This window comes from Shewanella sp. (assembly GCF_047975355.1).
Lineage (GTDB): Bacteria > Pseudomonadota > Gammaproteobacteria > Enterobacterales > Shewanellaceae > Shewanella.
Window position 1 is genome coordinate 1 of sequence record NZ_JBKEDJ010000025.1, and the last position, 115,343, is coordinate 115,343.

General features: G+C 43.9%; 107 protein-coding genes and 1 tRNA gene (1 of these 108 running past the window's edge). 84 read left to right on the forward strand and 24 right to left on the reverse strand.

The features are described 5' to 3' along the window. The 7 genes from purL to ACK5NH_RS08460 all read left to right on the forward strand — a co-directional run. The coding region (gene purL / locus ACK5NH_RS08430; protein ID WP_416919170.1) for a phosphoribosylformylglycinamidine synthase at positions 1 to 2,798 on the forward strand (2,798 nt) is incomplete at its 5' end. Between the two features lie 1,239 nt (positions 2,799 to 4,037). Then, entirely contained in the window at positions 4,038 to 5,594 is a 1,557-nt protein-coding gene (locus tag ACK5NH_RS08435; protein WP_220055033.1) for a cytochrome ubiquinol oxidase subunit I, read from the forward strand. A 15-nt stretch (positions 5,595 to 5,609) separates the two neighbouring features. Then, on the forward strand, positions 5,610 to 6,749 hold the full coding sequence (gene cydB / locus ACK5NH_RS08440; protein ID WP_416919172.1) for a cytochrome d ubiquinol oxidase subunit II: 1,140 nt from the start codon (positions 5,610 to 5,612) through the stop codon (positions 6,747 to 6,749). Between the two features lie 18 nt (positions 6,750 to 6,767). Continuing rightward, positions 6,768 to 6,884: a cytochrome bd-I oxidase subunit CydX gene (cydX, locus tag ACK5NH_RS08445; protein WP_240129424.1), complete on the forward strand. Its 117-nt coding sequence runs from the start codon at positions 6,768 to 6,770 to the stop codon at positions 6,882 to 6,884. 569 nt (positions 6,885 to 7,453) lie between these two features. Further along, entirely contained in the window at positions 7,454 to 7,810 is a 357-nt protein-coding gene (locus ACK5NH_RS08450) for a hypothetical protein (RefSeq protein ID WP_416919175.1), read from the forward strand. 63 nt (positions 7,811 to 7,873) lie between these two features. Next, the gene (locus tag ACK5NH_RS08455) at positions 7,874 to 8,320 is read left to right on the forward strand and encodes a hypothetical protein (RefSeq protein ID WP_416919177.1); all 447 of its coding nucleotides are present in this window, start codon (positions 7,874 to 7,876) and stop codon (positions 8,318 to 8,320) included. A gap of 506 nt (positions 8,321 to 8,826) precedes the next feature. Further along, positions 8,827 to 10,011, forward strand: coding sequence for an alginate export family protein (locus tag ACK5NH_RS08460; protein ID WP_416919179.1), 1,185 nt, complete (start codon positions 8,827 to 8,829; stop codon positions 10,009 to 10,011). Between the two features lie 465 nt (positions 10,012 to 10,476). On the opposite strand, the gene ACK5NH_RS08465 is transcribed toward ACK5NH_RS08460, so the two are convergent. Then, positions 10,477 to 12,480 carry a methyl-accepting chemotaxis protein gene (locus ACK5NH_RS08465; RefSeq protein WP_416919181.1) on the reverse strand — a complete coding sequence of 668 codons (2,004 nt, stop codon included), beginning with the start codon at positions 12,478 to 12,480 and terminating at the stop codon, positions 10,477 to 10,479. Between the two features lie 271 nt (positions 12,481 to 12,751). On the opposite strand from ACK5NH_RS08465, the gene ACK5NH_RS08470 reads away from it, so the two are divergent. Then, positions 12,752 to 12,997, forward strand: coding sequence for a YdcH family protein (locus tag ACK5NH_RS08470; RefSeq protein ID WP_416919182.1), 246 nt, complete (start codon positions 12,752 to 12,754; stop codon positions 12,995 to 12,997). Here ACK5NH_RS08470 and ACK5NH_RS08475 read toward each other — a convergent pair. Together ACK5NH_RS08475 and ACK5NH_RS08480 are read right to left on the reverse strand one after the other, a co-directional pair. Next, the gene (locus tag ACK5NH_RS08475) at positions 12,982 to 16,062 is read right to left on the reverse strand and encodes an efflux RND transporter permease subunit (protein WP_416919184.1); all 3,081 of its coding nucleotides are present in this window, start codon (positions 16,060 to 16,062) and stop codon (positions 12,982 to 12,984) included. The genes ACK5NH_RS08470 and ACK5NH_RS08475 overlap by 16 nt on opposite strands. A gap of 2 nt (positions 16,063 to 16,064) precedes the next feature. Continuing rightward, positions 16,065 to 17,204, reverse strand: a complete 1,140-nt coding sequence (locus tag ACK5NH_RS08480; RefSeq protein ID WP_416919186.1) for an efflux RND transporter periplasmic adaptor subunit — start codon at positions 17,202 to 17,204, stop codon at positions 16,065 to 16,067. A 137-nt stretch (positions 17,205 to 17,341) separates the two neighbouring features. Here ACK5NH_RS08480 and ACK5NH_RS08485 point away from each other — a divergent pair, with 137 nt between their 5' ends. Both ACK5NH_RS08485 and ACK5NH_RS08490 read left to right on the forward strand, forming a co-directional pair. Then, on the forward strand, positions 17,342 to 17,962 hold the full coding sequence (locus ACK5NH_RS08485) for a TetR/AcrR family transcriptional regulator (RefSeq protein WP_416919188.1): 621 nt from the start codon (positions 17,342 to 17,344) through the stop codon (positions 17,960 to 17,962). 179 nt (positions 17,963 to 18,141) lie between these two features. Then, the gene (locus ACK5NH_RS08490) at positions 18,142 to 19,017 is read left to right on the forward strand and encodes a DUF6268 family outer membrane beta-barrel protein (protein ID WP_416919189.1); all 876 of its coding nucleotides are present in this window, start codon (positions 18,142 to 18,144) and stop codon (positions 19,015 to 19,017) included. Here ACK5NH_RS08490 and ACK5NH_RS08495 read toward each other — a convergent pair whose 3' ends face one another. From ACK5NH_RS08495 to ACK5NH_RS08565, 15 genes are all read right to left on the reverse strand, one after another. Further along, positions 19,018 to 19,578 carry a chalcone isomerase family protein gene (locus ACK5NH_RS08495; protein WP_416919402.1) on the reverse strand — a complete coding sequence of 187 codons (561 nt, stop codon included), beginning with the start codon at positions 19,576 to 19,578 and terminating at the stop codon, positions 19,018 to 19,020. Between the two features lie 245 nt (positions 19,579 to 19,823). Continuing rightward, the gene (locus ACK5NH_RS08500) at positions 19,824 to 20,300 is read right to left on the reverse strand and encodes a DUF2947 domain-containing protein (RefSeq protein ID WP_416919404.1); all 477 of its coding nucleotides are present in this window, start codon (positions 20,298 to 20,300) and stop codon (positions 19,824 to 19,826) included. 148 nt (positions 20,301 to 20,448) lie between these two features. Then, positions 20,449 to 22,956 carry a 6-hydroxymethylpterin diphosphokinase MptE-like protein gene (locus ACK5NH_RS08505; RefSeq protein WP_416919191.1) on the reverse strand — a complete coding sequence of 836 codons (2,508 nt, stop codon included), beginning with the start codon at positions 22,954 to 22,956 and terminating at the stop codon, positions 20,449 to 20,451. A gap of 109 nt (positions 22,957 to 23,065) precedes the next feature. Beyond that, the gene (locus tag ACK5NH_RS08510) at positions 23,066 to 23,605 is read right to left on the reverse strand and encodes an acyltransferase (protein ID WP_416919193.1); all 540 of its coding nucleotides are present in this window, start codon (positions 23,603 to 23,605) and stop codon (positions 23,066 to 23,068) included. Between the two features lie 3 nt (positions 23,606 to 23,608). Further along, positions 23,609 to 24,367 (reverse strand): oxidoreductase, encoded by a 759-nt coding sequence (locus ACK5NH_RS08515; RefSeq protein ID WP_416919195.1) that lies wholly within the window; start codon positions 24,365 to 24,367, stop codon positions 23,609 to 23,611. Next, complete coding sequence (locus tag ACK5NH_RS08520) at positions 24,361 to 25,059, reverse strand: cytidylyltransferase domain-containing protein (RefSeq protein ID WP_416919197.1); 699 nt, start codon at positions 25,057 to 25,059, stop codon at positions 24,361 to 24,363. The genes ACK5NH_RS08515 and ACK5NH_RS08520 overlap by 7 nt, the downstream gene beginning before the upstream one ends. Continuing rightward, a complete protein-coding gene (locus tag ACK5NH_RS08525; protein ID WP_416919199.1) occupies positions 25,056 to 26,036 on the reverse strand; it encodes a Gfo/Idh/MocA family protein in 981 nt (326 codons plus the stop codon). The genes ACK5NH_RS08520 and ACK5NH_RS08525 overlap by 4 nt, the downstream gene beginning before the upstream one ends. After that, entirely contained in the window at positions 26,033 to 27,091 is a 1,059-nt protein-coding gene (locus tag ACK5NH_RS08530) for a nucleotidyltransferase family protein (RefSeq protein WP_416919201.1), read from the reverse strand. The genes ACK5NH_RS08525 and ACK5NH_RS08530 overlap by 4 nt, the downstream gene beginning before the upstream one ends. 1 nt (position 27,092) lies before the next feature. Next, positions 27,093 to 27,731 (reverse strand): acetyltransferase, encoded by a 639-nt coding sequence (locus ACK5NH_RS08535; RefSeq protein WP_416919203.1) that lies wholly within the window; start codon positions 27,729 to 27,731, stop codon positions 27,093 to 27,095. After that, positions 27,724 to 28,797: an N-acetylneuraminate synthase gene (gene neuB, locus ACK5NH_RS08540; RefSeq protein ID WP_416919205.1), complete on the reverse strand. Its 1,074-nt coding sequence runs from the start codon at positions 28,795 to 28,797 to the stop codon at positions 27,724 to 27,726. Before neuB ends, ACK5NH_RS08535 begins: the two co-directional genes overlap by 8 nt. 7 nt (positions 28,798 to 28,804) lie before the next feature. Continuing rightward, positions 28,805 to 29,962, reverse strand: a complete 1,158-nt coding sequence (gene neuC / locus ACK5NH_RS08545) for a UDP-N-acetylglucosamine 2-epimerase (RefSeq protein ID WP_416919207.1) — start codon at positions 29,960 to 29,962, stop codon at positions 28,805 to 28,807. Further along, positions 29,955 to 31,112 carry a LegC family aminotransferase gene (locus tag ACK5NH_RS08550; protein ID WP_416919209.1) on the reverse strand — a complete coding sequence of 386 codons (1,158 nt, stop codon included), beginning with the start codon at positions 31,110 to 31,112 and terminating at the stop codon, positions 29,955 to 29,957. Before ACK5NH_RS08550 ends, neuC begins: the two co-directional genes overlap by 8 nt. Positions 31,113 to 31,141: 29 nt before the next feature. Then, a complete protein-coding gene (locus ACK5NH_RS08555; RefSeq protein ID WP_416919211.1) occupies positions 31,142 to 32,332 on the reverse strand; it encodes a UDP-N-acetylglucosamine 4,6-dehydratase in 1,191 nt (396 codons plus the stop codon). Positions 32,333 to 32,809: 477 nt separating this feature from the next. Then, positions 32,810 to 32,885: transfer RNA gene (locus ACK5NH_RS08560), tRNA-Arg, on the reverse strand. A 55-nt stretch (positions 32,886 to 32,940) separates the two neighbouring features. Continuing rightward, positions 32,941 to 34,107 carry a flagellar assembly protein FlgT gene (locus ACK5NH_RS08565; RefSeq protein ID WP_416919213.1) on the reverse strand — a complete coding sequence of 389 codons (1,167 nt, stop codon included), beginning with the start codon at positions 34,105 to 34,107 and terminating at the stop codon, positions 32,941 to 32,943. A 238-nt stretch (positions 34,108 to 34,345) separates the two neighbouring features. Between ACK5NH_RS08565 and ACK5NH_RS08570 the strand changes: the two genes are divergently transcribed. Together ACK5NH_RS08570 and ACK5NH_RS08575 are read left to right on the forward strand one after the other, a co-directional pair. Then, on the forward strand, positions 34,346 to 34,978 hold the full coding sequence (locus ACK5NH_RS08570) for a FlgO family outer membrane protein (protein WP_416919215.1): 633 nt from the start codon (positions 34,346 to 34,348) through the stop codon (positions 34,976 to 34,978). Then, positions 34,975 to 35,424, forward strand: coding sequence for an LPP20 family lipoprotein (locus tag ACK5NH_RS08575; RefSeq protein ID WP_416919217.1), 450 nt, complete (start codon positions 34,975 to 34,977; stop codon positions 35,422 to 35,424). Before ACK5NH_RS08570 ends, ACK5NH_RS08575 begins: the two co-directional genes overlap by 4 nt. Before the next feature lie 123 nt (positions 35,425 to 35,547). Here ACK5NH_RS08575 and ACK5NH_RS08580 read toward each other — a convergent pair whose 3' ends face one another. From ACK5NH_RS08580 to flgA, 3 genes are all read right to left on the reverse strand, one after another. Beyond that, a complete protein-coding gene (locus ACK5NH_RS08580; protein ID WP_416919219.1) occupies positions 35,548 to 35,973 on the reverse strand; it encodes a flagella synthesis protein FlgN in 426 nt (141 codons plus the stop codon). 2 nt (positions 35,974 to 35,975) lie between these two features. Next, a complete protein-coding gene (gene flgM, locus ACK5NH_RS08585) occupies positions 35,976 to 36,302 on the reverse strand; it encodes a flagellar biosynthesis anti-sigma factor FlgM (RefSeq protein ID WP_416919221.1) in 327 nt (108 codons plus the stop codon). A 76-nt stretch (positions 36,303 to 36,378) separates the two neighbouring features. Next, positions 36,379 to 37,086, reverse strand: coding sequence for a flagellar basal body P-ring formation chaperone FlgA (gene flgA / locus ACK5NH_RS08590; protein WP_416919223.1), 708 nt, complete (start codon positions 37,084 to 37,086; stop codon positions 36,379 to 36,381). A gap of 205 nt (positions 37,087 to 37,291) precedes the next feature. On the opposite strand from flgA, the gene ACK5NH_RS08595 reads away from it, so the two are divergent. The 50 genes from ACK5NH_RS08595 to ACK5NH_RS08840 all read left to right on the forward strand — a co-directional run bounded on the left by ACK5NH_RS08595 (position 37,292) and on the right by ACK5NH_RS08840 (position 85,683). Beyond that, positions 37,292 to 38,212, forward strand: coding sequence for a chemotaxis protein CheV (locus ACK5NH_RS08595; RefSeq protein ID WP_011622045.1), 921 nt, complete (start codon positions 37,292 to 37,294; stop codon positions 38,210 to 38,212). 101 nt (positions 38,213 to 38,313) lie between these two features. Continuing rightward, positions 38,314 to 39,153 carry a CheR family methyltransferase gene (locus tag ACK5NH_RS08600; protein ID WP_416919226.1) on the forward strand — a complete coding sequence of 280 codons (840 nt, stop codon included), beginning with the start codon at positions 38,314 to 38,316 and terminating at the stop codon, positions 39,151 to 39,153. Positions 39,154 to 39,297: 144 nt separating this feature from the next. Continuing rightward, complete coding sequence (gene flgB, locus ACK5NH_RS08605) at positions 39,298 to 39,702, forward strand: flagellar basal body rod protein FlgB (RefSeq protein ID WP_088212011.1); 405 nt, start codon at positions 39,298 to 39,300, stop codon at positions 39,700 to 39,702. A 2-nt stretch (positions 39,703 to 39,704) separates the two neighbouring features. Beyond that, on the forward strand, positions 39,705 to 40,121 hold the full coding sequence (gene flgC / locus ACK5NH_RS08610; protein WP_011622048.1) for a flagellar basal body rod protein FlgC: 417 nt from the start codon (positions 39,705 to 39,707) through the stop codon (positions 40,119 to 40,121). 24 nt (positions 40,122 to 40,145) lie between these two features. After that, the gene (flgD, locus tag ACK5NH_RS08615; protein ID WP_416919229.1) at positions 40,146 to 40,916 is read left to right on the forward strand and encodes a flagellar hook assembly protein FlgD; all 771 of its coding nucleotides are present in this window, start codon (positions 40,146 to 40,148) and stop codon (positions 40,914 to 40,916) included. A 62-nt stretch (positions 40,917 to 40,978) separates the two neighbouring features. Then, positions 40,979 to 42,340, forward strand: coding sequence for a flagellar hook protein FlgE (gene flgE / locus ACK5NH_RS08620; protein ID WP_416919231.1), 1,362 nt, complete (start codon positions 40,979 to 40,981; stop codon positions 42,338 to 42,340). Positions 42,341 to 42,512: 172 nt separating this feature from the next. After that, positions 42,513 to 43,256, forward strand: coding sequence for a flagellar basal-body rod protein FlgF (gene flgF / locus ACK5NH_RS08625; RefSeq protein ID WP_416919233.1), 744 nt, complete (start codon positions 42,513 to 42,515; stop codon positions 43,254 to 43,256). A 10-nt stretch (positions 43,257 to 43,266) separates the two neighbouring features. Continuing rightward, entirely contained in the window at positions 43,267 to 44,055 is a 789-nt protein-coding gene (flgG, locus tag ACK5NH_RS08630) for a flagellar basal-body rod protein FlgG (RefSeq protein ID WP_011625678.1), read from the forward strand. A gap of 12 nt (positions 44,056 to 44,067) precedes the next feature. Further along, complete coding sequence (gene flgH / locus ACK5NH_RS08635; protein WP_416919235.1) at positions 44,068 to 44,742, forward strand: flagellar basal body L-ring protein FlgH; 675 nt, start codon at positions 44,068 to 44,070, stop codon at positions 44,740 to 44,742. Between the two features lie 11 nt (positions 44,743 to 44,753). Beyond that, positions 44,754 to 45,845, forward strand: a complete 1,092-nt coding sequence (locus ACK5NH_RS08640; protein WP_416919237.1) for a flagellar basal body P-ring protein FlgI — start codon at positions 44,754 to 44,756, stop codon at positions 45,843 to 45,845. Positions 45,846 to 45,862: 17 nt separating this feature from the next. Next, complete coding sequence (flgJ, locus tag ACK5NH_RS08645) at positions 45,863 to 47,017, forward strand: flagellar assembly peptidoglycan hydrolase FlgJ (protein WP_416919239.1); 1,155 nt, start codon at positions 45,863 to 45,865, stop codon at positions 47,015 to 47,017. Between the two features lie 40 nt (positions 47,018 to 47,057). Further along, positions 47,058 to 48,983, forward strand: coding sequence for a flagellar hook-associated protein FlgK (gene flgK, locus ACK5NH_RS08650; protein ID WP_416919241.1), 1,926 nt, complete (start codon positions 47,058 to 47,060; stop codon positions 48,981 to 48,983). 11 nt (positions 48,984 to 48,994) lie between these two features. Next, a complete protein-coding gene (flgL, locus tag ACK5NH_RS08655) occupies positions 48,995 to 50,206 on the forward strand; it encodes a flagellar hook-associated protein FlgL (RefSeq protein WP_416919243.1) in 1,212 nt (403 codons plus the stop codon). Between the two features lie 94 nt (positions 50,207 to 50,300). Continuing rightward, the gene (locus ACK5NH_RS08660; protein WP_416919245.1) at positions 50,301 to 51,122 is read left to right on the forward strand and encodes a flagellin; all 822 of its coding nucleotides are present in this window, start codon (positions 50,301 to 50,303) and stop codon (positions 51,120 to 51,122) included. Between the two features lie 255 nt (positions 51,123 to 51,377). Then, positions 51,378 to 52,196: a flagellin gene (locus tag ACK5NH_RS08665; RefSeq protein WP_416919247.1), complete on the forward strand. Its 819-nt coding sequence runs from the start codon at positions 51,378 to 51,380 to the stop codon at positions 52,194 to 52,196. A gap of 131 nt (positions 52,197 to 52,327) precedes the next feature. After that, positions 52,328 to 52,714 carry a flagellar protein FlaG gene (locus tag ACK5NH_RS08670; RefSeq protein ID WP_416919249.1) on the forward strand — a complete coding sequence of 129 codons (387 nt, stop codon included), beginning with the start codon at positions 52,328 to 52,330 and terminating at the stop codon, positions 52,712 to 52,714. A 43-nt stretch (positions 52,715 to 52,757) separates the two neighbouring features. Further along, entirely contained in the window at positions 52,758 to 54,128 is a 1,371-nt protein-coding gene (gene fliD, locus ACK5NH_RS08675) for a flagellar filament capping protein FliD (RefSeq protein WP_416919251.1), read from the forward strand. 29 nt (positions 54,129 to 54,157) lie between these two features. Next, positions 54,158 to 54,478, forward strand: a complete 321-nt coding sequence (locus ACK5NH_RS08680) for a flagella biosynthesis chaperone for FliD, FliT (RefSeq protein WP_416919253.1) — start codon at positions 54,158 to 54,160, stop codon at positions 54,476 to 54,478. Positions 54,479 to 54,484: 6 nt separating this feature from the next. After that, positions 54,485 to 54,895, forward strand: coding sequence for a flagellar export chaperone FliS (gene fliS / locus ACK5NH_RS08685; RefSeq protein ID WP_416919255.1), 411 nt, complete (start codon positions 54,485 to 54,487; stop codon positions 54,893 to 54,895). Between the two features lie 288 nt (positions 54,896 to 55,183). Continuing rightward, on the forward strand, positions 55,184 to 56,617 hold the full coding sequence (locus tag ACK5NH_RS08690; protein ID WP_416919257.1) for a sigma-54 dependent transcriptional regulator: 1,434 nt from the start codon (positions 55,184 to 55,186) through the stop codon (positions 56,615 to 56,617). Between the two features lie 108 nt (positions 56,618 to 56,725). Continuing rightward, complete coding sequence (locus ACK5NH_RS08695) at positions 56,726 to 57,808, forward strand: sensor histidine kinase (protein WP_416919259.1); 1,083 nt, start codon at positions 56,726 to 56,728, stop codon at positions 57,806 to 57,808. Next, positions 57,801 to 59,141 carry a sigma-54-dependent transcriptional regulator gene (locus ACK5NH_RS08700; protein WP_416919261.1) on the forward strand — a complete coding sequence of 447 codons (1,341 nt, stop codon included), beginning with the start codon at positions 57,801 to 57,803 and terminating at the stop codon, positions 59,139 to 59,141. Before ACK5NH_RS08695 ends, ACK5NH_RS08700 begins: the two co-directional genes overlap by 8 nt. 177 nt (positions 59,142 to 59,318) lie before the next feature. Then, positions 59,319 to 59,657: a flagellar hook-basal body complex protein FliE gene (fliE, locus tag ACK5NH_RS08705; RefSeq protein WP_011625692.1), complete on the forward strand. Its 339-nt coding sequence runs from the start codon at positions 59,319 to 59,321 to the stop codon at positions 59,655 to 59,657. A gap of 45 nt (positions 59,658 to 59,702) precedes the next feature. Beyond that, positions 59,703 to 61,385 (forward strand): flagellar basal-body MS-ring/collar protein FliF, encoded by a 1,683-nt coding sequence (gene fliF, locus ACK5NH_RS08710; RefSeq protein WP_416919406.1) that lies wholly within the window; start codon positions 59,703 to 59,705, stop codon positions 61,383 to 61,385. Next, positions 61,378 to 62,424, forward strand: coding sequence for a flagellar motor switch protein FliG (gene fliG, locus ACK5NH_RS08715; RefSeq protein ID WP_416919263.1), 1,047 nt, complete (start codon positions 61,378 to 61,380; stop codon positions 62,422 to 62,424). The genes fliF and fliG overlap by 8 nt, the downstream gene beginning before the upstream one ends. Then, positions 62,411 to 63,361 carry a flagellar assembly protein FliH gene (fliH, locus tag ACK5NH_RS08720; RefSeq protein ID WP_416919265.1) on the forward strand — a complete coding sequence of 317 codons (951 nt, stop codon included), beginning with the start codon at positions 62,411 to 62,413 and terminating at the stop codon, positions 63,359 to 63,361. The genes fliG and fliH overlap by 14 nt, the downstream gene beginning before the upstream one ends. After that, the gene (gene fliI, locus ACK5NH_RS08725) at positions 63,330 to 64,667 is read left to right on the forward strand and encodes a flagellar protein export ATPase FliI (protein ID WP_416919267.1); all 1,338 of its coding nucleotides are present in this window, start codon (positions 63,330 to 63,332) and stop codon (positions 64,665 to 64,667) included. Before fliH ends, fliI begins: the two co-directional genes overlap by 32 nt. Positions 64,668 to 64,678: 11 nt before the next feature. Then, positions 64,679 to 65,122, forward strand: a complete 444-nt coding sequence (fliJ, locus tag ACK5NH_RS08730; RefSeq protein WP_416919268.1) for a flagellar export protein FliJ — start codon at positions 64,679 to 64,681, stop codon at positions 65,120 to 65,122. Between the two features lie 149 nt (positions 65,123 to 65,271). Further along, positions 65,272 to 66,975 carry a flagellar hook-length control protein FliK gene (locus ACK5NH_RS08735; RefSeq protein ID WP_416919270.1) on the forward strand — a complete coding sequence of 568 codons (1,704 nt, stop codon included), beginning with the start codon at positions 65,272 to 65,274 and terminating at the stop codon, positions 66,973 to 66,975. Positions 66,976 to 67,058: 83 nt separating this feature from the next. Then, the gene (gene fliL, locus ACK5NH_RS08740) at positions 67,059 to 67,586 is read left to right on the forward strand and encodes a flagellar basal body-associated protein FliL (RefSeq protein WP_416919272.1); all 528 of its coding nucleotides are present in this window, start codon (positions 67,059 to 67,061) and stop codon (positions 67,584 to 67,586) included. A gap of 40 nt (positions 67,587 to 67,626) precedes the next feature. Then, positions 67,627 to 68,658, forward strand: coding sequence for a flagellar motor switch protein FliM (gene fliM / locus ACK5NH_RS08745; protein ID WP_416919274.1), 1,032 nt, complete (start codon positions 67,627 to 67,629; stop codon positions 68,656 to 68,658). A 12-nt stretch (positions 68,659 to 68,670) separates the two neighbouring features. Beyond that, positions 68,671 to 69,045 carry a flagellar motor switch protein FliN gene (fliN, locus tag ACK5NH_RS08750; RefSeq protein ID WP_011716424.1) on the forward strand — a complete coding sequence of 125 codons (375 nt, stop codon included), beginning with the start codon at positions 68,671 to 68,673 and terminating at the stop codon, positions 69,043 to 69,045. A 33-nt stretch (positions 69,046 to 69,078) separates the two neighbouring features. Beyond that, positions 69,079 to 69,486: a flagellar biosynthetic protein FliO gene (gene fliO, locus ACK5NH_RS08755; RefSeq protein WP_374895449.1), complete on the forward strand. Its 408-nt coding sequence runs from the start codon at positions 69,079 to 69,081 to the stop codon at positions 69,484 to 69,486. Further along, complete coding sequence (fliP, locus tag ACK5NH_RS08760) at positions 69,483 to 70,229, forward strand: flagellar type III secretion system pore protein FliP (RefSeq protein WP_011622079.1); 747 nt, start codon at positions 69,483 to 69,485, stop codon at positions 70,227 to 70,229. The genes fliO and fliP overlap by 4 nt, the downstream gene beginning before the upstream one ends. Before the next feature lie 17 nt (positions 70,230 to 70,246). Continuing rightward, a complete protein-coding gene (gene fliQ, locus ACK5NH_RS08765) occupies positions 70,247 to 70,516 on the forward strand; it encodes a flagellar biosynthesis protein FliQ (RefSeq protein ID WP_011622080.1) in 270 nt (89 codons plus the stop codon). Between the two features lie 4 nt (positions 70,517 to 70,520). After that, positions 70,521 to 71,318, forward strand: a complete 798-nt coding sequence (gene fliR / locus ACK5NH_RS08770; RefSeq protein ID WP_416919278.1) for a flagellar biosynthetic protein FliR — start codon at positions 70,521 to 70,523, stop codon at positions 71,316 to 71,318. 17 nt (positions 71,319 to 71,335) lie between these two features. Continuing rightward, complete coding sequence (flhB, locus tag ACK5NH_RS08775; RefSeq protein ID WP_416919280.1) at positions 71,336 to 72,466, forward strand: flagellar biosynthesis protein FlhB; 1,131 nt, start codon at positions 71,336 to 71,338, stop codon at positions 72,464 to 72,466. Between the two features lie 119 nt (positions 72,467 to 72,585). Then, the gene (gene flhA / locus ACK5NH_RS08780; RefSeq protein ID WP_416919282.1) at positions 72,586 to 74,685 is read left to right on the forward strand and encodes a flagellar biosynthesis protein FlhA; all 2,100 of its coding nucleotides are present in this window, start codon (positions 72,586 to 72,588) and stop codon (positions 74,683 to 74,685) included. Positions 74,686 to 74,696: 11 nt separating this feature from the next. Beyond that, positions 74,697 to 76,073: a flagellar biosynthesis protein FlhF gene (gene flhF, locus ACK5NH_RS08785; RefSeq protein WP_416919284.1), complete on the forward strand. Its 1,377-nt coding sequence runs from the start codon at positions 74,697 to 74,699 to the stop codon at positions 76,071 to 76,073. A 4-nt stretch (positions 76,074 to 76,077) separates the two neighbouring features. Next, positions 76,078 to 76,959, forward strand: coding sequence for a MinD/ParA family protein (locus tag ACK5NH_RS08790; protein WP_011622085.1), 882 nt, complete (start codon positions 76,078 to 76,080; stop codon positions 76,957 to 76,959). Continuing rightward, entirely contained in the window at positions 76,952 to 77,665 is a 714-nt protein-coding gene (locus tag ACK5NH_RS08795; RefSeq protein WP_109286381.1) for an RNA polymerase sigma factor FliA, read from the forward strand. Before ACK5NH_RS08790 ends, ACK5NH_RS08795 begins: the two co-directional genes overlap by 8 nt. A 47-nt stretch (positions 77,666 to 77,712) precedes the next feature. After that, positions 77,713 to 78,096 carry a chemotaxis response regulator CheY gene (gene cheY, locus ACK5NH_RS08800; RefSeq protein ID WP_007649667.1) on the forward strand — a complete coding sequence of 128 codons (384 nt, stop codon included), beginning with the start codon at positions 77,713 to 77,715 and terminating at the stop codon, positions 78,094 to 78,096. A gap of 13 nt (positions 78,097 to 78,109) precedes the next feature. Next, positions 78,110 to 78,847 carry a protein phosphatase CheZ gene (locus ACK5NH_RS08805; RefSeq protein ID WP_416919287.1) on the forward strand — a complete coding sequence of 246 codons (738 nt, stop codon included), beginning with the start codon at positions 78,110 to 78,112 and terminating at the stop codon, positions 78,845 to 78,847. 15 nt (positions 78,848 to 78,862) lie between these two features. Then, positions 78,863 to 81,124: a chemotaxis protein CheA gene (locus ACK5NH_RS08810; RefSeq protein ID WP_416919289.1), complete on the forward strand. Its 2,262-nt coding sequence runs from the start codon at positions 78,863 to 78,865 to the stop codon at positions 81,122 to 81,124. 18 nt (positions 81,125 to 81,142) lie between these two features. Continuing rightward, entirely contained in the window at positions 81,143 to 82,267 is a 1,125-nt protein-coding gene (locus ACK5NH_RS08815) for a protein-glutamate methylesterase/protein-glutamine glutaminase (protein WP_416919291.1), read from the forward strand. A 13-nt stretch (positions 82,268 to 82,280) separates the two neighbouring features. Continuing rightward, positions 82,281 to 82,796 (forward strand): membrane anchored protein in chemotaxis locus, encoded by a 516-nt coding sequence (locus tag ACK5NH_RS08820; RefSeq protein ID WP_416919408.1) that lies wholly within the window; start codon positions 82,281 to 82,283, stop codon positions 82,794 to 82,796. A 63-nt stretch (positions 82,797 to 82,859) separates the two neighbouring features. After that, on the forward strand, positions 82,860 to 83,651 hold the full coding sequence (locus ACK5NH_RS08825) for a ParA family protein (protein WP_220057691.1): 792 nt from the start codon (positions 82,860 to 82,862) through the stop codon (positions 83,649 to 83,651). After that, positions 83,635 to 84,630, forward strand: coding sequence for a chemotaxis protein CheW (locus ACK5NH_RS08830; RefSeq protein WP_416919293.1), 996 nt, complete (start codon positions 83,635 to 83,637; stop codon positions 84,628 to 84,630). The genes ACK5NH_RS08825 and ACK5NH_RS08830 overlap by 17 nt, the downstream gene beginning before the upstream one ends. A gap of 7 nt (positions 84,631 to 84,637) precedes the next feature. Further along, positions 84,638 to 85,132, forward strand: coding sequence for a chemotaxis protein CheW (locus ACK5NH_RS08835; protein ID WP_011073088.1), 495 nt, complete (start codon positions 84,638 to 84,640; stop codon positions 85,130 to 85,132). 152 nt (positions 85,133 to 85,284) lie between these two features. Further along, entirely contained in the window at positions 85,285 to 85,683 is a 399-nt protein-coding gene (locus ACK5NH_RS08840; protein ID WP_011622093.1) for a DUF2802 domain-containing protein, read from the forward strand. Between the two features lie 26 nt (positions 85,684 to 85,709). Here ACK5NH_RS08840 and ACK5NH_RS08845 read toward each other — a convergent pair whose 3' ends face one another. Both ACK5NH_RS08845 and ACK5NH_RS08850 read right to left on the reverse strand, forming a co-directional pair. Then, entirely contained in the window at positions 85,710 to 86,021 is a 312-nt protein-coding gene (locus tag ACK5NH_RS08845; protein WP_011625705.1) for an EscU/YscU/HrcU family type III secretion system export apparatus switch protein, read from the reverse strand. A 12-nt stretch (positions 86,022 to 86,033) separates the two neighbouring features. After that, the gene (locus ACK5NH_RS08850) at positions 86,034 to 88,043 is read right to left on the reverse strand and encodes a flagellar hook-length control protein FliK (protein ID WP_416919296.1); all 2,010 of its coding nucleotides are present in this window, start codon (positions 88,041 to 88,043) and stop codon (positions 86,034 to 86,036) included. A 221-nt stretch (positions 88,044 to 88,264) separates the two neighbouring features. Here ACK5NH_RS08850 and ACK5NH_RS08855 point away from each other — a divergent pair, with 221 nt between their 5' ends. Together ACK5NH_RS08855 and ACK5NH_RS08860 are read left to right on the forward strand one after the other, a co-directional pair. Continuing rightward, complete coding sequence (locus tag ACK5NH_RS08855) at positions 88,265 to 89,050, forward strand: VacJ family lipoprotein (RefSeq protein ID WP_416919298.1); 786 nt, start codon at positions 88,265 to 88,267, stop codon at positions 89,048 to 89,050. A 123-nt stretch (positions 89,051 to 89,173) separates the two neighbouring features. Further along, on the forward strand, positions 89,174 to 90,277 hold the full coding sequence (locus ACK5NH_RS08860) for a response regulator (protein WP_416919300.1): 1,104 nt from the start codon (positions 89,174 to 89,176) through the stop codon (positions 90,275 to 90,277). Positions 90,278 to 90,449: 172 nt separating this feature from the next. On the opposite strand, the gene ACK5NH_RS08865 is transcribed toward ACK5NH_RS08860, so the two are convergent. After that, positions 90,450 to 91,919 (reverse strand): peptide MFS transporter, encoded by a 1,470-nt coding sequence (locus ACK5NH_RS08865; protein WP_416919302.1) that lies wholly within the window; start codon positions 91,917 to 91,919, stop codon positions 90,450 to 90,452. Positions 91,920 to 92,392: 473 nt separating this feature from the next. Here ACK5NH_RS08865 and rfaH point away from each other — a divergent pair, with 473 nt between their 5' ends. The 20 genes from rfaH to glmM form a co-directional block, all read left to right on the forward strand. Further along, positions 92,393 to 92,893, forward strand: a complete 501-nt coding sequence (rfaH, locus tag ACK5NH_RS08870; protein ID WP_416919304.1) for a transcription/translation regulatory transformer protein RfaH — start codon at positions 92,393 to 92,395, stop codon at positions 92,891 to 92,893. Positions 92,894 to 93,575: 682 nt separating this feature from the next. Further along, complete coding sequence (locus tag ACK5NH_RS08875) at positions 93,576 to 96,341, forward strand: SLBB domain-containing protein (RefSeq protein WP_416919305.1); 2,766 nt, start codon at positions 93,576 to 93,578, stop codon at positions 96,339 to 96,341. Positions 96,342 to 96,436: 95 nt separating this feature from the next. Continuing rightward, positions 96,437 to 97,405 carry a Wzz/FepE/Etk N-terminal domain-containing protein gene (locus ACK5NH_RS08880; RefSeq protein ID WP_416919307.1) on the forward strand — a complete coding sequence of 323 codons (969 nt, stop codon included), beginning with the start codon at positions 96,437 to 96,439 and terminating at the stop codon, positions 97,403 to 97,405. Positions 97,406 to 97,574: 169 nt separating this feature from the next. Then, a complete protein-coding gene (locus tag ACK5NH_RS08885) occupies positions 97,575 to 98,747 on the forward strand; it encodes an O-antigen polymerase (protein WP_416919309.1) in 1,173 nt (390 codons plus the stop codon). Beyond that, positions 98,737 to 99,936 carry a hypothetical protein gene (locus ACK5NH_RS08890; RefSeq protein WP_416919311.1) on the forward strand — a complete coding sequence of 400 codons (1,200 nt, stop codon included), beginning with the start codon at positions 98,737 to 98,739 and terminating at the stop codon, positions 99,934 to 99,936. Before ACK5NH_RS08885 ends, ACK5NH_RS08890 begins: the two co-directional genes overlap by 11 nt. Before the next feature lie 25 nt (positions 99,937 to 99,961). Further along, positions 99,962 to 100,693 (forward strand): glycosyltransferase family 2 protein, encoded by a 732-nt coding sequence (locus ACK5NH_RS08895; RefSeq protein WP_416919313.1) that lies wholly within the window; start codon positions 99,962 to 99,964, stop codon positions 100,691 to 100,693. Beyond that, positions 100,678 to 101,259: a CatB-related O-acetyltransferase gene (locus ACK5NH_RS08900; protein WP_416919315.1), complete on the forward strand. Its 582-nt coding sequence runs from the start codon at positions 100,678 to 100,680 to the stop codon at positions 101,257 to 101,259. The genes ACK5NH_RS08895 and ACK5NH_RS08900 overlap by 16 nt, the downstream gene beginning before the upstream one ends. Next, positions 101,244 to 102,218 carry a glycosyltransferase gene (locus ACK5NH_RS08905; protein ID WP_416919317.1) on the forward strand — a complete coding sequence of 325 codons (975 nt, stop codon included), beginning with the start codon at positions 101,244 to 101,246 and terminating at the stop codon, positions 102,216 to 102,218. The genes ACK5NH_RS08900 and ACK5NH_RS08905 overlap by 16 nt, the downstream gene beginning before the upstream one ends. 128 nt (positions 102,219 to 102,346) lie before the next feature. Next, the gene (locus tag ACK5NH_RS08910) at positions 102,347 to 103,213 is read left to right on the forward strand and encodes a glycosyltransferase family 2 protein (RefSeq protein ID WP_416919320.1); all 867 of its coding nucleotides are present in this window, start codon (positions 102,347 to 102,349) and stop codon (positions 103,211 to 103,213) included. Next, complete coding sequence (locus ACK5NH_RS08915; RefSeq protein WP_416919322.1) at positions 103,210 to 104,196, forward strand: glycosyltransferase family 4 protein; 987 nt, start codon at positions 103,210 to 103,212, stop codon at positions 104,194 to 104,196. Before ACK5NH_RS08910 ends, ACK5NH_RS08915 begins: the two co-directional genes overlap by 4 nt. Before the next feature lie 13 nt (positions 104,197 to 104,209). Then, a complete protein-coding gene (gene gmd, locus ACK5NH_RS08920) occupies positions 104,210 to 105,331 on the forward strand; it encodes a GDP-mannose 4,6-dehydratase (protein ID WP_416919324.1) in 1,122 nt (373 codons plus the stop codon). 70 nt (positions 105,332 to 105,401) lie between these two features. Beyond that, positions 105,402 to 106,361, forward strand: a complete 960-nt coding sequence (gene fcl / locus ACK5NH_RS08925) for a GDP-L-fucose synthase (RefSeq protein ID WP_416919326.1) — start codon at positions 105,402 to 105,404, stop codon at positions 106,359 to 106,361. Between the two features lie 6 nt (positions 106,362 to 106,367). Beyond that, the gene (locus ACK5NH_RS08930) at positions 106,368 to 106,877 is read left to right on the forward strand and encodes a GDP-mannose mannosyl hydrolase (protein WP_416919329.1); all 510 of its coding nucleotides are present in this window, start codon (positions 106,368 to 106,370) and stop codon (positions 106,875 to 106,877) included. Between the two features lie 2 nt (positions 106,878 to 106,879). Then, complete coding sequence (locus tag ACK5NH_RS08935; protein ID WP_416919331.1) at positions 106,880 to 108,292, forward strand: mannose-1-phosphate guanylyltransferase/mannose-6-phosphate isomerase; 1,413 nt, start codon at positions 106,880 to 106,882, stop codon at positions 108,290 to 108,292. 3 nt (positions 108,293 to 108,295) lie between these two features. Beyond that, entirely contained in the window at positions 108,296 to 109,708 is a 1,413-nt protein-coding gene (locus tag ACK5NH_RS08940) for a phosphomannomutase (RefSeq protein ID WP_416919333.1), read from the forward strand. Between the two features lies 1 nt (position 109,709). Next, complete coding sequence (locus tag ACK5NH_RS08945) at positions 109,710 to 110,471, forward strand: glycosyltransferase family 2 protein (protein ID WP_416919335.1); 762 nt, start codon at positions 109,710 to 109,712, stop codon at positions 110,469 to 110,471. 3 nt (positions 110,472 to 110,474) lie between these two features. Further along, positions 110,475 to 111,404 (forward strand): NAD-dependent epimerase/dehydratase family protein, encoded by a 930-nt coding sequence (locus ACK5NH_RS08950; protein WP_416919337.1) that lies wholly within the window; start codon positions 110,475 to 110,477, stop codon positions 111,402 to 111,404. A gap of 2 nt (positions 111,405 to 111,406) precedes the next feature. Next, positions 111,407 to 111,961 carry a sugar transferase gene (locus ACK5NH_RS08955; RefSeq protein ID WP_416919339.1) on the forward strand — a complete coding sequence of 185 codons (555 nt, stop codon included), beginning with the start codon at positions 111,407 to 111,409 and terminating at the stop codon, positions 111,959 to 111,961. Between the two features lie 130 nt (positions 111,962 to 112,091). Continuing rightward, positions 112,092 to 114,032 (forward strand): polysaccharide biosynthesis protein, encoded by a 1,941-nt coding sequence (locus tag ACK5NH_RS08960; protein ID WP_416919341.1) that lies wholly within the window; start codon positions 112,092 to 112,094, stop codon positions 114,030 to 114,032. 104 nt (positions 114,033 to 114,136) lie between these two features. Continuing rightward, a protein-coding gene (glmM, locus tag ACK5NH_RS08965) for a phosphoglucosamine mutase (protein WP_416919343.1) crosses the window boundary here: on the forward strand, positions 114,137 to 115,343 show its 5' portion. It continues 146 nt past the right edge of the window; the window shows 1,207 of its 1,353 coding nt (coding positions 1–1,207); it begins with the start codon at positions 114,137 to 114,139; its stop codon lies off the right edge, out of view.

Below are 115,343 nucleotides of genomic sequence, written 5' to 3' on the forward strand. Positions count from 1 at the left end.
ATATCATGACCGAAGGTCCACTTGGAGGCGCGGCGTTTAACAACGAGTTTGGTCGTCCGGCCCTGTTAGGTTACTTCCGTACCTATGAGCAAGAAGTCTCTAGCCACAACGGCGTAGAAGTCCGCGGTTACCACAAGCCGATCATGTTAGCCGGTGGTTTAGGTAACATCCGCGAAGAGCACGTACAAAAAGGCGAAATCACCGTCGGTGCTAAGCTGATTGTACTCGGTGGCCCTGCGATGAATATCGGTCTTGGCGGCGGCGCGGCTTCTTCTATGGCGTCGGGTCAATCGAGCGAAGATTTAGACTTTGCGTCGGTTCAGCGTGAAAACCCTGAAATGGAACGTCGCTGTCAGGAAGTGATCGACCGTTGCTGGCAGTTAGGCGATAAAAACCCAATCCAATTTATCCACGACGTGGGCGCGGGTGGTTTATCTAACGCTTTCCCTGAGTTAGTGAACGATGGTGGCCGTGGTGGTATCTTCAATCTGCGCAATGTGCCATCGGACGAACCGGGCATGAGCCCGCTGGAGATCTGGTGTAACGAATCGCAGGAGCGTTATGTGCTTTCGGTTGCTGCCGAAGACTTACCTTTATTTACGGCGATTTGTGAGCGTGAGCGCGCACCGTTTGCGGTAGTGGGCGAGGCGACGCAAGAGCAGCATTTAACCCTAGCCGACAGCCATTTCGATAACAATCCTATCGATTTGCCACTCGAGGTGTTATTAGGTAAAGCTCCTAAGATGAGCCGTAATGTGGTATCGGCTAAGGCAGTTTCACCAGCGCTTGAGCAAAGCAACATTGATGTGAAAGAAGCGGTTAAACGCATTCTTAGCCTGCCAACTGTGGCGGACAAAACCTTCCTTATCACCATTGGTGACCGCACGGTAACGGGTCTAGTGAACCGTGACCAAATGGTTGGCCCATGGCAAGTACCAGTCGCAGATTGCGCGGTAACGGCGGCAAGTTTTGATACCTATGCCGGTGAAGCCATGTCTATGGGCGAACGTACGCCGCTGGCACTGCTCGATTTTGGTGCCTCTGCCCGTATGGCGGTGGCCGAGTCGATTATGAACATCGCAGGTGCGGATATTGGTTCGTTCAAACGTATCAAACTGTCCGCTAACTGGATGTCTGCCGCGGGTCACCCTGGCGAAGATGCGGGTCTTTATGAAGCGGTTAAGGCCGTGGGTGAAGAGCTGTGTCCAGAACTGAGCCTGACCATTCCTGTCGGTAAAGACTCCATGTCGATGAAAACTGCATGGCAGCAAGACGGCGCGAACAAAACCGTGACGGCACCTATGTCACTGGTGATTTCTGCCTTCGGTGTGGTGCAAGATATCCGTAACACGGTAACGCCAGAGCTTCGCAGCGATAAAGGCGAAACCTCGCTGCTATTAGTCGACTTAGGCGCTGGCAAAAACCGTTTAGGCGGTTCTTGTTTGGCACAGGTTTACGGTGAGTTAGGCGATATCGCGCCAGACTTAGACGATGCTGCTCTGTTACGTGGTTTCTTCGAAACCATGCAAAAACTGGTGCCGAAGAAGTCGGTTATTGCATACCACGACCGTAGTGACGGTGGTTTATTCACCACCTTAGTGGAAATGGCCTTTGCCGGTAACACGGGTCTTGCTATCGACTTAAGTGCACTGCAAGGTACTGACGTTGAACGTCTATTCAATGAAGAACTCGGTGGCGTACTGCAAGTGAGCCGCGCGGATGCCGAGCTTATCACAGCGCAATTTGCCCAAGCAGGTGTGCCTTGTCATTTGATTGGTACTCTGGCAAACGATCAACGCATCACCATTAAAGATGGCGCGCGTGAAGTCTTCAGCGAGACGCGTGTTGCACTGCGTACCTTATGGTCTGAAACCACTTACCGCATGCAAGCGCTGCGTGATAACCCCGCCTGTGCATTAGAAGAATTTAAGCTTAAGCAGGATGAAACCGACTTAGGGTTAACGGTTAACTTAAGCTTCGATCCAAGTGAAGACGTTGCTGCGCCGTACATCCTCAAAGGTGCTGCACCTAAGATGGCGATTCTGCGTGAGCAGGGGGTTAACTCCCATGTGGAAATGGCGGCCGCGTTTGACCGTGCAGGTTTTGAGAGCCGCGACGTGCACATGTCTGACATTCTGTCGGGCCGCATTAGCCTCGAAGAGTTCCAAGGTCTGGTGGCCTGTGGCGGTTTCTCCTACGGTGACGTATTAGGTGCGGGTGAAGGTTGGGCTAAGTCTATCCTGTTCAACGCCCGTGCTCGCGATGAGTTCTCACGTTTCTTCGAGCGTGATTCAAGCTTTGCCCTCGGTGTGTGTAACGGTTGCCAAATGCTGTCTAACCTGAAGGAAATCATCCCAGGTAGCGAGCACTGGCCACGTTTCGTGCGTAACCGCTCTGAGCGTTTTGAAGCGCGTTTCAGCTTAGTTGAAGTGCAGCAAAGTCCATCACTGTTCTTCCTAGGTCTGGCTGGTTCACGTATGCCTATCGCCGTATCACACGGTGAAGGTCATGCGGAATTTGCTAACGCGCAGGCGTTGGCATTAGCTGAGGCTTCAGGCACTATCGCGCTGCGTTTTGTGAATGGTAAAGGTGAAATTGCCACCCAATACCCACAAAACCCAAACGGCTCGCCAAACGGTTTAACCGGTATCTGTACTACCGATGGCCGTGTGACACTGATGATGCCACACCCTGAGCGTGTATTTAGAACGGTTGCAAACTCTTGGCACCCAGATAACTGGGGTGAAGACAGCCCATGGATGCGTATGTTCCGCAATGCGCGAGTTAACTTAGGCTAAGGTTTTTATTGAGAAAACCACGACTTAAGTGAGCAAAAAAAGGAGCGAAATTTTTCGCTCTTTTTTATATATAAAACGCATCTTTAAAAAAGATAAGGTATTTTAAGATCTTAGTCTTATATTTGTTAAACCTAATAAAATGAAGTTCAAAAATATCAATCTTAAAGACTAAATACCCCTTAATAAGTAGTTCACACAAGTGAAACAAAACTGACTTGCTTTAATTTAGTCACTGTATTTGCCCGTATTCTCAAGACATAAAAGCAAAAAGCCCCCAACTCATCGAGAAGGGGGCTCGTTTTGCGCTAACAAAACTTCAAATCAAATCAGTATTATTTCAGAGTAAGCGGTGAACGATTACAGCTCACGAGCTGTATAAAGTTCAACAAAAACACGCTTATAGCTGTTAACCAGACGTTCAAATAAGTTTGTCATATCTCTTTCTCCACACCAAAGTTATACCTATGTGCGCGGAGTTTGGCTTGCCTGGGGCGCTTCACCAGTCACATCAAACCGTCTCCTTAACACAGGAGATATATTAACCAGCTTAAGTCGTCTTCTCAAACGAGAAAAAATACATTTTATCATTAGTAAAACTAATTGATTTTGGTTTTAAATCATTTCATCTTTAAAGGTTTTGTGAATTATCATAATGATTTTTATAGAATTAATTATTTAAATAATAATGCTCTTAGTGATGTTTTATTAGTGTAAATATTGTTTTTTATTTGTTTTTTGTGATTTTTACTGCTTATTCATTGGATTTTCGCTCAAGTTGGTAAAAACTAACTTTTTAATTTACCTTAGCGTGTTCTCTACCCCATAATTATGACTCTGTCAACAGTGGGTAAAAGTGAAGTGTGTGCCCCGTTGCAAAACCCATCTAAAGCCCTGAGTTTGATTGATTTGAATCAAAGGCGGGTGGTATAAAATACTCACAAATGAAAGCGATTAAATATCTTAACTATCTGATATTTATATCGATGGGATCATTTGTAGGATTGGGTGGTGAGGTGAAAGTCTCAAAGCCGAGCGATAGTGTGACTAGGGTCTCAGTATGCGAGGAAAAAGGGGATTTTTAAGCCTTGCTGCTTCGATGTAATGAAAAAGATGAAATTTAACGGTTTATACTGGATTCAGCTATAAACACAAAATGAAAACTCACTATCCTACAAAGGCACTTGCTACGAATGGCTCAAGTAGTCGTAGCAATTGGACGCACCACGTAAGGAGTCACCGATGATTGTTGAAGAGGTTGTTGAGCTATCACGGTTGCAGTTTGCGCTGACAGCCATGTATCACTTCCTGTTTGTTCCCTTAACCTTGGGGTTGGCATTTTTGCTGGCTATCATGGAATCACTCTATGTGATGACAGATAAACAAATTTATAAAGATATGACTAAGTTCTGGGGTAAGTTGTTTGGTATCAACTTTGCCTTGGGTGTTTCAACGGGTTTAGCGATGGAATTCCAGTTTGGTACTAACTGGTCTTATTATTCGCACTATGTGGGTGACATCTTTGGTGCACCACTGGCCATTGAAGGATTAATGGCGTTCTTCTTAGAATCGACCTTCGTGGGTATGTTCTTCTTCGGTTGGGATCGTTTCTCTAAGCGTCAACACTTAGCGACAACCTGGTTGGTAGCTTTTGGTTCCAACTTCTCCGCATTGTGGATTCTGGTGGCAAACGGTTGGATGCAAAACCCTGTGGGTAGCGTGTTCAATTACGAAACCATGCGTATGGAAATGACCAGCTTTGCTGATGTTATTTTCAACCCTGTTGCACAGGTGAAGTTTGTTCACACTGTGGCTTCTGGCTATGTGACTGGCGCAATGTTCGTATTAGCGATCAGCTCTTACTACATTCTGAAGAAACGTGACTTACCTTTTGCACGTCGTTCATTTGCGATTGCAGCCAGCTTTGGTATGGCGTCTATCCTGTCTGTTATCGTTCTGGGTGACGAATCAGGCTATAAAGTGGGTGAAGCGCAGCGCGTTAAGTTAGCGGCAATTGAAGCTGAGTGGCATACAGAACCTGCTCCTGCAGCCTTTACTGCAGTTGGTTTCCCAAATCAAGAAACCATGCACACCGATTTCGCGGTTAAGATCCCTTATGCTATGGGTATCGTAGCAACACGTTCTTTAGATGAAGAAGTGACAGGTCTACGTGACTTAGTGGCTGAACACGAAGTACGTATCCGCAACGGTATGAAAGCTTACGAGATGCTGGTGAAACTGCGCGCTGGTGATAAGTCTCCAGAGTTACGTGACGCGTTCGAAGCGGCGAAAGTTGACTTAGGTTACGGCTTACTGCTGAAGCGTTACACCGACAATGTTGTAGATGCGACAGAAGAGCAAATCAAAGCGGCAGCGAAGGATTCTATCCCGAATGTGGCACCGATTTTCTGGAGCTTCCGTGTGATGGTTGGCTTAGGCTTTGTGATGTTGTTTGTGTTCGCGGCAGCCTTCTGGCAAAGCACACGTCATCAGATCGAAGAGAAGAAATGGGTACTTAAAGCAGCACTCTTTAGCTTGCCATTACCTTGGATTGCGATCGAGTGTGGTTGGTTTGTGGCGGAATATGGCCGTCAACCTTGGACCATCTCTGAGGTGCTGCCGACCTTTATGTCTGCTTCGAGTTTAACGACTGGGGATCTGTGGTTCAGTATTCTTTCGATTTCACTGTTCTACACTGTGCTGCTGGTGATCGAGATATTCTTGATGCTTAAGTTTGCCCGTCTTGGCCCTAGCAGTTTAAAGACTGGTCGTTATCACTTCGAGAAACTAGAAGCCTAAGCAGAGGATTTCATTATGTTTGATTATGAAATATTGAGAGTTATCTGGTGGGCTCTGATCGGCGTACTGTTCATCGGATTTGCGGTCACTGACGGTTTTGACATGGGCGTGGGTGCACTTTTACCGATTATCGGTAAAGACGATACTGAGCGCCGTATTATGGTCAACACCATTGCTCCCCATTGGGACGGTAACCAAGTGTGGTTAATCACCGCGGGTGGTGCCTTGTTTGCGGCATGGCCTATGGTGTATGCAGTGTCTTTCTCTGGCTTCTATGTAGCCATGATGTTAGTGCTGTTTGCCTTGTATACCCGTCCTGTGGGATTTGACTATCGCTCTAAGATTGAAAATCCAAAATGGCGTAAATCGTGGGACTGGGCGTTGTTCTGTGGTGGCTTTATTCCACCGCTGATCATCGGTGTGGCCTTCGGTAACTTACTTCAAGGCGTGCCATTCAACTTCGATGAGTTCCTGCGTGCGACTTATCACGGTGGTTTATTTGGCCTGTTGAACCCATTCGGTTTACTGGCGGGCTTAGTGAGCGTGAGCATGTTTATGATGCAAGGCGCTGCTTGGTTACAAATGAAGACCGATGGTGAGCTACGTGTACGTGCCGCGAATGCGACTCAGCTATGTGCACTGTTAGTGGCAGTATTATTTGCCGCTGCGGGTGTGTGGTTAGCCAATGGTATTGATGGTTATGTTATCACTTCAACCCTTGACCACCATGCACTGTCTAACCCAACGCTGAAAACCGTTGCGGTTGAGTCTGGCGCTTGGTTAGCCAACTACGATAAGTATCCTATTACTATGCTATTTCCAGTATTAGGTGTAGTATTACCACTGCTGGTGATTGTGGTAAGCCGCTTAAATCGCTCGGGTTTCGCGTTCCTATTTAGCTCGCTGACTGTGGCTATGGTGATCTTAACTTGTGGTGCAGCAATGTTCCCATTCGTGATGCCATCTTCATTAGATCCTAACGTGAGCTTGACCATGTGGGATGCGACTGCGAGTGAAACTACACTAACTGTAATGACTTGGGCGGCGATTATCTTCGTGCCAATCGTGTTAAGTTACACTGTATGGACTTACTTCAAGATGTTTGGCCGCTTAAACCGCAAACATATTGAAGATAACAAAGCCTCACTCTATTAGAATTAAGGAGCATCTACTATGTGGTATTTCACGTGGATATTAGGGGTTTTGTTAGCCTGTTCTTTTGGTGTGATCAACGCCCTGTGGCTTGAAAACACCGAGAACATGGACCGCTCAAGCGATGAGGCTGAGTAATAGCTAACCTCCTGTAGCATGAACCCTTTAAAACCCCGCAATCGTGGGGTTTTTTTATTGTCTTCCCCAAAAAACGCCAGAGGCGGTGGTGATTGTTCCTTGAGGCTATAAGTCTGAATAACGCCCAGGCTAACTAAAAGAAGCCTTCTTATTCACCACAAGTTAGAGGACACAAGAAGCATGGTTGATTAGAGAATTTTATCAAATGAAAATAAATAATCATGAAAGTAGAATTTGCTAGAACTATATACTCCACCATGTATACAAAGAAGAGCCATATTTTCACGTTGAATGGGTTGGTTTAGTTGGTATCAACGAAGAAATTATTTAGGAGCATGAGATACCAAGAAAACGTCGATAGGTCAATTCTTGAATAAATTCCTCCCTTATAACTGGCTTTTTCAACCTTTTGTTATAGCCTTTAATGTTTTAAGTTTATTTATCTCAGCGTCATTATCTTGATCTGGTTCTGGAAATGTGAATAAGTTAACATATTTGGGTTGAGAAAACACATAAACTGAAAGGGTAAAGGATATGTACTATAAAAAACTAGTTTCAGAAGGATGTTGATGAAATATTTGTTTCTGTGTTTTACGCTGATAATGATGCTCGGGCAGATTATGTTGCCCGTAGAAGCATCTGCCTTGGTGCCTGAAATGCAGCATACTAATATGAGCCATGCCACATCTGCCATAACGAAGTCTGATTGTTGCAAGGAGCAGAAACATTGTACTAATTGTGATATAGATATGGATTGTTGTAATATAGACAATTGTTTCAATAATTTCTCACCTGCTGCAATTCCATTTACTTCTAATCAACCTGTTTTAGCTGTTAGTAGTCAACAGGTAGAATTACAAAGTTGGAGTTTACAAACTACTATACTTTTCCAGCAAACTCCCCCTCCCACTTTCTATCAGATTTAACTAAGGCTTTATTTTTAAGCCTTGCTTGACAGTTTTATTTCTGAATTTTATGGGAGTCCTGCTATGTTTACATTTGAATTCTCCATACTACAACTTAGTCGTATTTTTTTAGTTACTGTTGGTTTATTTGTTGCCTCAAATAGCTTCGCAACCAAGTTGCCTTTACCTAACAAATTGGGTGTCAAATTAATTGATGGTCTGGCCGTATATAATATAAATATTTCTTCGGGTAAGTATGCTATTGATCTTATATACAGTGACGAATTTTCCGTCAATGAAGATGATTCCAGTGCTTGGGTAAATTCGAAATATTTCTATTGGTTAGTGGATATTGTCGAACGGAGTAAGTTTAAATTGCAGTTACAAAAAAATAATTCTGAAGATGCAGTTTACACCTATATCAAAAATCCATTACTGAAGATAATTGATGAATTTAATAGAGCAGTTTCAACTAAAGTTTACAGTCGTAATGAGCTAATGTTAAGTTCGCTCAACCAATTTGGTTTTTAAGTTTTAGAGTGAAATGAGGTATATCTATATTTTAATGTGTTAATGTTTGGTTATTTAACAATAAATACAATTAAAAATTAGATTATAGGTTCATTTTCTCTAAGTATAAGTTTAATTATTTATTAGTTAGTTTTATGTGTTAACTCTATGCAGAAATTAAATAATGATGAACATTGAATTTAATTACTTAAGACTAAGGTAACCTGTAAGTGACATAGTTAATATACTGATATTTAAGTAAAACCTATTACTATAATTCGTAAGCCGGAGTGCTCCCAGCAAGCGATGTTATAGTTAAGATAGTGTTTTGCTGCAGTGAAGAATCTATGGTTTGGAGCTGCCAGTAGAGCAATGTCAAGGATGATATTGCTTAACCATTATACTTTTGGTGCTATGAAGGATAATGCCACATTTCACTCTTTTTTATAAAAATAGCCATTCATATAGTGACAGTGATATTTAAGTTGCTTCATGGATAAGTATGTTTGATAAATAAGGATTGAAAAATGAAATTAAAAAATATAAGTTTATGTATAGCAGCAATATTATCTACTCAGTTTAATACTGCTATTGCTGACCCGATAAGTGAGGCTCTCATTGATGATTCCAAAGTTAACTTTCAGATTCGTGGGCGTTATGAAACTGTAGACCAGCTATCTGATAGCCAGGATTTATTCTCATTTAGATCAAGGCTGACATATCAAACAGGTGATATTTATAACTTTTTTGGTTTAGCTGAATTAGATGATGTACGTGCTACAAATGAAAAACCTTGGATTGCTGATTATTCATATACCGAAATTAACCAGTCATTCTTAGGCTATAAAGTTTCGAATGACACACTTTTAAAATACGGGCGTCAACGTATTTTGCTCGATAATCAAAGGTTCGTTGGTGGGGTTGGGTTTCGTCAAAATGAGCAAACATATGATGCATTTTCTGTAAAGTCACAAGAAATAAAAAATCTTACCGCATTCTATTCTTATGTGACCAATGTTAATCGTATCTTTAGTGAAGAATCTGGGAAATCGGATCATCGAAATAGCACTAATCTTGTCAATGTTAAATACACACCGAATAATTGGGCCAATCTAAGTGCTTATGCTTACCTCATTGATAATAATGATGTTGAGCGTTTTTCTACCGATACATATGGTGTTCGTTTGGCCGGCAAGGGGGAGCTTGATGTCCTCAAATTGGAATATGCTTTCGAATATGCTAAACAGAAAAATGGAAGTAATAACCCTCTATCCTATGATGCTGATTACCAACTATTTGAGTCAGGGATTGGCTACAAAGAGATAAATCTGAAGCTAAGCTACGAGATATTGGGTTCAGATGATGGCTCGGCTGGTTTTATTACACCATTGGCGACGTTGCATTCTTTTCAAGGATGGACGGATAAATTTCTATTCAATGGTGCAGGCAATTGGGATAAAGGTATCCGAGACTTTTATATCAGTATGAGTGGCAAATTCTTAGGCATGCAATTATTGGCAGTTCACCATCAGTTTGAATCTGATATCGATAATATCGATATGGGGAATGAATGGGGAGTGAGCTTAACGTACCCATTTGCTGATTATTATAGCGTTAGTGCAAAATATGCGAGCTTTTCAGGAGCCGATTCTGGATATTCATTTAGCGATGATGCTGATAAGTTCTGGCTAACTTTAGAGGCAAAATTTTAATCGTTGTTAGCCTTTACAATAAAATATTGTACCGGTTATTTATATCAAAATGCTATATGCCGCCAGAAGGGCGGCATTTTTGCCGCCAAGCGATAAATGCTCAACGCTTTCGACCAGTTTAGGTTACTGGTATTCGTTAGTAACAAGCAGAACTTCCATAACTGGAGCCATATACTCCCTTATAATTTATGGCCCTAACAACCATGAGTTAATTAGAGTTTGGCTAAGTTCTTCGTAGTATTAAGTCAGTCATCTGCTGATATAGGGAGATCAGTATCTTTGTGGGAAACCATTATACCTACCACCAGGTTACTTGAAAGTTTATGTTTTAGCGCGTTGCTTCGAACCTTGGCCTCTGCTGTACTTAAGAGATAGGCGTTACGGGCATTTGGTTTATCTTGTGGTTTCGCGGAGTAAAAAAAATACCGCCCAAGTGGGCGGTATTTCGACAAAGGAACTCCTTACTTAAGCTTTAAACTGGCTGATTTGCTGCTTAAGCGCGACGGCGAGGGCGGATAAGTCATTTGCCGAGTTCACCGTTTCGGCCGCTCTGTGTTCGCCTTCATTTGCCAGCTCACTTATCTGGTGCAGATTATGAGTGATCTCTTGGGCAACACTGCTTTGCTGCTCAGTCGCCGATGCAATATTGCGTGAGCTAATCGCCAGTTCGCCAATTCTGCGGGTGATTTCCTCCAACTGCTTGCCAGTCGCTTCCCCTTGATTGGCCGAGGCGATACCGAGCTGGTGGCTTTGCGCCATTTGGCTAGTGGTCGTTTTCACTTGAGATTGCAGCTTATCAATGGTTTGCGAAATTTCCAGAATGGATGATTGTGTCCGCTGCGCTAAGGTTCGCACCTCATCGGCGACCACGGCAAAGCCTCGGCCCTGTTCTCCTGCGCGGGCCGCTTCAATGGCCGCGTTGAGTGCGAGCAGGTTGGTTTGTTCGGCGATGCTGTTAATCACCTCGGTAACTTTACTGATGGCCTCACTCTCTTGGCTGACTTTTTCGACGGCTTGGTGACTGCTGCTGAGCTGTTGACTCAATTTCAGCAGATCCTGCACCACCTGAGTTTGTTGCTGCTGGCCTTCTTTCGCGGCAATATCCACTTGGTGGCTCTGGTTCGCACCATCTTGAGCATGGTTGGCTACATCACGGATGGAGGTCGACATTTCTTCAATCGCAGTGGCAATTTGATCCGTTTGTTGCATAAGTGCCTGAGCTTCTTCACCATTTTGCTTGGCAATGCGCTGCGCTTTAGAGGCTTGCTGCTCAATGCTTTGCACAGAGGCTTGCAGTGCGCTGATTAATTGTCGCAATTCCGATGACATAGTCGACACACTAGTGGTGATCTTATCGACCTCATTTTGGCTATCGGAAGCCGATGGTGGGAGTTGATGGCTAAAATCCCCCGTACCTAGGATTTCCATATGTCGCTGGAGTGTATGTAATGGCTTGAGTGAACGTATTAATACCAAAGAGAGCAGTACGGTAATAAGCACTATGCCTGTGACCGCGACAATGGCGTTGATGGTCAGTAACAGTAGGCTCTCTTCATTGAGTTCGTTCGCATTGACTTGTCCAATCAGCATCCAATTCCAACCATTCACCGTTTGGGTGTAGGCAAACATAGGTTGGTTTTTACTGTTGGTGTAGCGCCATTCAGCTTGGTCCTGTGTCGCTTGGCTGAGGCTTAATCCATCGAGCATGGACTCAGTGACTGGTTCACCCGCATTAAATTTAGGATTGGCGACTAGCACATTGTCGGCTTTGCGCATTAACAGGAAGCTACCAGTTTCTTCTAGGATGATTTTATTTACCGCGGCTTGTAACTGGGTGAGGGACTGAGTGATTTCAAACCCTATGTATAAGATCCCAATCACTTGCCCTTGAGTGTCTTTAATCGGGCGATAGACAGTCATGTAGTCTTTGCCAAAGAGCTTGGCGTAGCCTTCGTAAACTTCACCTTTGATTAAGGTCGGATAGCCTGGATGAGTTTTTCCTAAGAAGGTACCTAAGGCGCGGCTGCCATCGGCTTTTTTCAGGGAGGTTGCAATTCGGACAAAATCATCACCATCGCGCACAAAAACTGTGGCGGTTCCCCCTGTAAGGTTAGCAAAGCGATCAACCTTACTCTTTGATGAGTTAATTTGTTCTTTTTCATGCAGTAGCGCAGGGGTGTTTACGCCGAGCACATTCACGGTTTTATCTGGGCGACTAAATTGGCCGGGATACATTTCCTTAAACACATCGGCATTGCGTCTTGCCAGTTGCAGCAAGCTATCGTATTGCAGCTCAAGCATATCGGATACTGCGTGCATTTCGGCTTTCATGGCACTGATGCCTTTTTCTTCGAGCACGTTTGATGCGGATTTATAGGATAGGGTACTCAGTATGCAGAAAATGATCAGAGTAAGGATAAAAGCGAGGGCACCAATCTGTTTTGCAATAGGCCAATTCTTATAATTCATTGTGCGATCCTACAGGGTAAAGGTTAACACTAATGTAACCTAAGTTTGACGTTGTGGTCTTGATATGGGTCTAAGATTTTCTATTATTTATAGATAGTTCGCTTAAACATTGCCAGTGTTGACCTACGATAACTTAGATTAACTTTAGTCAATATGAATATAGTCGTTACTGAGCGAAAAGGGAGCTGTGAGGGAATATTTGGGGACTAAACGGAAGCATTTCCAAGCTTTCACTGTGATGAAACGATACAGGGCAACAAGGAGTACAGCTATGCTTGGCGAGAATCACGCATTAATTTATGAATTTCCCGATTTTGTCGACCATATTCAAAAGCTAAAAACAAGTAGCAGCGTTTTTGCCACTATGGCTGAGCGTTACCATGAGTTAGACCATAAAATTCGTGCCCTAGAGTTAACCAAAGTGCCCACCGAAGATGAGCACTTTGTGGCCTTAAAATTAGAACGACTCTATCTTAAAGATAAGTTATATCAATACCTTGTTCATGATGCGATTTGAGAAGATAGCGCTGAGCTTGGTGACTTGTTGCGCGTTTTCATCAGTAATAGATACATGGTTGGCACCCAAACGAGCGATAGCAACGTCGTGAGTAAAGTCCCGCCGGCAATCGCGATGGCAAAGGGAGGCCAGAAGCCTCCGCCCGCAATGATAAGCGGGATAAACCCGCCGACCGTGGTGATAGTGGTCGAGCTGATATGACGACCACAACCGCTGACCGTCGTGATAATCACGTCCTTATCACCAGCCCGGGCATTTTCGGTATCTTCCAGCTCGGCCAAGATCACAATTGCGGCGTTGATCGCCAGCCCCATCAAGCCGAGTAGGGCAATGATGACCGGAAAACCAAAGGGATAACCAAATACATAGACCGCAAGCAATCCAAGCCCCGCCGATTGTAATGCACTCAGTAAAATAATCGCAGTGAGCCTAAAGGAGTTAAAGGACAAGACTACGGTTGCTAGCAACAAGGTGACGACCAACATCAGATTCGATAAAAGGTTGCCTACGGCCTCATTACGTTTAGCGCTTTCGCCACCTATTTCAATTCGATAACCCGCAGGGAGCGAGATTGCTGCGACCTTATCTTTTACATCCTTTAATACTTGAGCTGGTAACACGCCGCTCACGATATAGGCTTCAATCGTATTGACGCGTTGACCATTACGCCTCGGGATTGCCCCGCGACTGACTTGCACCTCATTGTGAGATAGAGCTGATAAGGGGACGGCGGTGCCAGAGGGCGTCACCAACTGGATTTCGGAGAGACGGCTGGCTTGCTCGCGACTCGTGTCGCCCAAACGCACACGAATTGGTAAAGACTCGCTTTGTTCTAGCACACTGCCGCCGATAACACCTGTGGTGGCCATTTGGACTTGTTTGGCGATATCCGTCAGGGTTAATCCACTGATCAAACTCGCATCTTCATTCACCTGCAACCACACCTTGGGGGCGCCGGCGCTTAAGGTGGCGCGGGTATGAAGCACATCGGGTGTGGCGGCTAAGATATTGCGCACCTCATCCCCGAGTGAGCGTAAGGTCTCAAGGTTAGGACCAAAAATCATTAATTCGACCGGCGCATTAAAGGGCGGACCTTGCTCGAGTTTACGCACTAACACCTGTGCCTCTGGAAAGGCCTTATCTAAGGTTTGCTGCAACTCTGGGATAAGGGCGTTGGCGCGCTCAAAGTCGTTGGCTTTGACCATGGCCTGAGCATAGTTGGTGGCCCCTTGTTGGCGCTGAGTTAAGTTGTAATAAAAGGAAGGCGTATTGCCACCCACCACCCAATCGACCTGGGTTATGTCCTCAATTTGATGCAACTGCTTATCCATCAATTGCACTTGGTTTAAGGTGTTTTCGAGGCTGACATGGGGCGCGAGGTACAGCTCAATTTGAAACATATCCCGATCCGATGGCGGGAAGAATTGCTCAGTCATCTTGCCTGAAGCATAAAAACCTAATAGTGGAATAATCCCGATGAGTGTCGCGCTCAGCAGCGGTCGATTAAGTGCAAACCTTAGGCTTGCCTGAAAGTAACCACTTACTAAAGGCACATTGATTCCATGTTGGTACCAGACAGGATGTTTACCTTCGAGGCTAAAGCGTCCCGCAAGGCCTGCGATCAAAGTATGGGAAATCACATAGGAACCCAGTAGGGCAAACATCACCGACATGGCGATACCACCGACAAACTCACCCGCCGCGCCGGGCATCAGCACGATAGGGGCGAAGGCTAGAATGGTGGTTATGGTTGACCCCGCCAAGGGCAGCCAGAGGTGATGTAAGGTCTCACTTACCGCGCTTAAGCGACTCATCCCCTGTTGGCGGCGCTGGGCGATGGCATCGACGATCACAATGGCATTGTCCACCATGATCCCAAGGGCAACGACTAGGCCTGTGACCGACATTTGATGAATGGGTAGGCCGATATATTTCATACAGGCTAAGGTGAACAGGGCGGTCAGGGGGAGCGACAGGGCAACGATAATCGCGTTTCTTAAGCCTAAGGTCAGCAGTAAGACCGCCAGAATAATCACAAACCCTTGTAATAGGTTGATGATTAATCCGCCGAGACGTTCGCTGGTGTAGCTGTTTTGCTCAAATAACCACTGCACTTTGATGTTAGCTGGCAGTTCCTGATTAAATTCATCGACTAGCTGTTTGACTTGTCCCTGCCAGATATCGACACGGGTATTGTTGAGCATACGTGCCGCGACAAACACGCCCTGCTCACCATCGACAAGGGCGATACTGTCAGCGGGGGTTTTAGGTTGGCGGCTGATGTTGGCGATATCCCCTAAACGAATAATTTGCCCCTGCGCATCCACCTTGAGTGGTACTTGGCGAATGCGGTTCTGGGAATCAAGTTCGCCAGAGACTTCGACAAAGGCGCGAAAATTGTTGTTATTGATCTCGCCTGCGGCAATTTTGCTGTCGGCACTGCTTAAGATTTTAGCGATCGTCCCCGGCGTTAATTGCAATTGACTCATCTTGTAGCCATCGAGCTGTACGAGGATTTCTTCCTCGGGGGCGCCGTAGAGTTTAACGAAGTCGGTGCCAGATAAGAGTCTGAGCCTGCTCTGTAATTCCTTGGCATAGCGGTTGAGCATATCCACCCGTGGCTGACTGCTATTGTTCCACACTAGGCTTAAAATGGCGGTGTAGGCGTAACCAACTTGATCGTCTAAGGTCGGAGTTTGTATGCCATCGGGGAGCATGTTTTTGGCATCGGCCAACAGTTCCCGTGCCCTAGACCAGACAGGATCTGTGTCAGTGACTGTATCTTTGAGCTCTAATTGGATCACCGATATGCCCGGTCTTGAGGTGGATTGAATAAGCTTGATTTCCTCGAGGCGACGCAACTGATTCTCTAATACTTCGGTGACAAGTGCCTCGACTCGCTCGGCGGAAGCGCCGGGATAAGGGGTGATGACCGACGCAAATCGGTTGGTGATGTGCGGATCTTCAGTGCGTGGCAAACTGGATATCGCGCCAAATCCCGCGACCAGCAGTAGGGCGATCACTAGGCTGACTAAGCGGCCATTTTCGACGAAGGCTTTAATCATGATTACCTCGTCGTTGCGATAGAAGAAACGGCCTGGCCCACCACTAACTTATGTAGGCCTTGGGTCACATATTGTTCATCGGCCTTAATGGCACCTTGGATATAGGCCATATCTTGAGTGGTGTAGAGGATATCGACATCGCGACGTTCAATCTGAGTTGAAGCCTTATCTGGTGCAGAGTTGGCGGTGGAACTTGAGGCGGAATGCTGCGTCGCCACATAGATATTCCAGCGGCCGCGGATCCCATCGATAAGAGCGGATACCGGCACCCAGTAACCCGCTTGTTCGACGGTTTGTTGTTGATGCAGATAGGCAATTTCACCATTGATCACATTGGCATGTTCTGGCAGGCTGATCCGCAGTTGCAGGGTGCGGCTGATGGGATGTACCTCGGCACTGATCCCGGCAATCTTGGCGGTAAATTGCTGATTATGGACGCTTACAGTCACATTCTGCCCGTTGACGAATTGCTGGGCGACTGCGACTGGGACACCGATATAGGCTTCGGTATTCACACTGCCGACTAAGGTAAACACTGGGCTGCCTGCGGCCACCACTTCCCCTAGATTGTGTTGCCGCTGGCTGATGATGCCATCGAAGGGCGCAAGAAGCTGTGATTTATCGCGTTTAAGCTGATTTGCCTGTAGAGAGGCCAATAAACGCTTTTTGCCAGCTTCTAGGCTTGCCAGTTGTGTGCGGTTCTCGTCGAGTAACTGCTCAGATACATAACCCGATTTTTTAAGCTCAAGATTGCGGTTGAGGGTGCTGGTGGCAAGGTCAACATCGGCTTGGGTTTGCGCCAGACTGGCTTGGATTTCCTGATGCTCGGCATCGAGCAAACGGGTATCGAGTTTTGCTAACACTTGCCCTTGGATCACCTTAGCGCCGCTATCGACACTTAACTCACTGAGCTTACCCGACAGCTCGAATCCTACGCCTGTGGTATTGCCCGCGCGGATTGTGCCAGTAAACACTTGCTCACTCTGATAGCTAGTCGATAAGCGTAGCGGCGCAGTCGTCACGGTTTGTAATTGCGCCGTGTTGGCATGCTCTGTCACTTCCTTTTGACAGGCCGTTAAGGCGGTGACGGCAATCACGCAAACGTAAAATACACGCCAAGAACGTCGGGCAGCTCGATCCATTTGAATCCTTCCGTTGTAAACTCAAGGTTGAGTTTATGTAACTAGACTTGCTAGTCTAATTGTGCAGAACTGGACTGTCTAGTCTATTTTATGCTTAACTAATACGAATTAATTATGTTGCTACCTTGAGTGAAGATATGACTCTGTCCTCCGATATCCCAATGAGCCGCAGTGAACAAAAGAAACAACAAGTGCTGGTGGCGGCCATTGATTTGTTTTGTCGCCAGGGATTTCCCCATACCAGCATGGATGAAGTGGCGAAACAGGCGGGTGTGTCCAAACAAACTGTGTATTCCCACTATGGCAGTAAAGACGATTTGTTTGTGGCGGCGATAGAGTCCAAATGCGTTGGCCATAACTTAAATGACGACTTACTCAGCGATCCAAGCCAACCCGAAGCTACCCTTACCGAATTTGCACTGCAATTTGGTGAGATGATTGTTAGCCCTGAGGCGATAACCGTATTTAAAGCCTGTGTGGCGCAATCTGAGAGCCACCCAGAAGTCTCGCGATTGTTTTTTGAGGCCGGTCCTAAACATATGCTTGCCATGCTGACCAAGTATCTAATAGCCGTTGAGTCGCTTGGACGATATCGATTCCCACAACCGCATCACTGTGCGGTACGTTTGTGTTTGATGCTGTTTGGCGAGTTGAAACTCAGGTTAGAGCTGGGGTTGGAGACTGAGAGCTTATTGGAGGAACGTGAGCAATATGTTCGAGGTTGTGCCGAGATGTTCTTAAAAGCTTATCGACTGTAACAGCATCAAACGGTTGGTATCAGTTTGTATCTTCTTCGAAAAGAGTGAACTTTTGTTAGAAATCGAGCGTATTATTCGCAACAAATGACTTAACAGTAACGCAAGGAGCAGGCGTGACTAGAACACTTGATTCTCGAGTTAGCATAAAACCCCGCCTAGTGTGCATCGGATTGGGGCTAATGGCTTTTTTTAGCTATTCCGTATCCGCGGCTGAATCGCGACAGCAATATAAACCCTTTAAGCTGAGTGTCTCGCAAATTAGTACCCAGAGCGCCGCGGTGGCTAATGGCGATACTGAGTTGCAGCGTGACAGCTTATTACTCAACGCCAGCGTCAATATTCCCCTCGATAAACAGTGGTCTATTGGAATGCGAGTCGGTTACGACAGGCTCGACTATGATTGGCGCAATATCCGTTTAACGGGGGCGAATAACGCTGCCGGCCTGTTTAGTGATACGGGTGAAACCTGGGAAAATATCGACCGTTACCGTGCGGGTATTTCCCTTCACTATCGGATGGATAAGCATTGGTCTTTTATGCTGTCACCACAAATTCAATATGCCTATGCCGATACTGCATCCTCTAGCCATGCGCAGAGTTATGGTGTGGTAGCCTCAGCTATGTATGCCTTCGAGTCAGGCAATATGCTCGGTTTTGGTGTTGCGTATTTAAACGATATCGATGAAGTGCGCACTATGCCCTATCTGGCAGTGAGTTGGCAGATAAATGACCGTTGGCGTTTAGCAAACCCTTTCCAAGCTGGATTTAGCGGTCCCGCGGGCTTGGAGCTGAGTTATCAAGTGAGCCCCGCCTGGAATGTCGGATTTGGCAATTCACGTCGTACCGAGCGATTTTTAATCGCCGATAAAGAAACCGTGGTGGAGACCAATGAATGGGTGAGTTATTTGCGCGCCGGCTGGCAAGCGACACCTGCCATTGCGCTGAACCTCTATGCGGGTTACTACTTTAATGGCGAATTAGAAGTCACCGATCAAGCGGCGCTCGACCTCGATAACCAAGGCGCTGCGGCCTTGGATCTCGAGTTTCGATTTTAGTTACTGGCCCAGCATAGCCTCTTTGAGGCTCTTCTGGGCAGGTTTTTCCCCTAACCAAATCTTGAGTAAGGCCTGACGGAACATTTCCCCTTCAATTGTCGCTTGTTCTTGACCATTTTTATAGGCGGTAACACCACGGCTTTTGTTGGCGACCAAGGTAAATTGATCGCCTTCTTTGATTTCATCCTTAAATAGCGCCATAAAAGCATCAATTTGCGGCTGAATATCCGTCGTATTCTCGGCAGTTGCGTGTTCAAACCCTTCGATTATCGCATCACGCATTTTCTCGGACGTAATCATTCCAGATGTAATATTGAGGCGAATCGCTGCAATCGGGGCATTGATCACCTCAGTCGTGGTTTTGCTGGGGGTGGGAACGTACAGACTACCGACATACAAATCCATAAAGAATTTGCTGCGAACGCCAGCACCATTTAATTGCAGCGCCTGAGCATCGAGCGTGATGCTGTGGGCAACTTGGACACCAGAAATTTCTTTAGCTTGGGTCAATAGTGGAAAAAGCAAAGCAGTAGTAAGCGTCAGGGTTGAGAGTAACTTCATCATACACCTCATATTTTTGTAGTTATGACCGTTGAGAACATCAATAATATTTACGTCTAAACGGGGATTAATTTGTTGATTGCCACGCGATACTAATCGAAAGCAAAGAAGAGCGATAGCTCAATGTGCGCAAGCTATCGCCTAAGATATGAATCAAGCAGGACTGCTTTCATTTGTTGGATATCCTAAGAAAGCAAGAGGTTGGAATTAATGGCTCAACCCGTTTGACTTATTAGCTGGCGTAGTTAGCCACGAACCCCTAGCTTATATTGACCGTTTTGTTCAAACATTACTGCCTGTTTTTGTTTCGGGGAGATCAGGAGCGGGCCATCATCGAAGAACAGAAAGCACTTCCAATTGCGGACAAATACATCCCAACGAGTCTCAATCACTTGATATTTTTCGTAACAAAAATAGACAGGTGTAGCATCTGGCCACTGGATAAACTCTGCCAGCATCTCGGGTAAGCTGTTATCTTCACTGTCCCAAGCACTCTGCCAATGATCCGTTTTGACCCATGCGTTGGCTTTAGCGGCCCAATCCCCTTTAGTAAACTGCTCGGCGCGGCTACTTTTATTGCTAATCCACTGATTCCAAATTTCCATCGATGATTTCTCTGTTAGAGGCTTAATCGAGAGTTTATCTTCATTAGAAACAGGTAAATCTTTATGGTTAAAAATCCATTTACGTTTGTAATGCTCTAGCGATACGTACGTAAGCAACAATCGAATTCTCCTGCTGGTGATATAATGGTGGAAGCTGATTTTCAGCAGTTGTTATGGACGCTATATTATACTCAATAGGTTATTTTTGTGAATAAAAAGCCAGAGTAAATCTGGCTTTTTAGCAAAAGAGTCTATATTTCAATGCTTAAATATGTGATTGCAACCAGTTGATATACTCGTGTGCAACCCGATTGTCAGGATCGGCTTGTAACACTTGATTAAATGCGGTTTCAGCATTAGCGAATTGATTAATATCAATCATAAATAATCCGAACTTAATCCATGTGGAGATATCGTTAGGGTATTTTTCTAAATAATCTAAATATAAATTAATTGAATCTTGATGTTTCCCTTGTAGCTTTAATATGTGGGCATATTGAGGAATATATTCATCAATGTTATCAGCTAATTTCGCTATCGCATACTCAGCAATGTCTATTTTTCCTTGTCTTAATGCGAGTAGACTGATCTGCTTTAACTCAATTTCAGATTGTAAGTTTTCATCTAATTCGAGTAAAACTAGCAGTGCTTCATTTTCTTTCTGCTCTAAAAGTAGCTGATGACTATATGCAAGATGATAGAGACGCTTAGCGGCTTGATCTTTTTTAGCTAACTCTCTTAGATTTAATGTCATCTTGACCAAGCCAGTATGATCATTGTCTCTAATAAGCACAATTATCTTTTCGAAGACATTCTCCATCGAGGCCGACTCTTTGACGTTCTCTATGTATTCCTCAGGTACGACAGTGAGTTGTTCTTGGTATTCATCGAGAACTGATTGTATAAGATGGCGATATTCTTCCAATAATTGAGCATTCTGCTTAAATTTTTGATGCTCTTGCCAATTTGGGTGATTTTCTAACCATATATTGATGCGACCATGTTGTTTTTCAGTACGCCAAAATTGTACTAGAGGTTTTAGATCGGCATCTTGAGATAATTCATTAATTCTATGAGTTAATCTTGCCTGACTATCATTAGCTAATCGTATTAACTGCTCTGCGATACTGATAAATGCTTTATAGTAGTTTTCGGTCATATCTAACACATGTAAAGTATCCCATTCCTCGGTCTTTTTGGTGGTTAAAAAGGCGGAAAACTCTGAAAAACCATAGGTTTTGATTAATTTAACTATGCCAGAGTGACTTTTGTTTATTTTTTTATCAATAAAATCAATTTTATTGAATATTTTTTGTACTGCATGAGGTGGTTTTGTTTGAACTTTAAGTTGTTGGCTTAAATCTAAAATATCCTTAGATAAAGTGACAATCTTACTAAGTGTAGTTATTAGTCCGTTTATTTCTTTTTTAGAAATAAGATTATCTTGCTTTTTATCTTCCAAACTAAAGTGAGGAACCCAGTCAAGTAACTCAAGGGGAGATGGCTCTTCGGTCTGTAGGTTTATATGTTCTGTATTCTTATATTTTATACCGTTCACTTTTGCAGCATTGAGAGATAGATTGATAAAATCAATTTCAGGATTTATATTAGCTTCTGCAGCTAAAGCTTCAATAGCCAATTTTAGTTGGGTAACAGTTTCAGCTTTTTCTCCTCCATAGGTATCTATCCATTCACCCATGATCCCTAAATTAGGTCCAAGGGTCGATTCAACAGAATCTTTGGTATGTGTAAAACCTGTGTTAGTGAAACATAAATCAACTCCCGTGAGTAAAATATTTGAAAAGCCCATCTTAGTTGCCAGATGAACGGCAGCATTAGTTACTGTTGGTCCTATTGTTTCAATATTTTCTTTGTCTTCCAGTTGCCAAGGATATTTATTATCCATGAAAAGGTTTTTTCCTTGCCATTGGCCTAGGAGCCTGGAATTCACATGAAAAGAGTTTACAAATAAACTGGAATTTGCAAGGGGCATCATATCTCTATTGACTTCAAAACTAAAATCATAGGGATCTACTGATACGATAATATGAGGCGTGATCCCAGCTTTATACAATTTACCTGCAATACGTGATACCGCAATGATAAAGAGATACTTAGAGTGAGATCGTATCCAGTCTATTTGATCATCTAATGAAGGACCTCCAGCAACGATAAGACAAGTATGCCCGGTGAATCTATTTGCTAATAGGGAAGCTGGGAGTACATTTTCAGAAATGTTTTTAAATTGTTCTTCAAAATATTTTTGTTGTGATGAGTTTACTCTTTGTTCTAAGTAGCCAGCTTCTAAAATTTTGATTATTTGAGTATTTAAAATGCTGTATTCTGGAAGGTGGCTTGATGTAGCTCCTAAGCTTCGATAATGCTTAAAGTGATTTTTAAGTATATAGACTCCATATGTATCAGAGGAAAAATTCTCTTGGAAGTCTTCATAGTTATAAATAAATAATTGATTTTCTATTTCTTTGGGGATATCAATGTTGAGGAGATTAAGCACCTCATCTAATTCAACAAAAATAAATATGCTGCCCTTAGGTATGCCTTGTTCAAGAAGATAGTTTACCAGCAAGCCAGAGTCTAATCCGGTAACGACTTGTAACATATCTTCTTTGGCGAAGTCATTCTTGAACTTTTTATCGTATTGCGTTTTTGAATCAATAGATTCAAACATACTCCGGTTAACACTTGGGAGATAATATTCATTAAATCGACTGATAGAGAAAGTGTTTTGTATATTGGATTTATGTAAACTCATCAGTTCCTCGTTAAAATCGATTTTTCTATGAAAATTAATATAGTGATACAATAATGTTCTATCTTTTTTAGCTATTTAAACCGCCAAATTAATCACTATATTTAACTAGTTACATAATTTTCTTAATTATTTTCGCTGGTTGCCCTGCAACAACGACATAGGGCGGTACGTCTTTGGTGACCACAGAGCCCGCTCCCACTACACTATTTGCTCCGATTGTTACCCCTGGTAAAATAATTGCATTGGCCCCAATCCATGATCCTCGACAGATAAGTACGGGTTCTACAGGTTTATGTCCCTGAAAGAAAATGGCTTGATTCGGATCGGCAAATTCATGGTTAGAGGTATAAATATGTACACCAGAACCAATCAGAACAAAATCTTCGATAGTGATGTTGACTGAGTTACCGCAGTGTTCGGAGCCAAAAAGCATAGTCCCTGGTCTAAGTACGACTTCATCGCCAATACTAATATGATCACAGCAGATGGCATAACTGCCAGGTCTCATAGCACTATTACGACCAAATTTTGCAAATTTATTTTTGCACAACCATCTACCAAGGCGCTTTGAGTGTAAAAGAAAATGAGTCAGAGGTATGTCTGGCCCAATGCGTTTTACTTTTAACCAATAGCAAAGTTTTTTTAGCATAATTTATAATGTGAACCCATCATCAATAATGATGTTTTGCCCTGTAACATATTGAGATTGTTGTGACAGTAAAAATGTTATTGAACCAACAATATCACTCGGGGCTAACATTCCATGGCCATTTGTTGAGTCTTTATATGCCTTTAGAAATGAAGCTGGTTGGTTATCAAAAATGCCTCCAGGGCTGATACTGTTGATCCTAAAGCGGTTGTCTTTAATAAATGCCACTACGTATTTACTTAGGTGTAGTAGGGCAGATTTGATAGCGGCATATTCAACTGGCATAGTCATTGGGGTGCCTTCATATAACGAAAATTTTGGTGTTACAACACCATAAATTGATGAAATATTGACTACCGACATGGGGGATTGTTGCCTGACAAATAGGGCTGCACATTGCTGCATAAAAAGAAATGAAGAACCTAAATGTAGTGATAGATTTTCATTAAAGCTCTCTAGGCTGACCTCTAAAAATGAAGTGCCATACTGCGTATTTCGAGGATAGGCACAATTAACTGCACCAGAAAGTTCACTAAGGCCGGAAAAAAACTGTTTCACTGCCACTTCATCTGTAATGTCTAGTTCAACTAAGGTTAACGAATTTCCATAATCCTGAATGAGATCTTGAAACTTAAGTCTCATTGTTGAATTTGAACGATCTACAGCTAGTACTTTTGCGCCTTGGGCGAGTATAGATGCTGTTACTTGGGAGCCGAGCAAACCTGCAGCACCGGTGATAAGTATTGTTTTTCCCGTTAGCATAACTGTCCTTTGCTGCTTAAAATGGCTTCAGCCAGCTTAAAATCATAAATATCATCAATATCGACCGCTCTTTCTTTCGGCACTATGATATGCGCGACATTACCTGCGAAAAGATTGTGGGCTCTTTGAATGTAGCTTGGTTTGGCCACATAAACAACAGTAGTAATATCATAAACTTGGGGGGCGTCCTGTCGCCGATATACTTCAGTTGAAGGCGCATTGACCAATTCAACATTACCGGATGCACTTTCTTTGACCATATTAAAGTATGGGCTACGATTTGCCGGAGTGGTGGAGATACAAATATCAACCTTACTACTATTAAGCTTATTCATCGCAGATTCGACATCTTCCACACTTCGTAATGGACTTGTAGCGGGTAAACTGATGAATTGCTCAAATTCGCCATATTTATGGTTTACCCAGTCGATTGCGTGCTGCCAAGAAAGCCATTCTGGTGAATTATCTGTGGCTAAATGTGCTGGTCTGGGTATGATCTCTGCACCTGCAGCTAAACCAATGGTAGCAATTTGATCATCGTCGGTTGAGACAAAGACTTTTTCAATTTTCGTTGTTTGCAGTGCGGTTTCAATGGAATAAATAATTAGGGGTTTTCCAAGTAACTCTTTAATGTTTTTTCCTGGAAGTCCTTTTGAGCCCCCGCGAGCGAAAATAAAGGCGTATCGTGTCATTGAGTGACTCCCCACTCAGCTTGCTGCTTAATTTTTGCGATTAGGCGAATTGTTTGATGTGCGTCTATTAGAGAAGTATTTGTATGTTGTTTATGCTGAATATGGGATACAAATTCTGTCACCATGTTGAGGTACATTTGGTTTTTGTTCCATTCAGGTTGTGAATATAGAAGCTGAGTACCCTCTGAACTATAGTGGCGGATTGTATTGGCGACTAAATCCCAATGTAATCTGCCTTTAGTACCAATAAAAGTGCACTCTCGTTGAGCTTGTTTCTGAATGAAATCCATATGGATGTAGCAAACAGTACCCTGTTGACTGGTTAAAATGAGATCTGCAATCTCTTCCACTTCCAATGCTAGCTCATTTGTCGTTCTTAGCTGTGCGTAGTTGAGTTTTAATGGACCTAATAACCAATACAAATAATCCAACTCATGACTTAACTCTAATAGTGCACCACCACCAAGGGATTTTTGGGCAGATACTGACTTAGAATAATGTTTATTGGGACGCCAGTCGGGCAAATATTGTCCTACAACAGCAGAGCAGTTATATATTTTGCCAATAAGATCTTCTAATAATAGTTGTTTGATAACGATTGCAGAACTGAGATATCGAAGACAATACCCCACCATGACTGGACTATTGTGACTTTGAGCTAGTGCCAAAATACGCTCTGCACTTTCTGGTTCTGCGGCTAATGGCTTTTCTATCAATATGGGGATATTGTGTGTCATTAACGTCGTGGCATGGGTTTCATGCAATGAAGCAGGGGAGGCGATAATCACCAGTTCTGGTTTGTAGTCGATTAACTCGTTTATATTAGAGAGTACAAGATCAGCAAATTCTATTGGCTGATTTGCGACTCTTCCACTTGCAGAAAGCGCAATAACATTCGCTTGTGGGTAAAGTGTTTTTAGGTTTTGTCTATGACGTTTGGCAATGTTACCCAGTCCAATCACAGCGAGTATATTCATTGTTCAAAACCGATAGCACAAATATCAATTTGGGCTTGTTTGAAGTCATCCATACGCCCTATATCGAGCCAATACTCATGAATAGGGAACATAAGAACTTGTCCGCCATCTGTAATTCTTTGTTCTAGAAGTGTTGGCATATCAATATGAGTGTTAGCGGGAACACTTTTTATAATGTCTTGGTTTATAACATAAATACCGGCATTAACAAAAAATCGTTGTACGGGTTTCTCGACCATTTCCGTAATACGATTACCTGTGCCGCTAATCACACCATAAGGGATTTGGTAGTCATATTCACGAACACACATAGTTGCATCAGCATTATTGTCTTCATGAAATTTAAGTAAGTGTTGGAAATCGACTTTAGTTAAAATATCACCGTTCATCACAATTGTGGGTAATGGTGAAAGGTCTTTTGGAAGCAGGCCGACGGCTCCACCAGTTCCTAATGGTGTAGTTTCATGGACGTAGTTAATATTTACATTCCACCGACTACCATCTCCAAAGTACGATGCAATTTGTTCCGGCATATAGTGAGTAGAAATATAAAAATTAGAAAAACCAGCTTGAATAAAATTAAAGAGTGCAATCTCTAGCAAGGGGCGATTGCCAACCTTAAGCATAGGCTTGGGGCATTTATCAGTTAAGGGCTTTAGACGTGTTCCAAAGCCTCCCGCCATGATAAGCACTGGATTCTCATAATGCGCTTTTTGTTGTGCACTTTTTAAGGTCTCTAATCCTACAAGAATATGATCTTTAACGAGCGGAATAGATAGAACACTGTACTGTTGCATTAATTGCAGCAGTTTCTTTTTTGAAGTGTTAGGGGAAGCTGTCTTAGGATTGGTGTTCATCACTTGAGTCACAAGGGCGTCAAGTGATAGGTTATTGAGTAAACCTCTTCGAATATCACCGTCGGTGATGATACCTAATAGACGTTCATTTTCATCAGTCACTAATGCAACTTGAAGCGCTTGTGAGTTAATTAGTTGTAAGGCATCACGAAGTGTTTTGTCAGGTGATATTGTCACTTTACTCAATATTGGGTTCATATTATGACCTTTCCTTTATATTACTGCGGTACCCATAAGTTATCGAATTATCGGGCATATCTTTAGTCACTGTGGCCCCCGCCGCGATAATGCAATTTTTACCTATTGAGATACCTTGTATCACATTGGCACCCGTAGCAATATGAGTGCGTTCGCCTATATGAACTCCGCCACAAATAATTGCACCTGGGGCGATATGGCAGTCATTGCCTATATCACAATCGTGTTCAATGATTGCGCCTGAATTAATTATTGTACCTCTGCCAATGCTTGCACCCGTTTGTATGATAGACCCAGTTAAAATTTGTGCGCCAGCGCCAATAGCGGCATATGACGATAACATCGCATGCTTAGATATTACGGATTCAAATTCATAATTAAGCTGAGTAAAGTGAGTAAATAGTTTATGGCGTAAATGTTGCCCTGGTAAGGAACCTAAACCATTGACTAATCTAACCTCATTACAAGGGAATTGCAAAATATCATCATCAGAATCAAAGTGTTGTATATCGCTAAAGAGCGGACTACGGCCTTTGCTAGGGCTAACCACAGCTAACAAAGTGTAACCTTGTTGCAGTAAGATTTCTGTTAATACACTGGCATGTCCGCCAGAGCCAACCATTATGATAGGTTTAGTCATAGATCACCTCACCTGACTGGTAATCTTGCTCTGCACCTGTATTGAGTTTTTGCCAATACTTGTATGGACTTGTGCCCGTTCCTGGGCGTTTGACCGCAAGATTGTTGACTGAAAATAGCTCGCCCTTTTTTATGCTTGTCGTAGTTACTAAGCTTTTTCTTGCAAGGGTTAGATTTGTCAGTTCAGCGGGCTGAGGCGTTTTTATACCATTACCCATTGCCTGCTCAACGGTGCGAATCGCAGTAACCATCTCCTTTAGCTCATTGGGCTCAAGTGAGGCCTTATGATCTGGACCTGGTAATTCCTTATCTAGGGTAAAGTGTTTTTCAATAATGCATGCGCCCCGTGCTGCGGCCGCTATAGGAATAGTTATCCCTTGACTATGGTCTGAATACCCTACGGGTAAAGAGAAGGCCGAAGCTAAGGTGTCCATTGCCTTGAGATTGATTTGATCAAAGGGAGCCGGATACTCAGTTGTACAATGAAGTAAAGTTAACTTTGCTTGTAATGCCTGCTGGCCTTGGGACGAGGCATAGGCGGCTTGGAAAGCTTGGGGATCCGGGGGCGTGTTGAGTGGAGATGTTAGGCCAAAGGCAATGACCCCTAATGCCGCTTCAACTTCAGCTAAGGTTGACATGCCCGTGGATAAAATAAGATCACAGCCAGTACGAGCATGCTCAAGTAAAAAGGGGGCATTGGTGATTTCTCCTGAGGCTATTTTGAGCGTCTTTAGTTGCAGAGTATCGACAAGAAATGCCAAGCTTTCAGAATCAAATGCGGTAGATAAAAACTGGATCCCCAGTTTTTGACAATAGCGGATCAAATGTTGATGAGTTTCAAAACTTAGCTCTAAGCGACTTAGCATCGCAAGTTGCGGCTCTATTTTTTGGGTATTCGCGACCTGATAAGCGGCTTGTTGTGCGCTTTCGGTCACTAAGTTTTTAGCATTAAAGGTTTGAAATTTTACTGCGTCAGCCCCTGCTTTATGGGCGGCATCAATCAGCTCAATTGCTAACGCTTCGTTACCATTATGATTGACTCCCGCCTCAGCAATAATTAGCGTCATAATATTTTTATACCTTAAGATCATAAAAAGATTTGTTGGATTTTAGGCGTATAGTTGTTAATAGCTCAATAATCAATTGGCTCGCCTGGCCCTGTCCATATGGGTTAGTAACTGGGGTCAATTGCAGTTGTGGTAAGAGTAAAATCGCCTTATTTATCGCCGTTGTAATAGATAATGAGTCGGGTTGACAATGAATAACGCTTTTGGCTGCTAGGCGGCCTTGTTGTCTGGCACCAATATTGACGGTCGGGACATTAAATGAGGGAACCTCAATAATGCCACTTGAAGAGTTTCCTATCACTGCGGCTGAATATTTCACACAACTTAAATATCTGATTTGACCTAATGACGCAATTGTTAACACTTTTCCCTTAGATTGTTGCGCATAGTCCTGAATTAAACTGATTATCTCTCTACTGCCATTGTCGGCATTGGGATACGTGATAATCACATTATGCAGGGGAAACTGTTCTAGGCTCGTTAGTAAGGCATTAAATGTTTTGATAGCGGGTTCATCTGCCTGTGTAACAGGGTGATAAGTGACTAAAAAGTATGGATGGCTTAAGTCAAAATTCAAATCGGATGATAACTGCTCTGTCGTCATTAATGTGCTGCGATGAATGTGATCTAAGCCAATAGCTCCAACATTGTAGACATTGTCTGGCATCTCACCCATCTGGATCACGCGTTGCTTGTAGGTTTCTGTTGCTGTGCAGTGAATATGACTGAGTTTGGTTATCGCGTGCCGAAATGCATCATCGTAGGCACCTTCTGTGATTTCTCCGCCGTGTATGTGCAATAGGGGAATTTTTAAAATAGCTGCAGTCTGGGCGACCGCAAGAGCTTCAAACCTGTCCCCTAATATGACCAACACATCGGGTTTTAGCCTATCGAGTGCTTCAGCGTAGCCAATAATTCCAAGTCCCATACTTTTGGCTGTACCCACCGCTGAATTGGATGATAATAACATTTCGACTTTTTCATCAATGGAAAAGCCATCCCTTTCAATTTGCTCAAAGGTATTGCCAAATTCTGGCGATAAGTGGCTACCAGAGACGATCAGTTGTAGAGTCAGCGTTGCATTCTCTTGGATATCTTTAAGTAACCAATATAGGAGTCCGTAATCAGCTCTGGTTCCGGTGAACACCGCAATTTTTTTATGCATGATGAGACCCTAACGCAATTGGAGTACTTGGAAGATTAATGAGACGGGATTCAAGCATTTCAGAATTGTCCATTGGGCCACGCATTGCATCTTTAAACATCGGCAGTTTATGCATTAATTTCCATACCGGCCGGGTCATCACACCCGCATCATTAGTCGCTTTTAATATTTCATCACGACGGCGTAAATCTGGGCAAATAATTGCGTTAAGCCAATAATTAGACTTGGCATAATCGGGTTCATTCACAAATTGCCATTCGGTGTTGCTAAAGAAATCTTGGTAGTGTTGTGCCAGTGCTCGTTTTTGCTCAATAAAGAGAGGTAAGCTTTCCATTTGGGCGCAGCCAAGGGCCGCATTTAGATTGGGCATTCGATAATTAAACCCCGCCTCATCATGGTAAAACTCATAAGGGTGGGGCACCTTCGCGGTTGTTGTAATGTGTTTTGCTCGCTCGCCACTGACTTTATTGTGGGCTAATAACATACCTCCGCCGCCAGTGGTGATGATTTTATTGCCATTAAAACTCAGTGCGCCAAAATCCCCCATAGTACCTGTGTGTGCTCCCTTATAGTAAGAACCTAAACTTTCTGCCGCATCTTCAATTAAGACCAGATTCCATTGTTGGCAAATCTGAAGTAATTCATCCAGTTGTGCTGGATGGCCGAAAGTATGCATCGGTAATAGTGCTTTTATTGTTTGGCCGGTTTTTTTATGGATGCATTTTCCGTGTTCATCGATAATGCCATTTTCGGCTAAATAAACGGCGACAGCTTGAGGGCATAGACTGAGACTTGTTGTTGAAATATCGATAAAAATGGGTTCAGCACCTAGATGGTATAAGGTATTACAGGTAGCCACAAAAGTGAGCGCTTGCGTGATAACCAGATCGCCGCGCTTGACATTAGCCATGTACAGGGCCGTATGCAAAGCACTCGTACCACTAGAGGTCGCAACCGCTTTAGGTGATTTGGTAAAGGTCTCTATTTTGCGTTCGAAATCGTTTACGAATCGACCAACACTAGACACAAAAGTGCTAGTAATAGTCTCTGCCACATAAGCTTGCTCATTCCCAGGAAAAGTTGGCGCATGTAAGGGAATAAACTCATTGGTTTGATAAGTGTCGCGAATAAACTCAATCAATGACCACATTAGATTGCTACCTTTAAAATCTAGCGAATTTACATTTTTTCATCGAGAGACTTTCCCGTTTCCCTATGGGCGAAATCGGGTAACATTAACAAAAAAAGATCCAATAACTGTTTTTTAGTCCATGATTTTTCTAAAAGCATAGCTTGAATACTCTGCTCGAAAAACGCGATTAACTTGGCATCGTATTGGAGCTCATTTTTGATAATGCCCAATTCAGCAAAGCTATTCATGTCCAGTGTCTCTTTTTCCGTGAAAAACTCCTCAAAATCCTTTTCACCTGAGGTATCACTAACACTGAAATAGCACGGCCATAACCCTTTGGCTGGTAAAGTAAATGAGAGTTCTCTTGCCTCATCTTCACTGTTACAAATATAGGCTTTATAACCACGAGTTAACAGGTAGCGGGTTGCGATATCGGCAAAGGAGATAAGGTGTTGTGACTCATCGAGCTTGGGAAAGTAAATGTCTCTATTTTCACCGAAAATACACGACATCAAACAAAGCTCTCCAGACTCCTGAGGCGTCAAAAAATAGCGTTTTACATCAGTAGGTGCAACTATGGGTTGTTGTTTTAACATTCGTTGGTTAAAGCTATGCAGTAAAGAACCATCGGAAAAGGCAACATTGGCAAACCGTGCAGTAGAAATAGCCAACTGTTCACTGCCGCGCATCAAAAACATTTCCATGATACGTTTTGATGCTCCCATCATATTCACTGGGTTAGCCGCTTTATCGGTAGAAACACAAAAATATTTTTTAACCCCATTGGCAATCGATTGCTTAATCGTTTTGTCAGTATTAAGAATATTGACGTTAATCATGCGCATCAAAGTGAAGGGGTCTTTCTCGCTTCTCACATGCTTAAGTGCCGAGAGATTAAGGACATAATCATACTGGCCATCTCTAGCGATGAAAGCATCATATTCAATGGAGTCGACATCAAGGGCAAACGTTTGAAAGTCACCCGCAATATAGCCAAAGGAGCTACGTATATCCCTGACCAGCTCAGCTAAATTATTCTCACTGAGATCGACAACATGCAACTTGAGCGGAGAGCGTTTAAAGATTTCTTTAACAACCGCTTGACCAATAGAGCCCGCGCCACCGATAACGAGAAAACGTGAGCGATTGACCTCTTGATTTAACAAGGGATTATGATGGCTGATGTCTGATACGAAAAGTGCGCTCTCCCTTCCTATCAATTTCAAAATGTCCGTCATTGGGGATCCTATTGGTGTTGGATATGCTTATGCAAAATTGAGTTAGAAAATCTAAGTTACTACACAGAAAACTAAATTTTATCTTATTTTTGTATTCACATGATGAATCTAGTTTGACCTACTTCATAAAGTTAATGCAAAAAATGAACCAAATGCCAGATGGTTTTTAGCTTATCACCAATGCCTTGATTTTATTTGGTTATGAAGTGAGTGAAAATAGTGTGGTTTGCAGCCGTGACATGCGAAGGCTGTTCTTGACAACAATTTGGCGTTTAACGCGTGGGTTTATTTAAATATGAATAAAGCCTAAAGCTTTTAAGTGTTTGTACAGTGCCTTTCGGGTACCACTTTTTCGTTTTGTTACCCATGAGCTTAGTCGTTAATTATTGACTGAGGAGTGATTCTTGGCTGCAGAGATGTTGTACAGGATTTTTTATTTTTCGTAATTTTTGAAATGTATAATAAATAAGTATTAACTGGTCTCTCCACAGGGACTCGAACCCCGATCGGCCGCTTAGGAGGCGGCTGCTCTATCCTGTTGAGCTATGAAGAGACGCCTGTGATTATACTGGTTTTATCTTTGATTAAAAGGCTTATGATTTAGTTGCTTAAATCTTAAGCGCGATGTCGTTTATCTGTACATTGTATGCCGCATTTTGGTCAACGAGGACAGCAGTTGCGCCTTCTTCACTAACTTGTTCGATTTTTACTGTTGCTCGGCTCTTAGTGGCGACGGCACGCATTTCGTTGAGCCTATCGGGCAAGTTTTGTTGTAACACGACCTGGAATTTATCGCCAACTCGGATCCCATGTTTGCGACCTAGGTTGAGGATAATTCTGTCGCCTTGACGGCTGACAACTTGCCCTAATAGCGGTCTGCAATTGAGCGTGTTATCAATATCTCGGGTTGCTTCTTGCATTATTTGGCTAATATTTCTGCCATAGGACGATCGCCAAAATCTGTCGCTATTAGGGGCAATAATGGCTTGCTCTTCAAATTCCCAAGGTGCCGAAGTGTTGTAGGTTTTGCTCCAGACTTCCTCGCCACTAATACCATGATACAGGCTGAGCTTAATTTGGAATTGTCTTTGTGGTGCTTCGTCCCACCAACCCATAAAGGTAGATTGTACTGGTTCTGTCGATATATCGATGATTTGTGGCAATAAAATATACTGGCTATCGGTGATTTCACTCAACCAACTTGGGAGTCGATAGCCGCGGATATCGACAAGTTCTTGTGCAATGTCGAGTCTCTCCTTGGCATGGATATGGCTAAACCCAGTGGATGAGTATCCATCGATACTATTACCCAGCTTTTCGGATATCACTTCTTCAAATCCCGATAATTGTCCGTAGCGTAATTGTGCGCGGTCTTTTATTTGCGCCTGAGGGATTAGGATAGCGGCTTTTAATTGGCCTGCAGGGCATTGCTGGGTTGGATCATCATTGAGATCCAGTCTGAGAGAAACATAGATTTTGTTCCCTTGGATACGTTCACTCACTAATTGAATGCTAATCGCTTGGGCATAACGATTAATCGCAAAGCTGTTTTGTGTCAGATTGCCGTTGGTCGTTTGTTGCTCGCTGGTGATTTGGATTCCGGTACTGAGCGTGGCATAACTCACCGCCTGGTTGATCGCTTCTTCACGTGCTTGGGCTATGTTGCCATTGGCGATAACTGCTTCTCCACTGGCCTCCACCCATTCGGCGTTTGCCTGTGCAGCACATAGCAGTAGGCTGCTGATTATGAGCAAGTTCTTTCTTAGTATGTTCATCAATAAGCCCTTAACTAAAATTGCTGGGATGAGTCAGTTTACTGGCAGTGCTATATCGCCTTAAGCAAATTGTATGCCTGATTTATGTGGTATGGGGATAAAGTTATCCATGGATTTATCGATAATCTAGAGAGTTAATTGAGCGCAATTTTTTGACTTGGTCTAATACTTGCTTGCTTTATGGCAAAGATTGCGGCTCTTACCGGGCCACATTGATACTGATGACGAGGTTACTCCTATGCTGAAGCGTGCATTCATTCCTCTGGCACTGTTAGTGCTGGTTGGGTGTGCGACTAAACCCGTGGCACCGCCCAAACCTAGCTTAGTAGACGGCAATGGTTTGCCACCTACGGCGACGATTAATCATCTAGCGCAGCGAATTGTGACTGAGTTAGTCAAGCAGAATGATGCACTGCGCCCCGATCAACCTATCGTTGTTACCACGCCTGTGTTAGTGGGAGATATGAGCAGCGCCAATGCGCTTGCGCAGCAACTGCAGCAAGGGCTGATGACGTCTTTGCATAGTTTTATGTTTAATGTGGTTGATTTGAATTTAGGTAACGGCATTAGCGTCACGCCTAATGGCGATTTTATTTTGACGCGCGATTGGCAAAAACTGTCTACCAACTTACCCGTTGACCATATTGTGGTGTCGACCATGAGCCCGACGACCAATGGCATGGCAATCAATACCAGAATTGTCACCTTGAGTAATAACCGTGTTGTCTCTGCCTCTCAAACCTTTGTGACCCAAAAAGAGTTGAGCAATTATATGCAGCCCTCTGAGCAAGTTATCTCTCAGGATGGGATTTTATATCGCCAGTCGAGCCCTGGTATGAACGAAGTACGAGTGCTAGGAGATGGAAAATGAAACGCTACCTTTTAATCGTTGCGGCGCTCCTTCTTACTGGGTGTGCGGCGAAAGATAGATATGTTCAATGGGAAGATGTGCCTCCAAGCAGTTTCCCTAAGTTGACGGCAATCGGTTATGCACCCTTAGCGACTCAGCCAGCGAAGGAACAGTCCCAACGAGTATTGATGGCGATGCAGGCTTCAAAAATCGTGGCCTACCGTGAACTGGCTGAACAGGTCTATGGGCAAAAGATCACGGCCAATAGCAGTGTTAGTGATTGGATGCTGACAGATGATAACGTCAAAGCCTCTGTGACTGGAGTGATCCGTGGAGCCAGAGTGGTAAAAAGCTATCCGGCAGGGGATCACTATGTTACTGAGTTAGAACTTGATTTTGCCAAGGTATGGCAGATTTACCAGCAGCAGAGTCGCCCACAAAGAATTAAAGACGTTACCTACTTTTGAGCTAGAGCCGTCTAGGCTCACTGCTCGTTGTTGGTGTACCATTAAACAAAAGCCGCACTTACTTTAAGCGCGGCTTTTGTTTATATCCCGTTTACTTTGTGATGCTTTATCTTTACTTAACACTTAGGCTTTTAAATCATTGCCTAAGCTAGAAAGGGTCGAGGTTCTGCCTTTATCATTATAAGTCAGAGTAGTTGCATTTCGACTCACCTGTAAGGCTTGGGCAAAGCGGTTTAGACTCGCGAGATTCATTTCGATCAGACTGGCATTCTGGGCGTTAAGATCCTTACATTCGGCAAGGGCCTCTTTTACTGCGGCCATTTTATGGGATAGTTCTACTTGCTCGGTGAGTAGGGATTTATCGCTGTGATTGGCCAGTAAATCATCGTTGGCCTTAAGCTCTCGCAGGCATTTTGATTTTTGGTCAGCAAGCGATAAAAGTAAATCGGCGTTTTGGTCAACCAAAGCGCCTTTTTCCTTAAGAATAATTTGTTTAAGAGCAGCCAAATGGGCGTGTTGTTGATCTACCAGTTTAGCTATTTCTGTCATAGTTACTCTTTATTGAGGTCATTCAATTCAGCTTCGAAGCTGGCAATGTTGGCAGCCAACTTCTCGGGGTCAATTTTGTAGCGACCTTCGGCAATAGCTTGTTTGATTTCAGCTACTTTCTTTTGGTCGACTTCAGGGAGGCTAGCCATTTTGGTTTGAGCTCCTTGTAGCTGTTGAGCTTGAGCCGTAATGACTACGGAGTCACCTTTTTGTTGAGTCGATTTAGCCGCAACCTGAGTTGATTGCTCGCTATCGCTGCTTTTTTTTGTAGTGTTTGAACGGACTTGCGCGGCCGCTCCGGCGTTAAATTTGCTAATATCAATTGCCATTTTAGGCTCCAGCGTCGTGTATACGGGGATTTCTTAACTGGGGTATCGGCAGCTCATCGAAAAGCTTTAGTTTATTTTACATTCTAACTTCGACTTCGCCAATGGCTGTGACTATGGCATCTAGTTCTTTGTTTGAACTGCTATTTTTGACCCGGATTTGATCACCAATATTACCATCCTGTAATGCTTCACCCACGGTTTTTAACACAAAATTACTGGAACGAACATAAATTGACACTGAATCATTTTTGCAAACAAAGCAAAGGTTGTTGGCAAAAATGGGAAAGTTTTTGGCGACACGGCGTTTAACACGTACACCAGAAATTTGGTTTGTATCGCTAAATTGCATACCACGTAAATTGTTTTGATCGACGTAACGAATTTCAACCTGACTAGGGTTGATTAATTCTCCCGGAGCCAATGCTTCGCTGGCGACTACAACCGGGAAAAGGATATCGACGCGCACTGACATAAAAATCTGCCAAGGGTAGGACAAATCAGGCGTATCACAACTCACTTTTACCGTGTTGTTGCGGCTGATTTCACGATCTGATGCCAACTCAACTTTTATCGGGGAAGCACATTGTGCTGGCAGTGTACGTTTATCTATGGGTTGGGGAGCAATTTCCACTTTGGCATTCGACGGTACTGAAATCTTTTCATTAATAAGGGCTTTAGCGAGTTCGGATATCGCCGATACGCTAGGTACCACGGGAGCAGCATTGGCGGCCATGGTAAGAAATAATGCGAGAACACACAAAAAATAGACTAAATTTACTTTCATAATGAAGAGACTAGCTTGTAACGCCAGAATACACCTATACTTTTATCAAACGTGAAACTGTTCTGTGTCGTTAAGGCCAAAATTTTGTGTCAGAAGTTTGACTCAGTTTCAACTATGGTTATGGATGACAAGACGCAAGCAATTAATATGCCTATACTCAAACGAGTTTTAGGGCCGTACATAAACAGAACAACAAGGCAGAGTTATGTCGAGTATTCTTGATTCAGTCAACAAACGCACTCAGCTCGTAGGTCAAAACCGACTAGAATTATTGCTATTTAAGTTGAATGGTCGTCAGCGATTTGGGATTAACGTATTCAAAGTTAAAGAGGTTCTGCAGTGTCCGCCATTAACTGCCTTACCTAAGCTTAACCCCTACGTTAAGGGGGTTGCCCATATTCGCGGAACGACTATTTCGGTTATCGATTTGAGCGCTGCAACTGGCGGTCGTCCGTTAGCGAGTACCGAAAATTGTTTCATCATCATTTCAGAATATAACCGTAGTGTGCAAGGTTTCTTGGTCAGTTCAGTTGAGCGTATTATCAACATGAATTGGGAAGCCATTATGCCGCCACCACAGGGCGCTGGTCGTTATTCCTACTTAACTGCAGTGACTGAAATTGAAGGCGAATTAGTCGAAATCCTTGATGTTGAAAAGATTTTAGATGAAATCTCTCCCGTGAAAACCGCTATCAGTGAAGAAGTCAATGAGCAGCTCACGATCGATAGAAGTCAGCATTATCACATTATGGTGATTGACGATTCTGCGGTTGCTCGTAAGCAAATTATTCGCGCACTTGAGTCGTTAAACTTACAGATTGATACGGCAAAAGATGGCCGTGAAGCATTGGATAAGTTGAAGACTATCGCAGCCGAAATGAACAATGTCGCCGAAGAAATTCCATTGATTATTTCTGATATTGAAATGCCAGAAATGGATGGTTATACCTTAACAGCAGAGATCCGTGACGATCCAAAGCTTAAACATATCAAGGTCGTTCTGCACACTTCATTAAGCGGCGTCTTTAATCAAGCCATGGTACAAAAAGTGGGCGCCAACGACTTTATCGCCAAATTCAATCCCGATGAACTAGCTGCGGCAGTGAACAAGCATTTAAGTTTATAGTGAAAGTGTGGGTTAGTGCCTAGTAGAGCTTTACGCTATAATCTAGCCCTTATGACATGATTGTTGGCACTTATTTGGGTGCTTGCTATAGGATCTAGGACGTGAATGTGCCTGACAAATCACTCGCTGAAGCCGAATATAATCAATTTAGGTTGTTCCTAGAACAACACAGCGGCATCGTACTAGGGGAAAATAAACAATACCTAGTGCGCAGTCGTCTTGCTCCTTTGATGGGCAAATATAATCTACCTTCGTTATCCGATGTAGTAAAACATTCGATGAAGCCAACGGAGCGAGCCCTAAGGGCTGAAGTTATTGACGCCATGACAACCAATGAAACCTTATGGTTTCGTGACCGTTATCCGTTTGAGTTGTTAAACAATGTATTGTTACCTGAATACAGTAAGTTGGGGCGTCCATTAAAGATTTGGTCAGCAGCTTGCTCGTCCGGCCAAGAGCCTTATTCGTTGGCGATGACCATAATAGAATATCAACAGAAAAAACCAGGAGCTTTACCGGGAGGAGCCTCGATTCAAGCGACCGATCTCTCGCCTTCTATGTTGGAGCGTTGCAAAAATGCCGAGTACGACAGTTTGGCATTGGCACGCGGATTATCTGAGGAACGTAAGCGCCAGTTTTTTGATGCTTTGCCTTCTGGCAATATGCGAATAAAGGAAAACGTTAAGCGTTTAGTCAATTTTCGCGCCCATAACTTACTTGAGAGTTATACCTTGCTCGGCAAGTTCGACATCATTTTTTGTCGAAATGTACTGATCTATTTTGCCCCAGAGGCAAAAGCAAAAATTTTGCGGCAATTCGCTGCCGCTTTGAATCCGAAGGGCATACTGTTCCTCGGTGCGTCAGAATCGATAGCGGGTCTGACGGATGAGTTTGATATGGTACGTTGCAATCCTGGCATCTATTACCAGAAAAAGACCTAACAAAATGATATTAAATAAAAATTACCGGCAATAGTCGGTAATTTTTTACCTCGTAAAACCTCATCTATATACATTTCTATTTGTTACCACTTTTTGGCACATGAATTGCTTTGTTCCCGTGAGAGTCACGATGGAGGCAATTTTATGGCGATTAGTTTTGATAAGGCACTTGGTGTGCACCAATTCACTTTGGGTATACGTGCCGAGCGTGCCGAAGTTATTTCAAGCAACATCGCGAACGCCGATACGCCACATTATAAAGCCCGTGACGTCGATTTTTCTGCGGCTTTAAATGTTGCGAAAACCCAGCAACAGCAGCGCAATAGCCTAGAGATGACAGGCGATGAGCAGCACTTTGGCCTCGCACAGTTAACGGGGCAATACGTGAAGTTTCGTGTGCCAAATCAGCCTGACACTGGGGATGGTAATACTGTGGATATTCAACAGGAGCAGTCGGCATTTATGCAAAATGCCCTTGAGTATCAAATGTCTTTGGGATTTTTAGACAGTAAGTTTAGCGGCATGAAAAAAGCGCTGAGAGGGGATTAATCATGAGTTTATTTAGCATTTTTGATGTGGCTGGCTCAGGTATGTCTGCCCAGTCCGTCCGACTCAATACCACGGCGAGTAATATCGCTAACGCCGATTCAGTTTCTAGCAGTATTGATAAAACTTATCGCTCCCGCCATCCGATTTTTGAAGCTGAAATGGCCAAGGCGCAGAGTCAGCAACAAGCCTCTCAAGGTGTGGCGGTAAAAGGCATCGTCGAAAGTGATAAACCCCTTTTAAAAGAGTATTCGCCGGATCACCCCATGGCGGATGCGGATGGTTTTATTTATAAGCCGAATGTGAATGTCATGGAAGAAATGGCGGATATGATTTCTGCCTCTCGCTCATATCAGATGAATGTTCAAGTTGCTGAGGCCGCAAAATCTATGCTGCAACAAACACTTGGGATGGGTAAATAACATGCGCTATTTAGGAGGTAAGCTGTGAGCCTCATTAATCAACTTAGCCAGAATTCGGCTCAGACGACTCAAACTAAGAGTCAATCGAATACGGTGGCAACGAATACCACGAGCAGCTCAACTGGCAATCCCTTTTTAGATGGGATCCGTTTGCCTGGTAACTCCATTGTTCCTGAAGCCAAGAGCCAACAGCTAACGCAGGAAGACTTTTTCTCATTACTCAGTCAGCAGTTGTCGATGCAGGATCCATTCAAGCCAGTCGACAACGACCAGATGATTGCGCAAATGGCATCCTTTTCGACCGTGGATGGTATTTCTAAGCTTAACGATGAAATTGTTAATTTAAACAGTGTGATGACATCGAGTCAGGCACTGCAAGCATCGGGATTAGTTGGACGTAAAGTGCTGATCCCGACAGATACCGGCAATGTGTCTGCCGAAAGCCCAACCCTGAGCGGGGTGGTGAGTACGCCAGAGAAAATTCCTGTGATCAATGTGCGTGTTGAAGATGAGAAAGGACAAGTTGTTGCCACATTTACTGTTGATGGCAGCGAAGGTGGAAATGTCCCAGTCACTTGGGATGGATTAAATAAAGATGGTCAGCCTGTGGCTCCGGGGAACTATTCGATTAAAGCAAGTGGGTTAGTCGAGGGTGAATCACAAGACTTAGCTGTTTCCACATATGCCCATGTCACGAGTGTTTCTTTAGGTACAGCCAGCACTGGGGCAATTTTAAACCTCAGGGGCGGAATGGGAATCAAACTGTCCGATGTGTTGGCCGTGTCAGAAACCTAATTTGTCAGTATTAAGTTGGACCTGGGTCCTTAATTGAATTGAGTGAAATGTAGAGGTGAATTATGTCGTTTAACATTGCATTGAGTGGCATTTCTGCTGCTCAGAAAGATTTAAACACTACAGCGAACAACATCGCGAATGCTAACACCATTGGCTTTAAAGAATCGCGTGCTGAATTTGCGGATGTTTACGCTAATTCAATTTTCTCTAACTCTAAAACCGCCGTTGGTGGTGGTGTGGCAACGAGCCAAGTGGCGCAGCAATTCCACCAAGGTAGTTTGCAGTTGACCAATAACTCCTTAGATCTAGCGATTAAAGGGGGCGGTTTTTTTGTGACCGCATCTGAAATTGGCACTTTAGATCACCAATTTACCCGTGCAGGCGCATTTAAAGTCGATAAAAATAATTATATGGTTGATTCAGCTGGTAATTATTTACAAACCTTCCCTGTAGATAAAGACGGTAACTCGACATCAGTCAGTTTAACCACCGCTAAGCCAGTACAAATTCCTGATACCGCAGGTAGCCCGGTTCAGACTGAAAACGTGACTATGCAGATGAACTTGAACGCGAAAGAAGGTTCACTCGACCCCGCAGCATTTGACCCGCTGGACTCCAAAACCTATAACAGCGTGACCTCAATGACGATTTACGACTCACTCGGTGAGCCGCATATCATGACCACCTATTTCGTGAAGCCAAATAACGGCTCTTATAACGGTGAAAACAACTGGGTTGCCTACTACGCGATTGATGGTAAGCAAGTGGACGTGTCTGGTCCAGCGGGGACTTATCAGACTGATACCGATGGTGACGGTACGGCTGATGGTACTGGGACAGCCCAAACCACTGGCGGTTGGAAAGGTTCAGTATTGAAGTTTAACTCTGTCGGCGTGTATACCGGTAGCGATCCTGCGGTCGTTACCACTGAATCATTAGGTGTAGGTGGTGCTGGAGTGTTAGGTCCAGGTGCCGATGGTACTCAAGATGTGACTATTAAGTTCAATGCACCGACTCAGTATTCGGCGCCGTTTGCGGCAACCGAATTAACGCAGGATGGTACAACAGTGGGCCGTTTAACAAACGTTGAAATCGGTGAAGATGGTTTGATCACCGCCAGCTACTCCAACGGTTCAACCGTGCCATTATCCCGCGTTGCCTTAGTTCGTTTTGCCAACGAGCAAGGTTTGACCCAAGTAGGTAACACTTCATGGAAGGCCAGCCTTGAGTCGGGTCCTGCGCTCGCGGGTGAACCAAACAGTGGTACATTCGGTAGCATCAGTTCTTCGGCGTTAGAGCAATCTAACATCGACTTAACGACAGAACTGGTGGATTTGATTTCGGCGCAACGTAACTTCCAGGCCAACTCCCGTACCCTCGAAGTGAACAACACCCTGCAACAAACAGTACTGCAAATTCGTTAAGCTGATTTCTCCCTTTTCTAAGTGTTGCCGCTGGCGGCAACACTTAGCCTCTTTTGGCGCTGTAGCCATTTCCTCATAATCTTCTCCCAATTTATCAGTAAATTAGCCATTAATTTTATTGGCATGATGCTTGCTTTGCTATTGTCAGGTTGAAAATTTGACGGAGCAGTCTGTGGACAAATTCCTCTACATATCCATGAGCGGTGCTAAGCAAAATATGAATGAATTGGCATTGCGTGCCAACAACTTAGCTAACGCCAATACCGATGGATTTAAGTCGGATATGGCACAAGCCAGATCGATGCAAGCCTTTGGTGAAGGATTGCCATCGAGGGTATTTGCCATGGTCGAAACGCCCTCCGCCAATTTTCGAGCAGGTCCGATTAAAACCACTGGGCGGGATCTTGACGTTGCCATTAAAGGTGATGGTTGGTTCGCTGTTCAGGCAAAGGATGGCAGTGAGGCCTATACCCGTTCAGGGAGTTTAAGTTTTGACTCAACAGGGCTATTGCATAACGACCGCGGTAATCCAGTGATGGGCGATGCGGGGCCGATTGTGTTACCCCTGCCGATTGAAAAAGTGACGATTTCACAGGATGGCATTATCTCTGTACGTCCTCAGGGCGCGACAACGGAAGTGATCGAAGAGGTCGGGCGGTTAAAGCTAGTTAATCCTGGTAACGCACAAATGATGCGTGGCGAGGATGGATTGTTCCGTTTGGTGTCGGGTAATCCTGCGCCAGCCGATCCGAATGTGTTTGTTGAGAGTGGTGCTGTAGAGGGCAGTAACGTCAATCCAGTGGATGAGATGGTGTCCTTAATCGACCTACAGCGACAATTTGAATTGCAAGTGAAGATGATGAAAACCGCGGAAGAAAATGACCGCGCGGCATCTTCATTAATGCGGATTAGTTAGGAGATAAATTATGCATCCAGCCTTATGGATTAGTAAAACTGGCTTAGACGCACAGCAAACCGATATAGCGGTGATTTCAAACAACGTCGCGAACGCCAGCACCGTCGGCTACAAAAAGAGCCGCGCAGTCTTTGAAGACTTACTCTATCAAACCGTTAACCAAGCGGGGGGCATTAGCGCCTCGAACACTAAGTTGCCAAACGGTTTAAATATCGGTGCGGGTACAAAAGTGGTGGCCACCCAAAAGATGTTTACCCAAGGCAATATGTTGACCACGGATAACTCACTCGATCTGATGATTGAAGGCCCTGGCTTTTTTGAAGTGCAGCTACCCGATGGCACCACGGCTTATACCCGTAATGGTCAATTTACCTTAGATGACACTGGGCAAATTGTAACCCCAGGTTCGGGTTATGTACTGCAACCTGCGATTACGATTCCTGAAGATGCGACCAGTATTACAGTATCTGCCGAAGGTGAGGTCTCTGTGAAGACGCCGGGCGCGGCGGAGAACCAAGTGGTGGGACAGCTCAGCATGTCTGACTTTATCAACCCATCGGGTTTAGACCCTATGGGACAAAACCTGTATACCGAGACTGGTGCCAGTGGTACGCCTATTCAAGGCACTGCATCACTCGATGGTATGGGGGCGATTCGTCAAGGCGCGTTAGAAACCTCTAACGTGAACGTGACTGAAGAGCTGGTGAATCTTATTGAAAGTCAGCGGATCTACGAGATGAATTCCAAAGTCATTTCGGCGGTCGATCAGATGCTGGCTTATGTGAATCAGAATTTATAGAGGCACATTATCATGGCTAGATATTTTATATTGGCCGGTGCGCTCTTGCTTACGGCATGTAGCTCTACTCCCAAGAAGCCGATTGCAGATGATCCCTTCTATGCACCGGTTTATCCCGAAGCGCCGCCAACCAAAATTGCCGCGACTGGGTCAATTTACCAAGACAGCCAAGCGGCCAGTCTCTATTCGGATATTCGCGCCCATAAAGTGGGTGACATCATCACTATCGTGTTGAAAGAAGCGACTCAAGCGAAAAAGAGTGCGGGTAATCAGATCAAAAAAGGCTCTGATATGTCGCTCGACCCTATTTATGCTGGCGGCAGCAATGTGTCCATTGGTGGCGTGCCCCTCGACTTGCGTTACAAAGACAGCATGAACACTAAGCGTGAGTCCGATGCCGATCAAAGCAATAGCTTAGACGGCAGCATCTCCGCCAACGTGATGCAAGTGCTCAATAACGGTAACTTAGTGGTGCGCGGTGAAAAGTGGATATCTATCAATAATGGCGATGAGTTTATTCGCGTAACGGGCATAGTGCGCTCGCAGGATATTAAGCCTGATAACACGATTGATTCAACCCGTATGGCCAATGCGCGTATTCAATACAGCGGTACTGGTACCTTCGCCGAAGCGCAAAAAGTGGGCTGGTTAAGCCAGTTCTTTATGAGCGATTGGTGGCCCTTCTAAGGAGTCGTATCATGAAATTGAAACTGATTTTAGCGGTTGCCATGCTGGTGTTTTCACTGCCTAGCCAAGCCGAGCGCATTAAAGATATTGCCAATGTTCAAGGGGTTCGTAATAACCAATTGATTGGTTACGGCTTGGTCGTCGGTTTACCCGGTACGGGCGAAAAGACTCGTTACACCGAACAAACCTTTATGACCATGCTGAAAAACTTTGGGATTAACTTGCCCGATAATTTCAGACCCAAAATTAAGAACGTAGCTGTGGTGGCTGTGCATGCGGATATGCCAGCCTTTATCAAACCCGGCCAAGAATTGGATGTCACCGTATCTAGCCTAGGTGAAGCGAAAAGCCTGCGCGGCGGCACGCTATTGCAGACTTTCCTTAAAGGTGTCGACGGCAATGTGTACGCTATTGCCCAAGGCAGCTTAGTGGTCAGCGGCTTTAGCGCCGATGGTTTGGATGGCTCTAAAGTCATTCAAAATACGCCAACGGTGGGTCGTATTCCTAACGGCGCGATTGTTGAACGTAGCGTAGCAACGCCATTTTCGACTGGCGATTATTTGACGTTCAACCTACGCCGCTCGGATTTTTCTACCGCGCAGCGTATGGCCGATGCGATCAATGACTTGCTTGGCCCGGATATGGCGCGGCCATTGGATGCGACTTCTGTGCAGGTTAGTGCTCCAAGGGATGTGTCACAACGGGTGTCTTTTTTGGCCACGCTTGAGAATATCGAAGTGGAGCCTGCTGACGAGTCAGCCAAAGTGATAGTTAACTCACGTACAGGCACGATTGTGGTTGGGCAGAACGTCAAGTTATTGCCAGCCGCGGTGACGCATGGTGGCTTGACTGTGACTATCGCTGAAGCGACTCAGGTGTCTCAACCTAATGCGTTAGCGAATGGTCAAACCACGGTGACCAGCAACAGCACTATTAATGCCAGTGAAAGCAATCGTCGTATGTTTATGTTCAATCCTGGCACGACCTTAGACGAGTTAGTGCGAGCCGTAAACTTGGTGGGCGCGGCCCCTTCAGATGTACTTGCTATCCTCGAAGCGTTAAAAGTGGCAGGTGCTTTGCATGGTGAACTTATCATCATCTAATTTCTGTCGGGAAAATCATGGAAAAGCTTTCAAGTTCATCACATTTTCTTGATCTGGGCGGGCTCGATTCCCTGCGCGCCCAGGCACAGAAAGATGAGAAGGGCGCCTTGAAAAAAGTCGCCCAACAATTTGAAGGCGTGTTCGTGCAAATGCTGATGAAAAGCATGCGTGATGCCAACGCGGTGTTCGAGTCCGACAGCCCACTCAACAGCCAATACACTAAGTTTTATGAGCAAATGCGGGACCAGCAGTTGTCCGTCGATTTATCGGATAAAGGTGTGCTGGGCCTTGCAGACATGATGGTGCAGCAATTATCCCCTGAGTCGAGTCAGTTTACGCCCGCATCCGTATTGCGTAATGACGGTGGCATGAAGCTGCAACATGATGCGAAAGCATTCCACATTCCCACTCAAACCTCATCGGCAACCGAAATCCAAAGCGCCGCTGCGCCAGTCGTTGCAGCCCAAGGCGTACCAGCATCGATTGCGCGCCCAAGTTTTGAAGTGGATAACGCAGGTGGCGTGACTTCTTCTTTGGATATTGATAGACCCGAACGTTTATTGGCCATAGATACACCAAAGCCTGCTTGGTCAGAGCAGCCTTTATCGCCAATCGAACCTGTGATCAGCGGCCAAATCTTGCCGACGGCGGCATTTAGAGAGACGCAAAAGACCCTTAAATTTGGTAGCCGTGAAGAATTTTTGGCGACGCTCTATCCCCATGCGGAAAAAGCCGCCAAAGCCCTTGGCACTAAACCCGAAGTGTTATTGGCACAATCGGCCCTTGAGACAGGTTGGGGGCAAAAAATTGTCCGTGGCAATAATGGCGCGCCTAGCCATAACCTGTTCAACATTAAAGCCGATCGCCGCTGGCAAGGTGATAAGGCTAACGTGAGCACCTTGGAATTTGAGCAGGGTGTTGCCGTTAGACAAAAAGCCGACTTTAGGGTGTATGCCGATTTCGAGCACAGTTTTAACGATTTTGTTTCCTTTATTGCTGACGGTGAGCGCTATCAAGATGCCAAGAAAGTGGCGGCGTCACCGACTCAGTTTATTCGCGCATTGCAGGATGCTGGCTATGCCACCGATCCTAAATATGCTGAAAAAGTCATTAAAGTCATGCAGTCCATCAGTGAAGAGCTGAAGTCGATACTGCCAGGAGAAGACAAATGATCATTCTTCATAGGATGTTAGTGTTGGGGAGTATCGGCTGATGGCTATCGATCTATTAAATATTGCCCGTACCGGTGTGCTCGCATCCCAGTCACAACTGGGGGTGACCAGTAATAACATTGCCAATGCCAACACCGCGGGTTACCACAGACAAGTGGCGACGCAAACTACCTTAGATTCTCAACGCCTTGGCAATAGTTTTTACGGTACAGGCACTTATGTGTCTGATGTTAAGCGTATTTATAACGACTATGCTGCGCGCGAATTGCGTATTGGTCAAACCACGCTGAGTGCGGCCGAAGCGAGCTATGGCAAGTTGAGCGAGCTTGACCAAATTTTTTCGCAAATAGGCAAAGTGGTACCGCAGAGCTTGAACGATCTGTTTTCTGGCTTGAATAGCTTGGCGGACTTACCTGCTGATTTAGGCATTCGCAGTTCGACTTTAAACGATGCCAAACAATTGGCGAACAGTTTGAACCAGATGCAGTCGACGCTGAACGGACAACTCAGTCAAACCAATGATCAAATCACTGGCATGACCAAACGTATCAATGAGATCAGCACGGAACTTGCTAATCTGAACCTCGAACTGATGAAGTCGCCCAATCAAGATGCCATGTTACTGGATAAGCAAGATGCGCTGGTGCAGGAGCTGAGTCAGTACGCGCAGGTGAATGTGATCCCCTTAGAAAATGGGGCTAAGAGCATCATGCTCGGCGGCGCCATTATGTTGGTTTCGGGTGAAGTGCCGATGTCGGTGAGCACTACGACGGGTGATCCTTTCCCCAATGAACTGCAGTTGATGTCGACCATTGGCTCCCAGAGCGTACGTGTTGATCCAAATAAGTTAGGTGGTCAACTCGGTGCCTTGTTTGAATATCGTGAACAAACCTTAGTGCCAGCGAGTTTAGAACTCGACCAACTCGCCCTCGGGGTTGCCGATAACTTTAACAAATTACAGGCTCAAGGGTTTGATCTTAACGGTCAAGTAGGCGGCAATATCTTTAAAGATATCAACGATCCTTTGATGTCTCTAGGCCGTGTAGGGGGATTTTCTGGCAACACAGGCAATGCGACCTTAGGTGTGAATATTGACGATACGAGCGCTTTATCGGGTGGATCCTACGAGCTGTCTTTTACGGCACCAGCCACCTATGAACTCAGAGACACGCAAACCGGCACTATCACACCGCTCACCTTAAATGGCACTAAGCTTGAAGGTGGCGCAGGATTTTCGATCGATATCAAAGCGGGGGCAATGGCCTCGGGTGACAGATTCTCTATTCGCCCAACCGCTGGGGCGGCCAATGGCATTGAAGTGGTGATGACAGATCCCAAAGGCATTGCCGCCGCGGCGCCTAAAATCACCCCTGATGCGGCAAACTCGGGCAATACTCAAGTCAAGTTAACGCAAATTACCGATCGTAATGCAGCAAACTTCCCCATAACGGGTGGCGAATTGACTATTCAATTAGACACCACAGCCGCGCCTCCAACCTTTGAAGCCTTCGATGCCAACGGCACATCCCTTGGCGCACCGGCGGCATATACACCACCGAGCATTAGTGCGTTTGGCTTTACCTTTGAAGTCGATAGCAGTGCGGCGGCTGCAGGTGACAAATTTACCTTCGATTTATCCTTTGCCGAAGGGGATAATACTAATGCATTGGCAATGGCAAAGCTTAGCGATACCAAAGTGATGAATGGCGGCAAGTCGACGCTTGCTGATGTGTTTGAACAGACCAAGCAAGATATCGGTAGCCAAACCAAAGCGGCGGAAGTGCGAGTCGGGGCAGCGGATGCCATTTATCAACAGGCTTACGCCAGAGTGGAGAGTGAATCGGGTGTGAACTTAGATGAAGAAGCGGCCAACCTGATGCGTTTCCAACAGGCCTATCAAGCTTCTGCGCGGATCATGTCAACCGCTCAGCAAATTTTTGACACCCTACTGACCTCAGTGCGTTAGGAGAAGTGACGATGAGACTATCAAGCGCGCAGCTCTTTAATCAAAGCATTAGTAGTGTGCTGCAAAAACAAACGGCCACGAGCAAAATTTTAGAGCAACTCAGCAGTGGCAAAAAGGTGAGTACTTCAGGGGATGACCCTGTTGCGGCTTTAGGTATCGATAACCTGAATCAACGCAATGCCTTAGTCGATCAATTTATGAAGAATATCGACTATGCCAATAATCGCCTCGCAGTGACGGAGAGTAAGTTAGGTAGTGCCGAAGATTTAACTGCATCTATCCGTGAACAAGTTATGCGCGCCGTAAACGGCACCTTATCCGACTCAGAGCGGCAAATGATTGCCGATGAGATGAAAGACAGCCTCGAAGAGTTACTTTCCATTGCCAATAGCAAGGATGAGTCAGGCAATTATCTGTTCTCTGGCTTTAGTACAGACAAACAACCATTTGCTTTCGATAACTCTACGCCGCCAAAGATCGTTTACAGCGGCGACTCGGGCGTTCGCGATAGCTTAGTTCAGTCAGGAGTGGCCCTTGGCACCAATGTGCCTGGCGATCTCGCGTTTATGAAAGCACCTAATGGGCTTGGTGATTTTAGCGTCAATTATTTGGCCAGCCAGCAAGGCGACTTTAACGTTCAAACGGCAAAAATTACTGACCAAGCGACTTATCTTGCTGATACTTATACTTTTAATTTTTCTGATAATGGTTCTGATGGCGTCAATCTACAGGTGCTTGATTCAGCAAATAATCCAGTAGCAAATGTAGCGAACTTCGATGCGACTAATCCGGTGAGTTTTAATGGTATTGAAGTCAAGATAGACGGTAAACCCAGTGCTGGTGATAGTTTCAGTATGGAACCACAGGCTGAGGTCAGTATTTTCGACACGGTCAATAATGCGATCGCTTTGATCGAAGATCCTAACGCGGCAAACACGCCTCAAGGTAAAGCAAAGTTGGCACAAATATTGAATAATATCGACAGTGGCGTCAATCAGATCAGTTCTGCCAGAAGTGTGGCGGGAAATAATCTGAAAGCCGTCGAGCGTTACAAGGATACTCATACAGAAGAGAAAGTGGTAAATACTTCAGCGCTTTCTCTTCTGGAAGATCTGGATTATGCGTCAGCGATTACGGAATTTGAAAAGCAGCAGCTTGCATTGAACGCAGTCTCTAACGTGTTTAGTAAGGTGGGTTCTGTTTCCCTGTTTGACTTTATTTAACAGAAAGCAAAGACCTAACCCTCTGTAAGATAAATTGTTAAAAATTTAGCCAAGCTCCAAGCCTTGGCAGTATAACTAGGAAGAGGAACTCAACATGGCTATTACAGTTAATACTAACGTGACTTCGATGAAGGCACAGAAAAATTTAAATACCTCCAGTAGTGGTTTAGCGACCTCTATGGAAAGGCTATCTAGTGGCCTACGCATTAACAGCGCTAAAGATGACGCCGCGGGTCTAGCGATTTCTAACCGCTTAAATAGCCAAGTTCGTGGTTTAGAAGTAGGTATGCGTAACGCAAACGATGCAATTTCTATTGCTCAGATCGCTGAAGGAGCAATGCAAGAGCAGACTAACATGTTACAGCGTATGCGTGACTTGACTATTCAAGCTGAAAACGGTGCAAACAGCGTAGACGACATCGCAGCACTGAAAGCTGAAATGGATCAGTTAGTTACTGAAATTGATAACATTGGTACAAGTACCGCATTTGGTAATACAAAGTTGTTGCAAGGCGGCTTCTCTGCTGGGAAAGTGTTCCAAGTTGGCCATCAGGAAGGTGAGGATGTCATCGTTAAAGTAAAGAAAACGGATAAAGCATCTTTATCTGTGTCAGGCTTAAACCTAGCGACATCTGCAAATCGCGCGTCATCACTTGCTGCAATCGATAAAGCAATCAAAACGATCGATACACAACGCGCCGATTTAGGTGCGGTACAAAATCGTTTAGCTCACAACATTAGCAACAGTGCTAATACTCAAGCAAACGTTGCCGATGCGAAAAGCCGTATTGTAGATGTCGACTTTGCTAAAGAAACCTCACAAATGACTAAGAACCAAGTGTTACAGCAAACAGGTTCGGCAATGCTTGCTCAAGCTAACCAACTACCGCAAGTGGCGTTATCACTGTTAGGCTAATTTAGTTTTACGAGCGTATGGAAGTGCTTTTTGCCTACTTTTTCTAGGTTTCTAGAAAAGTAGGCAAAGTTTTTATTGGGTAAAGTAGTTATCACTATGAAAAATAAATTATTTTTTAAAAGTAAAAATTTTTAAAAAATAATTCTAAAGATAAAAAAGGTGCTGCCGTTAAATATACTGTAACCACTAAGACCCGCCTGGCTTAAGTAGACAGGCAAATTTAGCTAACAAGCCAGGTATAAAGAGGAAACGATCATGGCCATTACAGTAAACACTAACGTCACATCTTTAAAAGCACAAAAGAACTTAAACTCTTCAGCTAGCGGTTTGGCCACTTCAATGGAACGTTTATCCAGTGGTCTGCGCATTAACAGCGCAAAAGATGATGCAGCTGGTTTAGCAATTTCTAACCGCTTAAATAGCCAAGTGCGCGGTTTAGAAGTGGGTATGCGTAACGCCAACGATGCTATCTCTATTGCACAGATTGCTGAAGGTGCGATGCAAGAACAGACTAACATGTTACAGCGTATGCGTGATCTGACTGTTCAAGCTGAAAACGGTGCAAACAGCGCAGACGACATTGCAGCACTAAAAGCTGAAATGGATGAGTTAGCAACTGAAATTGATAACATTGGTAAAACAACCGCTTTCGGTAATACAAAATTAATGCAAGGTGGCTTCTCTGCTGGAAAATTATTCCAAGTTGGTCACCAAGAAGGTGAAGATGTTACTGTAAAAGTGAAGAAAACAGATAAAACATCTTTGTCAATTAGTGGATTAGCGCTTGCGACTTCTGCAAACCGTGCGTCATCACTTGCTGCAATCGATAAAGCAATCAAAACGATCGATACACAACGCGCCGATTTAGGTGCGGTACAAAATCGTTTAGCTCACAACATTAGCAACAGTGCCAATACTCAAGCAAACGTTGCCGATGCGAAAAGCCGTATTGTAGATGTCGACTTTGCTAAAGAAACCTCACAAATGACTAAGAACCAAGTGTTACAGCAAACAGGTTCGGCAATGCTTGCTCAAGCTAACCAATTACCTCAAGTGGCCTTATCACTACTTTAATAACATACTGAAGTATAAGGTTATAAGGGAGGTTCGGAGACGGATCTCCCTTTGCTGCATAAATGGTCATTAAAGTTATAGTGTTTGTTTTGCTGTAATAAGACAAATGCTCCTGATGGTGAGGTATAGCTATGGATATCAATATAGCCAATATATCAACTTCGGTTCAAAGCCGAATTGATTTAGCTCAAGTGCCACCGAAAGCACCGACGGCTGATGTTGAATTAAAACGCGATGCTGCCGTATCTACGGTTGAACAACCGCCTGAGCAAAGTGCGACTGAAAATGAACAAAATCCTGAGAAGTTAACGCAAGTAGCTACTGAGCTTTCTGATATGATGTCAATGATGCGTAAAGGTCTTGCATTTAAGGTTGACGAAAACTCAGGTCAAGCAGTTGTAACTGTCTTAGATAGAGATACTGGTGATGTCATAAGACAAATGCCGAGTGAAGAAGCTTTGAAATTAGCTGAAAAACTGTCTGAAGTGACAGGACTTTTGATGAAAACAGAGGCATAAGACTCATACTAAATGTGGTGAGTATTGATGAGTAGAGGTTTATATGGCATTAACAGCGACAGGTATCGGTTCAGGTTTGGATATCGCTAACATTGTAAAGGTGTTAGTCGATGCTGAAAAAACTCCGAAAGAGGCGATGTTTAATAAAACCGAAGACAGTATTAAAGCTAAAGTCTCCGCCATGGGAAGCTTAAAAAGTGCGCTGTCTACTTTTCAAGATGCCATCAAAAAATTACAAACGGGCGATACGCTAAATCAGCGAAAAATCTCTGTAAGTAATGAAACTTATCTGAAGGCTACTGCAGATAAAACTGCTCAAGCAGGAAGTTATGGTATTAAGGTTGAGCAACTTGCCGTGAGCCATAAGATCGCTGGAAAAAGTGTAACCGATCCAGCATTGCCTGTCGGAGAGGGGAGTCTAGATTTTGGTGTTAATGGTAAGAATTTCTCTGTCGATATTGCTGCCACTGACTCTTTAGCCGTAATAGCTAAAAAAATCAATGACGCTTCTGATAATGTGGGTGTTACCGCTACAGTCATTACCACCGATTCGGGCAGCCAATTAGTTTTTAGTTCCGATGAAACGGGTGAAAATAACCAAATTAGCATCACTGCCAATGATACTTCAGGCACGGGCATTAATGACATGTTTGGTGCGGGGAATATCTCCACACTCCAAGATGCGAAAAATGCAGTTATTTACATTGATAATCAAAAAGTAACCTCACAATCAAATGAAATCAAAAATGCCATAGATGGTGTTACTTTTAATTTAACCGATGCAGATGTTGCGAAAACGACAACGGTTAAAATCGAACAGGATAATGATGCGGTAAAGACCAATATTCAAGCTTTTGTCGATGCCTATAATAATCTAGCTTCAGCTGTAGATAAGATGTCGGCCTATGATAAAGATAAGAAGACGGCGGCGGCATTACAGGGCGATTCTATGATCCGCTCTATTGAGTCTCAGTTACGCAGTATTTCAAGTGAGCGAGTCACTACAGAAGGTGGTGGCTCGATTGCACTATACGATATAGGTATAAAAACAGATCGATATGGCAAAATGTCTATTGATGACACAAAGCTGACCAAAGCGCTTTCTGAAGATATGCCTAGCATAGAAGCATTGTTTTCAACCCCAGAACAAGGGCTTGCAAACCGATTTTATGATTTTGCTGACAGTTATGTTAAAGCGCGTGGTTTAATTGCTGATCGCCAAACTAGCTATACTAATCAACAGAACCGTTTAGATGATCAACGGGAAGCATTTTCGCTGAAAATGGATCAGCTAACAGCTCGCTTAACTAAACAATTTAATGCTATGGACCTTGTAGTTGGCCAACTAAATCAACAGAGTAGTGGATTAGTCGATCGTCTAAACTCATTACCTGGTGCAGTTAAAAAGAGCTAAATTGATTTACGTAAGTTAAGGGGTCGTTTGTGAAGCAACTTGATGAGCTCAATGTGGCACTGGAGCAAGTGCTAGAACAGTTAAGACGAATCCCGGCAGAAGATATTCAAACCGATGACTTGGTCTCAAATTTGCAAAGCATGGTAGAAGAGCGTCAACTTTTACTCTATGTATTAGTCGCCGATACCAATATGACTGATGCTAATTATCTTCAAAGTCAGCTTAATCTTACTCAGGACTTTTCAAAAAAGGCGAGTATTATCATGGCTGACAGGCAAGCATTATTACATGCAAGCAGTAAGAATAAGCGCCAGATAAGTGTTTATGAGACTATAGATTCAAATAGGTAGGTGTTTATGAGAGGGTCACTGCAATCATATCGTAAGGTTTCACTAGAAAGTGAAATTACCGTAGCTTCCCCACATCGAATCATTCAGTTAATGTTTGCAGGCGCACTGCAACGTTTAGCCCAAAGTCGTTATGCAATAGAACAAAATGACTTAGCAAACAAGGGAATTTATATAAACAAGGCTATTGGAATTATTACCGGGTTAAATAATAGCTTGGATATGGATGCTGGTGGGCAAATTGCTAAAAATCTCAGCGATCTTTATGATTTCATGCTACGTAAAATTTCTGAAGCTAACCTCAATAACGATGTGAAAGCGATTGATGATGTGTGCGATATTTTACGTACCATCAAAGAAGGTTGGGATGCCATTCCCGCTGATAAACACAATATCTCTTCGCATTCAGAAGCTCGTTAATTGTGTTATAGATCAACAGGAAAAAGGACGCACAGAATGCGTCTTTTTTTTGGTCTCCGTCAATTTGTTGACATAATTAACTAGAATCATGGGATAAATGAACTAAAATCAATTCAGTTTGGCATAATCCGCATTCGAAGCTTGCTTCTCGACTGCTGATAATACAATATTCATCACAGTAGTGATGGTGGCACAGATTGTTACATTGAATTTGTTAAGCTTTTACAGCAACTAATCATAAATAATTAATGCGAATTGATACCTAATTAGCGCTTTACGGCCTACTGAATGATGCAAACAGATCAACGAATTTTACTTGTCGGAACCCCATCAGAGCGCTTAAGTCGCCTGTGTTGCATTTTTGAATTTTTGGGCGAGCAAATCGAGATTTTCGCCATCGAAAAATTAAGCACTAGCCTCCAAGACACCCGTTATCGCGCTTTGGTGATAAGCACTGAGACTGTGTCCGTTGACGAATTAAAGTCGCTCGCGAATCAGTATCCATGGCAACCTATCTTGTCCTTTGGGAATGTGGGCGAGTTACAGGCTGCAAATATCCTAGGCCAAATCGAAGAACCATTAAACTATCCGCAGTTAACCGAGTTGCTGCATTTTTGCCAAGTGTATGGGCAGGTCAAACGTCCTCAAGTCCCAACCAGTGCTAATCAAACCAAACTATTCCGTAGCTTAGTGGGCCGTAGTGAAGGTATCGCCAATGTTCGTCATTTGATTAGCCAGGTTGCGACTTCTGATGCGACGGTGTTAGTGCTAGGGCAGTCGGGTACGGGTAAAGAAGTTGTCGCTCGTAACATTCATTACCTGTCTGAGCGCCGTGATGGTCCTTTTATTCCGGTTAACTGTGGCGCGATTCCGCCTGAGTTGCTGGAGAGTGAATTATTTGGTCATGAGAAGGGGTCCTTTACCGGCGCAATTAGCTCGCGCAAAGGCCGTTTCGAACTCGCCGAAGGTGGCACACTGTTTCTCGATGAAATTGGCGATATGCCTTTGCAGATGCAGGTAAAATTGCTGCGCGTGTTGCAAGAACGTGTTTTTGAACGTGTTGGCGGCACTAAGACGATTAACGCCGATGTGCGTGTTGTTGCTGCAACACACAGAGATCTCGAAAGCATGATCACCAGCAACGAGTTCCGTGAAGACCTTTATTACCGCCTCAACGTCTTTCCGATCGAAATGCCGGCGTTGAGTGACCGTAAGGATGACGTGCCTTTGCTGTTGCAAGAGTTGGTGAGCCGGGTTTATAACGAAGGGCGTGGCAAGGTACGCTTTACTCAGCGAGCGATTGAATCGTTAAAAGAACACGCTTGGTCGGGTAACGTGCGTGAACTTTCTAACCTGGTTGAGCGTTTAACGATTTTATATCCGGGCGGTTTAGTCGATGTGAATGACTTGCCCATCAAGTATCGCCATATCGATGTGCCTGAATACAGCATCGAGCTCAGTGAAGAACAACAGGAACGTGATGCATTGGCGTCCATCTTCACCAGTGAAGAGCCGGTTGAAATCCCTGAAACCCGTTTCCCGAGTGAGTTACCGCCGGAAGGGGTTAACCTTAAGGATCTGTTGGCTGAGCTTGAAATCGATATGATACGCCAAGCGTTAGAGCAGCAGGATAACGTGGTTGCGCGTGCCGCCGAAATGCTCGGTATTCGCCGTACTACCTTAGTCGAGAAAATGCGTAAATATGGAATGACTAAGGAATAGTCATTTCGCTGTTGCGTATCCTATTGTTTTACCTTTCTAAATTCATTTCTTAATTTGGCATAGAATCTGCAGTCATTCCGTTAGAAGCAATTTTTTGACGGAGTGACTATGTCAGCCCATCCACTAGCGCAACTTGAAACATTCAAGCACACTAGCAAACAATGGAACCAACTGCGTGAGGCCGCCAATATGTCCAATCGGATGGAGCATATTTTACAGGCTATGCCCTCTGGCGTGGTGATTTTGAACGGTGATGGCATTGTCACCGATGCAAACCCTGTTGCCGTGGAATTGCTGGAGCAGACGTTATGCGGCGTCCGCTGGATTGATGTGATCCATACGGCGTTTGCACCACAGGACGATGACGGCCATGAGGTGTCACTCCGTAATGGTCGCCGAGTCAAATTTGCGATTACCCCATTAACACCGGAGCCTGGTCAATTAATTGTACTGACGGATCTGACTGAAACCCGTCTATTGCAAAAGAATCTTTCGCATCTGCAACGCCTGTCAGCCCTCGGTAAAATGGTCGCGACGCTGGCGCATCAGGTGCGTACGCCATTATCGGCAGCACTGCTATATGCTGCGAATCTCGCCAGTCCTAAATTATCCGAATCCGCAAAGGTAAAATTTCAACAGAAGTTAGTGGATAGACTCAACGAACTTGAGCGCCAAGTGAACGATATGTTGCTGATGGCCAAAGGGCGGCAGGATGAATTGGGTGAGTTGGTAAACCTTGATGAGGTTATTAATACTGTCATGGCGAACTGCGAGCCGATAGTGGCTAAGCGAGGCGCAGCATTGACGGTAACTAATGCGTCCAATGGCTTGATGCTCGCGAATGTGAATGCACTGAGTTCTGCCGTTAATAATCTGGTGATGAATAGCCTTGAAGCTGGGGCGACGCAGATCAAAATCGTAGCCAATGATGTCGGCGAGCAGTTAGCCTTGAATGTGGTTGACAACGGCAAAGGGCTGGATGCCAATATGCAGCAAAAAGTATTAGAGCCTTTCTTTACCACAAAAGCACAAGGAACGGGTCTCGGTTTAGCCGTTGTGCAGTCTGTGGTACGCAATCATGGCGGCCAAATTCAATTAAGCTGTATGCCTGATAAAGGTTGCACTGTGTCGCTAACGTTCCCGCAGGCGAAATCTGCCACTGTATTGCCGTTGGAGAAACCCTATGTCTGAAGCCAAATTACTCTTAGTCGAAGACGATGCTTCACTGCGTGAGGCTTTGCTCGATACCTTAATGTTGGCGCAATACGACTGTATCGATGTGGCTTCCGGCGAGGAAGCCATTATCGCACTAAAACAGCATCAGTTTGACTTAGTGATCAGTGATGTGCAGATGCAAGGTATCGGCGGCTTAGGGCTATTAAATTACCTGCAGCAGCATCATCCCAAACTGCCCGTGTTGTTGATGACAGCGTATGCCACCATTGGTAGCGCAGTTAGTGCAATTAAATTGGGCGCAGTTGATTATTTGGCCAAACCCTTCGCTCCTGAGGTGTTGCTAAACCAAGTTTCCCGCTATTTGCCGCTCAAGCAAAGTGGCGATCAACCCGTCGTTGCCGATGAAAAGAGCCTGGCGCTGCTGTCACTGGCACAGCGAGTGGCGGCATCCGATGCCTCGGTGATGATCCTTGGACCAAGTGGTTCGGGTAAAGAAGTGTTAGCCCGTTATATTCATCAACATAGCAGCCGCGCCGACCAAGCGTTTGTGGCCATCAATTGTGCGGCCATCCCTGAGAATATGCTCGAGGCGACCTTATTTGGTTATGAAAAGGGTGCCTTTACAGGGGCTTATCAGGCGTGCCCTGGTAAATTTGAGCAGGCACAGGGCGGCACCTTATTACTCGATGAAATTTCAGAGATGGATTTGGGGTTACAGGCTAAACTGCTGCGCGTGTTGCAAGAGCGTGAAGTGGAGCGTTTAGGCGGTCGCAAAACCATTAAGTTAGATGTTCGGGTGCTTGCCACTTCGAATCGGGATTTAAAGGCCGTGGTTGCCGCAGGGCAATTCCGGGAAGATCTCTATTATCGCATTAACGTGTTTCCACTGACGTGGCCTGCACTGAATCAACGCCCTGCGGATATTTTGCCCTTAGCTCGGCATTTACTCGCGAAACACGCCAAGTCGCTAAATGTGCTTGATTTACCTGAGTTTGATGAGGCAGCTTGTCGTCGTTTACTCAGTCACCGCTGGCCGGGTAATGTGCGCGAGTTGGATAACGTTGTCCAACGCGCGTTAATTTTACGTGCTGGGGCTGTGATTACCGCCAACGATATTATTATCGATGCCCAAGATGTGCCTCTTTCATCCGATGAAGCCGAATACGCCAACGAGCCTGAAGGTTTAGGTGAAGAGTTGAAGGCGCAGGAGCATGTGATCATTCTTGAAACCTTAGCGCAATGCCAAGGTAGCCGTAAGTTGGTTGCCGAGAAACTCGGGATCAGTGCGCGTACCTTAAGATACAAGATGGCCAGAATGCGCGATATGGGGATTCAATTGCCCAACTAAGTCGGTTTTTGCAACCTAACTTGCACCTTTGCCACTGTGTTACCCTGTGGCAATTTCATATCTGACGATTCCCTCAATTCTTTTTAGCACGGCTAAGTGAAAACTTGGCCGTGCTTTTGCATATCCTGTTTATCTAGAGAGTTTAATCGTCAATAACTCGACGATGGGGAGCACGACATGCAAATTGGCGCGAATTCATTACTGCAAGAAATGCAGTCACTTCAAGGTGAAATCAAACCTTCTTTTGGGATTTCACCCAATAACATTGTGCAGCAAGTGAATAACACCAGCGGTGCTGACTTTGGACAACTCCTCTCCCAAGCCATTGGCAATGTAAGCGGTTTGCAGTCAACCTCATCGAATCTCGCGACCCGACTCGAAATGGGTGACACCACTGTGAGCCTTTCTGATACAGTTATCGCCCGCGAAAAGGCCAGTGTTGCCTTTGAAGCCACAGTCCAAGTGCGCAATAAGCTCGTTGAAGCTTATAAAGAAATAATGAGCATGCCTGTTTAGGCCAGTGAATAACGCAATTAGCAGGTACGAATCGTGAGCACAGAAATGATCGTCGGATCAAACGCCGGCGCAGTGGACCAAGGGGTCCAACAGGAAAATAAATCCGGCGTGCTGGGGAGTCTCGGTGGCGTCGATATGATGCGTCAAATCACCATGATTTTAGCCCTCGCCATTTGTTTGGCGTTAGCCGTGTTTGTCATGATCTGGGCTCAGGAGCCTGAGTATCGTCCATTAGGTAAAATGGAAACTCAGGAAATGGTTCAGGTACTCGATGTGCTTGATAAGAATAAAATTAAGTATCAAATCGATGTCGACGTCGTGAAGGTGCCTGAGGATAAATATCAAGAAGTTAAAATGATGCTTAGCCGTGCGGGCATCGATGGTGCTGCTTCTAGCAAAGATTTCCTCACTCAAGATAGTGGTTTTGGCGTGAGCCAAAGAATGGAACAGGCTCGCCTCAAGCATAGCCAAGAAGAAAACCTCGCCCGCGCGATTGAACAGTTACAAAGTGTTAGCCGCGCCAAAGTGATTTTAGCCCTACCAAAAGAAAACGTATTTGCCCGCAATACCGCACAGCCGAGCGCGACCGTTGTGATCAACACTCGCCGTGGCGGTTTAGGTCAAGGAGAGGTCGATGCCATTGTGGATATCGTCGCCTCTGCCGTACAGGGTTTAGAGCCTTCCCGCGTGACAGTGACGGACTCTAATGGCCGTTTACTCAATTCCGGTAGCCAAGATGGTGTATCTGCAAGAGCGCGCCGTGAGCTTGAGTTAGTCCAACAGAAAGAAGCCGAATACCGTACTAAAATTGACTCAATTCTATCGCCTATTCTCGGGCCCGATAATTTCACCTCCCAAGTGGATGTGAGCATGGATTTCACTGCGGTCGAGCAAACCGCTAAACGCTTCAATCCTGACTTACCGTCGCTACGCAGCGAAATGACGGTTGAGAATAATTCAACTGGCGGTTCAACTGGTGGTATTCCTGGCGCATTATCGAATCAACCCCCAATGGAATCTGATATTCCACAGGATACGACCACAGCGACTGAAAGCGTGACTGCAGGTAACTCGCACCGCGAAGCGACTCGCAATTTTGAATTAGACACCACCATCAGCCATACCCGTCAGCAAATTGGCGTAGTGCGCCGCGTGAGTGTGTCGGTTGCGGTGGACTTTAAACCGGGGGCAGCAGGTGAAAATGGCCAAGTTGCCCGCGTTGCCCGTACCGAGCAAGAGCTAACCAATATTCGCCGTTTATTAGAAGGTGCGGTAGGTTTTAGCGCGCAACGTGGTGATGTGCTGGAAGTGGTGACTGTTCCCTTTATGGATCAATTGGTTGAAGATGTACCAGCACCTGAGCTTTGGGAGCAACCTTGGTTCTGGCGTGCGGTCAAATTAGGTGTTGGTGCCTTAGTGATCTTAGTGCTGATCCTCGCCGTGGTTCGTCCAATGCTGAAACGCTTAATCTACCCAGATAATGTGAACATGCCTGAGGATTCAAGACTGGGTAATGAGTTGGCCGAGATTGAAGACCAATATGCCGCCGACACCTTAGGGATGCTCAATACCAAAGAAGCAGAGTATAGTTATGCCGACGATGGCTCAATTCTTATCCCTAATCTGCATAAAGATGATGATATGATTAAAGCTATCCGTGCGCTTGTGGCCAATGAGCCCGAGCTTTCAACCCAAGTCGTGAAAAACTGGTTACAAGACAATGGCTGAGAATAAATCAAAAGACGCCGCTGAAACCTCAAGTTTCAATATTAAGGATCTCAGTGGTATCGAAAAAACGGCAATTTTACTGTTAAGTTTGAGTGAAGCCGATGCCGCCTCCATTTTAAAGCACTTAGAACCTAAACAAGTGCAAAAGGTCGGTATGGCGATGGCGGCCATGGAAGACTTTGGCCAGGAAAAAGTCATCGGGGTGCACAAGCTATTTCTCGACGATATTCAAAAGTATTCTTCTATTGGCTTTAACAGCGAAGAGTTCGTCCGTAAGGCGTTAACGGCGGCCCTAGGTGAAGACAAAGCTGGTAATTTGATTGAACAAATTATCATGGGCAGCGGCGCCAAGGGCTTGGATTCACTTAAATGGATGGATGCCCGCCAAGTGGCAACTATCATTCAAAACGAACATCCACAGATCCAAACCATTGTTTTATCGTATTTAGAGCCTGATCAAGCGGCGGAAATTTTCGGCCAATTCCCTGAGAATACCCGTTTAGACTTAATGATGCGTATTGCTAACCTTGAAGAAGTGCAACCTGCGGCATTGCAGGAGTTAAACGACATCATGGAGAAACAATTCGCAGGCCAAGGTGGCGCGCAAGCGGCGAAAATGGGCGGCCTAAAAGCGGCTGCCAATATCATGAACTACCTCGATACAGGTATCGAAAGCCAGTTGATGGAAACCATGCGCGAAACCGACGAGGAAATGGCGCAGCAGATCCAAGACTTAATGTTCGTATTCGAAAACCTTATCGATGTGGACGACCGCGGTATTCAAACCTTGCTGCGTGAAGTGCAGCAGGATGTATTGATGAAGGCACTCAAAGGTACCGACGATCAGCTCAAAGACAAAATTTTGGGCAATATGTCAAAACGGGCCGCCGAATTGCTGCGTGACGATTTAGAAGCCATGGGCCCGATCCGGATTAGTGAAGTGGAAATCGCTCAAAAAGAAATTCTGTCAATTGCACGTCGTTTAAGTGACAGCGGTGAAATCATGTTAGGCGGCGGTGGCGGCGATGAGTTCCTCTAATCGGAGTGACAACAGCGACAATAAACTGTCCCATCGGGTGGTGAGCGACTCAGAGATTGAGTTCAGCCATTGGCAATTACCCGATGTGACAGAAACCGAAGAGGCGAGTATTTCTAACCTGTTTGGTTATTCTGCTCAGCAGCATGCGCCTAAGGCTGTGGTCGCAGAAACCATCGCGCCGCCGACGATGGCAGAAATTGAAGATATTCGTGCTCAAGCCGAAGAAGAAGGCTTTAACGAAGGCAAAACCCAAGGTTATGCCGAAGGGTTAGAGCAAGGTAGGCTCGAGGGCTTAGAGCAAGGTCATACAGAAGGGCTGGCACAAGGGCATGAGCAGGGGCTCGAAGCCGGGCTTGCCGAGGCAAAGGCTTTGGTCACGCGTTTTGAAGGGCTGTTAAGTCAGTTTGAAAAGCCATTGCAATTACTCGATGGCGATATTGAGCATTCATTAATGACGCTCACTATGACGTTAGCTAAATCTGTGATTGGTCATGAACTCAAAACCCATCCAGAGCAAATCTTATCTGCGCTGCGTTTAGGCGTTGAATCGCTGCCAATCAAGGAGCAAAGCGTCAGTATTCGCCTGCACCCCGATGATGTCGCCTTGGTGGAACAGTTATATACCAGTACCCAATTGAACCGTAACCAATGGCAATTAGAGGCAGATCCTAGCTTAAATGCGGGGGATTGTATTATCAGCAGCCAACGTTCGTTGGTGGATTTAACCCTGTCCTCGCGCATCGATGCTGTATTTGAGTCATTACGAAATCAACAGTCCCATTTAGGTCATCAGCAACAACAGCGCCAAGCAGTCCTCGATGAGGAAAACGCAACAAAAGTTGCCTCGACAACCGAGCTTGGTGACGAAGCACAGAGTCACCTGTCTCAAGATGATGGAGAGCAAGATGCAAAATCGCCGCCATCAACTGCTGAATAAACTAAATCACTGCATAGACAAAGTCCCGCCGTTTCGAGCTATCGCCAGTGGTCAATTGGTGCGTGTCGTTGGTTTAACTTTAGAGGCTAGTGGTTGTCGCGCGCCCGTGGGCAGCCTGTGCTCCATCGAAACCATGGCGGGAGAGCTGATTGCAGAAGTTGTCGGTTTCGATGATGAACTTCTGTATCTGATGCCAATTGAAGAATTGCGTGGCGTGTTACCCGGCGCAAGGGTGATTCCCCTTGGCGAGCAGGCGGGGCTCAGTGTGGGCTTATCCCTGTTAGGGCGTGTGCTCGATGGTAATGGTGTGCCTTTAGATGGTCTTGGCGCATTATCAACGGAGCAGCAGGCGCCGCGTCATAGCTCTGCTATCAATCCGCTTTCTCGCCGTGCGATCACCGAACCGCTCGATGTGGGCGTTCGTGCCATCAATGCCATGTTGACCGTTGGTAAGGGCCAACGTATGGGCTTGTTTGCGGGCTCAGGTGTAGGTAAGAGTGTGCTGTTAGGTATGATGACTCGTGGCACGACTGCTGACATTATTGTGGTGGGGCTGGTGGGTGAACGTGGCCGCGAAGTAAAAGAATTTATTGAAGAAATCCTCGGGGAAAAGGGCAGAGCACGCTCCGTTGTGGTGGCGGCGCCCGCCGATACCTCACCCTTGATGCGTCTGCGCGCCTGTGAAACTTCTACGCGTATCGCTGAGTATTTTCGGGATTTAGGCTATAACGTATTGTTATTAATGGATAGCTTGACTCGTTACGCCCAAGCGCAGCGGGAGATTGCCCTAGCCGTAGGTGAGCCGCCGGCCACTAAAGGTTATCCACCTTCGGTATTTGCGAAATTGCCGCGTCTGGTCGAACGGGCGGGCAATGGCGGCCCAGGGCAAGGTTCCATCACCGCATTTTATACCGTACTGACTGAGGGCGACGATCAACAGGATCCGATTGCCGATGCTTCCCGAGCGATCCTCGACGGCCATATCGTGCTCTCACGCTCGCTTGCAGATTCTGGACACTATCCCGCCATTGATATTGAGGCTTCCATTAGCCGTGTGGCACCTATGGTGATTTCGAACGAACACTTAGAAGCCATGCGCCGCGTCAAGCAGACCTATTCACTCTATCAACAGAATAAGGATCTGATTTCGATTGGCGCTTATGCCCAAGGTAGCGATCCTCGAATCGATAACGCGATACGTCTGCAACCTGCAATGAACGCCTTCTTAAGGCAGACCATGCGTGATGCCTTTAGTTTTGCCGATAGCCAAGTCATGCTTGGACAACTCGCGGCGCAATGTAAATAATCGAGACTGTTATGGCGAATGCCGATCCCCTTTTACTGGTATTAAAATTAGCCCTCGATGCAGAGGAGCAGGCCGCGCTGTTGCTAAAATCGGCGCAATTAGAGTGTCAAAAGCGTCAAAATCAGTTGGATGCACTCAACAACTATCGTCTGGACTATATGAAACAGATGCAGTCTCAGCAGGGACAGGCCATCAGCGCCAGCCATTACCACCAATTTCACCGTTTTATCCGGCAAATCGATGAGGCCATTGCTCAGCAAAATCGTGTGGTCGCCGATGGTGAGAAGCAAAAAAACTACCGTCAGCAGTATTGGCTCGAGAAACAAAAAAAACGTAAGGCGGTTGAATTGCTCTTAGAGAATAAAGAGAAGAAACGTCAAGCCGTTGAGTTGAAGAAAGAGCAAAAGATGACTGATGAATTTGCCTCACAACAGTTTTTTCGTCGTAAGAAATAATCATCCTATCTCGCTGTTGTTGCTTGAGTTAGTCATTCCTATTTGTTGGCACTTTATTTGCTTGCTTTATATCAAATATAGCCTAAGCCGCATAAATTGACGTTTTCCCTCTCGCTTTTAGTTCCAAGGGCGAATGTTTAGGAGCTGATATGCAACAAATTAACAATATCCTATTAGCGTCAAGCGCAAAAAATAGCGCTGGCTCAAGTAAAGCATTGACTCAAGATGCTAATAGTGAAGACTTTTCTGCTGCGTTGGCTTCAGTCACCTCCATGTCCTCCCCCTCGACTAAAGCCACAGTTGTACAAGAGTCGTCCGCTAAATCGGCGAAAGTGGAAACGAGCGCTGATGAAACCAATGGCGACGATGACGCCGATATCAACTTGATTTTTGCCCAGATAGGTATGGCAAATGAGATGAAAAAAGCGGCTGCAACGGGCGAAGCTTTGCCGCTTGCAGCGGATATTGCGGCAACTGAAGACGCTGACTCTGCATCCTCTTCCGTATTGGCCGATGAGCTTTCTCAAACAGAAGACCCTACTGTGGTTGGCACCTTTTCCGATGAACTGGCTCAGTTTGCTTCGTCAAATACAACGAGCCTTAGCAATACAAAGCTTGATGCTGGTGCTGAGTCGGGAGAAACAGAACCGTTAGCTCAAACTCAAGCCGGACAAAGTGCCGCAAAAATTGTGACACTGCTCTCCCAACAGCAAGCTTCACAACAGAAAGCTGCTGATGAAAGTGTGGAGCAACAGCTTCCTGCGGATGTCGATGCACAGATTGTTGCGGCTGCGGCAGTTGAAGATTCAGATACTCAAGGCGCCTCTGTCGATGATTCGCTGACGATTGATGATGCATCCTTACTCACTGGTCTGCGGACTGAAAAATTTGTTAAACCGCCCGAAAATAATATTTTACCCATAGAAGGTGAATCTATCTTAGGTGCGAAAGAGCTTGGTACAAAAGAATTCGGCACAAAGGAGATGGAACTGAGTGGTAAGACAATTAATCTGTCGACGCATGCTGTGGATAAAGCCATTGCACCTCAAACCATGACGTTCCAAGCCGTTGATAATCAAGCATCAATAAATACAACAACTGCCGCGAATACTAAAGATCTTAATACCTTAGGTACTAATACGTTAGGGGCGGTAACTATTGATCCCAGCCTTGCAACCGACAACCCATCCCGCTCCGAAATCTCTGCTGGTTTATTGTTAAAAGACGCTAAGTTAGCGGTTACTCTCGATGCGCAGCAAGATAGCCGTATCTCTTCTTTTAGTTATGGTAGTGAAGAGGCGGGGAGCGAGTTCAAACCAGTGGATTTCAAACCTGTATCTTCTTCAGTGCATTCTTTGGCTGCGCAGGCGATGCATCGCCCGGATACTCCTCAAATACAGCTTTCCTTACGTCAAGGTGTTGAGACTCAAAACCAAATGCAGGAAATGATCCAGCGCTTTTCGCCCGTGATGAAACAGCAACTGGTGACTATGGTAAGCCAAGGGATCCAGCAGGCGGAAATTCGTTTAGATCCGCCAGAACTGGGGCATATGTTAGTTAAAGTCCAAGTGCATGGCGACCAGACTCAAGTGCAGTTCCATGTGACGCAATCACAGACCCGTGATGTGGTAGAACAAGCGATTCCGCGTTTACGTGAATTATTACAGGAACAAGGTTTGCAACTGGCCGACAGTCATGTCTCCCAAGGTGACCAAGGTCAGCGCCGTGAGGGGGAATTTGGTGAAGCTGGCGGGTCGAGCGGTGTAAATGTGGATGATTTCTCGGCAGAAGAGCTAGATTTAGGTTTAAATCAAGCAACTAGTTTAAATTCAGGTATAGATTATTACGCTTAAGAAGGTAACCTATAGTGATAAAGCGGATTATGCGCCAAGCCCTGATCCCATTCCCGAATTTAGCCAATTAAAGAGTACAGAAAATGGCCAAGGAAGAATCATTAGAACTTGAAAGCACCGAAGCGCCAAAGAGTAAGAAGAAGTTATTTATTTTTGTCGGCGCGGGCGTGTTTGCAGCCCTGCTAATAGGTGGCGCTTTGTGGTTTTTCCTCGGCAGTAGTGATGAGGCTCCTGAAGTCGCGGCCGAAGGTGCCGCACCAACGGAGACTGCAACGCCTGCCGCGGAAGCAGCAATGGCGGCCTATGTGCCTATGCCTCGTCCGTTTTTATTTAATCTCCCTGGGCCAGATCGTGCTCGTCTCGTTGAAATAAAAGTGCAACTAATGGTCAGAGGCCAAGACGATGATGTATTGACCCAAAAGCACATTCCGTTGATTGAGGATGCGCTGTTAACCACCTTTAGCGGCGCCGATGTACAAAAACTGAGTACTCAGGCGGGTAAGGATGAATTACGGCAATTAGCCTTGCTGAGTGTACAAAATACCTTGCAATCAGTGACCGGACGTAAAGTGGTTGAGAAAGTACTCTTCACCGGTTTTGTAATGCAATGACCTTTTATCTTCAGCACTTTAAAGAGGCGAAGACAATACTGTGAGTGATTTATTAAGCCAAGACGAAATTGATGCGCTCTTACACGGAGTCGATGACGTCGAAGAGGATAATGAGCTTGATGCCGCGGGGCTGGAAGCTCGCTCCTACGACTTTTCCTCCCAAGACCGTATTGTGCGTGGCCGTATGCCCACGCTCGAAATTGTGAATGAGCGTTTTGCCCGTCACCTGCGGATCAGTATGTTCAACATGATGCGTCGTGCGGCCGAAGTGTCGATTAACGGCGTACAAATGCTCAAGTTTGGTGAGTACGTACATACCTTATTCGTCCCAACTAGCCTGAATATGGTGCGCTTCCATCCCTTAAAAGGTACGGCGCTAATCACCATGGACGCGCGCTTAGTGTTTATTCTGGTGGACAACTTTTTTGGTGGCGATGGCCGTTTCCATGCCAAGATTGAAGGACGGGAATTTACCCCTACCGAACGCCGCATCGTTCAATTGTTGCTTAAAATTATCTTCGAAGACTACAAAGATGCTTGGGCGCCTGTAATGGACGTGGAGTTTGATTATTTAGACTCCGAAGTGAACCCTGCGATGGCGAACATCGTCAGTCCTACCGAAGTGGTGGTCATTAATTCCTTCCATATCGAAGTGGATGGTGGTGGCGGTGACTTCCACATCACTATGCCTTATTCGATGATTGAACCTATCCGTGAACTGCTCGATGCCGGTGTGCAGAGTGATAAGCAAGACACGGACATGCGTTGGTCACAGGCATTGCATGACGAGATTATGGACGTTAAGGTCGGCTTTGATGCCACAGTCGTTGAGCATGAACTCACACTCAAAGACGTAATGAACTTTAAGGCTGGGGATATTATTCCTATTGAATTGCCAGAGTACATTATGATGAAAATCGAAGACTTACCGACATATCGCTGTAAAATGGGGCGCTCACGCGATAATCTAGCACTTAAAATTTACGAAAAAATCCCACGCCCTGAAACGGTCAAATCCGAGCTGCAATTAGTGACGCGTAAAGGCAAAGCCAGAGACATATCTGAATTATAAAGGTGAAGTGAGATGAGTACAGATGATGATTGGGCAGCGGCCATGGCCGAGCAAGCATTGGAAGAAGCTAATGCCATTGATCTTGACGAGCTTGTAGACGAGTCGCAGCCAATTAGTAAGGCCGAAGCCGCCAAACTAGACACAATTTTAGATATTCCAGTGACGATTTCGATGGAAGTTGGGCGCAGTTATATCAGCATTCGTAACCTGTTGCAGCTGAACCAAGGTTCAGTCGTTGAACTCGATAGAGTTGCCGGTGAACCCTTGGATGTGATGGTCAATGGCACACTTATCGCCCATGGCGAAGTCGTTGTGGTTAACGATAAGTTTGGTATTCGCCTAACGGATGTGATCAGTCAAACCGAGCGGATTAAAAAGCTTAAGTAATTAACCGATAAACACAAAGCCTGAAGGAGCGAGATGAGCACATCGGTAATTCTTAGTCTAGTAGCAGCGACTCAGGCGAGTGTTGCTGGTGTTGCCAACGAAAGTGCTACGGCAGCAACGAAAGTGGCTGAACCCTCGCAAATGGCCGCTGCAGCGAGCATGCTCGGCGGTCTTATTTTAGTGTTATTGCTTATCTTCGCCTTAGCTTACCTGCTGCGGCGATTCAATTTAGTACCAACTAATCACAGTGTGCTGAAAACTCTTGCGGTAACATCCCTTGGGCAGAAAGAACGTTTGGTGTTGGTTCAGGTTGGCGAGCAGCAATATTTGTTGGGTGTTAGCGGGCAACAAGTTAATTTAATTGATAAATTAGCTGAACCTATCGAAATTGAGTCCACTTCCTTTGCGGACAAGCTACGGCAGGCGAAATTAAAACAATGATGAAGTACATACTCACCTTAATTGGGGTCAGTACCCTGTTGTTTGCCGCATCGGTGGGCGCGGCCGATGGTGTATTGCCGGCGGTCACTGTAAAAACTGCCGCCGATGGTTCGACCGAATATTCGGTGACCATGCAAATCCTGTTGCTAATGACCTCGCTGAGCTTTATCCCAGCTATGGTCATTATGTTGACCTCCTTTACCCGCATCATAGTGGTGCTATCGATTTTGCGCCAAGCCATTGGTTTACAACAGACACCTTCTAACCAAGTTTTGATTGGTATGAGCCTGTTTATGACCTTTTTCATTATGGCGCCGGTGTTCGACAAAATTTATGACCAAGGGGTCAAGCCTTATATCGATGAGCAGCTCACGCTGCAGCAGGCCTTCGATAAGGGCAAAGAGCCATTACGGGCATTTATGTTAGGTCAAGTGCGTACCACAGATCTGAAAACCTTTATCGATATCTCGGGGTATCAAAACATTAATTCCCCAGAAGAAGCGCCAATGAGCGTGTTGGTGCCAGCTTTTATCACCAGCGAACTTAAAACCGCCTTCCAAATTGGCTTTATGTTGTTTGTGCCTTTCCTGGTGCTTGATCTCGTGGTGGCCAGTATCTTGATGGCCATGGGTATGATGATGCTCTCGCCGATGATTGTTTCTTTACCCTTTAAGATCATGCTGTTTGTGCTTGTCGATGGCTGGGGCCTAGTGATGGGCACACTCGCCAATAGCTTTGGTTAGACGAGCGGAGATTCGCGATGACGCCAGAAGCCCTAATCGATATTTTCCGTGAAGCCTTAGCCGTGATTGTCATGATGGTTTCGGCCATCGTGCTGCCAGGGCTGGGTATTGGCTTAATTGTGGCGGTGTTCCAAGCCGCTACCTCAATTAACGAACAGACCTTAAGCTTTTTACCTCGATTGATAGTGACCTTACTGGCCTTGATGGTCATGGGACACTGGTTAGTGCAAACTCTTATGGATTTCTTTATCGAAATGGTTAACCGTATTCCCCAAGTGGTGGGTTAAGTCCATGGAGCTGCTGCTCGACACCTTAATGCAAACCATCGCCTCTTACATGTGGCCATTGTTTCGTGTGACCAGCATGTTGATGGTCATGGTGGTGTTTGGTGCTACGACAACCCCGACTCGAGTTCGTTTACTCTTAGCGGTGGCGATCACTCTGGCCATTGCACCAGTATTACCGCCCGTTAAGGATGCGGAGCTCTTTTCCTTAAGTGCTGTTTTTATTACCGCTCAGCAAATTATTATTGGTGTCGCCATGGGCTTTGTAACCCAAATGGTGATGCAAACCTTTGTGTTAACGGGCCAGATCATTGGTATGCAAACCAGCTTAGGTTTTGCCTCTATGGTTGACCCTGGTTCTGGCCAACAAACGCCAGTGATAGGTAACTTCTTTTTATTACTCGCGACGTTGATTTTTCTCGCCGTCGATGGACATTTGTTGATGATCCGCATGCTTGTCGCCAGTTTTGAGACCTTACCTATTTCGAATCAAGGATTAACCTTGACAAGTTATCGCTCGTTGGCGGAATGGGGCTCCTATATGTTTGGCGCGGCACTCACTATGTCGCTTTCGGCAATTATTGCCTTATTGGTCGTGAATTTATCCTTCGGGGTCATGACCCGCGCCGCGCCGCAACTCAACATTTTTTCGATAGGTTTTCCAATCACTATGATTGGTGGACTGCTCATTTTATGGTTGACCTTGACTCCCGTGATGGCTCATTTCGAAGAAGTCTGGGCGTCGGCACAGCTTTTGCTTTGCGATATTTTGGGGCTTCAGTGTCAAGTCGATGGCATACTTTAACCGGATAGGAACGCGTAATGGCTGAAGAAAGTAGCGGCGAACGCAGCGAGGAACCCACCGGGAGGCGCCTCGAACAGGCGCGAGAAAAGGGGCAGGTAGCCCGTTCAAAAGAGTTAGGTACCGCGACCGTGTTACTCTCGGCAGCGACAGGGTTTTATATGCTTGGCCCTGGGATTGCTAAAGCACTTTCTAATGTGTTTGAGCGCGTCTTTACCATGGACCGCGCAGCAATTTTTGATACGAACCAGATGTTCAATGTATGGGGCGTCGTGGGGAGCGAGATTGGCTGGCCGCTACTCAAGATTATGTCACTGATTGTGGTGGTGGCATTTATCGGTAACGTATCCCTTGGTGGGATGAATTTTTCAACCCAAGCCATGATGCCCAAGGCCAGCAAAATGAGTCCGATTGCAGGCTTTAAGCGGATGTTTGGTGTGCAGGCCTTGGTTGAATTAACCAAAGGGATTGCCAAGTTTTCCGTGGTGGCCATTGCGGCTTATTTTCTTCTAACTTATTATTTTAACGATATTTTACTCCTGTCTGCCGATCATCTTCCCGGTAACGTTTATCACGCTTTGGATTTATTGGTGTGGATGTTTATTCTGCTTTGTTCCTCAGTATTGGTGATAGTGGTGATCGATGTGCCCTTCCAGATCTGGAACCACAACAAGCAACTGAAAATGACCAAGCAGGAAGTTAAAGACGAATATAAAGATACCGAGGGTAAACCTGAGGTCAAAGGTCGAGTTCGACAAATGCAGCGTGAATTAGCGCAGCGACGCATGATGGCTGAAGTCCCCAATGCGGATGTGATTGTGGTGAACCCGGAGCATTATGCGGTGGCCATTAAATACGATGTAAAGCGCTCAGCCGCGCCTTTTGTAATCGCTAAGGGTGTGGACGAAGTGGCGTTTAAAATTCGTGAGGTGGCAAGGGCACATAATATTGCTATCGTCTCTGCACCGCCGCTTGCGCGGGCAATTTATCACACCACTAAGCTTGATCAGCAGATCCCTGAGGGCCTATTTACCGCGGTCGCACAGGTGCTCGCTTACGTGTTCCAGTTACGCCAGTACCAAAAAGGTCGTGGCCGTAAACCTATCCCAATTCCTGTTAATCAACCCATTCCTGACGAGCTGAAACACTAGTTAAGTGTTAGGTTAGTGAAGTGAATGTTCACAGATACAAAGACCACAACTTGAAGTGCTAGTGGTTGGCGCGCTTTTTGCTTGCAGGCTGTTATACGTCAAAGTTTAGGTATCTGTGAATGGATGTTAAAGCCTCCCTAGGCCAAGTAAAACAGTTGAAACTGAGCTCTTTCAAGGGCATAGGTACGCCAATGCTAGTGCTTGCGGCATTGGCCATGATTGTGTTACCTATCCCGCCGTTTCTACTCGACGTTTTATTCTCCTTTAACATTGCCTTGGCTTTGATTGTTCTTTTGGTTGCGATTTATACCGATAGACCCTTAGATTTTGCTGCCTTTCCGACTGTCTTATTAGTTGCGACACTGCTGCGACTCGCGCTTAACGTGGCGTCGACCCGTGTTGTTTTACTCGAAGGTCATAACGGCGGCGATGCAGCGGGTAAGGTGATTGAGGCCTTCGGCTCCGTGGTGATTGGCGGTAACTATGCTGTCGGTTTAGTCGTATTTATCATTTTGATTATTATCAACTTTGCTGTTGTCACAAAAGGTGCTGGCCGTATTGCCGAGGTGAGTGCTCGTTTTACCTTAGATGCGATGCCCGGTAAGCAAATGGCCATCGATGCCGACTTAAATGCTGGCATTATTAATCAGGATCAAGCCAGAACCAGACGCGCCGAGGTGACCCGCGAAGCCGACTTCTATGGCGCAATGGACGGTGCGTCTAAGTTTGTAAAAGGCGATGCTATTGCTGGTATTATGATCTTGGTGATCAACATTCTCGGTGGGTTTATTATCGGGATTGTGCAGCACGGTTTGACATTCTCCCAAGCCGTTGAAATTTATACGCTGTTAACCATTGGTGATGGTCTCGTCGCGCAAATTCCAGGTCTTTTACTATCAATCGCAGCGGCATTGATGGTGACTCGTCAAAATGAGTCTGGCGATATGGGCCAGATGTTGATGAGTCAGATGTTTGACAGTCATAAATCCTTAGGGATTGCTGCCGGCGTACTCTTTGTGATGGGTATTGTACCTGGTATGCCGCATATGGCGTTTTTAAGCTTTGCCGTGATTACTGGCGGCGCGGCTTATTTTGTATTCAAGCGTAATGAAGCCAAACGTGCTAAAGCCCTAGAGCAAGTCAAAACGGGCCCAGCAGAAAGAGCCGAAAGAGAGCCTAAGGAACTTAGCTGGGACGATGTGCACCATGTTGATACTATCGGTCTGGAAGTGGGTTACCGTTTGATCCCCTTGGTTGATAAGGGCCAAGGTGGTGAATTACTGAGCCGGATCAAAGGGGTGCGTAAAAAACTTTCTCAAGAACTGGGCTTCTTGGTGCCAGCCGTGCATATCCGCGACAACCTAGATCTTTCACCTAATGCTTACCGTATCTCGTTAATGGGAGTCGTTGTAGGTGAGGCGGATATTCGCCATGACTGCGAACTTGCCATCAACCCAGGCCAAGTTTACGGTAAGCTCGATGGTATCGAGACGCGTGACCCTGCCTTTGGTCTCGAAGCTGTGTGGATTGCCCCAGAGCTACGTGAACATGCACAAACCTTAGGCTATACCGTAGTAGATGCTGCGACAGTGGTGGCAACCCATATCAGCCAAATATTGACGAATAACGCGGCGAAACTCTTAGGCTACGAAGAAGTGCAACAACTGATGGATATGCTTGCTAAACATTCGCCTAAGTTGGTGGATGGCTTTATTCCTGATGTGATGCCGCTCGGAAATGTCGTAAAAGTGATGCAAAACCTATTAAATGAAGGAGTTTCTGTCAGAGACTTGCGTACCATAGTGCAAACTTTGTTAGAATACGGCACTAAGAGTAACGATACTGAAGTGTTAACGGCGGCGGTGCGTATCGCATTGAAGCGCATGATAGTTCAAGAGATCTCAGGTCCTGAGCTTGAAATACCCGTCATAACTTTGGCGCCAGAGTTGGAACAGATGTTGCATCAGTCGATGCAGGCAACCGGTGGCGATGGTCCAAATATCGAACCCGGTCTTGCAGAGCGTATGCAGCAATCCTTAGCGGATGCCGCTCAAAAGCAAGAAATGGTTGGTCAGCCCGCTATTTTGCTAACGTCAGGTATGTTACGTGCGACACTGTCTCGCTTTGTTAAATATACTATTCCTAATCTCAGAGTGATTTCTTACCAAGAAATCCCCGATGAAAAGCAAATACGCATAGTGTCTGCCGTCGGCCAGTAGAGGACGCATAAGTGAAGATTAAACGTTTTTTTGCCAAAGACATGCGTGCTGCACTGGCCCAAGTGAAGGACACGCTCGGCTCCGATGCCGTGATTATGTCTAATAAAAAAGTGAATGGCGGCATTGAGATTGTGGCCGCCGTTGACTACGACGAGCCCAAAGCGAAGGCACCTGCTGCCGCTCCTACCTTTATGGATGTGAGTGATGACTTAGTGTCGCTCGGTGCTAAAGCGCCGATTCGTGCTGAAACTAAGTTAAAACCCTCGGCGCCAGCGGACTCTCTCCAAGCCTTGCTCGAGAAGCAACAAAGCCGTTTAAACCAACAACTCACCCATCAACAGCAAGACGCCGAACTGCCTGCGTGGGCACAAGCACTACAGGCACCCACGGCGCCAAAAGCTGAGCGCCGTGATATGGGAAATGCCTTCGATAAGAAGCCGCAGGTATCACAGAAGCAAAATGCGGATCTCGAAGCGATGCGTGATGAGTTAGCATCCTTACGCAATTTACTCACTCATCAAGTGTCTGCGCTGATGACTGAACATAAAAAACGCATCGACCCAGTCGGTGCGATGCTGGAATCAAAGCTGCTTGAGGCCGAGTTTTCTCCAGCGGTGGCGAACAAATTAGCGGCGCTCAGTCAACACTATACCCCTGCAGAATTAGTGCGAGCCTTGCCGCAAAGTCTCGCCAATATGCTTGATAATCAAGGTGATGATATTGTTAAGCAAGGTGGAGTTGTGGCGCTGGTTGGCCCAACTGGAGTCGGTAAAACCACTTCCTTAGCCAAATTAGCCGCCCGCTTTGCTGCCCACCATGGTGCAGACCAAGTGGCTTTGATTACTACAGATCATTATCGTATTGGCGCCTATGAGCAATTGGCCACCTATGGCAAAATTATGGGTTGCCCAGTCAAGCAAGCCCATGACCTTGCTGAGCTAGAGCAAATTCTGTATCAGTTCAGAAATCGCAAGCTAGTATTGATAGATACCGCGGGTATGGGTCAACGAGATATGCGGCTTTACCAGCAACTTGATAATTTAACTGCAAATAGCAGAATACCTATCCGCAGTTATCTGGTACTGTCTGCCACAGGACAGCGCCGCGTGCTGCAAGATGCTGTAAATCACTTTAAACGCATTCCCTTATCTGGTGTTGTACTCACCAAACTCGATGAATCCGTGTCTTTAGCGGGCGCATTAAGTGTGTTGATCCAAAGTGGGTTGCCATTAAGTTATGTTACGGATGGGCAGCGAGTGCCCGAAGATATGAAAGTCGCCGATACTTTACTGCTCGCTGAGCAGGCATTAGCGGCCTTAGAAAACACTGAAGAACAATCGTTACCAGACACAGCGTGGTCAGATAATATGACCTGTGCATTTGAGTAGAGTTATGACCCTGGATCAAGCAAGTGGTTTACGTATGATGAATCAACCCTATAACGAAAAAGTGAAAGTAATCGCGGTTACGGGTGGTAAAGGTGGCGTGGGTAAAACCAGTGTGTCCATCAATACCGCAGTAGCATTAGCCGAAAAGGGCAAGCGTGTCTTAGTGCTTGATGCCGACTTAGGCTTGGCAAACGTCGATGTCATGTTAGGGATCCGTGCTGAACGTAACCTTTCCCATGTACTCTCAGGCGATGCTGAGCTGGATGATATTATTGTCCGTGGTCCTAAGGGTATAGGCATTGTCCCCGCGACCTCGGGTACTCAAGGCATGGTAGAGTTGAGCCCTGCACAACATGCAGGTTTAATTCGTGCGTTCAGTGAGATGCGTACCCAGTTTGATATTCTCATCGTGGATACAGCCGCGGGGATTTCTGACATGGTACTCAGTTTCTCCCGCGCGTCACAGGATGTACTGGTTGTTGTTTGTGACGAGCCGACATCCATTACCGACGCTTATGCATTAATCAAAATTCTTAGCCGTGAACATGGTGTTTTCCGCTTTAAAATTGTTGCTAATATGGTGCGCAGTTTACGCGAAGGTATGGAATTGTTTGCTAAACTCAGTAAAGTGACCGACAGATTCTTAGACGTGGCACTTGAACTGGTTGCGACCATTCCATTTGATGAAAACCTTCGCAAATCAGTGCGTAAACAAAAGTTAGTAGTTGAGGCTTATCCTAAGTCTCCAGCTGCGATAGCGTACCATGGCCTAGCGAATAAGATCATGAGCTGGCCAGTGCCACAGCAACCTGGTGGGCATTTGGAGTTTTTCGTTGAGCGCTTAGTTCAGCGACCAGATTTTCAAGAGGAAAAAACGAGTGAATAAAGCCGCAGCGTATACTTGTTTAGACAGTAAAACGTCAATCGTTGAACAGTATGCACCGTTGGTTAAAAGAATTGCACATCACTTGCTCGCCAGATTACCTGCCTCAGTGCAGCTCGATGACTTGCTTCAAGCGGGGATGATGGGGTTATTAGAAGCCTCATCCAAGTTTGATGGTGGCAAAGGTGCAAAGTTTGAAACCTTCGCCGGCATACGGATCCGTGGCGCCATGTTGGATGAGATCCGTCGTGGCGATTGGGTTCCCCGTTCCGTTCATCGTAATAACCGTCGAGTTGCTCAAGCCATTGATGAGTTAGAGCAAGTATTGGGTCGTGATGCACGCGACACAGAAATTGCAGAAAAACTTGATATGACGCTCGATGAGTACCATCATATTCTTAACGATGTTTCTGTTGGTAAAATCATAGGGATAGAAGACTTAGGCGTATCACAGGATATACTCACTTCGAGCGATAATGTGAGTGATGGTACATTTGAAGCATTAGCAGAAACCCAGTTTCATTCAGCACTAGTAGAGGCGATAAAATTATTGCCCGAAAGAGATGCGCTAGTGCTATCGTTATACTACGATGAAGCATTGAATTTAAAAGAAATTGGCGCCATTCTTGAGGTGAGCGAATCGCGAGTTAGCCAGATATTAAGTCAGGCAATGTTGCGACTCAAAGGCAAACTCAAGCATTGGACATAAGTATAATTATTTATTGAGCACAGAATGTCAGCTCACCGGAGGAAACCTTGGACAAGAATATGAAGATTCTCATCGTTGATGACTTTTCGACAATGAGACGTATCATCAAGAACTTGTTGCGAGACTTGGGATTTAACAATACCCAAGAAGCAGACGACGGCTCAACCGCGCTGCCTATGTTACAGAAGGGCGACTTTGATTTTGTCGTGACAGACTGGAATATGCCAGGTATGCAGGGTATTGATTTGCTTAAGGCTATTAGAGCCGATGATTCCCTAAAGCATTTACCCGTGCTCATGGTTACCGCTGAAGCAAAACGTGAACAAATTATTGCTGCCGCACAAGCTGGAGTGAATGGCTATGTGGTTAAACCTTTTACCGCAGCAACACTAAAAGAGAAGTTAGATAAAATATTTGAACGACTCGCTTAAGCAGGGATGAGCTATGAAGTCACAAACATCAGGGCTCATTACGCTCGAGAAGGCTCAGCGTTTAGTTGAATTATTAAGCGCGAATGAACAAGCTCAAGCAGATGATTTATTTAGGGAACTCGCGGCTCCACTCCAAAGGGAGCTCTTTGATGAAGTTGGTAAACTGACGAGACAACTTCATAGCGCATTAATGGATTTCCAAGTTGACAATCGTTTGGTTGAACTAGCAAATACCGAAATTCCCGATGCTAAGGAACGGCTAAGTTATGTCATCGACATGACAGAGCAAGCTGCGAATAAAACCATGGATGCGGTTGAGGAATGCTTGCCGCTCGCAAATGCATTAACGGCGAATATTCAGCAAGTGATGCCATCTTGGGATAAGTTGATGCGGCGTGAAATCGCCCTGAGCGATTTTAAAGTGCTTTGCCACAATGTACAGCATTTGATGTCACGTAGTGAATTGGATTCCAACCGCTTACGCGAATTGCTCAACCAAATTTTGATGGCGCAGGATTTTCAGGACCTGACTGGACAGATGATCCGGCGGGTGATCGATCTAGTGATGGAAGTTGAAAGTAATCTGGTGTCTATGCTGACAGTATTCGGTGAGCAACCCATGATTGAGAGTCAGATTACTCAGAAAAATAATATTGAAGCTGAAGGACCGATAATGAATGCCGAGCTTCGTCAAGATGTCGTTACCGGTCAAGACGAAGTCGATGATCTGCTATCGAGTCTGGGTTTCTAACTGGGAGTCAATTTGATGGCCTTTGATGTAGATGAAGAGATACTCCAGGACTTTTTAATTGAAGCGGGTGAAATTCTTGAGTTGCTACAAGAGCAACTCGTCGCGCTTGAAAACAATCCTGATGATACTAACTTGCTAAATGCCATTTTCAGGGGGTTTCATACCGTAAAGGGCGGCGCAGGTTTCCTTAGTCTTACTCCCATGGTGGATGTTTGCCACGAGGCAGAAAACACCTTCGATTTATTACGCACAGGCAAGCGCAGTGTCTCTGCCGAGTTAATGGACATCATTCTTCAGGCTGTCGATGCGATTAACACTATGTTTGCTCAAACCCAACAAGGTGAGCAACAAGATCCCGCAGACCCTGCATTACTCGCTAAATTAAAAATGCTGAGCTCTGGTGAGCCGTTACCTTCCGAATCAGGTCAAAGTAGCGCAGAAATTGAATCTCTGCCTGAACCAGAACCTGAACCTATTATCGAACCTGTCGTTGAAGTTACTGCCGTAGAAGAAATGCCGGTTGAAAAATCAGAGCTCTCAGATTCAAGCATTGATGAAATCGATGAGGCTGAGTTTGAGGCCTTGCTCGATGCGCTTCATGGTGCAGGAAAAGGTCCAGGCGTTTCGGCGCCTCAAGTTGATGCTGCGCCAGCAGTGCAGAATGTCAGCAAGCCTCAAGCGACAGTTGGTGCCAGTGATGATATCACCGATGATGAATTTGAAGCGCTGCTCGATGAGCTGCACGGCTCTGGTAAGTTTAAAGGGAAAGTTGAAGCGCCCGCCAAGCCTAAGGCTGAAGCGGTTGTAACGCCAGCATCTGCGGCAGCTCCGGTCGATTCCGACGAAATCACCGAAGATGAGTTCGAGCGTCTACTCGATGAGTTACATGGCAAAGGCGGCGCGCCAGCAAAAGCCGTAGCTAAAGTCGAACCTGCGAAAGTAAGCCCAAGTGCAGCTACACCTTCTGCGCCAGCAGCTCCCAAAGCAAGTGCTGCCGCACCAGCAACGCCTCCTGTTGTTAAAGCCAAAACAGACGTAGCTGTTGCTGAAAAAGTGCCAGCAAAAGCGGCCGCAGCAGCTTCAGCCAATGTGCCTCAGGGTGAGACCACCGTTCGTGTCGATACCGCTCGGCTCGACCAAATCATGAACATGGTCGGCGAATTAGTGTTAGTCCGTAACCGCTTATTGAGTTTAGGCATTAGTCGTGATGACGAAGAAATGTCTAAAGCATTGGCGAATTTAGATTTGGTCACGGCTGATTTGCAGGGTGCGGTCATGAAAACGCGCATGCAGCCAATCAAAAAAGTGTTTGGTCGTTTCCCTCGGGTTGTACGTGATTTAGCCCGTACACTGAATAAAGAAATCGATTTAGTCCTCGTAGGTGAAGAGACCGATCTAGATAAAAACTTAGTTGAGGCGCTGGCGGATCCGTTAGTGCACTTAGTGCGTAACTCAGTAGACCATGGCATTGAAATGCCAAATGATCGTGAGGCTAGTGGCAAGCCAAGAACGGGCACTATTACTCTGTCTGCAAGCCAAGAGGGTGACCATATCCTGCTGAAAATCGAAGACGATGGCGCAGGTATGGATCCTGAAAAGTTAAAGCAAATTGCCATCAAGCGTGGGGTACTCGATGAGGATACCGCGGCGCGGATGACAGACAGTGAAGCTTATAACCTGATTTTTGCGCCAGGCTTCTCGACAAAAGTGGAAATTTCAGATATTTCCGGCCGTGGTGTGGGGATGGACGTGGTGAAAACCCGTATTACCCAGCTTAACGGAACCGTACATATCGACTCGATGAAAGGCAAGGGCACCATACTTGAGATCAAAGTGCCGCTGACCTTGGCGATTATGCCGACCTTAATGGTGGACGTTGCTAAGCAGGTGTTTGCGTTGCCTTTATCCAGCGTGAATGAGATTTTCCATCTCGACCTCACCAAGACCAATATTGTCGATGGGCAGCTTACGGTTATAGTCCGCAACAAGGCGGTACCGCTTTTCTATCTCGAACAGTGGTTACATCGCAATCGAACCAGTTTTAAACATGGCGACAAAAAGCATGGTCATGTGGTGATTGTACAGCTGGGAATGATGCAAATTGGTTTTGTTGTCGATGCTTTAATTGGACAAGAAGAAGTGGTCATTAAACCCCTTGGTGCATTGTTGCATGGCACGCCTGGCATGGCGGGGGCGACAATCACTTCCGACGGTGGAATTGCGCTCATCTTGGATGTCCCTGGATTGTTAAAGCATTATGCGAAAAATAAAAGTTAGTTTCCAATAAGGAATGGAATGGCCATTAAAGTATTAGTCGTTGATGACTCGAGTTTTTTTAGACGACGTGTTAGTGAAATAGTCAATCAAGATCCTGAACTGGAAGTGATCGCAACGGCCTCTAACGGGGCCGAAGCGGTGAAGATGGCTGCCGAGCTTAATCCGCAAGTCATTACAATGGACATTGAAATGCCGGTAATGGATGGTATTACAGCTGTCCGTGAGATCATGGCCAAGTGTCCGACGCCTATTTTGATGTTTTCTTCATTGACCCATGATGGTGCCAAGGCCACTCTTGATGCCCTAGATGCGGGTGCTCTTGATTTTCTACCTAAGCGCTTTGAAGATATTGCGACTAATAAAGATGACGCCATTCTGCTATTGCAGCAAAGAGTTAAGGCTTTAGGTCGTCGCCGGATTTTCCGTCCTGTGGTGCGTCCTACCGCACCAACGCCGCCATCTCGTTCGAGCGCGAGTTCAGTATTAGGTGGCGCATCAACACATGTGCAACCTGCACCTGCGCCGGTTCGCTCTTCACCTGCTGTGTCTATTCGTCCAAGTGGTAAACAATATAAGTTATTGTTGATAGGCACATCGACGGGCGGGCCTGTTGCTTTGCAAAAGATTTTAACTCAGTTCCCAGCAAATTATCCGCACCCTATTTTACTTATCCAGCACATGCCAGCGGCCTTTACACCTGCCTTTGCGAATCGTTTAAATGGTTTGTGTAAGATTGAAGTCAAAGAAGCGGCTAATGGTGATGTATTGCGTCCAGGATGCGCGTATTTAGCGCCCGGTGGGATGCAAATGATGGTTGAGCGTACGGGTGTCACGGGCCGTGTCAAAGTCTTGGCAGGTAGCGCGGAGATGAACTACAAGCCCTGCGTCGATATCACCTTTGCTTCTGCTTCAAAAGCGTTTGGTGGTGATGTGTTGGCTGTGGTGTTGACGGGTATGGGGGCCGATGGCCGCGAAGGTGCGCGTATGCTGAAATCTGCGGGCGCGACCATTTGGGCACAGGATGAAGCGAGCTGCGTGGTCTATGGTATGCCGCAGGCGGTGGCAAGTGCCGGTATCGCTACTCAGTCTATTTCGCTGGATAACATGGCTGAGTCGATTTTAAAAGAGTCTGCGCGTGGCTAAGTCCAAGACACAGATAAGCACCAATATTTTGCTTATCATTGTGTTAATGGCGATAGCCATACTGTGTCTAGCGGCTTTAAGTTTCGATTATCATCGAAAAATCATTGCATTACGCGATGATGTAAAGCGATTAGAATCGACACAGGTTTTGCTTATGGTACCGGATGAACAAGCACAAGCGATAGCAACTTGGTTAGCTTCCCATCCGGATCAAACCAAAGCAATGTTAAAGCTGGCTTCACCCGGAGAGCAAAAGGCGGTGACCTTAGGCCCCGAGACTTTCTCGGCACCCGAAACGAAAATTCCGCCAACGCTTGAGAAACCGGCTGATGATAAACAGTCGCAGCAACAAACCGCCGTTGACCCTGTGCCTGAATCATTGCGCCCAGAGACCTCATCCGTCCTATCGACGGCAGCGAAATCTCAACCGAATAATGTACCTGTGGTTATTTCAGAAAACGCCGATGGGGTGAAGGTCATTAGTCTACCTAACGGTGGCATAAGAGTGACCACAAGGGAAGGCGAGTAATGTTTGTGTTACGCAAACCTGCATGATGAATAGCAGAAAATCAACATTTAAGAGGTCAGTTCTTTGAAAGTCTGGACCATTGCGAATCAAAAAGGTGGGGTTGGAAAAACCACTTCAGTAGCCAGTTTAGCGGGGGCTCTCGCTAAACGGGGTAAACGTGTACTGATGATTGACACCGATCCCCATGCATCGCTTGGTTATTATCTTGGCATTGACTCTGAAGAGGTTCCCGGTTCGTTGTTTGATGTGTTTGTGGCGCATAAGAGTCTGACGACGGACTTAGTGAAGTCCCACATAGTACCCACCTTAGTCGATGGTTTAGATTTGCTGCCCGCCACTATGGCATTGGCAACCCTCGATAGAGCCTTAGGGCACCAAGAAGGCATGGGGCTAGTGCTTCGTAACTTACTGGCGCTCGTCGCCGATGATTACGATGTGGCGATTGTGGATTGTCCTCCCGTGTTAGGGGTGTTGATGGTGAACGCGCTTGCAGCTAGTCAACACATAGTGATCCCTGTGCAAACCGAGTTTTTAGCCATAAAAGGGCTGGAGCGTATGGTAAAAACCATGGAGATCATGGGACGTTCTAAGAAAACTCGTTACAGCTATACTGTAGTGCCTACTATGTACGATAAACGCACTAAGGCATCACCAGCGGCTTTACAGGTGCTGAGTGAACAATATGGCGATAGCCTTTGGCGAGATGTGATCCCCGTTGATACTAAGTTTAGAGATGCCAGTTTGGCACATTTACCCGCTTCTCATTATGCAAGCGGCAGTCGTGGCGTGAAAGCTTACGAGCGATTATTAGATTTTCTTTTAGCTGGGGAGTTTGGCCATGTCAAAATCGGTTGATGAAACTGTTTTTGATTTTTTTGAATTATTGCTGCATGAAGAAGACAGCAAGGCTGTTGCTTCCCCAAATAAACCTCAAAACGAGGCTGCGGTCCCGTTGGTTGGGAAAAAAAATGAAGCACAATTACTCGATGATGCCATTTTAGCCGAGCGTAGTCTGGCTAAGGCCCATGCGGGCGTAACCATTGCCGCTGAAGTTCAGTCGCTGAAGGCAAAGCCTGCCAGCAGTGTGCCTCATCTTGAGGAGCCAACGCCTTTAGTCAATAAACAGGCTTTGGAAAAACTCCTTGCACCGGTATTAAAAACGGTTGCGGTTGAGGACAAGCCTGCGGAGGTATTTACCGAAGTTTCATCTGAAGTGGTTCAAGTTCAGGAAGATGCTCATGAGGAGAGTACTCCGTCTCGCGCTGCGCCACTTGAGCAGCCATCGGCAGTGGTAGATAGCGAGATTGTCATTGAGACAACACCCGAGACTCAGGTTGGCTTTGCTCCTCCGAGTATCACAAAAGACCTGCAAGAAGTACTCGATGATGAGTTTCAAGTACTATTCTTTAAGGTGGCAGGGTTGACCTTAGCCGTGCCGTTAGTGAGTCTTGGCGGGATCGTTAAGGTTGAGCGGATTAATCATATTATTGGGCGTCCTTCGTGGTTTTTAGGGGTGCAAACCCATAGGGAAGAGCAGTTAAATCTTGTTGATACTTGTGCTTGGGTCATGCCAGAAAAATACACGGATAAACTGGCGCAATCGGTAAATTATCAATATCTTGTATTATTAGAAGGCAGTAATTGGGGATTAGCTTGTGAGTCTCTCGTTAATGCAGTAAAAATTAATAAATCGCAAGTAAACTGGCGCAGCAAAGCGGGGAAACGTCCTTGGTTAGCTGGTGTAGTGAAAGAACAAATGTGTGGCATTTTGCACGTACAAGCCTTAGTTGAAATGCTTGATGCGGGTTTAGGCTGTCAGGACTCCATTGGTTGAGGTAAACATGAAAGATACAAGAAATGTCGCGGCCGTGGCTGCAAGTAAAGATGATGCAGTATTACAATGGGTTACCTTTAAGTTAGACAACGAAACTTATGGTATCAATGTGATGCAGGTGCAAGAGGTGTTGCGTTACACCGAGATTGCCCCTGTGCCTGGCGCACCTCATTACGTATTAGGGATCATTAACCTCCGCGGCAATGTGGTGACCGTTATCGATACTCGCTCACGTTTTGGCCTGCAATCGGCGGAAGTGGATGATTCGACCCGTATTGTGATCATCGAAGCAGAAAAACAAGTGATTGGTATTTTAGTGGATAGTGTGGCTGAAGTGGTTTATCTGCGCCGTTCTGAAATTGATAATGCGCCGAATGTCGGTACCGAAGAAAGCGCCAAGTTTATCCAAGGCGTCAGTAATCGCGATAATGAGCTACTGATCCTCGTTGATTTAGACAAGTTATTATCCGATGAAGAATGGGCTGAGTTAAATCAACTCTAGGCTTCCAGCATGAAACGACAGATTAACTAATCTGTCGTCTTTCTTTTCATGATGCAAATGGTGCATTTTGCCATTGATTAATCATTAAGATTACCGTTTGATGAGCCTTTGCATTGTGGATTTCAGTTTATTGTGATGCGTAAGGATGATTAATGGGCGATGAATTTTTAATCGCAGCCTTAGTTTATGTGATTGCGTGTTTAGGATTAGTCCTTTATCTCCAAAAACAATTGAGTAAGTTGCGCAGTAAAGTTGAAGCGTTAACCGTACTAGTCAAAGAAGGCGATCGCCAACGTGAGTCTTTTAAACGTGAATTGCAGGAGCTTCGCAGCGGCACTATTGGCATGGGACGGCGTGTTATCGAGCTTGAGAAGCGCTTACATCAACAATCCGAGCGTATCGAAGAGTCGACTCAGCAGGATCCTCAAGCCAAACTCTATACCCGTGCGATGAAGATGGTCGCACTAGGTGCGGGAGTGGACGAACTCATTAAAGAGTGTGAGCTGCCTAAAGCCGAGGCAGAACTGTTAATCCGTTTGCATCGGAAATAGGCAGACAAAGTCGGCTCGCCCTTATTTTAGGCTTTCTCTACAATTTTCTTGTGCATGTTATTCCACTGCTCAGGAAATTTGCCATCCAACATGTACACAAACGCAATCAGTTCTGCGATCAGCAGATAAAGTTCTTTCGGAATTTCCTCACCTAATTCGAGTAATCTCAAAAAATTGCTAAGGTGAGGATCTTGATGGATATAAACGCCAGACGCTTTTGCTAGCGCAATGATTTCATCTGCAACGAGTCCTTCCCCCGATGCCACAACTTTAGGGGCATGTTTTCCATCGTAGCTTAAGGCGACGGCTTGCTGAGTTTTAGGTTCTTCATCCATCATTCGTTCTCAATTCTATGCGCTTGTTTTTACTAAAAAATGATCGCCAGGCAGTAGGGTAGCAGGCACTTGGGCAATTTGAGTGGAAAGCTCCCCAGGAGTAAAGCCTAGCTGGGATATTTTTTGGCCCAGTGGCACTAAGAAGTTATCGACGCGATTGAGTAATTGCTGACTATTACCTTTAAATTGAATATCTAACACTTGCTGATGAAAGCGTGCCGAAATCAGCAGCGGTCCCTGTGCAAGATTAAACTTCAACTGCAAATGCCAACCTATATACTTTTGCTGTTCATCGTCATTGGCATCTCGTTCAAATTTCCCCTCAAGCTGCTCATGTCGCTGGTTGATCCCATAGGGCAGAGCAAAATACCACGCCAGATTGCCGTTGTTCTCGCCGCTGGCTTGCTGGTAGAGGTGTAAACTTGAAGCCAATTGCCCCATGCTTTCAAGTCCTCCGGCTTTACTCAATTGTCCAAGCAGATTGCTCGACAGGCCCGTTTTGGCCTGTAGTTGCTCTAAATAATCTGCCAGTTTTTGACTAACGGTATTGTTTGTATTATTGGCTCTGAACCCCAGTAATAATTGAAATAGCGAGGTAATCGCATTGGCATTGATCAAAACTGTGGCTTGATTAAGTTGTGGAGCGGCAAGGTTCAAGGCTGAAAGCCCAAACATAGTGTCTCTAAGCTCTCCCGGGTCGCTCAATTGCCCTAATGTTGGTGGGCCCAAATGTGGTAAATGCTTTAATAGCTCAGCCGCAAGATTGGTACCACCACGCGTTAGCATTTGTTCTAACGGTAGTGCGCCAGCTTTGGTAAAGGCTTTTTGTAATACCTCATTGACACTGAGTGTCGTTTCGCTGGCTTTGTTGGTTTTCTCCGTTAATTGTGCCTCAGCAGCCAGAGGTTTGAAATTTAAGGGGAGTTCATTACTGGTCAAGACCGATTTTGCCAAGGTGGTTGATGCCGCCTCTGATTTCATCGCATTCGCCGATAGCGTTGCCGATGCAGTGTTACGGATATTCTCATCGCGAGTTGGCTGAGTGTTGGAAGTGGTATTTTTAGCCTCAGTGAGATTTATCTCCAAAGAGGAGGCTTTTTGTTGAGTCTTTACCGTCCCAGGGGATTGAATTTCGGGATTTAACTTTTGATTAACAGCAGTCAGCTTAGGTTCAGTATTTTCTTGTAGACTGGTTTGAACACTAAGCGCCGATGCACTGACTTTGTTGGTTGGATTATCTGTTACTAAAAAGGGCGTTGTCCCCGTAGCCGCTTTGTTCTCAGTTAGCACTTGTGCTTGAATGCTTGGTTTTGGTGTATTTGATAATTCAGCTTGAGGTGTGAGCCCCTCAAGTTTGCGTAAAAATGTGGCAATTATCTGAACAGGTTCAGTTTTAGTGAGCACCAGATTGGCGGCTTGCTTATCAATAATGGGAAGTTGAGTTTCATTTATTGGCGCGCCAATTTGGATTTCGAGTTTGCTCAGTATTGGGGTCAAGACTAGAATAGGTCGGCCTTGAGAGAGGCTGATATTCGCTTGGAATTCACCTGCGCTGAGTCTAGTACCTGGATCCTGTGGCACCACAGTCCCGTTAGCAAATTGAAATTCTTTCGTTGTAACAGTGACATTGGGTAGCGGATACCCTTGCGGCCTCGCTGCTAGTGTATAGAGCTTTTCCAAGGGTATGCCATTTTGCTGCGCCAGTTGTGCAATTGCGTCCGGCAATTTTAGCGTCAGAGTTGAGCCTAGGGTCAATAATTGCGCGTTAGGTACAGTTCCATTGGCATTGGTTTGTGGAACGATTTGATTCACTAAAAAACTACTTGCCACAATCAAGGCTTGTCTTTGCTGTGCATTAACAAGCTTTAAATTAAATTCTGTACCGTTTAGAATAATACTATCGCCTTCGGGAGAAACCTGTACCTCAGCAGGAATTGGCCGCGGAGTCGCGCTGGTGGCATCGTTTGATGTCCCTGAAGTGATTAATTGCGCATTGGCGGTGTTAATAAGTGGAATCGACTCCATGTGAGGCCCTTGTTGGTGTATCTAACGGCACGCTATTTTGAAAAATTAACAATTGACCAAAATGTTTTGCCAAGTATGCTTATGCGCTTTGTAAAAACAACGACAGTTTCTCTGTCATACTAGAGTATGCCACTCAGATGAATGATCTTTTATCGTCACTTGTCCTTGGTCACTTTAGCAAAACTCGATATCTAAGCAGTACATTTATTTAAGAGAGCAATATGAAGTTGAAATGGCTAGGGGTACTTTTAGGATTTGCACTACTGCCTAAGGTGTATGGGGCAGAGACGACAGTGCCCGATACTACTCCAAAGGATACGGCTTCAGCAGTAAAGATTACTTACGATGATCCTCGAGATCCCCTTGAGGGATTTAACCGTGCAATGTGGGACTTTAACTATCTGTATTTAGATAGATATATTTATCGCCCTATTGCCCATGGATATAACGATTATCTGCCATTGCCCGCAAAAACGGGGATAAATAACTTCGTACAGAATTTGGAGGAGCCCAGCAGCCTCGTTAACAATGCTTTACAGGGTAAATGGGGCTGGGCGGCCAATGCTGGCGGACGTTTTACGGTGAATACGACAATCGGCTTGCTCGGGGTGTTCGATGTGGCTGATATGATGGGGATGCCACGTAAGCAAGATGAGTTTAACGAAGTTTTAGGTTACTACGGTGTGCCGAATGGGCCGTATTTTATGGCACCCTTTGCCGGTCCCTATGTAGTGCGAGAACTCGCATCGGATTGGGTTGATGGTCTATACTTCCCATTATCTGAGCTAACAGTGTGGCAATCCATTGTTAAATGGGGACTTAAAAGTCTCCATGCGAGAGCGTCAGCGATTGACCAAGAAAGGCTTGTTGATAATGCGCTCGATCCCTATACCTTCGTGAAAGATGCGTACTTACAACACATGGACTATAAAGTCTATGATGGTAATGTTCCTCAAAAACAAGAAGATGATGAGTTGCTCGATCAGTACATGCAGGAACTTGAGTAAGCTTATGCGCTGTACTTGGCTGTAAAACCTTTTTGCAACCAAGCCCTTGCCGTATATTGAATGATTCTTCCGATGTCATGATTGAGTTATTGCTATCGCAATAAATGTTATTCGGGAATCTTTATGGCGTTAAATGATGTTTCTATTCTTTTAGTCGAAGACGACCCCGTCTTTAGGCAAATCGTCGCCACTTTTTTAAGTGGCCGCGGTGCCGAAGTGGTGCAGGCCTGTGATGGTGAGCAGGGACTGTCATTTTTTAAGCAACAACGTTTCGATATTATCCTTGCCGATCTCAGTATGCCAAAGCTCGGTGGCCTCGATATGCTCAAAGAAATGAGTAAATTAGAGCCTCTGGTGCCTTCAATTGTGATTTCGGGTAATAACGTGATGGCGGATGTGGTAGAAGCCCTGCGCGTTGGAGCCTGCGATTATCTCGTTAAACCAGTTCCAGATTTGTTTATCATTGAACAAGCGATTAAACAGGGTTTACAACGTAACCATTCGGACAACGTGACTCAAGCCGAGTTTGATGCTTTATCGAATCAAGAACTCAAGGACAACTTGGTTCTGTTAGAACAAAGCGTTGAAGCGGCAAAGCAAGTTCAGCAGCAACTTTTTCCTGCCTCTAACATTAGCTATCCTATGGCAAAAGTGGATTACAGTTTGTTTAAGAGTAGTGATATCAGCAGCTACTTTATTGATTCCACTATGGTGGGCAGTGATTACCTTATCATGTACATGGCCCATCTCTATCCTGAAGACAATCGAGCGGCTTTTGCCTGTGTGCTGCTGCGCAGCTTTGTTAACCAAAAGCTCAAAAGTTATCGTAGTGGTCAAAGCAAGACCATTATCGAGCCATTTAATATGCTAAGTTATTTGAATGAACGTTTAGTCAAATCTGGTCTCGATATTACTGTGGATATTATTTACGTTGCTATCGAATTAACTCGTTACCGCGCTGCGATTGCCCAATCTGGAAAGGGACTGAGATGTTATTTGCGTAATGATGAGGGGTTAAGCCCACTAGCGCTTTCAGATAGTTTGCAATTAGGTATGTTAGATTGGGGTAAACCCAGTATTCAGTTTCGGACCATACTGCCGCAGGAGCAGCTCTGTATTGCCACAAGTGAACCCGAACATAAGCAGCAGCTATTAGAAAACCAATTCAAAGGGCTCGTTTATGATCCGCAGCTTCCTGCGGGTGGTTTTATGCAATTGAGCTCATAAAATCAAATTGTTTATGGTGGGGGCAAATACATCACGACGAATGTCGATATTTGCGAGGGTTGATACTCTGCTTTTTATTGAGATAAATTCTATCTCTTCGTTAACCATTTCAAACCGCTAATAAAAAACGCTGCCAAGGGCAGCGTTTTTTATTGACTCAATGTGAAGCTAATTAGCGTTTAATCGCTTCGTGCTCACCGGTGACGGCAATCTCATCTTCCAAAGCTTCGGCTTCAGACTGGTGTTTGCTCTCGGCACCGTGCATCCAGTCGACTAACTTGTCTGCCATAAAGTATAAGATTACGCCAGAAAGCGCAGCGGTAATGGCGATACCGGAAAAAATGGCCATCGCATTGGCAAGCTGTTCTTCTTTTTCGCCACCATGACCGATGAATGAACCAACCACGCCACCAATTTTGTTAGCAGCAGCAACGAAGAGGAACCAAGCTCCCATCATTAATGAAGCAATACGTAGTGGGGCTAACTTAGTCACCATAGATAAACCGATAGGTGATAAGCAAAGTTCACCCATGGTATGGAAGAAATAAGCACCCACTAACCACCACATGCTCGATTTAGCTGAAGCATCACCGCCCATTTCAACCACGGCACCGATCATAAATAAGAAGCCAATGGCTAATAGAACTAGGCCTAAAGCAAACTTAACAGGTGAGTTGGGTTCATTCTTACCTAGACGTACCCATATAGAGGCAACGACAGGTGCAAAAATCACGATAAACATTGCGTTTAATGATTGGAACCAAGTGGTTGGTACTTCCCAAGTGCCGATCATGCGGTCGGTAAAGTCGTTAGTGAACAGGTTCATCAGGCCGCCAGCTTGCTCAAAGCCTGCCCAGAAGATGATAGTAAATAGACCCATTACCATGATGACTTTAATGCGGTCACGTTCAACTTTGGTGAGAGGTTCTTTACGTACTTCGCCTTTTTCAGCAGCTTTTTCACGCTCAAGTTTAGCTGCTGGAGTTCTGCCAATGTTACCGAGTAATTTTTGTGCGAACACAAGCTGAATGATTAACGACAGGATCATACCAATACCCGCACAGATAAAGCCGGCTTGGAAGTTGCCATCATAAGCTGCGACAACAGAACCTACGATAATGCCCGATAGGAAAGCACCAACGTTGATACCCATGTAGAAAATGGTGAAAGCACCGTCACGGCGATGATCGCCTTCTTCGTACAGATCGCCCACCATAGTGGAAATATTGGGTTTAAAGAGGCCGTTACCTAGGATTAAGGTACCTAAGCCCACATAGAAGACTTCGGTTTCCATACCTGGAACCCAAGCATGAGGAGTACCCAGGATAAATTGACCTGCGGCCATTAATGTACCGCCAATCATAATGGCGCGGCGTTGGCCTAAAAAGGTGTCAGCTAACCAACCACCAAGTAAAGGTGTTAAGTAAACAAGGCCTGTAAATGTTCCATAGAGTGAAATCGCATCGGCTTGCGACCACCCTAAACCGTGCCCCCCTTCACTCTGAACTTTATCGACTAAATACAGCACCAGAATGGCGCGCATTGCATAATAACTAAAACGTTCCCAAAGTTCGGTTGTAAAAAGTAGGAATAGGCCCTTGGGATGACCAAGCATCGTCCCTTGTGGTTTTGCTACGCTCATGAAGTGTCCACCTTAAGCTCGTGATTGCCTGTGGCGCCCCTGTAACAGGATGATGTCACCACAGAAAAATGGTTATTGCTCTTCTCATTTATCCGCTAAGAATTCATTGATTAACCCAAGCTTTAAGGCAAGAGTAACTTGTTGAATTACGACGGCTTACGTATGAGTTATTGTTACGTTTTTATAATAAAAGTAATATTTTTAGCGTGAAATTGAATAATTTCGCTAAAATCCCATCTTATATACCCTTTAAAAGTAACTAAAGTCAATTTTGGCTTGCTAACTGGTGAGATTATCTGCAACTTAGCGCAAACGCCGATTAATGCTGATTTTACTAATATATCCAGTCTTGCTCAGATACCGTGCGATAAGCCTAATAGAGTCAAAAAACTGCTTCCATCCATCTTCACTACTTTGCTATGATTGCCAGCCGTGAATGGACGTCACTTAACATAGGGTAGTGAGATTAGTAGATGAAGGCATGGTACCTTTTGTATTGTAAACCTCGTAGTGAAGCGAGGGCACAACAGAACTTAGCACTTCAAAATTTAGAAACATACTTGCCTATGGTTTCTGAAGAAAAATCTCAACGCGGGCAGAAACGGATCTGTCGCGTACCTTTATTCCCTAATTATCTGTTCATCAATTTCGACCCAAGCCAAACAAGTGTTAAGCAGGTCAACTCTACTCGTGGTGTTAGCCGTATCGTCAATTGTCAGGAAAAAATGACACCTATAGACGATCGAATTATCCACGCCATTCGCATGAAAGAATTAACGCCTTCCCAATCTGTTTTAGACACTCCGTTAGAGCTAAAGACAGGGGAGAAAATTCGTTTTAAAGACGGCCCGTTTGCAGACTTAGAAGCTATTTTTCAAGAGAAATGCCCAAACAAACGTTGCCACGTTTTATTTAATATTATGGGACAGATCAATATGTTAACTGTGCCAGAACAGTCTGTAGAACGAGTGTAAGTTGTGAACTATTTTACTATGTTGATTAAGACTTTAGCTTAGAGTTGTGTAAGACATTTGCTATAAGCAGAGTTATTTCATTTCAAGTAACATAGAGCTTGAAATTAAAAATATATAATTTTCAGTGTTTTATGTTTGTTTGTGTGTTGAGGTGGTATCACAAAACTAAATTTGCACCATTAAAAGTTAAACATAATTTGTGTGCACACTTTTTGAACAAACGACGTAGTGGTTTGGCTGTACAATTTTTGCGGCTGATTTAAGTTGTGTGTAACAAAAGTTTTACTTGTTTTTTACGCTGTGGCATATGAGGCTCGCGGGCTTAAATTGCCAGCAGGGCTTAGGTCTTTTGAAGATGGTAGCCAAACTAAAGATGGTCAACTGATAAGTTTGGGACCACAGGGGCCACAGAACGCTAACAATTAAAAACAGCAAGTGACAAATGCTAAGGTTTTGAAAAATTAGAATATTCGCAGCGCGAAGGGCAATATAGAGGCCGCAATCTATGGGCGGTAGCGTGTCTGAAAGAAAAGAAGGACATTGCTTTTCAACTGTTCGGATCGGGCGCAGCAAAGAGAACTGCTCTAGGACGCCACTACGGTGGCGCTAGAATCTAGAAGGAGCGTAGCGACGCTCTGCTTTATCATTGTTTTTCATCTTTAAACCCAATCGGAGATATCTGGTGTTACAACAACTTAAAAAATACATCAAGGCGGCCCCTCGAGTCGCGATATTCGCAAGCATGAGTGCTGCAATATTGATGGGCGCTCAGGCGCAAGCCGTTACGCCCTCTCCGCAGATGATTGAACAATTCAAACAATTACCCAAAGCAGAACAACAGCGCTTAGCGAGACAGTACGGAATTGATCCCAGTATGATTTCTGGTAGTCAAGCTCAGCCGCAGATAGCAAATCCGCAGGTTGTTTCCGAGCGTGACATGCAACCTGAGCGCATCAATGCGGCAAGTGATAAGAAAGAAAAAGCGGAATTAGATTTTTCTGCGGATTCTTCCAACTTTAAACTACGTCGCTTTGGCTATGAAATGTTTGCAGGTGAGCCTAGCACCTTTGCGCCAGTATCTGATGTGCCAGTCCCTGGGGAATATCTTGTCGGTCCAGGCGATAACATCAAAGTACAGCTTTATGGGAAAGAGAATAAAGAATACGACTTAGTAATTAATCGCGAAGGAGTCATTCAATTCCCCGAATTAGGGCCCATTCCTGTAAATGGGTTAACGTTCTCTGAGTTAAGAGAAACGCTGGGGCAGCGTATTCAACAACAAATGATTGGTATTGAGTCCAATATCACCATGGGGGAATTGCGCTCTATTCGTATTTTTGTAGCGGGTGATGCTTACAAACCTGGTTCATATACGGTTTCTAGTTTATCGACTATCACCCAAGCGTTATTTGTTGCTGGTGGTGTTAACGAAATTGGCTCATTACGGAATGTACAACTTAAACGTAATGGTAAACTTGTCGGTACATTAGACTTATATGATCTGCTGTTAAAAGGGGATGCATCGGGCGACCTGCGCTTACGTTCTGGAGATGTTGTCTTTATTCCTTCAATTGGTGGCCTTGTTAGCGTCTCTGGTGAAGTAAGACGTCCAGCTATTTATGAGTTAAAAAACAACGAAACCATGGCTGATGTTATTGCCATGGCAGCGGGTTTAAATCCTGGTGCCTATCCTAAAAGCAGTTCGGTTGAGCGTTACAACAGTAAATCGCTAAAAACAGTCATCAATGTCGACCTTACTAGCGAACTGGGCAAAATGACATTAGCCAAAGCGGGTGATGTTATTCGTGTTAAAAACGCTTCTGAACAGTTTGAAAGCGCCGTGACCGTAGTCGGTGCTGTCGTACGTCCTGGTAAATATCAATGGTTTTCCGGACAAAAAGTCAGTGATGTTTTTCCCTCAATTTGGGGGGATTTAGCCATTTCTGCTGATTTAGATTATGCCTTAGTAGTTCGTGAAGTGAACCAATATGGTGATATTGAAGTTCGTCAGTTTTCACCGGGTAAAGCTATTAACGACAAAAATAGTGACCAAGATATCGCTTTAAATCCCCGTGATAAAATCATTATTTTTAATTTTTCTGACGATGTACAAAATCGTTTCGAGCTGAATAAGTTAGTTAAACAGCGCGTAGAGAAGGTGACCTCTTTAAACACGAATTCTCTGATCAGTTCTGATTTATTCAAAGCGGGGTTTGTTCAGCTTGATAAAAGTAGATTAACTCAGCGTACGCAGTTGGCTGGAGTGGTTGTTACTGATAAAACTGAGTCAGAAGATGTGGCTGTGGTTAAAGGTGTCGTCAACAAAATGTTGGCAAACTTATTTGATGATACAGAGTTACTCAAACTCAGTAATCAAATGGCTCGCCAAGAATTACTCTATCCGGTCATGGTTAAGCTTAATAACCAGGGCCGAGCAGGAGCTGGGATTCAGGTTGTAGGGATTGATGGTCAGGTACGTTTACCCGGTCTGTACCCATTAACCGCAGGTGCAAGAGTCAATGATTTAGTTGTTGCTGCTGGCGGCTTAAAAGAAGGTGCTTACACAACTAGAGCCGAATTAACATCAACGGTAGTTGATAATTCAGGTTCTAAAACTGAGCATAAAAATATTGACCTTGCTTTAGCACTGCAAAATAACTCAAGTGCCAATTTATTGTTATCTGGCAGAGATATTCTTACTGTGATGACAACGCCAGATTGGCAAGAGACCAAAGTGGTTGAGGTCAGAGGCGAGGTTAAATTCCCTGGCCGTTACAATATTCGCCGTGGTGAAACCTTAAGTGACTTAATCACCCGTGTGGGTGGCTTTACCGAATATGCGGCATTATCTTCAGCAGTCTTTGTTCGTGAGTCTGTGCGCCAACAAGAGCAGATTGAAATCAAAAAGCTGGCGGACCAACTGCGTCGTGATATAGCTACCCGCGGCATTTCAAAGGATGGCACGGTAGTTAATTATGCTGATGCACAATTAATGCTAACCGACCTTGAAAATATTAAAGCGGTTGGCCGTTTAGTAGTGGATTTACCCGCAATTTCACTTGGTATTACTCAGGCTGATTTGCAGTTAGAAGATGCAGACATTTTATATGTCCCTTCAACTAAGCAAACAATTGCTGTGATGGGCGAAGTCCAACATCCTGCCACCCATAGATTTAAAGAAGGTTTAACAATCGACCAGTACCTAGCTATGTCTGGCGGCGCGAGAGAACGTGCTGATGAGGGAAGAACCTATGTTATTCAGGCTAATGGTTCAGTTCTAATGCCTTCGCGTTCAAGCTGGTTCAGCGGTGGTGAGCAATTGCAACCTGGTGATACTGTGATTGTTCCACTAGATACTGAGTACAAAGATAACTTGACGCTCTGGTCACAAGTGACTGGCATTATCTATAACACCGCAGTTGCTATCTCAGCCATCTCTGGGCTGTAGAAATAATGAGCTAGAAAGGCATTCGGCCTCTAATTTGCTTATAGCTCGCCCTAGGTTCAGTACCTAGGGCATATATCCTAGAATCTGAAGAACCAATGAACACACAAATTACTCAAAATCCAAACACATACCAATCCGACGCCAGGTTTCCTCAAGTGCAAGACGACGAAATCGATCTCCGTGAGCTTTTTGCTGTCATTTGGCGTGGCAAATGGATTATTTTGGCTATTACTGCTTTATTTGCCGTTGGTGCAGTGGTCTTTGCCATAAAGCAACCGAATATCTATAAATCTGAAGCCCTGCTTGCGCCTGCATCTGAAGAACAAGGCGGTGGTTTAAGTGCGTTAGCGTCTCAATTTGGTGGTTTAGCAAGCCTTGCGGGAGTAAATCTCGGTGGTAAAGGTGGTACTGATAAAACTGAATTGGCAATTCAAGTATTAAAGTCTCGCCAATTTACCAGCGAGTTTATTCAAAAGCACAATATCCTTGCCGATTTAATGGCGGCTGAAAAATGGGATAGGGATGCAGATAAACTTATCTATGATCCTGAGCTATATAACGAGCAAACCAATACTTGGGTGCGCGAAGTTAAAGCGCCATTTAAACCTGAGCCATCAATGCAAGAGGCTTATAAAGCCTTTAGCAAAATGATCGTTGTTAATAAAGCCAAAGATACGGGGATGGTGACTTTATCAGTTGAGCATTTATCCCCAACAGTCGCGCAGCAATGGGTCACTTGGTTAATTCAAGACATTAATAAAGTGATGAAGGATCGTGACGTAGCTGAAGCGCATCGCAGTACTGAGTTTTTAAATAAGCAAATCGCTTTAACCAATGTTGCCGATATTAAAGCAGTACTCTATAAGCTGATTGAAGAACAGGCAAAAACCATTATGTTTGCCGAAGTTCGTGATGAATACGTATTTAAAACCATTGACCCCGCATTAGCACCCGAAGAAAAGGCCAAACCAAAACGTGCATTAATTTGTGTATTAGGTACATTTATTGGTTTTATGGTTGGTCTTATGTTTGTGCTAGTTGTTAATTTATTGAGAAATAAATAATTTAATTTGTAGATTGTCAATGACAGATTGTTGCTAGCGATAGCATGAAAACAACATTGTTATTTAAACTTTATTTTTCAAGTATTTATTCTGCAAAGACTTTATCCGTTGTGTTTAGAACTGCGAATGCAACTTCATATTAACTTAAGAAAATTTATATGGTGGCTGAATGATAGAAAGTTTTTACTTGTTATCATTGATTTTCGTATTGTTAATTTTAAAACCTCACCCCTCCAGTATGGTTTTTGTATTTCTAGTTAATTTTTTAAGTGGGTTTACACCTATTGTAACGACGCTTATCAATTATGATCTTGTTTTATTTGATAGTGAGCTTGTTTTTAAACTCTTATTGGCTTTTAATATCTCTATAGCCATATTTCACATTGTGTTTTTAATATTTAGAACTAGAAAAGAAATTTTCATTAATCGCAACAACTATAAATACTCACGTTTGTTCTTTTATTTATTTTCTTTAGCTGCACTTATTGTCGTGTATCAAAATGTAAGTCTAGGTGTTCATGTCATTTCTGAGGGTTATATTGCAGGATATAAAAGTGCTTCTGAACAGAGCATCAAGGCTACATCTTTTTTTCCTTTTGCCTTAATTTTTTACTTCTTACTTTTTTTATATTTTTTGAAAGAAAAAAGATATATTTATCTTTTTATAATGAGCTTTATTGTTGTAAGTTATTTTATGTATGGTAGCAGATCATTTTTTCTTTACACAACAATTTCAATTTTAGTTTTCCTTATCTTATTAAAAAAAATAACATATAAACAATGTTTTCTATTAGCTGTCCTATTTATACCAATAATTGTACTTGCAGGAGCATTTAGAGAGGGAGGTGATGGTGAAGGCGCTAGTATCTTCTTAAGAATGGCTATTGAATTGGCTAACATTCCGATGATACTGTCTAACATCAATGTGTTAGATGATTTAAACCAATCAATTATTCTTGTTTTTTTAACAACGTTACCACAAAGTCTTATAGTTCCTCTAGGTATTGAGCCTTTGAATTCCTTAGCTACAGAGTTTGTACTTAATTTCGACCCCGGTTGGGCTGAAGCTGGTGGCGGTTTTGGTTTTACAATCTTGGGAGAAATATATTATAGGTTTGGATATTTTGGATTGCTGGTCATTCCTTATGTAATAGTTTTTTTCTTAAATCATTTAGAAAAAAAATTTTTAGTTGCTGATGTTTTTGATAGAGCATTAATTTTAACTTGTTACTATGGTATTTTAATGTGGGTACGAGGGGATTTTATTGAAATATCGAGATTGTTATTAATCGTCCTATTTTTTTACTATGCAAAAAGAATGGTGTATCGTAATGATAGGTAAGAAGTTTTTTGCAGTTACTATTGTTCTCTATTTAAGTTCTTTATTTTCATACTATTCACAAATAAAAATAATTGATTTTTATGGTATTCAAGTAAAATTTTATTTTGACTTATATCTTAGTTATCTTCAAATAGCTATTACACTAACCATCTTTGGCTTGCCTAATGCAATATCTCTTTTGGTCAGTCGTGAGGGGAAAATACCAAAAAATATTAATTCATTTTCCCTTATCTGTGCCGCTATTGTATCTACTTTATTGAATGTCATTTTCTTAAATGGAGATTTTGGTATTCAGGCTATTATTTTTTTATTTCTTTACATATCACTGTTTAACGATCTAAATACTGGCGTGATGAGTTCAATCGGTATGTTTGAATTTCCTCGCTATTATCAATTTGTTGGTAATATTTTAGTTTTGCTTCTGGTTTATTTAAATCCTTTTGAGATTATTTTTACTAATAAACTTTCAGAACATTGGTATGCATTAGTTTTTATAATTACACCAATATTACCACTGTTTATAGCGTTAAGATTTAGTAAAAAGTTTAAGATAAACTCAGAAAAACATGAACATGTTAATTTGCAGCATGTTTTTAAATATGTTAATTTTATTTATTTATTTTCAATCCTGTCAATAGTTATGAATCGAGTTCCATATATAAACTTTTCAAACTATATTGATAAATATTCTCTTGCGCAGTATACTTTGTCAATTTCATTGTCAAACTTTATCGTTATACCTTTGAATTTAATTACACTAAAAATATTAAGTTCAAAGACTGAGCAGAAATTCAATATGTTGTTTATTAATTTACTCCTGATTTCTTTAACTTTAATTAGCTCATTTGTACTATATTATATTAGTTCGAATTTTGAGTTGCTAAAAAATATTACAAATATTTCTTCGTCAAGTATTTTAGTTTCAACATATCTAGTCGTTGTTTTGATTGCAGTTTCGAGTATTAATTTATCGGTCTCACTAAGATTTCAAAAGAAAGTCAAGGCTTTTTTAATTCTTGATGCTATTTTGGTTACTATAACATTCCTTTTAACATATAATGCTAGTCATTCGTTCGAAGATTTAAGTAAATATAATTATATCATTGCCATTTTCATTGTTATTAAAATATTATTCCAATCATGTTTATTAAGAGATAAAAATGTATTCAATCATCATTGCAAACTATAACAGAATAAGTCAGCTTAGGAGATGTTTGAATTCTATAGATGAAGCTTTTAAAGGAAAAGAGAAGCCCGAGATAATAGTTGTAGAAGATGCATCTGATGAAGCGTTAAAAGACTCTAGAATTACAAAGCATATTTTATTGGAAAAAAATGGTGGTCCAGTAAGAGCTAGGCTTATTGGTGCTTCTGAAGCTAGTTATGAGTATGTTATTTTATTAGATAGTGACGACACTTTGTTGGAGGACTCTGTTGACACGATAGAGGAAGTTAGAAGAAATCATCCAAATTTTGATTTATATGGATTCACATTTGCAGGTGGTGAAAGTTCAATTGATTTTGAGATAAAAACAATCAATGATTATAGTGATTTTGTGATTTATGAGGGTAGAACATCTGACTATATGATGATTGTAAAATCAAATGTCTTAAGAACATTTACGATAAGTCATAGTTACAGGATATCTGAGATATGGTTGTTTAGTTCTATTTTCCTGAAACATACATGTTTTTATAGCGGTAAAAGTATATTTTTTTATCATCAAGATGCAACTGAGCAATTATCTAAGAAGAGAGACTTTCGCTTAAAATGTTCTTCTTATGAACGACAAAGTGTTTCTAAGTCTGTCGAGTATTTCTCAGCCTTTATATTGAAATGTCAATCACAAAGTTTATATAAAGCGTGGCGTAAACGATTAATTAAAGAAAGTATATTAAGTTTCAATTATAGAGCTTTAATAGAGATTTTATGTTTAAAAAAATAATAAAGTACTTTTATTTGCTAGTTAAAAACAGGGGTAGAAAGCTTAAGCTTAAAACCATGGAAATCCCTTCAAACGCACTCTTTGGTTATATGAATACAATTGAATCCGGAGTTCATGTCGATGGTGATTTTGAGATTGGTGATCTATCCTATATAAATAAAAATACAATACTTTCAAATGTAAGAGTTGGAAGATTCACTTCTATATCATCTAACTGTAGTATTGGTGGTTTTGAACATCCAATTAACTTTTATACTACACATCCAATTATTTTCAATAAATATTATGGTGCTAAAAAAATAATTAATATAGAAAGCAAAATAACTAAAATTGGAAATGATGTATGGATAGGACATGGTGCTATTATTAAGCAGGGCGTTAATGTCTCTGATGGCGCTATTGTAGCAGCTGGTTCTGTTGTTACAAAAGATATACCACCTTATGAGATTTGGGCTGGTGTTCCGGCTAGAAAAATTAAAACTAGATGTGTAAAAATTCTCCCGTTTGATAATAAAAATTGGTGGGATTTGGATATTGAAAGGATTCGGCAATGGGAAAAATATTGATTATTACAATTAGAGGTAAAGGGGGCGGTGCTGAGAAAATAATCGAGAATTTGGTTGGATCTAATTTAGATAAATTCATATGGATAAATATGGAACCCTTTTTACATTATCGTTTCTTATTTCGATATATTAAGTTTTTTTGGATGATTTTTAATCAGATAAAGAAGGTTGATAAGATTATAATAGGGACAGAGGGCTTATTAGGCCTTATTGTTTTTCCGTTTAGGATATTTTTTTGGAAAAAATTTATATTGTGGAATCATTGTAGTTTTGATGATTATAAATTTTTTTTGAACAAAAAAAATAGATTTTTTTATCGCTTGTCATATATTTTTTATCCTAAATGTATCAGTGCTTCTCCTGTTTTTAAAAAGGATTGTTTTTTACCTAACCCATACTTTTTTAAGAAAAAAATAAACTATAAAAATAATTTTTTAAATAGTGATTCTTTTCTATTGTTGTCAGTTTCCAGTTTGGCTAGATTAAAGCGTGTAGATCGTACAATTGAGTTGTTGATTAGTTTACCTTTTAAATACAGTTTGAAAATTTATGGTGATGGTGTTGAAAGAACTAATCTTCAAAACATCGTTGTTAACGCTGGTGTTCAGGAACGAGTAAGTTTCTTAGGGTTTAAAGATGATCCATTTGAGCAAAATGTGTCATTAGCTCGAATTTTGATAGTTAACTCAGAAACAGAAGCTCTTCCAACAATTATTATTGAAGCAATAGAAAATAATGTACCTGTTATTGTTAGGGAATATAATGGTGCTAAGTATTGGAAGAATTTTAATATGGTAACAGTAAAGAAACAGATAGAACATGATGATGTTATTGAGCGCGTTAATTATTTTAGTAGGTTAGGTTCAGATGAATATTCTAAAATGTTTGCTCAAGATATTTCAAGGCTAAAAAAATTGCATGATTACTCAGCTTTTGCTGAGTTTCTTTATGACATTTAAAAATAAACCTTACCTTTGGCGTAGTTTTATAAATGCCTGCATACGTTTTATTACTATTGTTTAATGAGTTTTTATTTTTTATAAAATTTATATAGCTGAGCTAGATTGATAGTGGACGAAGTGTTGATATGAAGAAAATTTGCTTAATCGTTACTTCAAGCTCTGATTTCTTAGTGATAAATAGACTCTTTCATTCACTAAATGTTCAGAACGTTACCTTTGATATAAATATTTTTTTTGTTAATCAACATAAATTGTCTTACCCTGGTTTTTTATTTGAGGAAAATATAACTCTAAATGTTATTGAAGTTAATAAAGTTATATCATTATCGAAGGCTCGGAATTTGGCTCTATTAAATATTAATTTATCAGATTTTGATGTTATTGCTTTTCCTGATGATGATTGCTGGTATGAAGACTCCTTAATTAAAAATATTTTTAATTTTTTTGATAGTCACCTATCTTACGATGTCCTTTGTACGAATGTGTTAGACCCTTCAAATAATAAAACTTACGGAGGTCGCCCTAAAGGCATCACAATTGAAGTAAATGAAAGGAATATCTTCTCTTATCCGATATCAGTAGGGATTTTTATTAAATTGCAGTCAAGACTTTCTGGATGTGTCATTTTTGATGAAACTCTAGGTGCTGGTACGGATGTAGGATCAGGAGAAGAAACTGACCTTGTTTATAGATTGCTGAAAAATGGTGCTAAATGTTTGTACTTGGGTGATTTGTTTGTTTACCACCCTGTTATCGATGGCAATTATTGTGTTTCTGATATAAAAAAATACTATAAATATGGTGTTGGTTTTGGGTATCTGGTCAGAAGAATGGTAAACAATAAGGATTACTCCGTTATGTTATATTATTTTTACATTATCATAAGGATACTCACAGGGTTGATTATTTCTGTAAATAGAGAAATTAATCGGAAGGTTTATTACTCAAGATTGAAGGGTGTAATCTCTGGATTTTTTATGGTGTTAAAATGATAGTTTATGACGGGATTATTAATTCACTTCAATCTCATGGTGGCATTAGTGTACTTTTTGAAGAGCTATATAAAAGATTGCAAGATAAAAGTAGATATTATGTGTATTCAGATTGCCCTAAATTAGGAGGTGATACTGAGCTCCTCAATCCGAGATTTCTTGAACGGTATCTCAAGTTTAATGTCAAACTGAATGAAACTGATATATTCCATTCAACTTATTATAGACTCCCTACTAGTAAGGTTAAAGTAATTACTACGGTGCACGACTTTACCTATGAGAAATATGTTGGCGGCTTTCGTTCGAAAATTCACAGTTACCAAAAATATAAAGCTATCCTAAATAGTGATAAAATTATTTGTGTTTCAGAAAATACAGCTAATGATCTATTTAGTTATTGTCCTGTTCCTGAATCTAAAGTTGAAGTTGTGTATAATGGAGTTTCTGAAAGTTATTGTTCTTTGGGATTAGAGGTACTGGACTATGTCGTTTTTGTTGGTTCTCGAGCTTCCTATAAAAACTTTGCTTTGGTTGTATCAGCTTTATCAAAGTTACCTGAAGTTAAATTGCTAATTGTTGGTGGAGGTTTGCTAACAAATTTCGAAATAAATTTGCTGGAATCAAATTTGGAAGGAAGATTTGTTGTAAAGGGCATATTGACTAATGATGAGCTTAATCTAGTTTATAATCAGGCGATCGCCTTAGTTTATCCATCTGAATATGAAGGATTTGGGATTCCTGTAGTTGAAGCACAACAAGCTGGTTGCCCTGTGATAGCTTTGAACTCTTCTTCTATTCCAGAAGTTGCGGGGAATGCTGCTTTATTGCTGGATAAATCATGTGAAAATTTACTATATGAGGCAATTTTAACGCTGCTTTCCAGTGATGCTAGAAGAAGGTTTAGTGCTTTGGGACTCGAAAATGCAAAGCGTTTTTCGTGGGAAAAGTGTTTTAATCACACATTGAATGTTTACTCTAAATGATTAGGTTTGTTTTATGCAAAAAAAAGTAGCGTTAATTACTGGTATCACTGGCCAAGACGGTTCATATTTAGCAGAGCTATTGTTAGTCAAAGGATATGAAGTTCATGGTATTAAACGCCGTGCTTCATCGTTTAATACTGAACGCGTGGATCATATCTATCAAGACAGACATGAATCTAATCCTAATTTTTACTTGCACTATGGTGACTTAACCGATACCTCGAATCTAGTGCGTTTGGTACAAGAAATTCAACCTGATGAAATTTATAATTTAGGTGCCCAGTCACATGTTGCGGTATCGTTTGAGTCGCCAGAATACACGGCTGATGTTGATGCTATGGGGACGTTGCGTTTACTTGAAGCTATTCGGATCTGCGGACTTGAGAAGAAGACCCGTTTTTATCAGGCATCGACTTCTGAGTTATATGGCCTTGTCCAAGAGATTCCTCAGCGCGAGACTACGCCATTTTATCCTCGTTCGCCTTATGCGGTAGCGAAAATGTACGCCTACTGGATTGTGGTGAATTACCGTGAATCCTACGGCATGTTTGCCTGTAATGGTATTTTGTTTAACCATGAGTCACCTCGTCGTGGTGAAACCTTTGTTACCCGTAAGATTACCCGCGCCATTGCGAATATTTCCCAAGGGTTAGAGAAGTGTTTATACCTAGGAAATATGGATGCACTTCGGGACTGGGGTCATGCTAAAGATTATGTCCGTATGCAATGGATGATGCTTCAGCAAGATGTTGCTGAAGATTTTGTGATTGCTACAGGTAAGCAAATCTCGGTACGGGAATTTGTGCGTATGTCGGCAGCAGAACTTGGTATTACCCTAGAATTTAGCGGTGAAGGTGTCGACGAAATTGCCACTGTTACTGCAATTGAAGGGGACAATGCCGCAGCACTTAAGGTGGGTGATATAATTGTTAAGGTTGACCCACGTTACTTCCGTCCGGCGGAAGTTGAAACCTTATTAGGTGATCCATCAAAAGCAAAAGCAAAATTGGGATGGGTGCCTGAAATTACTGTTGAAGAAATGTGTGCTGAGATGGTACAAAACGATTTAGATAAAGCCAAGCAACATGCCCTCCTTAAACATCATGGTTACGATATTAGCGTGTCCGTTGAGTAACTTCGCTTAATTGTGTTTTAGCTGAGAGTGTACTCTCAGCTTTTTATTTTATTGTTTAATGGGTTTTTACATGAAAAACATATTTGTTGCTGGTCATCGCGGTATGGTGGGTTCTGCTATCGTACGTCAACTGCAAAGGAATTGTGATGTTAATGTCTTGACCCGAACGCGTGATGAGCTTGACCTCCTTGATCAAACAGCGGTGCGGCATTTTTTTACAACTCAAAAAATTGACCAAGTTTACCTTGCTGCAGCCAAAGTGGGTGGCATTATTGCCAATAATACTTACCCGGCTGAATTTATTTATGAAAACCTCACTATCCAAAATAACATTATCCATAGTGCGCACCTCTCTGGCGTGCAGGATTTATTGTTTTTAGGTTCATCTTGTATTTACCCAAAGCTTGCTGACCAGCCAATGACAGAGAGAACGTTGTTAACTGGTATTTTGGAGCCCACGAACGAGCCCTATGCCATTGCCAAAATCGCTGGTATTAAAATGTGCGAGTCTTACAATCGCCAATATGGTCGTAATTACCGCTCAGTTATGCCAACCAACTTATATGGTGAGAACGATAATTTTCATCCAGAAAACTCCCATGTTATTCCTGCGCTGCTGCGCCGCTTTCATGAAGCCAAACTGAATGATGATTCACAAGTGGTAGCATGGGGATCTGGTAAGCCGATGCGGGAATTTTTACACGTTGATGATATGGCTGCAGCCTCAATTTATGTGATGAACTTAGAGCAAGCGACTTACGATGCTAATACTGAGCCCATGTTAAGCCATATTAATGTTGGAACTGGTGTTGATTGCACTATTCGTGAGTTGGTTGAGGCTGTGGCCAAGGTAGTTGGTTTTAAAGGTGAAATTGTATTCGATGCATCTAAACCAGATGGGGCTCCACGTAAATTGATGGATGTATCACGCCTAAAATCCTTAGGTTGGCAGGCTTCCATAGCCTTAGAGCAGGGATTACTAGCTACTTATCAATGGTTCTTGGCCAACCAAAATAACTTTAGAAAGTAGGTTTGCATGTTTTTAGATCAACCTACTTTTTCAACAATTATTGCAAGTACCCCTTTAGTGTCCATCGATTTAGTAGTAACTAATTTAAATGGGCAAGTGTTACTTGGCCAGCGCTTAAATCGTCCCGCTAAAGATTTTTGGTTTGTACCTGGTGGTCGCATATTAAAAAATGAACCACTAGCAGAGGCTTTTAAGCGTTTAACTCGTGATGAGCTTGGACATGAATTTACAATAGAGCAGGCGAGTTTACTCGGCCCATTTGACCACTTTTATGCTGATAATGTCTTCAGTGATAGTGTATTCAGAGACAATGTTTCCGTGGCGGATAGTACAACCCATTATGTAGCAATTGCTTATTACTTAAAGCTTGATAGTCAGTTAGATAATTTACCCCTAGCCATTCAGCATGGCGGTTATAAATGGGTTGATGTGCCAAGTTTACTGTCTGACGAAAAAGTACACATTCATACTAAGTGGTACTTTGATGATGCTTTTACCGATTTAATTAAGGATTGATGATGATTTTACCTGTAATTATGGCCGGAGGCTCCGGTACCCGTTTGTGGCCTCTATCTCGCGGCAATTTTCCTAAGCAGTTTCTATCGCTTTCTGGCAAAGCTACTATGTTGCAAAACACTATTAGTCGGTTGGCTGGTATCAACCATGTGCCAGCGATGTTAATTTGCAATGAAGAACATCGTTTTATTGCCGCAGAACAGGTAAGGCAATTAGGTGTCAAGCATAGCGGTATTTTTTTAGAGCCAGTTGGTCGCAATACTGCGCCAGCTATTGCTTTAGCGGCTTTTAAAACTGTTGAGTCAGGTCATGATCCTTTGCTGTTGGTCTTAGCTGCTGACCATGTCATCGAGAATGTTCATGCTTTTCAGCAATCAATCAATAGAGCTACTGAGTTAGCGCAGGCTGGCAAGTTAGTGACTTTTGGTATTGTAGGCAATAAACCCGAAACCGGTTACGGTTACATTAAGCGTGGTGAAGCTTGTCAACATGGTTATATTGTTGATGGTTTTGTTGAAAAACCTAATTTAGTTACTGCGAAAGAGTATATAGCGAGTGGCGATTATTACTGGAATAGCGGCATGTTTTTATTTAAAGCAAGTCGTTATCTTGCTGAGTTAAAGGTCTATCGCCCCGATATTTATTCAGCTTGCGAGCTTGCTATGCAAGTTCAAAATAATGACGTAGATTTTATTCGCATTGATAAAGCTGCATTTGAGGCGTGTCCAGACGATTCTATTGATTATGCTGTGATGGAGCATACAAATGACGCTGTGGTAGTGCCAATGGACGCTGGTTGGAGCGATGTTGGTGGTTTTGCTGCTTTGTGGGAAGTTTCGGCTAAAGACGATCATGGCAACGTGTTTAATGGCGATGTTAAATCTGTTGATACCAAAAACACCTTAGTTTTTGGTGGTAATAAGCTGGTCACGACAGTCGGTGTTGAGGACTTAGTGATTGTAAACACTAAGGATGCTGTGTTGGTTGCCCATAAAGATCAATCTCAGCATGTGAAATCGATTGTGGGGCAACTGAAATCTGAACAACGTTCGGAGGTGACTTTCCATCGTGAAGTTTATCGACCTTGGGGTAAGTATGACTCCATCGATAATGGCGACCGTTTTCAGGTTAAGCGTATTACCGTAAAACCGGGTGCTAAGTTATCGGTACAAATGCACCATCACCGAGCGGAGCATTGGATTGTAGTTTCTGGTACAGCCAAAGTGACTAATGGTGATAAGGATATTCTGTTAACAGAAAACCAATCGACTTATATACCTGTAGGTGTAATTCATGCACTTGAAAACCCAGGCAAAGTTGATTTAGAACTGATTGAAGTTCAATCTGGCTCGTATCTTGGTGAAGACGATATCGTTCGTTTTGAAGATAGATACGGAAGAGTGGAAGGGAAGTAGTCTATGCCTAGTATCAGCTCAGTTTTATTGCAAAGTGGTGTTTCTTTTGGCACCAGTGGTGCTAGAGGCTTAGTTACGAGCTTTACTGATCAAGTATGTGCAGCCTTTGCTCAGAGTTTCGCCTGCGTGATGCAATACTCTTTCAGCTTTAAGCGGATTGCCATAGGCATTGATAACAGACCAAGCAGTCCACAAATGGCGGCGGCTTGCGCTGGTGCTCTAGAGTCAATGGGGTATGTGGTCGATTATTATGGTGTATTGCCAACTCCAGCATTGGCTTATCAGGCAATGCTGGACAAAGTGCCTGCAATAATGGTTACAGGTAGTCACATTCCGTTCGATCGCAATGGTTTAAAGTTTTATCGACCTGATGGTGAAATCACTAAAGATGATGAACAAGCGATCATTAATGTATCTGATGAGCTAATAAGCTCAATAGCTGTCCTGCCTGCCATAAGTTCCGTTGCATCTGACAATTATATTAAACGTTATCTTGATATTTTTCCAAAGCAGATGCTGGCGGGTAAACGCATTGGTATTTATGAGCATTCAAGTGCAGGGAGAGATCTATATCAAAAAGTTTTTAAGATGTTGGGTGCAGAGATTACCTCGTTAGAGCGTACAAACACTTTTGTTCCTATCGACACAGAAGCTGTTACAGATGCGGATAAACAAAAGGGAGTGGATTGGTCAAAGCGATATAGCTTCGATGTTATCTTTTCTACCGATGGAGATGGTGACCGCCCTCTGATTGCTGACGAAAATGGCCAATGGTTACGTGGTGATATTGTTGGTTTACTTTGTGCGAAAGCCTTAGGTATTCAAAGTCTAGCTGTACCAGTAAGTTGCAATACTGCCATAGAAAAGGCTGAAATATTTTCTTCAGTTGTGCGGACTAAAATTGGCTCGCCTTACGTTATTGCTGCTTTTGCTAATCTGAATGGTTTTGTGGCTGGCTTTGAGGCTAACGGCGGTTTTATACTTGGTTCAGATATAACTGTTGCTGGTAAGATGCTAAAAGCTTTACCAACCCGCGATGCTTTATTACCTGGTTTGGCATTACTCGCTTTAGCTGGTGAGCAGCCATTGTCTAACCTAACTGCAAATTTGCCACAACGTTATACGGCAAGTGATCGTTTACAGCAGGTGCCGACAGAGTGGAGTCAAAACTTTATTGCAAAAACCGCTTTGTCTCCTGTTGAGTTTCTTGTCCTTTTGGAGCAGAGGTCACGCCAAATCCAAAACATAGACCAAACTGACGGTTTAAGAATGCAGTTTGTCGATGGTGATATTGTGCATTTGCGGTCATCAGGTAATGCTCCCGAGTTACGTTGTTACGTTGAGTCTGCAGAAGAAGCTGAAGCACAGCATTTGGTGCAGGTTATTCTTAGCGCGGTGAAAGGATTATTGAACTGAGATGAAAGTTTCTATCATTACCGTATGTTATAACAGCGCTGCGACTATCCGCGATACTATCGAATCCGTATTTTTGCAGGATTATCCTAATATTGAATACATCATAGTAGATGGTGCTTCTAAAGATAATACCCTCAACATAGTCAATGAGTATCAAGATCGTATTGCAACGGTGATAAGTGAACCAGATAAAGGCCTTTATGATGCAATGAATAAAGGTATCGAATTGGCTACAGGGGATGTTATCGGCATCCTTAATTCTGATGATTTTTTTACTTCTGAATCTAGTGTTTCTACATTAATGTCTGGTTTTAATCGCGATGATATTGATGCTGTATATTCAGACTTGGTTTATGTTCAAGCAGTAAATACCGATAAGATAACTAGGCTTTATAGCTCGAAAGTGTTTAAGAGATCATTGATGAAATTTGGGATAATGTTACCTCATCCAACTTTTTATGCAAAAAAGGATGTATATAAAAAATGCGGGCTTTATAAATTAGACTATAGGGTTGCAGCTGATTTTGAGTTTATTACTCGATGTATTGTTAATGGCGTAGTTATTAATCGTGTTCCAGTTATTACTGTTAAAATGAGAGAGGGAGGAATAAGTTCGAGTGGACTAATGTGGCGCATTCATCAAAACATGGAAGTTGTTAGGGCTTGTAAAGAGAATGGCATTAAAACTAATTTAGCGTTAGTAGCATTAAAGTTACCTTATAAGTTGTTTACTTTGTTAACCCGTAAATTTGTTAAGGTTTAATGCATGAAGGTTTTAGTAACAGGCATTACTGGTTTTATAGGTCGTGAAGTGATTCGCCATAAAGGTAATTTTCGATGTGTTACTAGATGTAGTGAGCAATTGAATGTAGATGATGTTTTTTTAGTAAAAAAAATTGATGCTGAAACTAATTGGATTAACGCTTTCAATGACGTTGAAACGGTTATACATATAGCAGGATTAGCACACAATAAACTGAACACGCAATCAGACTATCATTCAGTTAACACTCTTGGCTCATTGCATTTGGCTGTTGAAGCTGTTAGGGCTGGAGTTAAACGATTTGTTTTCGTCAGTTCTATAGGTGTAAATGGTAATGCTACGCTAGAAAAACCATTTTCAATTTTCGATAAACCCAAGCCACTAAATTCTTATACGTGTTCTAAATATGATGCTGAAATTGGTCTTAAGAGGATAGCTGCTGAAACTGGTCTTGAAGTTGTTATTGTCCGTCCTACTTTGGTTTATGGTCCTAATGCTCCTGGTAATTTTGGTTTACTGACTAAGCTTGTTAAGAAACTTCCCGTGTTACCTTTCGGTCATGCTAATAATAAGCGTGATTTTATTGCAGTGCAAAATCTCGCAGATCTTCTTATCACTTGTGCGACCCATCCCAATGCCGCTGGTCATACATTTTTAGCTTCAGATATGGAAACTGTGTCTATAAAACAGTTTACTAACGCTATCGCTGAAGGACTAGGTAAGAAAGTGTTGCAATTGCCAATACCTGTTAGCTTGATGAGATTAGCGGGTAAGTTGATGGGGAAATCTGCAATGGTGGAGCAGTTAGTGGGGAATTTACAAGTTGACTCAACCAATATAAAAGAAGTTTTAGATTGGACACCGCCATTAACGATGAAACAAGCTATGGCCACACTATGTGATTCAGGTAAATCTAGTTCAGGTAAAGAGTGAATATGATTCGTTTAATTGATTTTCTTGCAGCCTTCTTTGGGTTGTTGTTGCTATGGCCATTATTATTAATCGTCACCATTATTGGTCTTTTTGATACTGGTTCACCGATTTTTATCCAAACTCGTGTCGGTAAACATAAAAAACCATTTAACTTAGTTAAGTTTCGTACTATGAGTAAGGATACCGCATCGGTTGCTAGCCATCTTGCCAGTAATGCAGCTATCACAAAGTTTGGTGGTTTTTTGCGCAAGACGAAAATAGATGAATTACCACAACTGATTAATGTTCTAAAAGGTGAAATGAGTTTGGTCGGCCCACGGCCTAACTTATTTAACCAAGAAGAATTGATCGCTGAGCGTGATGAGTTAGGTGTGTATAATGTGTTGCCTGGTGTTACAGGTTTGGCACAAGTGCAAAATATTGATATGTCTACGCCTAAATTGCTTGCTCAAACTGATAAGCAAATGATCGATACCTTAACCTTAGGTCGCTATTTTAAATACATTCTTATGACGGCAACTGGCAGTGGCAGTGGTGATGCTGTTAAACCAAGTTAGTTATTGCATTTGGGTTTAGCTGTTACTCGTTAACTCATGTATACTCTCCGCTCTAAGGACTTGATGCCTGTTATTGATGCATAAGCCGTTACTAAAATTCATGAATTACTTAATTAAGCTGGAGCAAAAGATGGATTTTTTGCAGTTTTTATTCTCATTAAAGCGGCCACATAAACGTTTAGTCAGCGTGGCGATTGACTCAGTGTTTTTGCTTTTTGCCTTTTGGTTTGCGTTACTCGTTCGCTTGGACTCAGTTGATGTATTGTTTAAATCGCAATATTGGGGATTGATTGCGTTAACTGTCCCTATCAGTATTGCTGGGTTTGTGAGGCTAGGGCTTTATCGCGCAGTGCTGCGTTATATCGGCTCGCAAGCGTTTACTGCAATCGTTGCCGGTGTCGGTATTTCTACCATAGCTCTTGTTTTACTTGCCTATTATGGCGGAGTGGATTTACCTCGCACAGTGCCATTTATCTATGCTGCTTTTGCTCTCGTGTTTGTGGGCGGCGCGCGTGCGCTTATGCGTTCATTAGTTGGTGCAGGTATTAACCGCCGTGGAGAGCCGGTTATTATCTACGGTGCGGGCGTGAGCGGACGGCAAACGGCGATTGCACTTGCACAGAGCCATGAATATCATCCGGTTGCTTTTGTTGATGACGATGAAAACTTGCATAACACCTCGATTCAAGGTTTGCACGTTTATGCGCCGCATCAACTTAGTAAGCTGATAAAACAGCGACCTACAACCCGTGTGTTGCTGGCAATGCCGAGTGCATCGCGTTCACGTCGTCAGGAAATTATTAATCAACTTGAGCCGCTTACAGTTAAGGTGATGACTTTGCCCGCCATGGCGGACTTAGTGAGTGGTGATAAGTTATTTAGTGATGTGAAAGAAGTCGAAATCGAAGATTTGTTAGGTCGTGATTCTGTTGCACCAAGACAGCATTTATTGACTGCCAATATTAAAAACAAAGTGGTTATGGTTACAGGTGCTGGTGGCTCTATTGGTTCTGAGTTATGTCGCCAGATTTTAAAACAGCAGCCTAAACAGTTAGTTTTATTCGAGTTATCTGAATTTGCGCTTTATTCCATAGAGCGTGAACTCTCTGCAACTGCCATTGAGCTGGGTATTGGTGTTGAAATTGTCCCAATTATGGGGTCTGTGCAGCGTGAAAACCGTGTGCAAGCGGTTATGCAGGCATTTAAAGTGCAGACGGTTTATCATGCTGCAGCTTATAAGCATGTGCCTTTAGTTGAGCATAATGTGGTTGAAGGTGTGCGCAATAACGTATTTGGTACTTTGTATACCGCGAGAGCGGCGATTGCTGCAAAAGTAGAAACCTTTGTTTTGGTCTCTACCGATAAAGCCGTGCGCCCTACAAATGTGATGGGTACCACTAAACGTATGGCGGAACTGGCATTGCAAGCATTAGCAAAAGAGGTCCATCAAACGCGTTTTTGTATGGTGCGTTTTGGTAATGTGCTGGGGTCTTCTGGTTCGGTTGTGCCATTGTTCCGTAAGCAGATCGCTAATGGCGGTCCGGTTACTGTTACTCATCCTGAAATCACCCGCTTTTTTATGACGATTCCAGAAGCATCACAGTTGGTTATTCAAGCGGGGGCTATGGGTAAAGGCGGCGATGTCTTTGTGCTTGATATGGGAAAATCGGTCAAAATCGTTGATCTCGCAGCTAAAATGATCCGCTTAAGTGGTTATGATGTGAAGGATGAAGCAAATCCCAATGGTGATATCGCGATTGAATTTACCGGCCTTCGTCCTGGAGAGAAACTGTATGAAGAGTTACTGATTGGCGATGATGTGACAGGTACAGACCATGAGCGGATTATGACCGCGAATGAAATTTACCTGCCATGGGCTGAATTAGAGTTAATTTTGAATCGTTTGGATAAAGCCTGCCATGAGTTCAACCATGAGGCGATTCGTGAGATTTTACTTTCGGCACCAACTGGTTTTGCCCCAACTGACGGTATTTGTGATCTAGTTTGGCAGCAAAGGAAATTATTTAAACCAGCTGATACAAAACCGAAAGTGGTAACGTTAGTTTCTTGATTCAATGTCTTATGTCGTTTAGATGTTGCAAAGTTAAATCTTTTTTAAAAGCCAAATCCCCATGGATTTGGCTTTTTGTCTTTTAGCGTTTTTAAGGATTTTGTATGTCTAGGAAGTATTTTGGTACTGATGGTGTGCGTGGCAAAGTAGGAACATTCCCAATTACGCCTGATTTTGCGATGAAGCTAGGCTGGGCGGCAGGTACTGTGCTGGCATCAACTGGCACGAAAGAAGTGTTGATTGGTAAAGATACCCGTAGTAGTGGGTATATGCTTGAATCCGCAATGGAAGCGGGTTTTTCAGCCGCTGGTGTCAATGTGGCGTTGATTGGCCCTATGCCAACGCCTGCGGTGGCATATTTAGCATCAACTTTTAGGGCCGATGCTGGTGTGGTGATTAGTGCTTCCCATAATCCTTTTTATGATAATGGTATTAAGTTTTTTTCAAACACAGGCACCAAACTGAATGATGCACAAGAGCTTGAAATTGAAGCTCTATTAGAGCAAGCACTTGAGCATAATGCGTTGCAATGTGTCGCTTCTGAAAAACTGGGTAAAGTGCGTCGCATTGATGATGCTGCCGGTCGTTATATTGAGTTTTGTAAAGGCACCTTCCCGAATCATTTAAGCTTGGCGGGACTAAAGATTGTTGTCGATAGCGCCCATGGTGCTGCCTACCATATTGCCCCGAATGTATATCGCGAATTAGGGGCCGAGGTGATTAGCATTAACGACAAACCCAACGGCGTGAACATTAACGATCATTGTGGTGCAACACATTTAGATAGCTTGCAATCTGCGGTGATGATCAATGAAGCGGATTTAGGTATTGCGCTCGATGGTGATGCCGACCGAGTCATATTTGTTGATCATAATGGCCATGTAGTGGATGGCGATGAGATTTTGTTTATTTTGGCACAAGCGGCATATCAAAAAGGTGAAATGCAGGGCGGGGTGGTTGGTACGCTCATGTCAAATCTTGGATTAGAACTGGCACTCAAACAAATGGATATTCCTTTTGTGCGGGCTAAGGTTGGCGACCGTTATGTGGTTGAACAGCTCAAACAAACGGGTTGGAAACTGGGCGGCGAAGGCTCTGGGCATATTTTGAGTTTGCAGCATGCTTCTACTGGCGATGGCATTGTGGCATCTTTGCAGGTACTAAAGGCCGTTTTAGAGTCAGGTAAGCGTTTGGCCGAGCTTAAAGCCGGTATGACTAAATTGCCGCAAGTGCTTATCAATGTGCGATTAAATTCTGGCTGCCCTGATAGCATTTTGGCTAAAGACAGTGTTAAACAGGCAGTGCTAATCG

Coding starts and splice junctions, on each gene's coding strand:
- ACK5NH_RS08435 (WP_220055033.1), top strand. CDS start 4,038: ATGATTGTTGAAGAGGTTGTTGAGCTATCACGGTTGCAGTTTGCGCTG.
- cydB (WP_416919172.1), top strand. CDS start 5,610: ATGTTTGATTATGAAATATTGAGAGTTATCTGGTGGGCTCTGATCGGC.
- cydX (WP_240129424.1), top strand. CDS start 6,768: ATGTGGTATTTCACGTGGATATTAGGGGTTTTGTTAGCCTGTTCTTTT.
- ACK5NH_RS08450 (WP_416919175.1), top strand. CDS start 7,454: ATGAAATATTTGTTTCTGTGTTTTACGCTGATAATGATGCTCGGGCAG.
- ACK5NH_RS08455 (WP_416919177.1), top strand. CDS start 7,874: ATGTTTACATTTGAATTCTCCATACTACAACTTAGTCGTATTTTTTTA.
- ACK5NH_RS08460 (WP_416919179.1), top strand. CDS start 8,827: ATGAAATTAAAAAATATAAGTTTATGTATAGCAGCAATATTATCTACT.
- ACK5NH_RS08465 (WP_416919181.1), bottom strand. CDS start 12,480: ATGAATTATAAGAATTGGCCTATTGCAAAACAGATTGGTGCCCTCGCT.
- ACK5NH_RS08470 (WP_416919182.1), top strand. CDS start 12,752: ATGCTTGGCGAGAATCACGCATTAATTTATGAATTTCCCGATTTTGTC.
- ACK5NH_RS08475 (WP_416919184.1), bottom strand. CDS start 16,062: ATGATTAAAGCCTTCGTCGAAAATGGCCGCTTAGTCAGCCTAGTGATC.
- ACK5NH_RS08480 (WP_416919186.1), bottom strand. CDS start 17,204: ATGGATCGAGCTGCCCGACGTTCTTGGCGTGTATTTTACGTTTGCGTG.
- ACK5NH_RS08485 (WP_416919188.1), top strand. CDS start 17,342: ATGACTCTGTCCTCCGATATCCCAATGAGCCGCAGTGAACAAAAGAAA.
- ACK5NH_RS08490 (WP_416919189.1), top strand. CDS start 18,142: ATGGCTTTTTTTAGCTATTCCGTATCCGCGGCTGAATCGCGACAGCAA.
- ACK5NH_RS08495 (WP_416919402.1), bottom strand. CDS start 19,578: ATGAAGTTACTCTCAACCCTGACGCTTACTACTGCTTTGCTTTTTCCA.
- ACK5NH_RS08505 (WP_416919191.1), bottom strand. CDS start 22,956: ATGAGTTTACATAAATCCAATATACAAAACACTTTCTCTATCAGTCGA.
- ACK5NH_RS08510 (WP_416919193.1), bottom strand. CDS start 23,605: ATGCTAAAAAAACTTTGCTATTGGTTAAAAGTAAAACGCATTGGGCCA.
- ACK5NH_RS08515 (WP_416919195.1), bottom strand. CDS start 24,367: ATGCTAACGGGAAAAACAATACTTATCACCGGTGCTGCAGGTTTGCTC.
- ACK5NH_RS08520 (WP_416919197.1), bottom strand. CDS start 25,059: ATGACACGATACGCCTTTATTTTCGCTCGCGGGGGCTCAAAAGGACTT.
- ACK5NH_RS08525 (WP_416919199.1), bottom strand. CDS start 26,036: ATGAATATACTCGCTGTGATTGGACTGGGTAACATTGCCAAACGTCAT.
- ACK5NH_RS08530 (WP_416919201.1), bottom strand. CDS start 27,091: ATGAACCCAATATTGAGTAAAGTGACAATATCACCTGACAAAACACTT.
- ACK5NH_RS08535 (WP_416919203.1), bottom strand. CDS start 27,731: ATGACTAAACCTATCATAATGGTTGGCTCTGGCGGACATGCCAGTGTA.
- neuB (WP_416919205.1), bottom strand. CDS start 28,797: ATGACGCTAATTATTGCTGAGGCGGGAGTCAATCATAATGGTAACGAA.
- neuC (WP_416919207.1), bottom strand. CDS start 29,962: ATGCATAAAAAAATTGCGGTGTTCACCGGAACCAGAGCTGATTACGGA.
- ACK5NH_RS08550 (WP_416919209.1), bottom strand. CDS start 31,112: ATGTGGTCATTGATTGAGTTTATTCGCGACACTTATCAAACCAATGAG.
- ACK5NH_RS08555 (WP_416919211.1), bottom strand. CDS start 32,332: ATGACGGACATTTTGAAATTGATAGGAAGGGAGAGCGCACTTTTCGTA.
- ACK5NH_RS08565 (WP_416919213.1), bottom strand. CDS start 34,107: ATGAACATACTAAGAAAGAACTTGCTCATAATCAGCAGCCTACTGCTA.
- ACK5NH_RS08570 (WP_416919215.1), top strand. CDS start 34,346: ATGCTGAAGCGTGCATTCATTCCTCTGGCACTGTTAGTGCTGGTTGGG.
- ACK5NH_RS08575 (WP_416919217.1), top strand. CDS start 34,975: ATGAAACGCTACCTTTTAATCGTTGCGGCGCTCCTTCTTACTGGGTGT.
- ACK5NH_RS08580 (WP_416919219.1), bottom strand. CDS start 35,973: ATGACAGAAATAGCTAAACTGGTAGATCAACAACACGCCCATTTGGCT.
- flgM (WP_416919221.1), bottom strand. CDS start 36,302: ATGGCAATTGATATTAGCAAATTTAACGCCGGAGCGGCCGCGCAAGTC.
- flgA (WP_416919223.1), bottom strand. CDS start 37,086: ATGAAAGTAAATTTAGTCTATTTTTTGTGTGTTCTCGCATTATTTCTT.
- ACK5NH_RS08595 (WP_011622045.1), top strand. CDS start 37,292: ATGTCGAGTATTCTTGATTCAGTCAACAAACGCACTCAGCTCGTAGGT.
- flgB (WP_088212011.1), top strand. CDS start 39,298: ATGGCGATTAGTTTTGATAAGGCACTTGGTGTGCACCAATTCACTTTG.
- flgC (WP_011622048.1), top strand. CDS start 39,705: ATGAGTTTATTTAGCATTTTTGATGTGGCTGGCTCAGGTATGTCTGCC.
- flgE (WP_416919231.1), top strand. CDS start 40,979: ATGTCGTTTAACATTGCATTGAGTGGCATTTCTGCTGCTCAGAAAGAT.
- flgG (WP_011625678.1), top strand. CDS start 43,267: ATGCATCCAGCCTTATGGATTAGTAAAACTGGCTTAGACGCACAGCAA.
- flgH (WP_416919235.1), top strand. CDS start 44,068: ATGGCTAGATATTTTATATTGGCCGGTGCGCTCTTGCTTACGGCATGT.
- ACK5NH_RS08640 (WP_416919237.1), top strand. CDS start 44,754: ATGAAATTGAAACTGATTTTAGCGGTTGCCATGCTGGTGTTTTCACTG.
- flgJ (WP_416919239.1), top strand. CDS start 45,863: ATGGAAAAGCTTTCAAGTTCATCACATTTTCTTGATCTGGGCGGGCTC.
- flgK (WP_416919241.1), top strand. CDS start 47,058: ATGGCTATCGATCTATTAAATATTGCCCGTACCGGTGTGCTCGCATCC.
- flgL (WP_416919243.1), top strand. CDS start 48,995: ATGAGACTATCAAGCGCGCAGCTCTTTAATCAAAGCATTAGTAGTGTG.
- ACK5NH_RS08660 (WP_416919245.1), top strand. CDS start 50,301: ATGGCTATTACAGTTAATACTAACGTGACTTCGATGAAGGCACAGAAA.
- ACK5NH_RS08665 (WP_416919247.1), top strand. CDS start 51,378: ATGGCCATTACAGTAAACACTAACGTCACATCTTTAAAAGCACAAAAG.
- ACK5NH_RS08670 (WP_416919249.1), top strand. CDS start 52,328: ATGGATATCAATATAGCCAATATATCAACTTCGGTTCAAAGCCGAATT.
- fliD (WP_416919251.1), top strand. CDS start 52,758: ATGGCATTAACAGCGACAGGTATCGGTTCAGGTTTGGATATCGCTAAC.
- fliS (WP_416919255.1), top strand. CDS start 54,485: ATGAGAGGGTCACTGCAATCATATCGTAAGGTTTCACTAGAAAGTGAA.
- ACK5NH_RS08690 (WP_416919257.1), top strand. CDS start 55,184: ATGATGCAAACAGATCAACGAATTTTACTTGTCGGAACCCCATCAGAG.
- ACK5NH_RS08695 (WP_416919259.1), top strand. CDS start 56,726: ATGTCAGCCCATCCACTAGCGCAACTTGAAACATTCAAGCACACTAGC.
- ACK5NH_RS08700 (WP_416919261.1), top strand. CDS start 57,801: ATGTCTGAAGCCAAATTACTCTTAGTCGAAGACGATGCTTCACTGCGT.
- fliE (WP_011625692.1), top strand. CDS start 59,319: ATGCAAATTGGCGCGAATTCATTACTGCAAGAAATGCAGTCACTTCAA.
- fliF (WP_416919406.1), top strand. CDS start 59,703: ATGATCGTCGGATCAAACGCCGGCGCAGTGGACCAAGGGGTCCAACAG.
- fliG (WP_416919263.1), top strand. CDS start 61,378: ATGGCTGAGAATAAATCAAAAGACGCCGCTGAAACCTCAAGTTTCAAT.
- fliH (WP_416919265.1), top strand. CDS start 62,411: ATGAGTTCCTCTAATCGGAGTGACAACAGCGACAATAAACTGTCCCAT.
- fliI (WP_416919267.1), top strand. CDS start 63,330: ATGCAAAATCGCCGCCATCAACTGCTGAATAAACTAAATCACTGCATA.
- fliJ (WP_416919268.1), top strand. CDS start 64,679: ATGGCGAATGCCGATCCCCTTTTACTGGTATTAAAATTAGCCCTCGAT.
- ACK5NH_RS08735 (WP_416919270.1), top strand. CDS start 65,272: ATGCAACAAATTAACAATATCCTATTAGCGTCAAGCGCAAAAAATAGC.
- fliL (WP_416919272.1), top strand. CDS start 67,059: ATGGCCAAGGAAGAATCATTAGAACTTGAAAGCACCGAAGCGCCAAAG.
- fliN (WP_011716424.1), top strand. CDS start 68,671: ATGAGTACAGATGATGATTGGGCAGCGGCCATGGCCGAGCAAGCATTG.
- fliO (WP_374895449.1), top strand. CDS start 69,079: ATGAGCACATCGGTAATTCTTAGTCTAGTAGCAGCGACTCAGGCGAGT.
- fliP (WP_011622079.1), top strand. CDS start 69,483: ATGATGAAGTACATACTCACCTTAATTGGGGTCAGTACCCTGTTGTTT.
- fliQ (WP_011622080.1), top strand. CDS start 70,247: ATGACGCCAGAAGCCCTAATCGATATTTTCCGTGAAGCCTTAGCCGTG.
- fliR (WP_416919278.1), top strand. CDS start 70,521: ATGGAGCTGCTGCTCGACACCTTAATGCAAACCATCGCCTCTTACATG.
- flhB (WP_416919280.1), top strand. CDS start 71,336: ATGGCTGAAGAAAGTAGCGGCGAACGCAGCGAGGAACCCACCGGGAGG.
- flhA (WP_416919282.1), top strand. CDS start 72,586: ATGGATGTTAAAGCCTCCCTAGGCCAAGTAAAACAGTTGAAACTGAGC.
- ACK5NH_RS08790 (WP_011622085.1), top strand. CDS start 76,078: ATGACCCTGGATCAAGCAAGTGGTTTACGTATGATGAATCAACCCTAT.
- ACK5NH_RS08805 (WP_416919287.1), top strand. CDS start 78,110: ATGAAGTCACAAACATCAGGGCTCATTACGCTCGAGAAGGCTCAGCGT.
- ACK5NH_RS08810 (WP_416919289.1), top strand. CDS start 78,863: ATGGCCTTTGATGTAGATGAAGAGATACTCCAGGACTTTTTAATTGAA.
- ACK5NH_RS08815 (WP_416919291.1), top strand. CDS start 81,143: ATGGCCATTAAAGTATTAGTCGTTGATGACTCGAGTTTTTTTAGACGA.
- ACK5NH_RS08830 (WP_416919293.1), top strand. CDS start 83,635: ATGTCAAAATCGGTTGATGAAACTGTTTTTGATTTTTTTGAATTATTG.
- ACK5NH_RS08835 (WP_011073088.1), top strand. CDS start 84,638: ATGAAAGATACAAGAAATGTCGCGGCCGTGGCTGCAAGTAAAGATGAT.
- ACK5NH_RS08840 (WP_011622093.1), top strand. CDS start 85,285: ATGGGCGATGAATTTTTAATCGCAGCCTTAGTTTATGTGATTGCGTGT.
- ACK5NH_RS08845 (WP_011625705.1), bottom strand. CDS start 86,021: ATGATGGATGAAGAACCTAAAACTCAGCAAGCCGTCGCCTTAAGCTAC.
- ACK5NH_RS08850 (WP_416919296.1), bottom strand. CDS start 88,043: ATGGAGTCGATTCCACTTATTAACACCGCCAATGCGCAATTAATCACT.
- ACK5NH_RS08855 (WP_416919298.1), top strand. CDS start 88,265: ATGAAGTTGAAATGGCTAGGGGTACTTTTAGGATTTGCACTACTGCCT.
- ACK5NH_RS08860 (WP_416919300.1), top strand. CDS start 89,174: ATGGCGTTAAATGATGTTTCTATTCTTTTAGTCGAAGACGACCCCGTC.
- ACK5NH_RS08865 (WP_416919302.1), bottom strand. CDS start 91,919: ATGAGCGTAGCAAAACCACAAGGGACGATGCTTGGTCATCCCAAGGGC.
- rfaH (WP_416919304.1), top strand. CDS start 92,393: ATGAAGGCATGGTACCTTTTGTATTGTAAACCTCGTAGTGAAGCGAGG.
- ACK5NH_RS08880 (WP_416919307.1), top strand. CDS start 96,437: ATGAACACACAAATTACTCAAAATCCAAACACATACCAATCCGACGCC.
- ACK5NH_RS08885 (WP_416919309.1), top strand. CDS start 97,575: ATGATAGAAAGTTTTTACTTGTTATCATTGATTTTCGTATTGTTAATT.
- ACK5NH_RS08890 (WP_416919311.1), top strand. CDS start 98,737: ATGATAGGTAAGAAGTTTTTTGCAGTTACTATTGTTCTCTATTTAAGT.
- ACK5NH_RS08900 (WP_416919315.1), top strand. CDS start 100,678: ATGTTTAAAAAAATAATAAAGTACTTTTATTTGCTAGTTAAAAACAGG.
- ACK5NH_RS08905 (WP_416919317.1), top strand. CDS start 101,244: ATGGGAAAAATATTGATTATTACAATTAGAGGTAAAGGGGGCGGTGCT.
- ACK5NH_RS08910 (WP_416919320.1), top strand. CDS start 102,347: ATGAAGAAAATTTGCTTAATCGTTACTTCAAGCTCTGATTTCTTAGTG.
- ACK5NH_RS08915 (WP_416919322.1), top strand. CDS start 103,210: ATGATAGTTTATGACGGGATTATTAATTCACTTCAATCTCATGGTGGC.
- gmd (WP_416919324.1), top strand. CDS start 104,210: ATGCAAAAAAAAGTAGCGTTAATTACTGGTATCACTGGCCAAGACGGT.
- fcl (WP_416919326.1), top strand. CDS start 105,402: ATGAAAAACATATTTGTTGCTGGTCATCGCGGTATGGTGGGTTCTGCT.
- ACK5NH_RS08930 (WP_416919329.1), top strand. CDS start 106,368: ATGTTTTTAGATCAACCTACTTTTTCAACAATTATTGCAAGTACCCCT.
- ACK5NH_RS08935 (WP_416919331.1), top strand. CDS start 106,880: ATGATTTTACCTGTAATTATGGCCGGAGGCTCCGGTACCCGTTTGTGG.
- ACK5NH_RS08940 (WP_416919333.1), top strand. CDS start 108,296: ATGCCTAGTATCAGCTCAGTTTTATTGCAAAGTGGTGTTTCTTTTGGC.
- ACK5NH_RS08945 (WP_416919335.1), top strand. CDS start 109,710: ATGAAAGTTTCTATCATTACCGTATGTTATAACAGCGCTGCGACTATC.
- ACK5NH_RS08950 (WP_416919337.1), top strand. CDS start 110,475: ATGAAGGTTTTAGTAACAGGCATTACTGGTTTTATAGGTCGTGAAGTG.
- ACK5NH_RS08955 (WP_416919339.1), top strand. CDS start 111,407: ATGATTCGTTTAATTGATTTTCTTGCAGCCTTCTTTGGGTTGTTGTTG.
- ACK5NH_RS08960 (WP_416919341.1), top strand. CDS start 112,092: ATGGATTTTTTGCAGTTTTTATTCTCATTAAAGCGGCCACATAAACGT.